A 109,907-nucleotide genomic window follows, 5' to 3' on the forward strand; every position below is an offset into this window, starting at 1 on the left:
GCGCAGCCCCAGGTCGCGCGTCGATTGCTAGCAGGGGGATCACGCCCACCCAACCCTCCCCCTCGAGGGGGAGGGCTTTCGAGAGGTCTTCCGAATGCCGCAGCTCCCGCTCCTCCCCACCTCGCTCGTCGGCTCCTACGCCCAGCCCGACTGGCTGATCGACCGCAAGGCCCTGTCGGGCATCTTCCCGCCGCGCACCCGGATGAAGGGCCTGTGGCGCGTGGCGGACGAATACCTCGAGCAGGCGTGGGACGACGCGACCGTCTACGCGATCGCCGAGCAGGAGCGCGCCGGTCTCGACATCATCACCGACGGCGAGATGCGCCGTGAGAGCTATTCGAACCGCTTCGCCACCGCGCTCGACGGCGTCGACCTCGACAACCACGGCACCGCGCTCGACCGCAGCGGGGAACCGGTGCCGGTGCCGCGCGTGACCGGCCCGATCAAGCGCCGCCACGCGGTGCAGGTGCGCGACGTGCAGTTCCTGCGCGAGCACGCCAGCCCGGAGAAGGCGATCAAGATCACCGTGCCCGGCCCGTTCACGATGAGCCAGCAGGCGCAGGACGATTACTACAACGATCCCGAGGCGCTCGCCCTGGCCTACGCCGCCGCGGTCAACGAGGAGATCAAGGACCTGTTCGCCGCCGGGTGCGACGTGGTCCAGCTCGACGAACCGTACATGCAGGCACGGCCCGACAAGGCGCGGATGTACGGCCTCAAGGCGCTCGAGCGCGCGCTCGAAGGGGTGAAGGGCACCACCGCGCTGCACATCTGCTTCGGCTACGCGCACCTGATTCACGAGCGGCCCGAGGGCTACAACTTCCTGCCCGAACTGGCTTCGAGCGACGTCCAGCAGATCTCGATCGAGACCGCGCAGTCCAACCTCGACACCACGGTGCTCGAAACGCTGCCCGGCAAGACGATCATCCTCGGCGTGCTGGACCTCTCTACCCATGCGGTCGAAGAGCCGGAAACGGTCGCCGCGCGGATCCGCAAGGCGCTGCCGCACGTGCCCAAGGAGAAGATCATCGTCGCGCCAGACTGCGGCCTGAAATACCTCCCGCGCGAGGTCGCCTTCGGCAAGATGAAGGCGATGGCCGACGGAGCCCGGATCGTGCGGGCTGAACTGAGCTGATGGCGTTCAAGACCACCCACACCGGCAGCCTGCCGCGGCCGGACTACCTGCTCGAGCTGATGTTCGCCCGCGAGAGCGGCGAGGCGGTCGACGAGACCAAGCTCGACGCGGCGATCGAAAGCGCCACCGCCTACGTTGTCGGGCGCCAGCGGCAGGCGGGTATCACCGTCATCAACGACGGCGAGATGTCGAAGCCCAGCTATGCCACCTACATCAAGCACCGCCTGTCGGGATTCGGCGGCGAGGCCGGGCAGTACGAGTTCCAGGACCTCGAGGAGTTCCCCGGCGCCAAGGCGCAGGTGTTCGGCAACAAGGGCCGCGCCAGGCGCAGCGCGCCGGCCTGCACCGCACCGATCGAGGTGATCGACATGGACGCCCCGCGTGAGGACGCCGAGCGGCTCCAGCGCCTCGCCGGCGGGCACGAGACCTTCATGTCGGCCGCGTCGCCCGGCGTGACCGCGCTGTTCTTTCCCAACCAGTACTACCCCGACGACGAGGCCTATGTCTTCGCGCTCGCCGAGGGCCTGCGCCACGAATACGAGACCATCGCCGCCGCCGGGATCACGCTGCAGGTCGATTGCCCGGACCTGGCGATGGGCCGCCACGTGCAGTTCACGCACCTGTCGCTCGCGGATTTCCGCAAGCGCATCGGCATGAACGTCGCCGCGCTCAACCATGCGCTGCGCGACATTCCCGCCGAGCAGCTGCGCATGCACTTGTGCTGGGGCAACTACCCGGGCCCGCACCACTGCGACGTGGCGCTGGGCGAGATCGCCGACATCGTCTGGTCGGCCAAGCCGCAGACGGTGCTGCTCGAAGGCGCGAACCCGCGCCACGCGCACGAGTTCGCCTTCTTCGAAGACAACCCGCTGCCCGAGGGCAAGGTGCTGTGCCCGGGCATGATCGAGCCGCAGAGCCCGTACATCGAGCATCCCGAGCTGATCGCCCAGCGCATCGGCCGCTACGCCGACCTGCTCGGGCGCGAGCGGGTGATGGCCGGGGTCGACTGCGGCTTCTCGGTTCACGCGGGCAGCAACAGCCTCGATCCCGAGATCGTCTGGGCCAAGCTCGCCGCGCTGTCCGAAGGGGCGGAGATCGCCAGCGCGCACTACTTCTGAGCACGGTGGGTAGAACGATCTAAGCCGTTTCGCCGCGCACCGATCTGTGGCAAGATCGGCCATTATCGCGTTGGTTCTCTTGGGAGAGGAATCGTGCGGAGCTTCGTTCTCGTTACCGCCGCGCTTGCGGCAATCGCATCGGCGCCGGCATCGGCGGACGACATCGCCTGTCCGCCGAAGGTCTCGCCCGAACTGATGACCGCGCTTGGCGAACCGGTCGCCTGGCTGGGAGCGGGCCAGACGGTCCATACCCCGGCGGACCTGACGATGGTCGGCCAGCCGGTCAGCTACGTGCTCGCCTTTCGCGCATCGGGCGCTGCGGACGCGCCTGTCAGCGAGCTCGACTATCGGCTCAAGGGCCAAACCCGGCCGTACGGGACCCGCTACGCGGTCGATTTGCGCAAGGCATTCGACAAAGGCTTCAATGGCTCCGACTGCGCCAGCGGCAACAATTCGTGCGTCGTCGATTACAAGGCGAGCGCGGCCGGGGACTTTTCGGGCGCGGAGTTGAGCGAAGGCAACATTGCGATCCCCAAGGACGCCCACGGCGATGGCCTCGGGGCGGTAAAGGCGGACTACAACCTCGACAGCGCGGACCCGGTCTTCCTGGTGTGCCACTACAAGGGCCCGTAGCAAGCGTCGCCCCGCCGAAGCTGGCAACGGCGGCGCCGAGCGGCTAGGCCTGCGCGCTGCGGGCGTGGCGGAATGGTAGACGCCGGGGACTTAAAATCCCCTGAGCTTTGCTCGTGCCGGTTCGAGTCCGGCCGCCCGCACCAGTTTTCGCGCGAGGCGAAGGGCTACAGCGCGGCTTCGGCGAAGGTATCGGCGCCAAGGGCCCGATAGAGCTCGACCAGGTTCGTGAGCGAAGTCGCGGTAACCGCCGCTTCCTGCCGCCGCGCGGTGTAGAGCGCGCGCTGGGCGACGAGGCTGCCGAGGAAGCTCTCGATGCCCTCGCGGTAGCGTGCGTCGGTCAGCCGCGCAGTGTCGGCAGCGGCCGAGGTGTTGGCGCGCGCCGCGGCAAGTCGGTCGCCTATCGTGCCGCGCACCGCGAGCACGTCGGACACCTCGCGGAAGGCCGACTGGATCGCCTTCTCGTAGCGCGCCAGCGCCGCGTCGCGCTCGGCTTTGCTGACCGCGACATGGGCCCGGCCGCCACCGGCATCGAAGATGGTGTAGGCCGCGTCGGCACCCGCGGTAGCGGTGAATGCGCCGCCGGTGAACAGTGCGCCGAGCGCATCGCTCGCCAGGCCGAGCAGCCCGGTCAGCGAGATGCGCGGGAACAGCTCGGCACGAGCAACGCCGATGTCGGCGTTGGCCGCCTCGAGCAAGTGCTCGGCCTGCTCGACGTCGGGCCGCAGCAGCAGGACTTCGGAACTGGTTCTTGGCGCCAGCGCGGCGAATTCGCCGTCGATCTGGGCCAGTCCGGCGGGCAGCAAAGAACGGTCGAACTCAGCTCCGACGAGCAGCCGAATGAGGTTCTCGTCCTGCGCCAGCGCGGTCTTCTGCTCGGCGACGTCGCCTTGCGCGGTCTCGAGCACCTGCTCGGCCTGGCGCAAGTCGGTGCGTGGGGCGATGCCGCCGTTGAGCCTCAGCCGCGTGAGTTCGACGGCCTTGCCGGCGTTGGCAGCGGTGTCCTCCGCGATCGCCAGCAGGTCGCGATCGGCGGCGTAGGCAATCCACGCCTGCGCGAGATCGGCAACGAGGCCGATGCGCACGATGCGCGCGTCCGCCTCGCTGGCAAGCGCGCGTTCGCGCTGCTCCGCAGTGGCGTTGGCCAACCGACCGAACAAGTCGAGCTCGAACGACGAGACGCCTCCCTGCAGCGCGTAGCTCTCGCCCTGGCCGCGGCGGTAACTGGCCGACGCGTTGGCGCCGACCTCGGGGAACTGCGCGGAGCGGGTGACCCGTACTTGCGCCCGCGCCGCGGCAAGGTTGGCGGCGGCAATGCGCAAGTCGCGGTTCTCGGTCAGCGCCTGGGCGATGAGCGCCTGTAACCGCCCGTCGCGAAACAGGTCGCGGTAGGAGACCGCCGGGAGACCACTTTCGGCCGGTGCCGGATAGGCCTCCCCGCGCGGAAACGACGGCGGAACCGGCGCGGTGGGTCGCTGGTATGGCGGCGCGAGCGAGCAACCGGCAAGCGCAAGCGCGCCCGCGGCCATTGCCAGGCGCCGCATCATGCCGGTCGCTCGCCTTCATCGCTGCGCGTGAGACGCTCGCGTACGGCTTTCAGCGCATCACGCGTGCTCCGCCTCACGAGCACGAAGAACAGCGGGATGTAAAAGATCGCCAGCAGGGAAGCGGTCAGCATCCCCCCGATCACCGAAGTGCCGATGGCGATGCGGCTGTTGGCGCCGGGGCCCGTCGAGATCGCCAGCGGCAACACGCCGAAAATGAAGGCGAAGCTGGTCATCAGGATCGGCCGCAGGCGGATTCGCGCCGCACGCACCGCCGCCTCGATAACCCGCGCGCCCTTCTTCTCCTGCTGCTCGGCGAACTCGATCATCAGAATCGAGTTCTTCGCGGCGAGGCCCATCGTGGTGAGCAGGCCGATCTGCAGGAACACGTCGTTCTCGAGCCCCCGCAAGGTCACGGCGAAAACCGCGCCGACGAGGCCGAGCGGGATCACCAGCAGCACCGCGACGGGGATCGACCAGCTTTCGTAGAGCGCCGCGAGGCACAGGAACACGACCAGCAGCGACAACGAGTAGAGCAGCGGCGCACGCCCCGACGACAGCCGCTCCTCGTACGACGAGCCCGACCAGGCGACGCTGGTGCCGGGTATCTTCGCCGCCAGCGCTTCCATCTCGTCCATCGCCTGGCCCGAGCTGACGCCCGGCGCGGCCTGGCCCGAGATCGAGTAGGCCGGCACGCCGCCGAAGCGGCTGCTCGTCGCCGGCGTGGTCGCCCAACCGATGCTGGAGAACGCCGAGAACGGCGCCATCTCACCGCTCCGCGTGCGCACGTACCACTGCGCAAGGTCCTCCGGTCGCGCGCGATATTCGGCGTCGCCCTGGACATAGACCCGCTTGACGCGGCCCTTGTCGATGAAGTCGTTGACGTAGCGCCCACCCCAGGCGGCCGAGAGAGTCGCGTTCACGTCGGCTGTGGTCAGCCCGTAAGCACTGAGGCGCTGGGTATCGAGGTCGACCTTGAGCGTCGGCGCGTCGGGCAAGTCGCCGGGCCGGACCTGTGCCAGCTTGGGATCGGCGTTGGCCGCCGCCAACAGCCGGTCGCGCGCCTCGGCAAAGTGCTCGCGGCTCATCCCGCTCGAGTTCTGCAGCTGCATGCTGAAGCCGGCAGTGTCCCCGAGCCCGCGCACCGCGCCGGGCACGAGCGTGAACACTTGCGCGTCGCGCAAACCGCGAAACGCCGCGGTCGCGCGCTGGGCGATCGCGTCGGCGGTGTTCTCCTTCCCCGGCCGTTCATCCCACGGCTTGAGATTGACGAAGCCTTGCCCGGTGTTCTGCCCCGAGGCGCCGCCGCCGCCGCCGCCGGCGACGAGAAATACAGTGCCGGCGTTCCTCTTCTCGTTCTGCATGAGGTACTTTTCGACCATGTCGCGCACTTCGAGCGTGCGCGTCTGCGTCGCACCGGCGGGCAGGCGCCATTGCACGGCCACGCGACCCTGGTCCTCACTCGGTAGGAAGCCGCCCGGCAGGCGGACGAACAGCAGCACCAGCACCAGCGCGATGGCCGCGTAGATCGCCAGGAACAGCCACTTGCGGTCGACCACCCGCTCGACGTTGCCGGCATAGCGCTCGATGAGGTTCGCGAAGGTGCGGTTGAACCACCTTTGCGCGGCTCGGACCCGCGCCGTCGCGCCGGGGAACCGCCGCTCGAACGCGCTCGGCCCCGGCTCCTCGCCATGCGCCTTTCTTGCCTTGAGCACGGTCGAAGTGATCGCCGGGCTGAGGATCAGCGCGACCAGCACCGACAGCGTCATCGCCGAGATCATCGTCACCGAGAATTGCCGGTAGATCACGCCGGTGGAGCCGCCGAAGAAGGCCATCGGCAGGAACACCGCCGAGAGCACCAGCGCGATCGCCACCAGGGCGGTCTGCAGTTCTCGCATCGAGATGATCGTCGCGTCCCGCGCGCTCATGCCGGGATTTTCGTGCAGCAGCCGCTCGACGTTCTCGACCACCACGATGGCGTCGTCGACCAGCAGGCCGATCGCCAGCACGAGCCCGAACAGCGTCAGCGTGTTGATCGTGTAGCCGAAGATGTAGAACACCGCGAAAGTGCCGAGGAGCACGACCGGCACGGCGATGGCCGGGACCAGCAGCGCGCGCCAGTTCTGCAGGAACACGAACATCACGATCACGACCAGCACGATCGCCTCGAGCAGCGACTTCTCGACGTCGTGCACCGAGAGGCGGATGAAATCGCTCGAATCGTTGGCATAGGCGTAGGACAGCCCGTCGGGCATGTTCTTCGCCAGCTGCGCCATCTTGGCCTTGACCAGGTCGGAGGTCTTGAGCGCATCCGCCCCGGGGGAGAGCGAGATCTGCATGCCCGCGCCCGGGTGGCCGTTCATGCGCAGGATGATGTTGTAGCTTTCGGCGCCGACCTCGACTCGCGCGACATCCTGTATTCTCACCGAGGAGCCGTCGGTCAACGTCTTGAGGACGATGTTGCCGAACTGCTCGGGGGTCTGCAGTTTCGATTGTGCGGTGACCGTCGCGTTGAGCAGCTGCCCGGGCGGCGCAGGCAGGCCGCCGACGTCACCCGCGGCGACCTCGGTGTTCTGGCTGCGGATGGCGTCGATGACGTCACCTGGCATAAGCTGGAAAGCGGCGAGCTCCTGCGGTTTGAGCCAGATGCGCATGGCGTGCGGCGAGCCGAAGACATTGACGTCACCGACGCCATCGACGCGCGACAGCGGGTCCTGGATATTCGACGCCAGATAGTCGGAGACGTCCTGGTAGTTGCGCGTGTCGGTGGTGTCGTAGACCGCGACCAGCAACAGCGAGTCCGAATTGGACTTGGTTACGCGCACGCCTTGCTGCTGCACTTCGGCCGGCAGACGCGAGACGGCCGTCTGGATCTTGTTCTGCACCTGCACCTGGGCGATGTCGGGGTCGGTGCCCTTCGCAAAGATCGCGCTGATGTTCGCCGAACCGCGCGAGCTCGACTGCGAACTGAAGTACAGCAGTCCGTCGAGCCCGGTGAGCTGCTGTTCGAGCACTTGGGTGACGCTGTTCTCGATCGTCTGCGCGGAGGCCCCTGGATAGTTGGCGAAGACGTTGACCTGAACCGGGGCGATGTCGGGGTATTGCTCGATCGGCAGCGAAAACAGCGCGCCGACCCCGCCGAACATCACCACGATCGCCAGCACCCAGGCGAAGATCGGCCGGTCGATGAAGATGCGCGACATGGCCTAGCCCGGCCGCTTGCCCGGGAACTCGCCGCCTCCGCGCGGCGCTCCGACCTTTTGCGGCGCGTTCTGCGGCACCGGCCGGACCTTGTCGCCTTGCTTGAGGTTGGCGAGGCCCTGGGTGATCACCTTGTCGCCAGTCTTGAGGCCGGAGGTGACGATCCAGCTGGTGCCGTACGTGCGATCTGCGACGATCTTGCGCCGCGTCGCCTTGTCGCCGGGCCCCACGAGGTAGACGAACGCCGAACCATCGAAGTCGCGCTGGACGGCGGGCTGGGGGATCAGGAAGGCATTGGGCTGCACGGCCTGGTCGAACACCGCCTTCACGAACGTACCCGGCAGCAGCAAGCCCTGCGGATTGGGAAAGCTGGCGCGCAGCGTCACCGTGCCGGTGTTCTGGTCGACGGAGATTTCCGAAAACTGCACATGACCGACAAAGCCGTAATCGCTGCCGTCCTCGAGCTTGAGGTGCACGGTCGTGCTTCCCGGAGCAATCTCGCCGCTTTGCAGCGCGCGGCGCAAGGAGCTGAGGTCGGCTGCCGACTGTTGCATGTCGACGTAGATCGGATCGAGCTTCTGGATCACCGCCAGCGGGTCGGCCTGGTTGGCGCTGACCAGCGCGCCGACGGTGAACAGCGAACGCCCGATGCGCCCGGTGATGGGCGCCGGAACGGTCGTGTGCCGCAGGTTGATGCGTGCGGTGTCGAGGGCGGCGGCGTTCTGCGCTACCCCCGCCTGCGCCACGCGGGCCTGCGCCGCGGCATCGGTGTATTCCTGTTTGGACACCGCTTCCATCTCGGCCAGCGGCTTGTAACGGCTGGCTTTGGCGAGCGCGGCGTCGGCGCTCGCCCGGGCGCTGGCGAGGTTCGCCTGCGCCTGGTTGGCCGCCGCGCGATAGAGGCTCGGATCGATCTGGTAGAGCGGCTGCCCGGCACGGACGAAAGCCCCCTCGGCGAACAGCCGCCGCTGGATGAGGCCGGTCACTTGCGGGCGCACCTCGCTCGTCTCGTAAGCCACAGTGCGTCCGCCAAGGGTGACCGACAGCGGGACCGTGCTCGATCGGGCGACGAAGTAGCCAACTTGTGCCGGTGGCCGCTGGCGGCCGGCGTCACCGCCGCCGGAGCAGGCGGCGAGCAGCGTCAGCAGCGCGAGGAGGCCACCACGGCGGACGACCGACGGCCAGCGTACCATTGCAGCGAATACCTTCCCAGGCGGCGGCGAACCGGGGCGGCTTTCCGGGAACCGCGCAGCTTGCGCAAGGGCGAGTGCAGGCGGTGCGACAATTTTTGACAAATTCGAGCCGCAATGGCGCACCCGACAGGATTCGAACCTGTGACCTCTGCCTTCGGAGGGCAGCGCTCTATCCAGCTGAGCTACGGGTGCGAGCGGCGAGCGCCTAGCAACCTTGCGCGGCGAGGCCAAGGCAAAAGCAGAGGCGCCCGGGCCGCCGACGGCCGGCTGGAGCGCGAATCGGAACAAGTCAACTTGGCTTACTTGCCGCTGGCCTGGGCCTGGGCGGTGCGCGGACCGGATTCACCAAACTGCTTGAGCGTCTCGCCGCCGGCCTTGGTAATGGTCACGTTGAAGCCGCCCTTGCGGCCATCGCGCAGTGGGTAATAAGTGATGTCGACTTCATCGCCCGGCTGCACCGAACGCTTCGACCAGCCGTAGCGCACCAGGTGATTCGGGCTCATGCCCTCGAACGCCCAGCGGGTGCCGCTCGCGTCGTGCACGTAGAGGAAGGTGTGCGGATTGGTCCACTCCCACCGCTCGACGGTGACGTGCTTCATCGGCAGTTCCTTGCCCCATTCGAACATCGCGGTGGAATGGTGCGCCAGAACCGGCACAGCGGTAGCGAACAAGGCACCGGCCGCAATGGCGGCGCCAGCGACGGCCTTCCGGCGAGAATGTCTCTCAGTCATGCAACTCTCCATGGACCACCTACCCTGAACCGGGAATTGATCTCGGCCAATATTGTGACAATCAAATCGGACATAATCAACCCGCTGCTTGACTCGACCGCCCTTGTCGCCGCACTTTGCGACAAAATCAAAAAGCCTATGGCGGAGAGTGGGAATGAGAGGTGTCTTCAATGTTTCGCGGGTTTTGGCCGGCGCCGTAGCGCTCGCCATGGTCGCCCCCGCGCTGGCCCAAGGCGGCCCGCCGGCCGCGGCCGCCAAGCCGGACGTCAGCAAGCCGATGGCCAACGCGCCGCGGGCGACCGAGTATGCCGCGCTCGCCAAACTGCCGGACTTGACCGGTCTATGGTACCCCGACTGGGCGGCGCTGTTCGGCTCGCGCGGCGTGCCGCCGCAATTGACCCCGGCCGCGAAAGCCAAGCTCGACGCCTATAACGCCAAGTACAAGGAGAGCGGCCCGCCGCTCTATGCCCAGGCCCATTGCCTTCCGCCGGGGATGCCGGGAATCATGAACCAGCCATTCCCGATCGATATCAGCTATCAGCCCGGGCGCGTGACAATCTATGCCGAAGCTTACGAGCAGGCCCGCTGGATCTACACCGACGGACGGCCGCTTCCTGCCGACCCCGATCCGTTTTTCAACGGCACCTCGGTCGGCCACTGGGAGGGGAGCACGCTGGTTGTAGAAACGGTCGGCTTCAGTCCGGAAACCTTCATAGCGCCCGGCCTCGAGCACAGCGACAAGATGAAGATCGTCGAACGGATCTATCTCGTCAATCCGAAGCTGCTGATCGACGAGCTGACCGTCACCGATCCCGAGGTACTGGCCGCGCCGTATGTGACCCGCACGCCGTACAAGCCCGACACGGCCGAGCTGCGCGAATACGTCTGCGCCGAAAACAACCGGCTCACCTCCGACGACGCGACCGGTGCGAACATCGACCTCAAACTCGACGGCGAGGACGATCCGTTCGGGCCGCCGCCGGCCGACAAGGGCAAGTAGTCCGGATTTCCCGCGCGCGCCGCTAACCAATTGGCAAGCGCGCGCGGGCTAGTCGGGTCCGATGAATGCCATTCCGCCATCGATGATCCCGGGCGCTTCCTCGCGCCCCGCCTTCGGTCAGTCCGCCGCCAGCGCTTTGAGCGTCAAATGGGCGGCGCTGCAGGATGCCGCTGCGGTCATCGCGGCACTGGCTGGGATCGAGGCCGAGCCCCCCACGCCGGAACTGCGCAATTTCCCAGCCCTGATACGCGAAGCCGAACCGTGGCGCCGCGAACTTGCCGAACGCGGAATCGAGGACATGACCGCGGTCCTCGAACCCGGCATCGCCGCCTTGCTCGGGGTCGACGCGCGCGGCGCCAGCCCGCGGCCCGCCGCATTGGCGCTGTGGGGCGAGTTCACCGAGGCGCGCGCCGCGGTTCTCGCGCTGCTGCCGCCGAGCGGGGCGCTGGGACCTCGGCGCAGCGCCTGAACTTCGCCGCTTGACCTGGTTCCCGGTCTGTTCCAACCAGGGGCATGGCCGACCAGCCCGCTCTTGCTGCCGTGAACGAGTCGTTCGACCGCCGCGCGCACGCGGTCGCGCGCGGCATCTGCCGGCTGTTCGCGCGCAACGACCTCTGGCTGCTCGCCGAGATGCCGCTGCGCAACGGCCGTCGCGCCGATCTGATGGGCCTCGACGCCAAAGGGCACATCGTCATCGTCGAAATCAAGACCGCGCGCGGCGACTTGCTGGGTGACGGCAAATGGCCCGACTATCTCGAGTTCTGCGATCGCTTCTATTGGGGCTTGCCGCCCGAGCTCGACCGCGCCTGCCTCGAAGGAGCCGATTTCCGTCCCGACTGCTGCGGAGTGATCGTCGCCGACGAGTACGATGCCGAGATCGTCCGGCCGGCGCCGAGCCATCCGCTCGCCGCGGCGCGCCGCAAAGCCGAGACCGAACGGCTTGCCCGCGCCGCGCTGCGCCGGCTCGTCACCGGCGCCGATCCCGAGTGCAGCGGGTGGGGCCGCATCGCGGGCTGACGTCGCGCCGCCGCGGCAGCTCGTTCGGGCGGAAGGACTGACGTCACCGGCGGCGTGCCAAGGGCCTTTCGATAACGCGTTTAACGGTTAATTTACCACGCGGGGCGACAAGGGCGCCGTGACTGGTAACCGGGGGCATGCCCAATGGACACGCTGAGGGGCAATTTCGACGCGCTGGAGGATTCGCACGGGCATGAGCCCGGCGATGACGAATCCGGCCGCGAAGCGCCGCCGCTCGCCATCGGGCAGGACGAGCGCCGCATGCAGGTGCGCGCTTACAATCACTGGGCGAGTCTGCTGGAAGACCGCAACTTCCCGGCGATCGACGACCTCGAGCCGGGCAACCTTCCCGACTTCGGCCCCTATTCGGTGCTGCTCGATTTCAGCCGCGGCATCGAGAACCCCGGCATTGCCTATCTCGGCGCGCAGCTTGCGCAGGAGTGCGACATCTCGGTCACCGAGCTCCAGACTCTTGCCGACGTGCCAAGCCGCTCGCTGCTCAGCCGAATCACCGATCATTACATGCAGATTCTCGCCAACCAGGCGCCGATCGGGTTCGAGGCCGAATTCGTCAACCAGCGCAGCTCGACGATCCTGTATCGAGGAATCCTGCTGCCGTTCTCGTCCGATGACGAGACGATCGATTTCATTTACGGCGTGATCAACTGGAAGGAGCTGGCCGACCAGCACACTTCGGACGAGCTGCTGCTGCAAGTCGATCAGGCGCTTGAAGCGAAGCCCGAGAGCCCGCCCATGCGCGTGGAAGACGCCCCTCTGACCGACTGGGCCGATGGCCCTGGCGCCGTTGCGGCAAACGATATCGACGACGACGAGCCGCTCGAGCTCTCGATCGAGGAGCCGGGAGAGGCCGAGGCGCTCGACGACGAGCCGGCACCGGCCGGATTCGCCGATGGATTGCCCGCTTTCTCCGGCCGCGCCGAGGATTACCTCGGCGACGACGATTACGAGGAGGAAGGCGAGCACGAAGGCGACGAAGACGAAGACGACGGCCTGCCGCGGCCGAAGTTCGGTTCGCTGATGTCGATCGGCGGCGGCCGTGTCGCCGCGACCGACGATATCGACGACGCCGACGACGTCGACCTCACCGGTTTCACCCTGCTCGGCGACGATCCCGTAGAGCCCGACCACATGCCCGATTTCGAATATGCCGACGACGCGGTGATGGCGCTCGACGGGTTCGAAGCCGATGCCGGCGTCGAGTTGACGTCGGATACTTTCGCGGCAGAGGATCACGTGGAAGCCGCGCTTCAAGTCCCCGAAGCCGAGGACGGGCGCGACGCGACGCTCGCTCCCTTCGCGGCGGGCGCTGACGAAGGTGGCCCGGCCGGCGGCGAGATCGCTCTCGGCTTCCTCGACCCTGCCGAGATGGAGCTAGGCGACTGGCTGGCCGCCGCGCGCGAGATGGCCGCGCAGGCACGCAACAACGAGGACCGCACGCGCAACGCGCTCTACGAAGCGATCGGGCGCGCCTACGACTTCTCGCTGGCGGCGGCTGAAAGCCCGGCCGATTTCGAAGAGCTGGTCAGCGATTCCGGCCTGACCGTTCAGGATCGCGCGCCGATGACGCCGGTGGTCAAGCTCGTGTTCGGCGCGGATTACGACAAGACCCGGCTGACCGAGTACGCCGCGGCGCTCAGCCACGCGCACCGGCTCGAGCTGCCGCGTGGCAGCCTCACCGATTACCTGCGCGGCGCCGAAGGCGGCCTCAAGGGCGTGGTCAAGGCCGAGCGGCAGCTCCGCCGCGCCGAAAGCGGCAAGGCCGACCCGGCGGCGGATTCCCGCGAGGCTCTCGCCGAGAAACTGCGCGAGATGCCCGCCGTCGCCTTGGCCGACATCGCGGCTTACGGCAGTGAATTCGCGCTGCTGATGGTCCGCCGCAGCGAAACCGGCGAGTTGGTCATCCTCGGCGAAGTGCCGGAAGACGCCGCACTGGTGGAGAAAGCCGCCAAGAAGCTGGTTGGCTGATCGCGGCGAAGCTGGGCAAGCTCCCAGCGGGGGTGTAGCGCTCTCGCCATGAATGCCCAAGTCATGCCGGGACCGGGTGAAACCGCAGCTTCAGGCGCGGTTCAGCCCTTGCAGGCCTAGACCAGCGTCCCGATGCGCTTATTTGCCCGCACGCTTGCATTCCTCGCGGCGCTCGCCCTCGGCGCGCAGCAAGTCGCCGCGCAAGACGTCAGCATCCTGCGCGATGCCGAAACTGAAAAGCTGCTCCAGGACATGGTCAATCCGCTCGTCGCGGCAGCCGGCATGCCGAAAGGTTCAGTCGACGTCGTCGTCCTCAACGATCCGTCGCTCAACGCGATGGTCGCAGGCGGGCAACGCATCTACGTCAACTCCGGCCTCATCAACGCCGCCGACAACGCCAACCAGGTGCAGGGGGTGCTCGCGCACGAGCTTGGCCACATCGTTGGAGGCCATTCGATCGCCATCGGGGAAGAATACGGCCGAGCGACCAAGATCACGATCCTTTCGCTGTTGCTCGGAGTCGCCGCCGCCGCGGCCGGCGCGGGCGACGCGGCAATGGCGGCGATGTCGCTCGGACAGCAAGTCGCCTATCGCTCGCTTCTCACCTACAGCCGGGGACAGGAAGCTACCGCCGACGCCGCCGGAGCGACCTTTCTCTCGAAGGCCGGCATTTCCGGACGCGGCAGCCTCGAGTTCTTCGGCAAGATCCAAAACCTCGAATTCCGCTATGGCTATCCGCATGACGACGACGCTGCCTATGCCAGCACCCATCCGATGTCCGGCGACCGCATCGCCACGCTGCGCGAGGACTACCAAAAGGACCCTGCCTGGGACACGAAGACCGATCCTCGGCTTGAACAGCGCTTCCAGCGCGTCAAAGCCAAGCTTTACGGCTATCTAGCCAAACCCGCCGACACCCTGCGTCACTATCCCGAGTACATGACCGGCGAGCCGGCCACCTACGCGCGGGTTTACGCCTATCACAAGGACGCCAAGGTCGCCGACGCGGTGCGCGAGGCGGATGCGTTGCTGGCGATGGAACCCAACGATCCGTATTTTCTCGAGATCAAGGGCCAGGTGCTCCTCGAATCCGGCCGGCCCGACGAAGCTCTTGCGCCGCTAAGGCGGGCGACCGAACTTACCGGCAACGATCCGCTGATCGCCAGCACGTTCGGTCACGCGCTGGTCGCCACCGAAGACAAGGCGCACCTTGACGAGGCCGAGACCGTGCTGCGCGCCGCCGTCGCCCGCGATCGCGAAAATCCGTTCGCCTGGTACGAACTCGGCATGGTCTACGGGGCGAGGGGCGACCTGCCCCGCGCGCGGCTAGCCAGCGCCGAACAACAGATCATGAGCGGAAGTCCGGCCGAGGCACTGCGCAGCGCGAACGCGGCCCAGGCGGGCCTCGAGAAGGGCTCTCCCGACTGGATACGCGCGCAAGACATTTCGATGCAGGCGCGCGCGCAGCTTGAACGCGACAAGCACCGCAAGTAAGCGACTAGGGATGCGTTGGCTTGCAACGATCGTGCTCGCCGTTTTCGGCGGCTTCGCCGGCGCCGCCGCGTGGGATTTCTCAGGTTTCGGCGGCCACGCCACGCGTGATTACCTCTACGCCCATCCCGAAGTGCTGCCGGAAGCGATGGGCCGCTATCAGGTGAAGCAGCGCCAGGCCCAGCTCGCTCCGGTGCGCGGCCAATTGCAGACGCCGTTCCCGGGCGCCGTGCTCGGCAATCCCAACGGCAAGCTGACCCTGGTCGAGTTCAGCGACTATGCCTGCACTTACTGTCGCCAAAGCGTCGCCGATGTGCAGCAGCTGATCGCCGCCAATCCGGATTTGCGGGTGGTTATTCGCGAATACCCGATCCTGCGCCCCGAGAGTGTCGACGCCGCGCGGATGGGTCTCGCCGCCGCGCAGCAGGGCAAGTTCGCCGCCTTCCACGAGGCGATGTACGCTCTCGGCCCGCCCAGCAAGGCGACGATCGAGCAGGCGGCAAGGCAAGCCGGGGTCGATCTGGCCGCTGCCGACAAGGCGATCGCAGGGGGGCTGTATGATTCCTTCCTCAAGGCCAACATCGCGCTCGCCAGCCGCATCGGCATCGACGGCACGCCCGGCTGGGTGATCGGCGACCGCATCATCGACGGTGCCGTGGGCTCCGCCGCCCTCAGCGACGCCATCGCGGAGGCGCGACGATCCTGAAGACGCTGGCCTCGCTCTTCCGGCCGCGCCCGGAAGCGGAGCGGGTCGTCGTACCTGCGACGGCCCCGACGGGTAGCATGGCGATGCTCCCGTTCAAGCCGACCCCGTTCTTCGCCGACAAGAACCGCGCCTTCTGGAACCTGCAATTCATCGGCTGGGGCGGCTCGATGCTGATGCGCGCGGTAACCAACATCGCCAACGGCAAGCCGCCCTCGTTCCTGGTCCTCACCTTGATCGCGACGATCACCGGCTTTTCGATCAGCCTCCTGCTATCGGTAATCTACGGCAAACTGATCACCCAGCGGCCGCTGGTCACCTGGGGCGCGACAGGCCTAGTTCTGGCCCTCGCCGTCGGAATCGCGGCCTTCATCGAGGGATGGACGATCTGGCTCTGGCAGGGCGGCGGCGAGGGCAACTTCGCCAGCCTGGTCCTGGGCGTGTTCTACATCGAGATGACGCTGCTTGGGGCCTGGTCGGCGCTGTACTACGCAATCAATTACTACCTCCAGGTCGAGCAGCAGGCCGACCGGCTCGAGCGGCTCGAGGCGCAGGCGACCAGCGCCCAGTTGGCCATGCTGCGCTACCAGCTCAACCCGCACTTCCTGTTCAACACCCTGAACTCGATCAGCACGCTGGTGCTGCTCAAGCAGACCGAGCCGGCCAACGCGATGCTCACCCGCCTTTCGGGCTTCCTGCGTCACACGCTGGTCACCCAGCCGGGCGGCAAGGTGACGGTGGCGCAAGAAGTCGAAACGCTCAAACTGTACCTCGACATCGAGCGAATGCGCTTCGAGGAACGGCTGCGGACCGTATTCAGCATCGATCCTGCCGCCGCCGAGGCCGTCATCCCGTCGTTCCTGCTCCAGCCGCTGGTCGAAAACGCGATCAAGTACGCGGTCTCCCCGCAAGAGGAAGGCGCGCGAATAAGCCTCACCGCGCAACTCGTCGGCAATCGGCTTCGCTTGACCGTATCCGACACCGGCCCGGGATTGCGCGCCAAGGCGGCTCGGGCAACGCTGCCGACCGCGATGGCTGGCGCTGACAACACGGTTTCGACGGGGGTCGGCCTGGCCAACATCCGCGACCGCCTTGCGCAGGCCTATGGCGACGACCATGTGTTCGACATCCGTACCCCGCCAGAAGGCGGTTTCACTGTAGTGATCGAAATTCCCTACGAACGGGAAGCTGCTTCCGAGAACGCCGACGGGACAGCTGAGAAACTCACTGCCCATCCAACCGTTACAGCCGCGCCCGAACAGCGGCCCATGGGACTTGATGCATGACCATACGCACCATCATCGTCGATGACGAAAAGCTGGCGATCCAGGGGCTGCAGCTCCGGCTCGAGAAGTTTCCCGACGTCGAAGTGATCGACACTTGCGCCAACGGGCGCGAGGCGATCCGCAAGATCAAGACCGAGAAGCCCGATCTGGTGTTCCTCGACATCCAGATGCCGGGTTTCGACGGCTTCTCGGTGGTCAAGGGAGTGATGGAGATCGAGCCGCCGCTGTTCGTCTTCGTCACCGCCTACGAAGAGCACGCGATCCGTGCCTTCGAGGCCAACGCGGTCAATTACTTGATGAAGCCTGTCGACGAGGACAAGCTCGCCGATACCATCGACCGGGTCCGCTCGCGAATAGCGGAGAAGCGCTCCGCCGAGGAAGCCGAAAAGCTCAAGGACGTGCTCGCCGAAGTCGCTCCCGAAGCGATGGACAACATGCCATCCGAGGAAGAAACCGCCGGCCGGTACGAGAAGCTGATCAACGTCAAGGATCGCGGGCAGATCTTCCGCGTCGATGTCGAATCGATCGAGCACATCGAGGCCGCCGGCGACTACATGTGCATCTACACCGGCGACAATTCTCTGATCCTGCGCGAGACGATGAAGGACCTCGAACGCCGGCTCGATCCGCGGGTGTTCCAGCGCGTCCACCGCTCGACCATCGTCAACCTCGACCAGGTCCGCCAGGTCAAGCCGCACACCAACGGAGAATGCTTTCTAGTGCTCGATTCGGGCGCCGAGGTGAAAGTCAGCCGTTCCTACCGCGACGTGGTGGCGCGCTTTGTCCACTGAGGGCTGGCAGCTCGACAATTTCGATCTCGACCGCTTCGTCCGCCAGACGCTGGACGAGGATCTCGGCGTCGGCCTTCCGGGCGGCGGGCACGACGTCACTTCAGAGAGCGTGATCCCACCGGACGCGCGGTTCGCCGGTACGATGGACAGTCGCGAGGCCGTGGTGGTTGCCGGGCTGCCGATTGCCGCGGCGTTCTTCCGCGCCCTCGACCCGACGACCGAAATCGAACTCCTCGCCGACGAAGGCGCCGAGGTCGCGGCGGGCGGCGACTTGCTGCGCCTGTCGGGCAATGCCCGGGCGCTGCTCACCGCCGAGCGGAGCGCGCTCAATCTCGTGCAGCACCTCTCGGGCATCGCCACGCTCACCCGCCGATACGTCAGGGCGATGGGCGAGAGCCGCTGCATCCTTCTCGACACCCGCAAGACACTCCCCGGGCTGCGCGTGCTCGAAAAGTACGCGACGCGCGTAGGGGGCGCGCAAAATCACCGCATGGGCCTGTGGGACGCGGCGATGATCAAGGACAACCACGTCGCCGTCGCCGGCGGTGTCACCGAAGCAATCCGCCGGGCGCGCGAAGCGGGTGTCGAGCGAATCATCTGCGAAGTGGACCGCCTCGAGCAGATCGAACCCGCGTTGGGCGCGGGCGCAACGCACTTGTTGCTCGACAACATGAGCCCCGCCGCGCTGCGCCAGGCGGTCGCGCTGGTCGCCGGCCGGGTGCCCACCGAGGCGTCGGGCGGGGTCACCCTCGAAACGATCGCCGCAATCGCCGCCACCGGCGTGGATTTCATCTCGGTGGGGCGGCTGACACAAAGTGCCCCCGCGGCCGACATCGGACTGGATTTCATCCTTGCCTAGCGCGATTGCCATCGCCGCGGCCATGCGGCACAAACGGGCCTCTAACGGGAGGGCCATGCCATGAAACCTGAATCGATCCGCCGGTTCGACTTGTTCTTTCTTGCCTCGCTGGCGCTTCTCGCGGTCGGCTTCTTCATCAGTTTCGATGCCACAGTCGCATCGATCCAGGCGCAAACGGCCGCCAAGGGGCTGCAAGTTGGCAGCGGCTTCGTCGTCGGCCTTTTTGTTGTCGTCCTGGCGATCAACCTGCTGTTGTGGTTCCTGGTCTCGCGCAAGGGCACTACCATCGCCAAGTGGCTGATCGTCTTGCTCGTGCTCATCGACCTGATCGGGATTCCATCGCTGATCAGCGGCGATCTGACCGCTCCGAAGATGATTTCGCTGCTCCGAATCGCGCTCGAGACGGTGGCGATCGCTTTCCTGTTCAAGGCCGATGCCAAGGCATGGTTCGCCGGATCGAGCGCCGACGATGCCGGGCCGGCCGTCTGAGGTCAGCGCCGATCGGCAAAGAATTCGCGCAGGAGCGCCGCCGCCTCGCTTTCGCCTATCCCGCCATAGACTTCGGGGCGGTGCAGGCACTGCGGCTGCTCGAACACTCGCGCACCGTGTTCGACGCCGCCTCCTTTCGGGTCGGCCGCGCCGTAGTAGAGCCGCGCGAGGCGCGCATGGGCAATCGCGCCGGCGCACATCGCGCAGGGTTCCAGCGTAACCCATAAGTCGCAGCCATCGAGCCGTTCGTTTCCGAGCGCCGCGGCGGCGGCGCGGATGGCGAGGATCTCGGCATGCGCCGTCGGATCGTGGAGCGCGCGCGGCCGATTGCAGGCCTCGGCGACAATGACCCCGCGCCGTGTGACGACCGCGCCGATCGGCACTTCGCCCGCTGCTTCGCCCTCGCGCGCAAGCTCTAGCGCGCGCGCCATCGGCGGGGGAAGCGGCCAACTTGTCATGCCCTTCCCGCTACAAGCGCGGCCGCAGCCCGGCAATGCCGCGCGAAAGCTTGACCGAATCTCCCTCCGCCGCTATGCGCGACGCTTTCCCGGACACCATCCGATTCACGAACGAGATCAACCATGTCGCGCATCTGCGAATTGACCGGCAAGGGCCGCCAGGTCGGCCACAATGTGAGCCACGCCAACAACAAGACCAAGCGGGTCTTCTTGCCCAACCTGCAGAACGTCACGCTGATGAGCGAGAAGCTCGACAAGAGCTTCAAGTTTCGCGTCTCGACGCACGGCCTGCGCTCGGTCGAGCACAACGGCGGGCTCGACAACTGGTTGCTCAAGACCTCGGACGAGAAGCTCAGCGCCAACGCGCTGAAGGTCAAGCGCGAGCTCAAGAAGGCCGTCGCAACGGCCTGACGGCTACATCGCCGCCGCGTCGTGCGGTGGAATCCCAGTGTAGCTTCAGCAGGAGCGTGCGCTGAAAGCGGGCGAAGTTGTCGTCCGAGATCAGCCACATCGTGACACCGGATCGGTCGGGCACGATCGCCAGGCCTTCATAATTGTCGCGCGGGACCGGGTCCTCCAGATCGGCCAGCTTGCGCCAGGGCCATTCCTGTCCTGCGACAATGTCGGCAGGATCCGCAACAAGCAGCATCGCCGCGAAGAAGGGTGGGCTCACCGGATCGATTGCCCGCAACAGAATCACCACCCTGCCATCCGGCAGCACCGCCATGTCGCTCGGATCGTAACCGATCGGCGGCCGGAAGGTGAATTCGACCGGCTTGGCCTCGGCTACCGGATCGGATGGAAAGAGCAGCCCCGGCCGCCCGCCCGCGGAAAGCCACGGCGCGTCTTCGGCCAGGACGATGAAACGGCCGTCGGGGAGGCGGGCCATCGCTTCCGCGCCTCCGTTCGGGCTCCAGCCGCGCATCGCCGGGGGGGCGACCGCGCTGCTCGCGCTGTCGTCGTCGGACTTGAAGCGCCTGATCTGATTGGTGCTCTCGTAAGCGTACCACCTCCATCCGGATCGCGGGTCGATTGTCGCCGCCTCGATGTCCTGCTCCCAATAGGTCGGATGAGGCGTTCGCACGCGTCCGAAGCGCGGCTTCGCCGAGCCGGGCAGATCCGGTGTGCGCATGCGCAGCGTGTAGCCATTGTCGCTGATCGCCGTCAGGGTGCCGCCAGCTGTCGCCAGCAGGGCAGAGTAGCCCCCGAAGCGATGATAATCGCTGGTGACCCGCCACGCACCGACCAGCCGCAGACACGCCGGCCACGAACCCGGCGTGTCTGCGACGATGCTGTCGAAGCGGAGCGTGCGAAGCCCCTTGTTGTCGGGCCAGTGGGGTTCGCTGCGCAGCCACATTCCCGGAGCGACTGCCAAGGCGAGCAACGCGGCGGCAACTATCCGGCGTATCGAAAGCGCGCCCCTGCCCGCCTTGGCTTCCGGTTCGGATGATCCATCGTCGGCGGGCATCGGCGCGGTGAGTGGCACGGCGGCCTGTTCGAGAAAAGGCTCGATTGACCTGTGCTCTGTCGCGAGACATTGCACGGCATGGCCGATACATCCGCGAACCGCATCCTCGGAGCCATCGATCAGCTCAGGGCGGGCGACCGCTGTGCCGCGGCCGACCTGCTGCGCGAAGAGCTGCGGTTCGGGGCTCCCAGCGGCGAGCGGTGGCGTAGCGTGCAGCGCCTCGCGGCGCAGATCGGTGAGATCGACACCGCCCTGGAGGCCGCCCGAAGGCTGGCTGCGACGCAGCCCGTGGATCGTCGGCTCGCGGGCCTGGCGATGGGCGGGCGTGCTCGAATTCCACCGCACCAAGCGCAACGTGCACACTGCAAGCCTTTAACTCAGAAGCCCGATTTCTAGGGCGCGGGAAAGTCTAGGGCTGTCCACAAGGGCGCGTCTTGCGAGGCATGTGGCGCAAAAAAAAGAGACGGGCCCGAAGGCCCGCCTCTCTCTTGCTTCCGTCCTCGCTGGCTCAGAAGGTGATGTCAGCACCGAAACGGATCGAGCGCGGCGACTGGTAAGCCGTCGGAATGCCGAAGTTCGGATCGCGCGAAATGACGTAGTTGCCCGAATCCGCGGGCACCTCGTCGTACGACAGATCGCCGAACTCGTAACGCTGCTGCACCGCCTGCGAGTTGAACGCGTTGAATACGTCAACTCGGAAAGTAACCTGCTGTCCCGTTGGGATGTGAACATTGTAGCGGGCAGAAAGGTTGACCTCGGAATACCAGTTGCTCTTCAGCGCCGTGCCGCGGGGGGCCGGCTCGAGATTGCAGTAGTGCGACACGCCCCCATACCCGTTCTCCAGAGCATTGTAGTCTGGATTGAAGCCGAAACAGCTCAGGTGGCGAGGCGACTGCACCTGCACCTGGGTGCCGACGATGAAATCGTCAGTGATGCCGTACGACCCCCACAGCTTGATGCGGTGGCGACGATCGTTCGGCAAGTAGCCGTACGAGTAATCGGTGAACCCGGGCTGGTCGAAATCGATCGTGATGCCGGCGTCGTCTTGACCGTAATCGGACTGCACGTAGCCTTCGGTGTTACCCTTGCTCTTCGACCAGGTGTAACTGCCCGCCAGGCTCCAGCGTCCATTCCAGGGGTGGTTGAAGGTGAACTCGACCGCATCATAGGTTCGTTTGGCTTTCGGATAACCGAGCTCATCGGCGGTGAACGTCACCTCCTTACCTTCAAGCTCCGGAATGCTGTAGCGCCCGCGGGTGGCGTTTAGGTTGACGGTGAGATCAGAACCGGGGTTGTTGATCACATACTGGTGGTACCCGGACCACACGCGGCTGCAAAGGGTCGCGTCGAAGCCCTGGTCGATACAGTACGCCCGCGCTGGCGCGTCGATCGCGCTGTCTTCGGCCGTCGAGTCCAGGTTACGGTGCGTGTAGCTCAGACCGACGGTCCAGCCTTGCAGTTTGTGCTCGTAACCCAGGATCCACTCAGTCTCGCGAGTGGCCTTCAAGTTGTGAGCAACTGCGGCGCTCGTGTCCGGTACCTCGCCGAGGCTCGTTGTCTGGCAGTTCATGCCGCTCGACCCGGGCGTGAGCCCGAATGGACAGGCCGTGTCGTAGCCGGTCGAGGTCGTCTGCGTCGTGAGGATCGGCAGGCCGTTGCTGTCAATCCCACTGTAGAGCCAGCGTTCGGAAAAATAGGTCTCAGCGCTGGCCTGGCGGTTCGCCGTATTACTCGCGAAAGGCAGATAGTAACGACCGAAGAACGCCTTTAGCTTGCCCGAACGGTCGGACCACAGATCGTAAGTTGCACCGATACGGGGTGCGTAGTTCGCCTTGCTGCTTAGGAAGACGGTTCCATCCTGCTTGTTGAGTCTGAAGTCGTCCCGACGCGCGCCGAGATTGAGCGTCAGCCGATCGGTGACATCCCATTCGTCCTGGATGTAAAACGCCTTGTTGCGCGCCTTGAAGCCGCCGCCGCTGACGAGGTAGTTGATCTCCACCTGGCCGTTCGGCTGGTAAAGGATGGCCGCGCCGCCACCATTGCTGAGAGCACATGCTTCTGTGGACAGAAAGCCGGACCCGCAGAGGACCGGTCCTCCCGTCCTGACGGTGGCGTGATCGAGCGTGTTATCCTCTTGGTCAAAACCGAAGCGGACGTGATGGTCGCCGAGGATAGAGAAGAACAAGTCCGCGTCGGCACGATAGAATTTACGCTCTGTGGCGTAGGGGAAGTCCGCCAGCGTCGTCGTCTGTCCGGTGAAGAGGCCGCCCTGGGGCACCCCGTTCAGCGTCCCGCCGGTATTGTTGACGATATAAGGCGCGCCCGATCCCGCATCGACACCCTGAATGTCGAAGCGGTCGCGCATGCGGCCATAAGCGGCCGAGAGGGTCAGCCAATCAGTGAAGCGACCGGTGTACTTGCCGACGAAGTTAACGCCGCCGAAGTTGTAGTCTTGCGCGGCCTGCGTGCTGCCGAATGACCAGTCACCCGCGGAATCCTCAAGATACTCGCGGTTTTCGCGCCGGGTGGTGTTCCGAGTATTGAAAATCGTGAACTCGAGATGCTGGCTTTCGATCGGATAGGCATCGACTTTGACGGCCCAGAAGGGATCGTCGTTGGTTCGATGATAGGCAAGCGAGGACGAACGGCTGATGACAGTTGTATCGGACTTCTGCATTTCCAGCAGCCCGTAAACGAAGAGCCTGTCCTTGATGATCGGGCCGCTGGCCTCTACAATCGCGGAGTAGGAGTCATTCTTGTCACCGGCGCGGTTCGTCGAGTTAACGCATGTCGTGCCTAGGCTGTAGTCGGTGTCGTCAACCCACGAACAGGTCTTTAGGTTCTTGCCGTCCGAGCGCCCCCAGTCGGGTGCGTAGTTAAGGTGAACGGCGGCCATGAAATCATTGCTGCCGGCCTTGGAGACGGCGTTCACAATCCCGCCGGTGGCTCGGCCGAATTCCGCCGCATAACCGCCGGACTTGACTTCAACGGTCTTGTAGAAGTCGAACGGGACTTCGGCCGAGCCGAGGTAGTTGTCGAAATTCGTGGTGTTGAGGCCGTTGAGATAATACGCGTTTTCAGCAACCGACGACCCGCCAATCGAGGCTAGATTACCGAAGGCCGTATCACCCTTTGTGGTCCCCGGCGCAAGCAGCGCGATAGAAGTGATATCGCGCCCGATCGGGACAGTCTTCACGAGTTCTTCGACGTCGACATTGACGCCGCTGGTGGTTCCAGTGAAAGGACGCTGAACCTGGGCCGCAGTGACTACGATCTCGTTCGCGCCGCCCTCCGGCAACGCGATCGCCAAATCGGCGGTCTGACCCGCGAGGACCTTCACATCAGTGGCCGTGAAGTTCGCCGTGTTCGCTGAAGAAACCTTCACCGTGTAGGTGCCGGTAGGCAGCGAGGAGAACCGGAAGCCGCCGCTCGCGGCAGTTGTTGTCGTCCGATTGGTGCCAGTGCTTGGGTCAGTCAAGGCGACAGTGGCCCCGGGAATGGCGTTCCCCGCGGCGTCGGTGACGGTGCCGGTAACGGCGCCAGCGGTGTAGTCCTGCGCGGCCGCCGGGGCGGAAATGGCGATAGCTCCGACCGCGAGGCCGGTGATCGAGAGTACCTGCAGGCAGCTAGCGCTGCGCAGGGCCGACTTCTTGAGGAATGATTTCACGTTCCAGTCCCTTTTTTCCAAGGCCGCCGCCGGAACTGCGACTAAAGCCTTAAGCCATTTCTCGCTGGGTGCCTTGAAGCCCCCCATGCGGCATACGCACGAGTCCCCACCAAGAAAGATGCGGTGCATTGGCGGAAAAGGCGGCGGCCGGTAAAGCGCTTGTGCGCCGGTCCGGGGACATTGGTTTTCATCTGTAACCAATTTGCCACACAGCCCGATGGCTCGACCAACCGACGCCATAAGTCGATGAAATGCAGGGATTTCGCAACAATGTTTCAAACGAAACCGACCCGTGGGCGCATAATTGCTACAGAACGGGGGTTCACGGAATTTTCCTGTTCGGAGGACTCGCCGCTAGCCCATCGGACCGGCGAAAAGCAGCGGGTCGAGCCGCGCGCCGCGCCACGTCAGGCTCCAGTGCAAATGCGGGCCGGTCGCACGGCCGGTCATGCCGACGGTGGCGATGAGCTGGCCCTGGCGGACGTGGTCGCCCACCTTCACCGCCAGCGTATCGCAATGCAGAAAGGCGCTGTTGAGCCCCGCGCCGTGGTCGATCATCAGCAGGTGCCCTTCGAGCGAGAACGGCTGCTCGGCGGCAAGGACGACCACGCCATCGGCCGGCGCGACGATGGGGGCGCCCGCGCCAGGCGCAATGTCGATCCCCGAGTGATAGCTGCCCGCCTCGCCGCCCTTGTAGATGCGCTGCGAGCCGAAGCGGCCGGAGATGCGCCCCTTGGCGGGCCAGATGAAGGTCTGCCGCCAACCGTCGCTCGGCGACGAGATCGCGCGCGCGGCGGCGATCCGCGCCAGCTCGGGCTTGCGGATGGCAAGGAATTCCTCGTCGGTCTTGCCTTGGGTTCGGGCGACGTCGACATGCTCGATGTCCCACGCGCGCGGAGTGATGGTCAGCGGGCTCTCGACCGTGCGCTCGTCGCGGAGTCGGGCCACCAGCGTTGCCGAAGGTCGGGCATCCCGATCGAAGGCGGCGAAGAAACGCCCGCCGCCATCGATCACCAGCGGCTGATCGTCGAGCCGTGCGGAAACCGTTCCGGCGGGCGCCTGACCGCGGATCCACCCCCCTTGGGTCGCCTCGCCGCTGTAAACGAAAGTGTTCGACCCGGTGGCAGGGACTTGCGCCCTTTCCGGGGGCGGAGCTTCGGTGGCCGGGGCCGCGCAGCTTGCGAGCGCGAGCAGCCCTGCAGCCGCGACGCGCCAGCGGCTCATGCGTCGCCGGTCAGCCGCCGGGTGGCGATCTCCGCGCTGGCATAGGCCTCCTGCAGCTCGACCGACCAGTAGCGCAGCTCCTCCAGCGGAATCGAATCGCCGGTCGCCGCGCAAAGGACGTAATGCCCGGGGCGGATCACGCGAAAACCGTTGGGGCCGTAAAGCAGGGTGGCGACGCGGTCGCCGGAGTTCATAAGCATGGGCGCGATCCTATCAAGCGCGCGCGCTCAAAGCAATTTGGGCTGGCTGGGAGGAGGCGCCGCGGCGGCGGGACGTTTCCGCGGCGCGGTGGCCGGCACGACGCCGAGCGCACCGTCTCTGAAACGCAATGTCAGCGCCCGCTCCTTGCCTGCTTCGGCCGCCGTCGTCAGCGTGTGGCCGGCGGCATCGGTGACCCGGGCGTAGCCGCGCTGGAGCACTGAATCCGGGTCGAGCGAGCGCATCACCCGCTCGAGCGCTGCGAGGCGTTCGCCGGCGTTGCGCCAGTTCGCCTGGAGCAGGGGCGCCGAAAGGCGATGGCGGTCGTCCTGCAGGACATGGCGCGCCCTGCTCGCCCGGTCGGCGAGGCCACGGCGCAGGCGCTCGGCCATTTCATCGAGCTTCTGCCCCTTCATCGCCACCAGCGTGTCGGGCCGCGGCATGCGCAGCAGCCGTGCGTCGAGCCGCTCGCGCCCGAGCGTCAGCGGACGGTGGGCGCACTTGCGCAGGCGCAGGCCGAACTCGTCGATGATCGCGGCGAGCTCGCGCAGCACCGGAACGGCCATCTCGGCGGCCGCCGTCGGGGTCGGCGCGCGGCGGTCGGCGGCGTGATCGGCGAGCGTGGTGTCGGTCTCGTGCCCGACTGCGCTGATCACCGGGATCGGCGAGCCGGCGATCGCGCGGACGACGATCTCCTCGTTGAAGCTCCACAAGTCCTCGATCGAGCCGCCACCGCGGGCGACGATCAGCAAGTCCGGTCGCGGAATCGCCCCGCCCTCGGCCAAGTCGGCGAAGCCGCGCAGCGCCGCGGCGACCTGCTCCGCGGAGCCTTGTCCCTGGACCAGGACCGGCCACACCAGGACGCGGCTTGGGAAGCGGTCGGCCAGGCGATGGAGTATATCGCGGATTACTGCGCCGGTAGGCGAAGTGATCACTCCAATGACCAGGGGGATATAAGGCAGCGCGCGCTTGCGCTCGAGAGCGAAGAGGCCTTCGGCTTCGAGCCGCCGGCGGGTCTTCTCGAGCAGCGCCAGAAGCGCGCCTTCGCCGGCGATTTCCATCCGCTCGATGACGATCTGGTATTTGGAGCGCCCGGGATAAGTGGTCAGCTTGCCCGAGGCGACCACCTCGATCCCATCCTCCGGCACGAAGCCGAGTTCCTGCACTCCGCCGCGCCACATCACCCCGTCGATCACCGCTCCTTCGTCCTTGAGACAACAGTAGAGGTGACCCGAGGCGGCGCGCTTCACGCCGGACAGTTCGCCGCGCAGCTTGACGAAGCCGAAGCGGTCCTCGACCGTTCGCTTAAGCAGGTTCGAAATCTCGGTGATGGTCAACGGCGCAGCGTTGTCGCCGCGAACGCCCTTGGCTACCAGCCCGCCATCGCCGTCGTAATCGTTGGGAGTGTCGCCGGGCATGAACATCCTCTTGCTGGGGTCTGGCGGGCGCGAACATGCGCTGGCGTGGAAGCTGGCGCAATCCCGCTTCATAGCCGAAGACGGCGGCGCGCTTTACGCCTGCCCGGGAAATCCCGGCATCGCTCAGCACGCCGAGCTGGTCGAGTTCGACGTGAGCGATCACGCCGCGGTGGCCGATTTCTGCAGCAGCAAGGCGATCGACTTCGTCGTCGTCGGCCCGGAGGCGCCGCTGGTCGACGGCCTGGCGGATTCGCTGCGCGAGCACGGCATCGCGGTGTTCGGCCCCTCGAAAGCAGCGGCGCAGCTAGAAGGCAGCAAAGGCTTCACCAAGGATTTGTGCGAGCGGGCCGGAATCCCGACGGCGGGTTACGTCCGCACGACCTCGCTCGACCAAGCCGAAGCCGCGCTGGGCCGCTTCGAACCACCTTATGTTCTCAAGGCCGACGGTCTCGCCGCCGGCAAAGGCGTGGTCATCGCCGAAACCCGCGCCGAGGCCGAAGAAGCGCTCGCCGACATGTTCGGCGGCGCCTTCGGGCAGGCCGGGGCGGAAGTCGTGATCGAGGAATTCATGGACGGCGAAGAGGCGAGCTACTTCGCCATCACCGACGGCGCGACGATCGTCCCGTTCGGCGGCGCGCAGGATCACAAGCGCGTCGGCGAGGGCGACACCGGGCCCAATACCGGCGGCATGGGCGCCTACAGCCCCGCGCCGATCCTCACCCCGCAGGTCCGCGGCGAGGCGATCCAGCGGATCATCGGCCCGACCGTGCGCGCGCTGGCCGACGCCGGGACACCCTATGTCGGTGTGCTCTACGCCGGGTTGATGCTGACCGCGGAGGGGCCGAAGCTGGTCGAATACAACTGCCGCTTCGGCGACCCTGAGTGTCAGGTGCTGATGATGCGGCTCGAAAGCGACCTCGGCGAATATCTCTACGCCTGCGCCACCAGCAGCCTCGCCGCCCTGCCGCCGCCGAAGTTCTCCGACGACACCGCGCTGACCGTGGTCATGGCGGCCAAGGGCTATCCCGGCACTCCGGAGAAGGGGGGCCTGATCGACGGCATCGAGGCGGCCGAGGCGACCGGCGCGAAGGTCTTCCACGCCGGCACGGCGATGGCTGATGGTCGACTGGTCGCCAGCGGCGGCCGAGTGCTCAACGTCACCTCAAGGGCGCACACCGTCGCCGAAGCCCAGCAGAAAGCCTACGCCGCGGTCGACCGGCTCGATTTCGCCAGCGGCTTCTGCCGCCGCGACATCGGCTGGCGCGAGATCGAGCGGAGCAGGGGCGGCTGATCACGCCGGCGGCCGCGCGGCGGATACGTGCACCAATGTCGCCCCGCACTTCTGCGTGACGTTGAGCAGCTCGTACAACGCCTTGGTGCTCGCCGAGCCCATGTCGACGGTGATCCACTTTTCGTCGACCGTCGCCGAGTGGATGAAACCTTCCACGCCCTCTCCGCGGGGGGCGGTTCCGTCCTCTGCCGCGAACCAGCGGCGGAACCAGGCGGAGATCAGCGGTGCGGTGTAAGCCCCGTTATGGTCCAGCCGCAGATCGTCCCACCACAAGTCGTCGAACTCGACGGTCAGGTTGGTCGAGCTGAACGAGAAGCCCGGGAGCTTGCCGGCCCGCTTCCGCGGGATGAGATCGCTCATCCGTTCCGGCGGCCCGGCTACATAGATGTCGGGGACGTAAGTGCGCGCGAACAGCCGGCTTTGCGGCATCACCAGGCGGCGGCCCGGTTCGGCCGAGGGATCCCGCTGGCGCTCCTCGGCGATGAAACCGATCAGCTGATCGACGTAATCCTCGCGAACCGCGGCGATGGCTTCGCCGACGCTTAGCTTATCCGACACCGAACCAGTCCTTCAGCGCCCACAGTGGCAGGTAGGGCCGGGCGAGGGCCTTGTCCGCGGCATAGGGCCACCAGCCCGGCCCGAACGGGTAATAGAGCCGAATCGGCACGCCGAGCTGCCGGGCCACCGCGGTGGCCCGGCGGCGCGGGAGCCCGCGCAGTTGCTCGAGCTCGCAGGGGGTTCCGCTATCGAGCAGGGTGCGCAACGCGGCATCGGCCAGCGCGGGATCGTGCGTCGCCACGGCCACGATGGCTTTGCGTCCGGCGAGGATCCCGGCAAGTGCCAGATAGGCCGCGGCTACTTCCGGCATGTCGGCTCGCGGGTCGGGCCACTCGCCTTTGACCAGGCGGATGCGGCAGGGGCCGGCGCGCAGCCGTTCCGCATCGGCCGGGCTGCGCTGCCAGCGCGCCGGGAGCGCCGCCCCGGCCGAGAAGGTCTCGGCCAGCGCGAGCGTTCGCTCGGCGTGAGCTTCGCTCAGCGAATCGAATGCCAGCGGCACGCCGGCCGCAGCGATCTCGCGAATTAGGCGCTCCTCGAAGCCGAAGGCTGGCGCCTTGAGCGCGAGGAGCGCGTCGCTGCCGGCCAGCTCCCCGGCAAGCTCGCGGCAAGCCGCGGCGACTTCCGCTGCGGTGGCGGTCGCGGCGTGGAAGTAGGCGGCAGTGGCCGGCCGGCCGAGGCGCTTGATCTTCCGCGCCGCCGTTGGGGGGGCGTCGCCCGCGACATGGCGCTCGACCCATCCCGGCAAGGCGTAGCGCGCGCCGCGTAACCGGGCTTTGAAGCGGATGCGGCCGCGCGCCCACGCGAGCCCGTCGGCCAGTCCGGCGACGAGCCCGGTGAGGGAATAGGGATAAGTCCGCACGCGTACGCATTCGTGCGCCTCGCGGGTCCACAAGTCGGCGATCCACGCTTCCGAATCGCCCATCAGCTCGAACCCGCTCAGCCCCCGCTCGGCCGCGTCGCGCAGCGCGTGGAGCATCAACAGCGTGCCTGGCGAGCAGCGGGCGTGGGCCTCGTCGTAGCCGATCTTGTAGAGCCAGTAGCGGCCGCTCCATTCGACGGCGAGCTGCATCGCCACGACCCGCCCGGCGATCCGCAGGAAGGCCACGCGCCCCTGGCCCTTCGCGCAGGCGCTGCGCAGATAGCCGCGGAAGAACGCCTCCTTGGCCGGGTCGCAGGCGATGGCCGTCCCCGCCGCGCGTTTCCAGCTCCTCGCCTCGACGGCGATCGCCTCGTCGAACAGCGCGTCGAACTCGGCCGGCGCCGGCGCGAGCATCTCGCAGGTCACCTCGCCGAATTCCGCGGCGCGGCGGGCCGCGCGGCGGAAGTCCGCTCGGCGGCGCGAGTTGAACCGGCTTTCCGGCTCGCGCCACTCCGGGCCGAGAGCGATGGTCGGACTCGCCGTCGCCGGGCGCACCGATACCCACCCGCGGCCCTTCATCGCGGCCTTTAGCCCGGCGACGAGCGGCGACGCGGCGGGAACCCGGGCCAGCTCGATCGGGCGCTTCTGCGCGGCCAGCTCGCGCGCCAGGCGCCCGGCAACCACCGCATCGCGGCATACCGCGTCACCCGGCTCGAACACTTCCTCGGCCCCCGGCATGCGCCAGCGGGCCCAGCGCCCGGGACCGTGGCACAAGGGCAGCTGCGCTTCGAGGCCGTCGAGCCCGGCCGCTTCGAACAGCCGGATCGGCATGCCGGCGAGCATCGTCCCGGCCAGCGAAGCGACGAAATCCGGCGATTGCGTCGGTAGCGTGGCGAACGGCTCGAGCCGTTGCCAGCCGAGCGCCAGCGCAGCGAGGCCGTCGGCTTCGCGCGGACCCCCCGCGGGCGAGTTGATCGGCGACTGGTACAGTGGCGAGACCCTCCGGCGCCCGATTACGCCGGAAGTCCTAAGAAAGCGCCAACTAAGGTGTTGGAAAGCTTACCCGAGTCGCTGCGCGACCAGCTCTCGCAGGTCTGCCTCCGAGCGCGCGCCGTAGTGCGAGATGATTTCGGCGGCACAGATCGCCCCCATTCGCAGACAACGCTCGAGCGGCTCGCCGTTGACATGGCCGTAAAGGAACCCGGCCGCGAACAGGTCGCCGGCGCCGGTGGTGTCGACCACTTCCTCGATCGGCTCGGCGGCCACTTCGGCGCGCGTCCCGCCGGAGATGCCGATCGCCCCCTCAGCGCTGCGGGTGACCACGAGCGTGGGCACCTTGCCATGAAGCGCGGCGATGCCCGCCTCGATGTCGTCGGTACCGGTCAGCGCGAACAGCTCGTGATGGTTTGCGAAGAGGATGTCGATCAGCCCGTCCTCGATCAGCGCGCGGAAATCGTCGCCGTGGCGGTCGATCACGAACACCTCGCTCAGGGTGAAGGCGATCTGCCGCCCGGCTTCGCGCGCCGCCTCGATCGCCCGGCGCATCGCCGCGCGCGGCTCTTCGGGGTCCCACAGGTAGCCTTCGAGGTAGAGCACCTTGGCCGCCGCGACCGCCTCGGGATTGAGCCGGGCGGGCGGGAGAAACTGGCTTGCGCCGAGGAAAGTGTTCATCGTCCGCTGCGCGTCGGGGGTGACGAAGATCAGGCAGCGCGCGGTCGGTGGATGGCCGGGCCGCGCGGGGGTGTCGAAATCGATCCCCGCGGCGCGAATGTCGTGCGCGAAGACCTCGCCGAGCTGATCGTCGGCGACCTGGCCGATGAAAGCGCATTGCGCGCCGAGCGCAGCCAGGCCGGCGAGCGTGTTGGCCGCCGAGCCGCCCGAGATCTCGCGCGCCGGGCCCATCGCGTCGTAGAGCTCCTGCGCGCGCTCGGCATCGACCAGGGTCATTCCGCCATGGTTGAGGCCGAGCTCCTCGATCAGCTCGTCGTCGCATGGGGCCATCACGTCGACGATGGCGTTGCCGATGGCGATCACGTCATAGCGGGCTTCGGTCATTCTCACTCCAGTCCAACTTGGGAAGCCGCGCCTTAGCGGCGGAACGTGGCGCGGCCAAGCGCAGCCGTGGCGCGACGATTGACTTGGCGCCCCGGCGCTTGCACTTCTGGACCCGGATGGTGAGGGTTACTCGAAGCCAACGGCTGCGCACCGCGGCTTTGCTCGCGCTGCCTTTGCTGGCGGCCTGCGCCGCGGTGCCGTCGGCTCAGCCGCAGCGGTCCCCTGCGCCGCAGCAGCGGCCGCGCTCGAGCGCCGTCCCGCCGAGCAAGCCGGTGCCGCCGCCCAAGCCGGTGTTCCGCGCCCCCGAGATCCAGCGCTTGCCCGGGCTCGAGAGCGTGATCGACAAGGATGCTGCCGCGCTCACTCGCGAGTTCGGCAAGCCTCGCCTCGAAGTCCGCGAAGGCGACATGCGCAAGCTGCAGTTCGCCGGCGAGCCGTGCGTGCTCGACGTCTACCTCTATCCGCTGCGCCCCGGCAGCGAGCCGATCGCCACCCATGTCGATGCCCGGCGGGCGAGCGACGGACTCGACGTCGACCGCGCCGCGTGCATCGCGGCGCTGTTGCGGCGCTAGAACGGCACGGTAACTCGCATTTAAGGGTATTTGCGTACCCTGCGCGCGAGATCAGGGGAATTCTTGCGCCATGACCATGCACTTCAGCGATATCGCTCGCCAGGCGGCGGCCGACGGTGCCATCACGCCAGACGAAATCCTCGCGCTTCGCCGTGACGGCTGGGGCGACGGGCGAATCACGCCGGACGAAGCCGACGCGATCTTCGCGATCAACGGCGTGCTCGCCGAGCGTTCCCCCGAGTGGTGCGACTTCTTCGTCGAGGCGATCGGCGAATACGTGCTCAACGCGTGGGAGCCGAAGGGCTACGTCACCGATGCCCAGGCCGCCTGGCTGATCGGCAAGATCGGCGCCGACGGCAAGGTCGATTCCATGGTCGAGCTCGAAGTGCTGCTGCGGCTGCTCGAACGGGCGGCGAACGTGCCCGACTCGCTCAAGGCCTACGCGCTCGAGCAGATCGAGCGGGCGGTCATGAACGGCACGGGCCCTACCCGCGACGGCGGCTCGCTGTCGGATGCCTGCGTCAGCGAGGCCGAATGCCGCGCGCTGCGCCGGGCGATATTCGCCGTCGGCGGCGACCGGCCGGCAGCCGTGAGCCGGCGCGAGGCGGAAATGCTGTTTCGCATCAAGGACGCGACGCTCGGCGCTCCGAACGCGCCCGAGTGGAAGCGCCTGTTCGTCCAGGGCGTCGGCAACTACCTGATGGGCTACGCCTCGCCCGACGCCCAGCTCAGCCGGGACCGCGCGGCCGAGCTCGAAGCCTTCATGGCCGACTCGAGTTCGAGCATCGGCCGCTTCATGGCGCGAATGGCCCGCGGCGCGCCGAACGGGTTCGGCATGGTCTTCGGCCACAAGGCCGTCGCGCCGGGACGCGAGCAGCAAGTCGCCGAGGCGCAGGATGTCACCGGGGAGGAATGCGCCTGGCTCGATGCCCAGGTCCACGCGAACGGCGAGGTCGACGAATACGACCGGGCACTGCTCGCCTTTATCGCCGAGGAAACCGGCGGCAAGTAATCAGTCGAGCGGGGCTTCGGCTCCACCTTCGAGCGGGAGCGGCCCGCGCGGTGGCCCGACCGGCGCGGCAAGTTCCGCTTCGGGCGGTTTGCGCCGGTTCGCGCGATTCACGTGGCTTTCGATCCGGCGCCCGAGATCGTGCAAGCGGCGCGAGGAAAGGCCGTCTCTCATACCGTAAAGCTCTCGCCGCATCCGCAGGCGCCCTTGGCGTTCGGGTTCTCGAACACGAAGCCGGCGGCGAAGTCGTCCTCGCGCCAGTCCATCGTCGAGCCGACCAGGTAGAGCACGCTAGCTCCGTCGATGTAGAAGGTGCCCCCGGGGGTGACGATCTTTTCGTCGAACGGCGCCTCCTCGCTGACGTAGTCGACCGAGTAGGCGAGCCCGGAGCAGCCGCGGCGCGGGGTCGACAGCTTGACCCCGATCGCATCGGCAGGCGCCTGGGCCATCAGCGCGGCCACGCGCGCCTCGGCGGCGGGGGTCAGCGAAACGGCGGCGGGGCGCTGGCGGAGTGTGGTTTCGGTCATGCAAGCTTCTTTTGCCAATACAGCGCGTGCCCGGCTGCGGGATCAAGTTGGTAGTCGCCATAGCCGAGCGCAAGGTAGAGCGCCTTGGCGCGATCGTTGCCGCTGAGCACTTCGAGCGTGATCTTGCAGGCGCCGCGCCGGCGCGCTTCCCGTTCCACGGCTTTCATCAGGGCACGGCCGACCCCGCGGCCGCGATGCCCGGCCAGCACGCTCATGTCGTGGACGTTGACCAGCGGTTCCGCAGCGAACGTGGAAAAGCCCGTGAAGCAGTTGGCAAGGCCGACGGGCTCGCCGTTCAGGCGGGCGATCATCGAGAATGCGCCGGGTGTCGCGGCGAGACCCGGCACGACCGCCTCGCGGGTATCCCGGCAGAGCGGAGCGCCGCCGCCCATCGGGTCGCGCGCATAGGCGTCGAGCAGCATGACGAGGTCGGCCGCATCGCGCGGGTCGGTGTAGTCAACCAGGTCGACCGCCAGTTGGGACGCCATCGTGCTCAAAGCATGCCCAACTCGAGCCGCGCTTCATCGCTCATCAGGTTCGGGCCCCACGGCGGGTCCCACACCAGATTGACCTCGGCATCGCGCACGCCGGGCACGGTGCTGGCGCGCAGCTCGACCTCGCCGGGCATCGATTCGGCGACCGGGCAATGCGGCGTCGTCAGCGTCATCGTGATCGCGACGTCGCCCTCGTCGGTGACGTCGACGCCGTAGATCAGCCCAAGGTCGTAGATGTTGACCGGGATTTCCGGGTCGTAGATTTCCTTGAGCGCGTCGACCACCCGCTCGTAGAGGTCGCCGCCGGGCTCCCCCGGAGCGGCGACGGCGGGCTGCTGCGCGAGGAAGCCCTCGAGGTAATCCTTCTTGCGCTCGAGCTTGTCGCCCGCGCTTTCCTCGACTGCATCGTCCACGCGCGCCCGGGGCGGCGGAGTGACGCCGTCCACTTCCTCGACGTCGAAGCGCTTGTCGGCTTCCTCGTTCATCCGAAAATCCTCTTGGTCCGTTCGATTCCGCGCAGCAGCGCGGCAATGTCGTCCTCGTCGCTGTAGAGCCCGAAGCTGGCGCGCGCGGTGGCGTCAACGCCGAGGTGCTCCATCAGCGGCTGCGCGCAGTGGTGCCCGGCGCGGATCGCCACGTCTTCCTCGTCCAATATGGTGCCGAGATCGTGCGGGTGAACCCCGCGAATGGCGAAGCTGACGATCCCTGCCGCATCCTCGGGCCCGAACAGGGTGACGTCGTTCATCCCGCGCAAGGCCTCGCGGGTGGCGGCAACCAGCCGCGCCTCGTGCGCATGGATGGCGTCAAGCCCGATCGCCGCGACGTAGTCGCAAGCCGCGCCGAGCCCGATCGCCTCGACGATCGCCGGCGTGCCGGCTTCGAAGCGCTGCGGTGGCGGGGCGTAAGTGGTCTTCTCGAAGGTCACACGGTCGATCATCGACCCGCCGCCCTGCCACGGCGGCATCGCGTCGAGAATTTCGCCCCGCGCCCACAGCGCGCCGATGCCGGTCGGGCCGTAGAGCTTGTGGCCGGAGAAGGCGTAGAAATCGCAATCGAGCGCAGCGACGTCCACCGCCATGCGCGGGACCGCCTGGCAGCCGTCGAGCAGCAGCTTCGCACCGACCGAATGCGCGAGCTCCGCCGCGCGCTTGGCGTCGAGCACCGAGCCGAGCACGTTCGAGACATGCGCGAAGGCGACCATCGTGTGCTCTGGCGTCAGCATCCGCTCGGCGGCGTCGAGATCGATCTTGCCGTCCGGCGTCAGCGGGCAGACGTCGATCTGCCAGCCGGCGAGCTGCCACGGCACGATGTTCGAATGGTGCTCGAGCGTCGAGAGCAGGACGCGGCCCTTGTTCGGGTAGCTGTAGGCAACAAGGTTGATCGCCTCGGTCGCGCCCCGGGTGAACACCACCTCGTCCTCGCGCCCGCCGATGAGTTGCGCGACCCGCCGCCGCGCCGCCTCGTAGCCGAGCGTCATCTCGGCCGAACGGGTGTACACGCCGCGGTGGACGGTGGCGTAATCGACCCCGAGCGCCTTGGTGACGGCATCGATCACCGCTTGCGGTTTCTGCGCCGTCGCCGCGCTATCGAGATAGTGCCACGGCTTGCCCGACGACGTCACGAGGCCGGGGAAGTCCGCTTTGCGGCTCATGGCGGCGACGGTGCTCACAGCGCCTCTCCCAGGACCTTGAGCGCCGCGTCGAGCATCCGTTCCTGCTCGCCCTCGTCCGCCAGCGCCGTAAAGGCGTCGGCGACGAACGCGCGGACCAGCAGCTTGCGCGCCACTTCGGGCGGAATCCCCCGCGCGGCCATGTAGAAGCGCGCGGTTTCGTCCATCTGCCCGATCGCCGCGCCGTGGGCGCATTTGACGTCGTCGGCGTAGATTTCGAGCTCGGGCTTGGCGTTGGTGCTCGCCCCGCGCTCGAGGATTAGGCCCTTGAAGTCCTGCGCCGCATCGGTCTTCTGCGCATCGCGCGCGACCTCGATCCGGCCGAGGAAGTTACCCGTCGCCTGGCCCCAATGAACGCTGCGGACGACCTGGTGGCTCGTCGCCTCCGGCTCGGCATGCTCGACGCGAGTGACGAACTCGCGGGTGGCCTCGCCGCCGCCGATGGTCACCCCGCCGAATTCGAAATGCGCGTTTTCGGCGAGCCGCACCACGACTTCGAGCCGCGTGTAATCGGCCCCGGCGTTGACCGCGAACAGCTCGGCCCGCGCGCCTTCGCCGACGGTCAGGCGCACGCGGTGCAGCTCCGGCCCGGAGCCGTCGAGCACCAGGCACTTGCGCCGCGTCTCGCCGGCGGCCAGCTCGATGGCCTTCCACTCGCCGAACGCTTCGGGCGCCAGCGTCTCCAGCGCCGCGAAATCGGCGTAGCGCCATTCCTCGTCGCGCTTGGTGGGAAGGGTAATCGCGTTCACGCCGCCACCGCCTCGTAGCCTTCGCTTTCGAGCTGGTGCGCCAGCTCGGCGCCGCCGCTCTTGACGATCCGCCCCCTGGCGAGCACGTGGACGAAATCGGGCCGCACGTAGTCGAGCAGCCGCTGGTAGTGGGTGATCAGCAGCACGCCCTTGTCGGGCTTGCGCATGATCGCGTTGATGCCCTCGCCGACTACCCGCAGCGCGTCGATGTCGAGGCCCGAATCGGTCTCGTCGAGCACCGCGAACGCGGGGTCGAGGATGCCCATCTGGACCATCTCGGCGCGCTTCTTCTCGCCGCCCGAGAAGCCGACGTTCACCGCCCGCTTCATCATCTCCATGTCGAGCTTGAGCAGCCCGGCTTTCTCGCGCGCCAGCTTGAGGAACTCGCCGCCCGACAGCGGCTCTTCCCCGCGCGCCTTGCGCTGCGCGTTGAGCGCCTCGCGCAGGAACTGCACGTTCGACACGCCGGGGATCTCGACCGGGTACTGGAAGCCGAGGAACAGCCCCGCGGCCGCTCGCTCCTGCGGGGCGAGGGCAAGCAGGTCTTGACCGTTGAAGCTCACCGAGCCCGCGGTCACCTCGTACCCCGGCCGCCCGCCGAGCACATAGGCGAGCGTCGACTTGCCCGCGCCGTTGGGGCCCATGATCGCATGGACCTCGCCCGCGTTCACTTCGAGACTGAGGCCGCGCAGGATTTCGGTGCCGCCGACGGTGGCGTGGAGGTTGTCGATCTCAAGCATTCGCTGTCCCAATTTTCGGTTTCTCGAACGGCTTCTGCAGCTCGTCCTTGATCGCCTTCACGACCGCGTCGGTGTCGGCCAGCACGGCATCGTTGGCGAAGCGGAGCACGCGCACGCCGACGTCGGTGAGCTTGCGGTCGCTGAGCGCGGCGAGGGTGATTTCGGACTCGCTGTCGCCGCCGGTCTCGACCACCAGCCATCGGGTCTTGCAGGCGAAATCGACGATCGCGCTGCCCATCACCACCTCGCGGTTGAAGGTGAAGCCGCAGCGCTTGTCCTTGAGCCGCTCCCACAGCGCTTTTTGCGCCTCGGTTGGATTGCGCCGCATGTCGCGCGCGCGCTGTTTGAGCTGCTCGGCGCGCGCGGGCGAAACGGTCCACGCGCGCGTCCTGTCGCCGCCGACCTCGCGGTCCTCGGCGCGGTCGGTCACGTTGCCGAGCGAGAGTTTCTTGCGCGCGGTTGTCACGCGGTCGGCGTCCCGACGGCGGCACGGAGGTTTTCAATCTTGAGCATTTCGATTCCTCGACTGCCGCCAGCGCCAAATTAGGAGACCCGGGACGGCAAAGATCGGCATGTAGACAATTGGAAGAGCGACCAACCACAACAGGGTTCCAACTGTCTGATCCACAATGTTCGTTGCGACCAAGAAGGGCGGAGAATCGGGAAAGAGGCTGAAATCTCCACGATAACCTTGGCCAACGAGGAAAGCCGGAATGCCAACCGCGACCCAAATGAGCATTGCAGCCAAGAACCAGCGAGGCATCTTCATCCGACCGATCCCTCAAGCGAAATCCCCAGCAGCTTCTGCGCTTCGACCGCGAACTCCATCGGCAATTGCTTGAGCACTTCGCGGGCGAAACCGTTGACGATCAGCGCCACCGCTTCCTCCTGCCCGAGCCCGCGCTGCATCGCGTAGAACAGCTGGTCGTCGCTGATCTTGCTGGTGGTCGCCTCGTGCTCGATCTGCGCGGTCGGATTCCTGACCTCGATGTAGGGCACGGTATGCGCGCCGCACTTGTCGCCGAGCAGCAACGAATCGCACTGGGTGAAGTTGCGCACTCCGTCGGCATTGGCGGCGACGCGGACCAGCCCGCGGTAGGTGTTGTTCGACTTGCCGGCGCTGATGCCCTTGGAGATGATCGTGCTGCGGCTGCCCTTGCCGTTATGGATCATCTTGGTGCCGGTGTCGGCCTGCTGGTAATTGTTGGTCACGGCGACCGAGTAGAACTCGCCGACCGAATCCTCGCCATTGAGCACGCACGAGGGATACTTCCAGGTCACCGCGCTGCCGGTCTCGACCTGGGTCCAGCTGATCTTGCTGCGCGCGCCCTGGCACAGCCCGCGCTTGGTGACGAAGTTGTAGATGCCCCCGACGCCCTCGGCGTTCCCCGGGTACCAGTTCTGCACGGTCGAATACTTGATCTCGGCGTCTTCCAGCGCGACCAGTTCGACCACTGCGGCGTGGAGCTGGTTCTCGTCGCGCATCGGCGCGGTGCAGCCTTCGAGATAGCTGACGTAGCTTCCTTTTTCCGCGATGATCAGCGTGCGTTCGAACTGCCCGGTGTTCTCGGCGTTGATGCGGAAATAGGTGCTCAGCTCCATCGGGCAGCGCACGCCTTCGGGGATGTAGACGAAGGTGCCGTCGGAAAAGACCGCGCTGTTGAGCGCGGCGAAGAAGTTGTCGTGCTGCGGCACGACGCGGCCGAGCCACTTCTTCACCAGCTCGGGATATTCGCGGATCGCCTCGCTGATCGAGAGGAAGATCACGCCAGCGCGCTTGAGCTCCTCGCGGAAGGTCGTGGCGACCGAGACCGAATCGAACACCGCGTCGACCGCGACCTTGCGCGCGCCTTCGACCCCGGCGAGGACCTTCTGCTCCTCGAGCGGAATGCCGAGCTTCTTGTAGACGGCGAGAATGTCGGGATCGACCTCGTCGAGGCTGGCGAGCTTGGGCTTGGCCTTGGGCGCGGCGTAGTAGAACGCGTCCTGGTAATCGATCGCCGGGTAGCCGATCTTCGCCCAGTTCGGCTCTTCCATCGTCAGCCAGTGGCGGAACGCCTTCAAGCGCCAGTCGAGCATCCATTCGGGCTCGTTCTTCTTCGCGCTGATAAAGCGGACGGTGTCTTCGGACAGGCCCTTGGGCGCGAACTCGGTCTCGATGTCCGCCGACCAGCCGTGCTCGTAGTCGGCGGCCCTGGCGGCGGCTTCGCGCGCGGCCCAATCTTGTCCTTCTTTGGCCTGGATTTCGACGTCGTCGCTCATGCGTTCACCTTCGGGCGGGCGAGGTCGGTCAGCGGAATGCCCGCCAGCGCGCCGCGCATGGCCTGGTTGACCACGCCCCAGTGCGGCTGGACGCAGCATGTGCCTTCGAGCGCGCAGTCGTGCCTGCCGTGCTCGACGCAAGAGGTGAGCGCGATCGGGCCCTCGACCGCCTCGACGATATCGGCCAGCGTGATCGCCGCCGCCGGGCGCGCGAGCTGCAAGCCGCCGCCGGCACCGCGCAAGCTCCGCAGCAGCCCGGCCTTGCCGAGCAGGGCGACGACCTTGTGCACGGTCGGCAGCGGCAGCCCGGTTTCCTCGGCCAATTCGCCCGCCGAAACGCGCGCGCCGCCGCAATGGCGCGCGGCGGCGCTCATCGTGACGACGGCATAATCGGCCATGCTCGACAGGCGCATTTTCGCCTCGGTTCCCTAATTGGAGCGATTCGTTCCAATTCCACCTAGGAAGAGCGAATTAGGTTTCAATGAAAAACGACTCTTGCGAGTCGTTCTCAAGCAAGGCCGGGCAATCGACAGTCGCGCGCTCCACTGCCATACGCCGCGCCGATGCTCTACCGGCTGCTCCGCCCCGCCCTGTTCATGCTCGACGCCGAGCGGGCGCATGGGCTGGCGCTGGCGGCGCTGAAATGGCGCGGAGCGGGCGAGCCGCCGAAGCCGGGCCCGCTGGCGGTCGAGGTCGCCGGGCTCCTCTTTCCCAACCCGCTGGGCATGGCCGCCGGGTTCGACAAGGACGGCGAAGTCCCCGATGCGCTGCTCGCTCTCGGCTTCGGTTTCGCCGAGGTCGGCTCGATCACCCCGCTGCCGCAAGCTGGCAATCCCCGGCCGCGCCTGTTCCGGCTCGCCGAGGACCGCGCGGTGATCAACCGAATGGGATTCAACAACCATGGCGCCCAGGCAGCAGCCACGCGGCTGGCGGCCCGCAAGCGCCGGGGAATCGTTGGCATCAACCTCGGCGCCAACAAGGATTCGCCCGACCGCATTGCCGATTACGTCACGATGACGCGGATCATGGCCCCGTTGGCGAGCTACCTCGCGGTCAATATCTCCAGCCCTAACACTCCCGGCCTGCGCGCGCTGCAGGACGAAGGCGCGCTGACCGCGTTGCTCGATGCGGTCCTTGACGCACGCGGCGCGAAAGGCCCGCCGGTGTTTCTCAAGGTCGCGCCCGATCTCGAACCGGCCGACATCGACGCCATCGCCCGCATCGCGCGCGACAAGAAGCTCGGCGCTCTGATCGTCTCGAACACCACCATCTCGCGTCCGCCGCTCGAGTCGCGCCATGCGGGCGAGGCGGGCGGCCTTTCGGGCGAGCCGCTGAGGCCGCTCGCGCTTCAACGGCTGCGCGATTTCCGCAAGGCGACCGGCGGTGCGCTGCCGCTGGTCGGCGTCGGCGGAATCGCCACTGCCGAGGACGCGTGGCAGCGAATTCGCGCCGGCGCCAGCCTGGTCCAGCTCTACAGCGCGATGGTGTACGAGGGACCGGGAATTGCCCGGCGGATTGTGCGCGGGCTCGAACAATTGATGCGCCGCGACGGCTTCGCCTCGGTTGCGGAAGCGGTCGGCAGCGAATAGCAGGGCGCGCATGTCGCTCCGTAAACTGACGTTTCTCGCCGCGCCGCTGCTCCTGCTGCAGGGCTGCACCACCGTCCAGGCCCGGCAAGCCGCGCCCGCACTCCACCAGGGCCTGGTGTCCGCCGCCGACCCGCGCGCGGCCGAGGCCGGGGCCGAGATGCTCCGCCAGGGCGGCAGTGCCACCGACGCGGCAATCGCGACGATGCTCGCGCTCAATGTGGTCGAGCCGCAAAGCTCGGGGATCGGCGGCGGCGGGTTCATGCTGCGCGGCGATGCCAAGGGCCAGGTCGTCACTTTCGACGGACGCGAGACCGCCCCTTCGGGCGCCGATCCGCAGTGGTTCCTCGACGACAGCGGCAAGCCGCTGCCGTTCATGACCGCGGTGATCTCCGGCCGCAGCGTCGGCGTGCCGGGCAATCTGCGCCTCGCCGAAGAGGCGCATGAGCGCTTCGGCAAGCTGCCGTGGGCCACCCTCTTCGAGCCGGCAATCAAGCTCGCCCGCGGCGGCTGGGTGCTATCCGAGCGCGGACGCGAGTTCCTCGTCAATGCGAAGAACCGCGCCGGGCACCAGCCGGAAGGCCTGGCGCTGTTCTACGGCGCCGACGGCCAGCCGCTCCCGGCGGGCACCGTGCTCAGGAACCCCGCCCTGGCCGACACGCTGTCGCAAGTCGCTTCACATGGCACGGTGTGGTTCTATGCCGGCGATAACGCCAAGGCGATCGCCCGCGAGGTCGCCGCCGAGACGCCTCGCGGCGGAGCGATGACGCCTGAAGATATTGCCGCCTATCAGGCCAAGGTCCGGCCGGAGGTGTGCGGCGAGTACCGCACCTACCGCATCTGCGGCATGGGCCCGCCCTCGTCGGGCGCGGCGACGGTCTATGCGATCCTCAAGCAATTGGAGCGCTTCGACCTCCACGCTCTGGGCCCGAAGTCGCCGACCTTCTGGCACCTGTTCGCCGAATCGCAGCGGCTCGCCTACGCCGACCGCGAGCGCTATCTCGGCGACACCGATTTCGTCTCCGTGCCGATGAAGGGCCTGACCGACCCCGCCTATCTCGCCGCGCGCGGCATGCTGATCTCGCCCGACAGCACGATGCCGGCGGTCGCCGCCGGCACGCCGCAGGGAATCGCCCTCGCCCCGCCCGACGGCGACGAGCCGGAGGAGCACGGCACCTCGCATTTCGTCGCCGTCGACGACTGGGGCAACGCGGTCAGCTACACCTCGACGATCGAGGGGTCGTTCGGCTCGGGGATCATGGTCGGCGGCTATTTCCTCAACAACGAGCTGACCGACTTCAGCTTTGCCCCCGCCGGCCCGGACGGCCGCCCGGTCGCCAACCGCGTGCAGGGAGGCAAGCGGCCGCGCAGCTCGATGGCGCCGACGCTGGTCTACGATCGTGGCGGGCACTTGTTCATGACGGTCGGCGCCGCTGGCGGCGCGACGATCCCGGTGCAGGTGGCGCGCGCGCTGATCGGGGTGATCGATTTCGGGCTGCCGGTCGACCAGGCGGTGGCGCTGCCGGTGCTGTTCGCGCCGGGCGACGCGCTGGCGGTCGAGCAGGGCACTTACCTCGAAGCGATGATCCCGCAGCTCAAGGCGCTCGGTCACGGTCAGGTCTCGGCACGCGGGCTGCCACTCAAGACCAACGCCGCGGTGCACACCGCCGCCGGCTGGGTCGGCGCGGCCGATCCGAGGAGCGAAGGCGCGGTTGCGCGCGAGTAGCTTGCCGCAAGCCGAACAGCGCCTTAATCCTCCTGCGGGGATGGAGAGCGCTGGCCTGTGCAGATTGCCGATTTCGATGCTTCGCAAAACCTGGTCGAACTGTTTCTCAAGCGCGCGGACGAGCTTGACGACAAGCCTTTCCTGACGGCGAAGCTCGAGGGAGGATGGCGCTCGATCAGCTGGCGCGAGGCGGCCGAGCAAGTCTGCCTGCTCGCCGAATCGCTCCGCCGGCTTGGCCTCGAGGACGGTGACCGGGTGGTGCTGGTCTCGGAAAACCGCCCCGAATGGGCGCTGGCCGACCTCGCGATCATGGCCGCCGGGTGCATCACCACGCCCGCCTACATCACCAACACCGAGCGCGACCACGCGCACGTGCTCGAGAACTCGGGCGCCAAGGCGGTGGTCGTCTCCGACCGCAAGCTGGCGCGGACCCTGATGCCCGCAGTGGTCCTCACCGGCATGGTCGAGCACGTGATCGGCATCGAACCGGTGCGCCAGAGCCAGGGCAACTTCCAGACCCATAGCTGGGCCGACTTACTTCACGGCGACGCAACTGCCGCGCGCCAGGCGGTCGACGCGCGCATCGCGAGCATCGCCCGCCACGACCCGGCGTGCATCATCTACACCAGCGGCACCAGCGGCGCCCCGCGCGGCGTGCTGCTCTCCCACGGCGCGATCCTGCGCAACGTCGCCGGGGCCGCCGAAGTGCTTGCCGCGGACTTCGGCTGGACCGACGAACGTTTCCTTAGCTTCTTGCCACTGTCCCACGCGCTCGAGCACACCGCCGGTCTCTACCTGCCGATCGGGCTGGGTGCGGACATCTGGTACGCCGAGGGTCTCGACAAGCTCGCCGCCAATCTCGAGGAATGCCGCCCGACCTTCATGATCGTCGTGCCGCGGCTGTTCGAGATGCTGCGCGGGCGGATCGTCAAGCAGGTCGAGAAGCAGGGCAAGCTGGCGAACTTCCTGCTCGACCGGGCGCTGGACCTGGCCGAACGGCAGGGGGCCGGGCTGCCCCGGCGGCTGTCCGACTGGCCGATTGAACGGCTGCTCGACGTCACCCTGCGCCCGAAGATCCGCCGCCGCTTCGGCGGCCATATCAAGGCGCTCATCTCCGGCGGCGCCCCACTCAATCCCGAGATCGGGGCGTTCTTCCAGTCGATGGGCCTGGTCATGGCGCAAGGCTACGGCCAGACCGAGAGCGCGCCGATCGTAAGCGTCAATTACCCCTCGTCGGGGATCAAGCTCGACACCGTCGGACCGCCGCTGCGCGGAGTCGAGGTGCGGATCGCCGACGACGGCGAGATTCTCGTGCGCGGCGAGCTGGTAATGCTCGGCTACTGGCGCAACGAGGAGGAGACCGCGAAGACGATCATCGAGGGCTGGCTGCACACCGGCGACATCGGCCATCTCGACGAGCGCGGACGGATCAAGATCACCGACCGCAAGAAGGACATCATCGTCAACGACAAGGGCGACAACATCGCCCCGCAGAAGCTCGAAGGCATGCTCACGCTGCAGCCGGAGATCGCCCAGGCGATGGTCAGCGGCGACAAGCGGCCGTACATGGTCGCGCTGATCGTGCCCGACGCCGAATGGGCGTGCGAGTGGGCCCAGGCCAACGGCGAGAAGTTCGACTTGACCGCGCTGCAAGGGCTCCCGGCCTACCGCGCCACGATCCGCGCGGCGATCGACCGGGTCAACGCCGACCTCTCGGTGACCGAGAAGATCCGCCAGTTCACCTTCGCCGATGAACCGTTCAGCATCGACAATGCGATGATGACCCCGAGCCTGAAGATCCGCCGCGGCCCGATTCGGGAGCGCTACGGGGATCGGCTGGCGGCGCTGTACAAGGATTAAGCGGAGAGGCGCTTCTTCAGCTGACCGAGTTCGCGGGAAAGCTCTGCGAACGCTTCGATAAGCTGCGCCTCGAAGGCATCAGCTTCGGATCGGCTCAAATTCCAGCGATGATCTTCGACGCGACTACTCCGATAGGCCGCGAAGTCGAGTTGCACATGCCAAATTCCTTGCTCGTTGAGGAGCACCGTAACCACCCCATGAGCAAAGTAGGCGCGGCGGCCTTCGACTTGCGCCCAAGATTCGAGGGCCGTTTGGATTGCCCGAGTTTGCTTGAGAGTTGCCTTTTCGGCACTCACGATCTCGGCCAGGTCTGACATGCGTTGGCCAGCCAGGTGTTTGATCTTGAGGGTGCCATCTTTTGCTCTCGCTGCTTCAAGAGCGAGACTGACTGCTCGTTCGCCGCGGGCAAAAATATCGAGGCACCGGCCGCGCCAGCCGTCGATCTCGGCTGACGCCAGATCATGGCGCTTCAGGCCCGCTTGATCGCTCATCCCGCTTAGGCCGCCTCGGCCTCGACCTTCTCGGGATAGAAGCACGGCTCGCGCTCGGACCAGCCGGGTGCGGTGGCGGCGGCTTCACTGAGCGATTGCAGCAGCACCTTGCGCCGCGCCGGGCGGATTTGCGGCAGCGCCGCGGCGGCGCAGAAGGCCGCCGGCAGCCACGGCCGCACGCGCGCTCCGAACAGCCGTTCGTAGAGGAAGCGGTAGGCCGAAAAGCTCTCGATCTGTTCGAGCGCGAGATCCTGCGCGGTCACCCGCAGCAGCGGCCCCATGAAGGCATCGAGCCCGTCGATCGAAGTCTCGCAGGGGATCTCATCGCGCAGCGCCTTCACTTCGCGGTAGCCGAGATACTGGACGCGAATCGCGGCGTCCTTGCCCTTCGTTCCCCATGTCTTGAACGCGTCGCCACGGCCGAGCCCGATGTCGAGGCCGCGCTCGATGAATAGCTGCTCGCTTTCCGAAAAGCTGGCGAACTCGCGCAGCTCGGCAATGGTCAGCGATGCGGTCCCGGCCTTGGCCATGAACGTGCCCCCCGTGTGGTTCGGGGCGAATGTCACCGGCTTTGGTTAGCGTCAGGTAAATGACCTGAAAAAACGTTGCGTAACGCGATGCCGGGCCGGGCGGCGGCGCCAACAGTAACCGTTTGCCTAATATCTCCGAAAGGGCGTACCTTTTCACCCAGTCGACGGGGATTGCAGTGCCCACGGCGGGCGCTGACCCGAGTCGCCAAAATCGGGGGAGTTCCATGAAGAAAATCGTCTTGGCGGCGCTGGGCGCCGCCTCGTTTCTTTCACTGGCAGCCTGCAACCAGCAGCCGGCAGCCGCCGGCGACAACGCATCCGCCGCGGCGAGCACCGGCATCGACGGCACCTGGAAGGCCGATCTCGCCACGGTGCAGATCGACGCCAAGCCGGACGAGCTGCTGCTCAAGGACGGCAAGTACTCCTGCCCCACCTGCACGCCGCCGCTGGCGGTGGCGGCCGACGGATCGTCCCATGCCGTGACCGGACGGCCGTACGCCGACGAAATCACGGTCAAGGTGGACGACGATCACACCGTCACCATCAGCAGCACCAAGGGCGGCAAGGACATGGGCAGCGACAAGATGTCGGTGTCCGCCGACGGCAAGACGCTGACCGACACGTTCACCGACAAGTCCGCCCCGGACAAGACGGTGACCGGCAGCTACACCGAAACGCGCGTCGCCGATGCGCCCGCCGGGGCTCACGCGATTTCCGGATCGTGGAAGATGGACAGGTACAACAGCGTGTCCGACGAAGGCCTGACCGAGACCTTCAAGGTCGACAACAACACGTTGCACATGACCAGCCCGGTCGGACAGAGCTTCGACGCCAGCCTGGACGGCACTGACGCGCCGATAACCGGCGACGTCGGCAAGACCGTGGTCTCGGCCAAGAAGACCGGCGACAACACCTACGAGGTGACCGCCAAGCGCGACGGCAAGGTGCTCAACGTACGCACGTACACGGTCGACGGCGACACGCTGCATGTCGTCAGCGAGAACAAGCGCGACGGCTCAACGCTGAAGTACGACGCCAAGCGGTCCTGAGCCCGACTCGAGGCGCGGCTCCCGCGCGGGGCCGCGCCTCTGAGGACTGCTAGATCAGTCCCGCCAACGGGCTCGACGGATCGGCGTACTTGCGCGTGCCCATGCGCCCGGCGCGATAGGCTTCGCGGCCGGCCTCGACCGCCAGCTTCATCGCCCGGGCCATGCGGATCGGGTCTTTGGCTTCGGCGATCGCGGTGTTCATGAGAACGCCGTCGCAGCCCAATTCCATCGCCACGGCTGCGTCGCTGGCGGTGCCGACGCCGGCGTCGACCAGCACGGGCACTTTCGCGCCCTCGACGATCAGGCGGATCGTTACCCGATTCTGGATGCCCAGCCCGCTGCCGATCGGTGCGCCCAAGGGCATGATCGCCACCGCGCCGGCATCCTCGAGCTGCTTCGCGCCGATCGGATCGTCGACGCAGTAGACCATCGGCTTGAAGCCCTCGCCGGCGAGCACCTCGGTCGCCTTGAGCGTCTCGCGCATGTCGGGATAGAGCGTGCGCGCTTCGCCGAGCACCTCGAGCTTGACCAGTTCCCAGCCGCCCGCCTCGCGCGCCAGGCGCAGCGTGCGGATCGCCTCGTCGGCGGTGAAGCAGCCGGCAGTGTTGGGCAGGTAGACGATCCGCTTGGGATCGATGAAGTCCATCAGCACCGGCTGGCTGGGGTCCGAGATATTGACCCGGCGCACCGCCACGGTGACTATCTCCGCTCCGCTCGCCTCGACCGCGGCGGCGTTCTCGGCGAAGTCCTTGTACTTGCCGGTGCCGACGATCAGCCGCGAGCGGAAGGTGTGCCCGGCGACGGACCAGGTATCCTCGTCGACTTTCGCGGAATGATCGCCGCCGCCGACGAAGGTGACGATCTCGAGCACGTCGCCATCGGCGAGCCGCGCTTCGGCGAGGGTCGAACGCGGGACGATCGTGCCGTTGCGCTCGACCGCAACTTTTTCCGGCTTGAGTTCGAGTTCTCGGACGAGCGCGGCGATGGTGGCGGCCGAGCTACGGCGCGGTTCGCCGTTGACGGTGAGAGTAAGCGACGCGGTCATGCGGGACCCGCGATAGCGCGCTTTACGTGTGGCGCAACCCGCGCACGTTGAGCACATGGCCGATCGCGACGAGGCTGACGCCGATGATCGTCAATACGGCTTCCTCGACCCCGTGCGGCACCGCCAACCCGCCGCCCATGAACGAAAGGCCCATCATCGCCGTGACGAACGGTGCCCGCTTGCCATGGCGCAGCGCGCCGAGGCCGATCGCAACGCCGGCAACAACCATCGCCACCGCAAGGCCGACTCGGTGTATCGCAGGGTTGAGCAGGAACGAGCCGCCGACGCCGAGCGCCGCGACGACCACCAGAGTGGCCACGCAATGCACCGCGCAGAGGCACGAGAGCACCATGCCCATCCGGTCGAGCCGGTCGCGAATCCACGGGAGGGTGAAAGCCATGGGCGCTCATGTATGTGACGGTGTATCGTGACGCAAGGGCAGTCTTGCGGATTTTTGCAGAGTGCAAATTGGCGCTCATCGCACGAGACTTGCGATTCGCCGCGTGCGCGCGCAGAGCTTGCCGCATGGTCGCGACGGCAGGGGACGAGGCTTCGGGGCAGGCCAGTGAACGAGCGCACGTGCGCCCGCGCGCCATCGCTCGCTGGCTGTTCGTCGTCGCCGCGCTGATCGTCGCGATGGTGGTGGTCGGGGGTATCACCCGGCTGACCGAATCCGGCCTGTCGATCACCCGCTGGCAGCCGGTCACCGGCACGATCCCGCCGCTCAGCCACGCCCAGTGGCAGGCTGAGTTCGACCATTATCGGCAGATCGACCAGTATGCCGCGGTTCACGCCGGCATGACCCTGGCCGAGTTCAAGGGTATCTTTTTCTGGGAGTACTCGCATCGCCTGCTCGGGCGGTTGATCGGGCTCGTGTTCTTCGTGCCGTTGGTGTGGTTCTGGGTGCGGCGGCAGATTCCCGCGGGCTTTCACCTGAAGCTCGTCCTGCTGCTCGCGCTCGGCGGGCTGCAAGGGGTGTTCGGCTGGCTCATGGTCCGCTCGGGCCTGCAGCCGGGGATGATCGAGGTCGCGCCCGGCTGGCTGGCCACGCACTTGCTGACCGCGCTGTTCACGCTGGCAGCCATCGTCTGGGTAGCGCTCGACCTCCTGGCACTCGCGAACAGCCCGTCGGCGCGGGCTGCACGGCTGACCGGCCTGGGCGCGGCTACCGGCCTGGTGCTGGGGATCCAGCTCCTCTACGGCGCGCTGATGGCGGGCCTGCGCGCAGGGCTGGTGACCGACCAGTGGCCGCTGATGAACGGCGCGCTCTGGCCCGGTCCGACGCAGCGCGATGAAAGCCTGAGCCACGCGCTGTTCGCCGACCCGGCCATCGTCCATTTCATCCACCGCTGGTGGGCCTGGGTCACCGTCGCCGCGCTGGTCTGGCTCGCGCGCAAGGTGCGCAAGACCGCGCGGCCGGCTTCGGTTGCGATCCACAGCGCGTTCGGCACGCAGATCGTTCTCGGCATCGCGGTGGTCATGGCCGGGGTGCCGATCTGGCTCGCCGCGCTCCACCAGCTGGTCGGTGCGCTTGTCGTCGTGGCGACCGCCTGGGGCGCGCACGAACTGGGCAGGCAGGCATGAGCGCGGCACTGATCTGGTCGCCGTTCGAGAGCGAGGAGGCCGCCGCCAAGGCCGCTTCGCAATTGCTCGACGAAGGCCTGATCGCCTGCGCCAACATCTTCCCCGGCGTGCGCTCGCTCTACGTCTGGCAAGGCGAGCGGGGCGAGGCGAAGGAGTGCGGGGCCTTGTTCAAGACCGAGGCCGGCCTGCTCGACCGGGCGGTCGCCCGGCTGGCGGCTATCCATCCCTACGAGACGCCGGCGATCGCCGGCTGGCGCGCCGATGCCGTGCCTCCATCCACTGCTGCCTGGCTCGGGGAGCTCGTCTGATGGCGCCGGGGGCCGATCGCCGCGCCATGCTCCGCTGGGCCATGGCCGCCGCGCTGGCGCCGGTTTTCGCCTCGCGCGTCGGCGCGGCCGCTGCCGCGGGCGGCAGGACTTTCGCGCCGCCGCCGGGGCCGATGACCTTCACGCGCCGGCTCGAGAGAGGGCTGCCCGACGGCAAGAGCCTGGTCGTCGCCCGCACCTTCGCGGTCCGCTTCTCCGCGGCGCCGGCCGGCTGGACGGTCACCGGCGAGCAAGTCGCTGCGACCGTCGACGCGCCGGCGCGGATCGCCGCGCTCGCCGCGCTCGAGCGCCAGCGGGTCGAAACGGGGCTGTTCCCCCTCGCGCTCGACCGGGCCGGGTTGATCCTCGGCGGGCCCGCTTCCCGTCCCGCCAGGGAACTCGACCAGGCGCTCGCGCTCGTCCGCCAGCGCATCGGCAAGGCCGCGATCGCGGCCGACGAGCGCAAGGAGCTCGAAGCCTTCGTCCACGCGGTGCACGAAGCCGGCACCAAGATGAGCTCGCAGTTTCCCGGCGACTTGTTCGCCCCCCGCCATGATGCGGTCCGCGCCGAGCGCGAGGTGGCGCTGCCCGGCGGCGGCGCGGGCATGATCGAGGTCAGCTTTTCCGCGGTGACCGACCCCGCCACCGGGCTGATGCGCGAGGCCCGGCGCGAGATCGTCACCTCGATCGCGGAGGACCGCCGGCTGACCCGCGAGGACTGGTCGTTGGCTCCTCGCTGACCTGAGGTATTATTTTACCTCTCCGGAAACCCGCGGAAAGCCTTGACTTGTGCGCCCTTGCCGGACAAATGCGCCGCTCCGCGCCGGCCGGTCCGAATCGCCGCCGCGCCTGTATTTCAGCATGAAGGTACAAGAGCCATGAAGGCGCTCAGCAAACAGACCCGGTCGATCAAGCCGGCCGAGGTCGAGAAGAACTGGCATCTCATCGATGCCGACGGCCTGGTGGTCGGCCGCCTCGCGGTGATCGTCGCCAACCTCCTGCGCGGCAAGCACAAGCCGAGCTTCACCCCGCACGTCGATTGCGGCGACCATGTCGTCGTGATCAACGCCGACAAGGTGCGCTTCACTGGCAAGAAGCTGCAGGACAAGCACTATTACAAGCACACCGGCTATGCCGGCGGCATCAAGGATGTCACCGCCGCCAAGGTGCTCGACGGCCGCTTCCCCGAGCGCGTGCTCGAGAAGGCGGTCGAGCGGATGATCCCGCGCGGGCCCCTCGGACGCGACCAGATGCGCGCGCTGCACCTTTACGCCGGCACCGAGCACCCGCACGGCGGCACCCAGCCGCAGCCGCTCGACGTCGCTTCGATGAACCGCAAGAACAAGGTTGCCAAGTAATGGCTGACGAACAGAACACCGTCTCCGATCTCGCCGATCTGAAGAACCTCGCGGCCGGCGCGCCTGCGGCTGCCGCACCTGCGGTCGAGGGCGAGGAAGCCCCGGCGGCTCCCCCCGTGCGCACCGGCCCCGCCGCCGTGCTTCGCGAGAAGGAAGTCGATGCGCAAGGCCGCGCCTACGCTACCGGCCGCCGCAAGGACGCGGTCGCCCGCGTCTGGCTCAAGCCCGGCACCGGCAAGATCGTCGTCAACGGCCGCGACCAGGAAGTCTACTTCGCGCGGCCGACGCTGCGCCTGGTGATCAACCAGGTGTTCGACGTCGCCGAGCGCGCCGGCCAGTACGACATCGTCGCCACCGTCAAGGGCGGCGGCCTGTCCGGCCAGGCCGGCGCGGTCCGCCACGGCATCAGCCAGGCGCTCGCCAAGTTCGAGCCCGAGCTGCGCAGCGCGGTCAAGGCCGCGGGCTTCCTCACCCGCGACCCGCGCGTGGTCGAGCGCAAGAAGTACGGCCGCGCCAAGGCCCGCCGCAGCTTCCAGTTCTCGAAGCGCTAAAGGTTCCTCGACCGAACATTCGAAGGGCGGTCCCGCGGGGCCGCCCTTTGCTTTTGGGCGGGCGACTCCTAAGAGAGCCGATCGTGCGAAGCCCGCTCTTCATCGCGGTTCTCCTGCTAGCCATAGGGCCGGCATCAGCATTTGCGCAGAGCAATATGCCGTTCGAATTCCAACCGGGGCATGCGCGAGCACCTGATCTCGGCCTGAAGGCACCCATCGCTTATCCCAAGCCGCTCAGATACGGAGACAAGGGGTGGCAAACGATTCAGTTCTACCCCGCAAGGGCCGGGGCGCCAGCCCCGCTGGTGGTCGCCTTCTCAAACGCGATGGACGAATGGGCCCGATATCGCTTCAATGAAGGGGGGATCGCGCTTGCCGTAGTGCCGGACCGGGAGACCGTCCCCGCCGCGAGCAAGACGATAGACAACTACCTCGCCGCGATGAGCTATCTCTACGGCGACGCCGAAGGGCTCGGAATCGACCGCACCCGAATGATGCTTTACGGCACCGGCAATGGCGGCAGCATGGCAGTGCTGCTCGGTGCCGATCCAGCCTTGCTCGCCCGCGCGGGCGTGCCCTTCGATGCCGTGCGCGGCGTGATCTCGATCGGCGGGGAAGACTTCGACGTCGTCCGTCGAATGAAGGAAAGCTCCTTCCTCCGCTCGAGATACCAACGTTACTACGGCCGCGACGAGGTGGCGACCGCGACGCTTTCGGCGGCCAGCCATCTCGAGCTGCCCAATGCTCCGGGCTTTCTCCTGTTGGCTGACGCGCGCGATAGGGCAGGGCTGGAGGAATCGCGCTCGATTACCGAGGCGCTGGTGAACGCAGGGTCGACGGCGGTCTTCGTGACGTTGCCCGAGCCGCGCGACGAAGTGCGGCGAACCCATTTTCTGGCCGAGCCGGGTGGCTCAGGTTGGGAGATCGTCGCATTTGTGCAGGCCGCCTTCGCCAAGGCACCGTAGGGCCTGACCAAGGGTATCCGCTTCCCTCAATGCACCGGCGGATCGACCCTCGGCACCGTGTGGACCGGCGCGACCGGCTCGTCGGGTTTGCGTGGGGGCATAGCGTCTTCGGGCACTTCGGGAACCTGCATCTTCTCGGTCGGTAGGTCGGCGATGCTGCGCACGCGGACTTCGAGCGCCTCGCCGTCCCAGGTGATCTCGTTGAAGCTTTGCGGGGTCGAGCGGATGCGCTGCGACAGGGTGCCGGCGCCGATCATCCGCACCGGCCCATGGGCGGTCTGGCTGACGATGTCGAAGGCGTCGTGGACGTGGCCGCTGAGCGTTGCCAGGACGCCGCGCCTGGCCAGCTCGGCGAGCGCATGGTCGCCGCCCTTGGTCCACGCCTTGCCGTGGGTGCCGGCCTCAACCAACGGGTGGTGGCACGCGACGAGCACACCCGTACCCTTGGGCAGCCGGTCGATCATGCCCAGCGTCTGCTCGAGCGCGCGGCCGGTCACCCAGCCGTGCGACCACGGCCAGCGCGGTTGCCACCGACGCACGGTCTTGAGCGGCACGATCGCCAGGCCGGGCAAGTTGATCGGGCATTCGACCACGCGCTTGATACTGTGGAAGCGCTTGTAGGGTGTCGCGAACCGCTCGATCAGGTTGAAATAGGGCAAGTCGTGGTTGCCGACCTCGACCGTCACCGGCACGTCAAGCGAACGGATCCAATGGCACGCGGCGGCGAACTCGCGGTGCCGTGCACGCATCGTCAGGTCGCCGGTGATGGCGACGGCGGCCGGGCGCTTCTCGGCGATCTCCTGCACTACCCAGTCGAGCGACTGATCGTCCTCGAGTCCGAAGTGGATGTCGGAGATGTGGAACAGGAGCGTCTTATCGGCCATCGGAGCGCGTCGCTAGCAGGTCGACGCCGCACGGGACCAGCCGGAATTCCGCTTGACCGGGGGATTCGGCCTTTTCGCCGTCGATCAGCACGCCGAACGGCTCTTCCACCGTGCTCACCAAGGTAATTCGATCGACCAGGCCGAGCTCGTCGTGCGGTCCTTCGCGAAAGCGGCGCCTTAACAAGGCCCAGCTCCCTTCGAGGAATTCGCGTGGGGTCTCGGCGTAGAAGCCGCAAACGCGCAGGCCCTCATCGGTAGGAGTGAGCATGACCAGCGGATAACCTTCCGCGCGGCCCAGCGCGGGCTCGCGACAAGCGATGCCCGGCTTAGCGAGCGTCTCGCCGAGCGCCTGTGCGGCGCTACCGGCGACCGCGAGCACATCGGCCTCGCGCATCGCCTCACGCACATCGTACCAGCGTGTGCCTGGCCCTGCGAGCACGTCGGCCAGCGCGGTTCCTGCGCGGCAGGCGATCACGCCCGGGCGCGTCGGCCTCGCATCGCCGGCTGCGACGATCCGGACGACATCCCCCGCGTCCCTGTCCCCGTGGAGCCGATGATAGAGCAGGTTCATGGTGCCGCCGGGCAGCACGAGGATCTTGCCGCTCCAGCCGGACAGCGTGTTGACGAGCGCGTTGACCGTGCCGTCTCCCGCGAACACCGCAATGATCCTCATTCCGGCGCGGTCGAGCCCCTCGCCGGTCGGCAACGGTTGTTCGGGGAAACGGATGATCCGCTCGAGCGCGAAGCCGGCGTCGGTGCAGCTTCGCTCGAGATTCGCGATTGCTTGTTCGTCATTGCTTCCGCTGGCGTCATTGACCACCAGCCAGATTCGCTGTGTTCCCGTCATGTTGTTACAGCGCACGGCCGCATGCGCGGTTCCGGCCCCGCTCTACACTCGCCGCGTGAGGATAAGCCACGCGGCCACGGCGTTGAGCAGCGAGTAGCCGGCGTAAGCCCAGACCCATCCGGGATTGCCAGTGCCGACCAGCAGCATCGCGCCGAGCAGGAGCAGGAATTCGATCACCAGGCTCCCCCGTCCGCCGAGCAGGTGAACGAACCACGGCATTCGCCCGAGCAGCGGATGGCGGCTTTCGAGAACCGCCTTGTGCAGGCCGAAATTCAGCACTCCGAGCAGGAAGGTGAAGAGGAGCGCTGTCATGCCTCCTTACTTGGGGCGGGCACGGGGAAATGCCAAATCGCTTTTCGACGGCCGGCGATGGCTGTTCGTCGGACGGTTGAATCGCTTGTCGAAACAAACGGTTCTCTGGTCGAAGGAGGCGCGATTTACTCGTCCCGCGCGGCCTATTCCTCAAGTGGCGCCGCGGTTCGCCCCCAGTCCCAACGAACCGCGGCGCACCCGATGCCAGAGGAGAAACATGATGAATACCCATTCCGCCATCCTCGCCGCCACTTTGAGCGCAGCGCTGCTTTCCGCGACGACGGCGCCTGCTGCTGCGGCTCCCAGCGGGCAGGCTTCGGTGAGCTACAGCGACCTCGACCTGTCGACCGACGCCGGCCGCGCGGAGCTCGCCGCCCGTTACGACCAGGCCGCGCGCCAGATCTGCGGCGGCAGCGACGCATCGCAGAAGCTCCACGGCAAGGAGCGCTACTGCTACGAAAGCACGAGCAAGCAGCTCAAGGCTCGCGTCGCCTCGATCCTGTCGGATCACGACGCCAAGACCGGCGTTGCCGTCGCGGCTCGATAGCCCGACAAAGCAGCCGAGCAAGGGCGCCCCTTCGAGGGCGCCCTTTTGCATCACCGGCCGGCCATCGCCTTGACCTTGCGCAAGTAGGTTCGCCCGATGCGCAAGGTCTCGCCCCCCGCAAGCTCGACCGACCACACTCCGAGGCCTTCGTGCCGCAGGCCGCGAATCTGGTCGCGCCGCAGGATCGTCGAGCGGTGGATGCGAATAAACTGCTCCGGGTCGAGCTTGGCTTCGAGCCCGGCGATCGTCTGCAACAGAAGGTAGCTGCGCCCCTCGCCGTCGGCCTGGCCGACGTGAAGCCGTACGTAGTCGCGCTCGGCGTCGATGCGTTCAACCTGGCTGGCGTCGATCCGCAGCAGCTCCGAGCGATGCGGCACCCAGAATTCGCGCAGCCAGCGGCCGCCGCCCTCGCGGCGCAAGCCGCGTCGCGACAGCACCCGATCGACGGCGCGCTCAAGCCGTTCGCGCCCGACCGGCTTGAGCACGTAATCGATCGCGTCGAGATCGAACGCCTCGACTGCGAAATCTTCATGCGCGGTGATGAAGATCACCGCCGGCGGTGCGCTCGCGTGGCCAAGCTCGCGGGCGACGGCAAGGCCGTCCATCCCGGGCATAGTCATGTCGAGCAGCACGAGGTCGGGATCGAGCTTGGCGGCGAGCCGCAGCGCGGCTTCGCCGTCACTGGCGGTGCCGACTACCGACAGCGAGTCGAGCTCCGCGCAGAGCACCTGCATACGCTCGATCGCCAGCGGCTCGTCGTCGACGATCAAAGTGCGCAGCGGCACAGCAGCCTCGTCGCTCATGCCGCATGCCTCGCTTCACCGATGAGCGGAATGCGGATCTGCGTCGCATAGCCATTCGCGGTCGGTCCGGAAACCACGCTGGCCTCGTCACCGAAGCGCGCCGCCAACCGGTCGTGGACATTGCCGAGACCGATGCCGAAGCCTTCGCGCGGCCGGGCGCCGTCGCGCGCCGCGCCGCCGTCGTCGGCCACAGTGACGACCAGGCGGCCGTATTCTTCGCGCGCCGAGAGCGTGATCGTCACCTTGCGCGAGGCCGGGGCGACCGCGTGCTTGACCGAGTTCTCGACCAGTGGCTGCAGGATCATGCCGGGGACCAGCGCGCCGGCCAGCGAATCCGGCAGGTCGTAGTCGGCCTTGAGCCGGTCGGGGAAGCGCACCGTCTCGATGTCGAGATAGAGCTTTTGCAGGGCGAACTCCTCGCGCAGCGGCACGTCCGAAGTCGGGTCGTCGGCCAGGCTGCGGCGGTAGAAGGTGGAGATCGTCTGGATCATCCGCTCGGCCGCCGCCGTCTTGCCGGTCAGGACCAGCGCCGAGAGCGAATTGAAGGTGTTGAACAGGAAGTGCGGATTGACCTGGTAGCGCAAGCTGCGCAGCTCGGCCGCCTTCGCGGCGCGGCGGAAAGCCCCTTCCCGCCGCTCGGCCGCGCGCGCTTTCTCGCCCGTCAGCAGCGCGAGGTACAGCGCGCACCAGGCGAGCGACATGAAATAGCGCCCGAAGGCGATTTCGATGATGCTTTCCCAGGCGCTGTAGCGATCGACCGTGACCGAGCGCGGCCGCCCATTGGCGTCCGACATCCCCGGAATCGCCGCGTCGACCAGCAAGTCGCCCGAGGCGTCGCGACGGACGACCAGGCCTTCCTGCGCCCCCATGCGCTTGTAGACCCGCTCCTCGATCGACTTGAAGGCCATCTGGTTGGCTTCAGCGAGCATCACCGCGACCGGCAACGACAGCAGCAAGGCCGCGGCGATCTTGGCCCACAGCGGCCGGGTGTCGAATAACCGCAGCACCAGCCATAGCCCGATCATGATCGCCACGCCCGCGAGGCTGGCAAGCGCGCGGCGCCAGAGCATTTCCTGCTCGAACCCCAGGTCGAGCAGCTCCGAGCGGAGCGTGACGAGCAGGAAGTAACACAGCCACAGGCCGACGATCGAGGCGAGCACCGTGGTGAACGGCACGCGCGCGGGATGCGGCTCGACAAGTTCGTTGTCCATCGCCCCGCCATAGCCCGGGCGGGCCCGATTTCGCCAGCGCCGATGTCGGACGCGGTCGGCGCTTGGTCGATTGGTTTCAGGCGCAATCAAGCGCCCGAAAGCAGCCCCTCGCGGGCGATTTTCTCGCGCCACTCGGCCGGGGCCAGAGTGTGGACGTTGTTGCCCTGGCTGTCGACCGCGACCGTCACCGGCATGTCCTCAACGGTGAACTCGTAAATCGCTTCCATGCCGAGATCCTCGAACGCGACGACCCTAGCCTGCTTGACCGCCCGGCTGACGAGGTAGGCGGCGCCGCCGACGGCCATCAGGTAGGCGACCTTGTGGCGGGCGATGGCCTGCACCGCGCCTTGCCCGCGCTCGGCCTTGCCGATCATCGCCAGCAGGCCGAGCCCGAGCATCGTGTCGGTGAACATGTCCATCCGGGTGGCCGTGGTGGGGCCGGCCGGACCGACGACCTCGCCCATCGCCGGGTCGACCGGCCCGACGTAGTAGATCGCCCGGCCCTCGAAGCTCACCGGAAGGACCTCGCCCCTTTCGAGCATGTCCCTGATCCGCTTGTGCGCCGCGTCGCGCCCGGTGAGCATCGCGCCGCTGAGCAGCAGCCGGTCGCCGGCTTGCCAGCTCGCGACCTCCTCCGGCGTCAGGTTGCCGAGATCGACCCGCTTCGCCGCGACGTCGGGCTTCCAGTGCACATCCGGCCATTCGTCGAGCTTCGGCGCTTCGAGATAGCTCGGCCCCGAGCCGTCGAGCGTGAAGTGCGCGTGACGCGTCGCTGCGCAGTTGGGAATCATTGCCACCGGCTTTCCCGCGGCGTGGCACGGCCAGTCGAGGATCTTCACGTCGAGCACCGTCGCCAGCCCGCCGAGGCCCTGCGCGCCGACGCCGAGGGCATTCACCTTGTCGAAGATCTCGATGCGCAGCTTCTCGATGTCGGTTCGCGGGCCTCGCGCCTTGAGCTGGGCCATGTCGATCGGCTCCATCAGGCTCTTCTTCGCCAAGTTCATACAGTGTTCGGCGGTGCCGCCGATGCCGATCCCGAGCATCCCGGGCGGACACCAGCCGGCGCCCATCTGCGGGATCATCTCCAGCACCCAGTCGACGACATTGTCGCTCGGGTTCATCATCCTGAATTTCGACTTGTTCTCGCTGCCCCCGCCTTTCGCGGCGACGTCGATGCTTACCGTCCGCCCAGGGACCATCTCGACCGACAGGACGCACGGCGTGTTGTCCCGGGTGTTGCGGCGAGTGAACGCCGGATCGGCGAGGACCGAGGCGCGAAGCTTGTTCTCCGGCAGCGTGTAGGCCCGGCGGACGCCCTCATCGACGACGTCCTGCAAGCTGCGGCGCGATTCCAGCCGGCAATCCTGCCCCCATTTGACGAGCACGTTGACGATGCCGGTGTCCTGGCAGATCGGCCGGTGGCCCTCGGCGCACATCCGGCTGTTGGTGAGAATCTGCGCGATGGCGTCCTTCGCCGCCGGCCCCTGCTCGGCTTCGTAGGCGCCGCCGAGCGCGCGGATGTAATCCATCGGGTGATAGTACGAGATGAACTGCAGCGCGTCGGCGACGCTGTCGATCAGGTCGTCCTCGCGGATCGTCACCATGTCGCTCATCGAGCGAACCCTCCTGCCGGTCGAAACGCCGCCCCATAGGCGCGTCCGGCGGCTATGGTCAAAGCCTGCGGCAGGAGCGCAACACGCCTTTGCCTGCAACCATTTGCGACAACGCCTACCATTGCCCGGGGCCGCCGCAGGCCCTAAGGCGCCACCGACAAGACGGACAAGAGACTGCCGAAGTGACCATCGTCGAAGATCGTCCCCCAGCCGGCGGCCAGGCCGCCGCCCGCCAGGCCATGCTCGTCAGCCAGTTGCGCACGAGCGGGGTCAATGCCGCCTATGTCCTCGCGCGGATGGGCGAAGTGCCGCGCGAAGACTTCGTCCCCGCCGGCGCCCGCGGCGTCGCCTACATGGACCGCGCGATCGATCTCGGCGGCGGGCGCTACCTCGCCGCGCCGCTGGTCCACGGCATGATGCTGCAGGAAGCCCGTCCCACGCCTGCCGACAAGGCGCTGCTGGTCGACGGGGGGAGCGGCTATCTCGCCGCCCTGCTGCGGCCGCTGGTCGGCTCGCTCGAAGTGGTCGCTCCCGCCGACGCGGTGACCGCGACCCGCAAGCGCGGCGATTTCACCCTGTTGTTGATCGACGGCGCCATCGAGCAATTTCCTGACAGCCTGGCTCAACGCCTGGACCAGGGCGCACGCGTGGTTTGCGGCCTGCTGAAGAACGGCCTCACCCGTCTGGCTGCCGGGCGCAAGGCGGCCGGCGAGGTGGCGTTGGTGCCGCTCGCGGAGATCGGCATTCCGGTCCTGCCGGAGTTCGCCGCCAAGAGGGAATGGAGCTTCTGACCATGCTGCTCAGGGGTTTGCGGATCAGCCTGCTGGCGGGCGCGTGCCTCACGGCGACTGCGCCGGCTGCGGCCGACACGCTCAAGGACGCGCTCAACGGCGCCTACCGCACGAACCCGACGCTCGAGGCGGCGCGGGCGCAACAGCGCGCCACCGACGAGAACGTGCCGATCCAGCGCGCGGCGGGGTTGCCTTCGCTCAGTGCCAACGGGACCTATACCGAATATCTCAAGCAGAGCTCGGGCAACTCATTCGTCTCCCCGGAGCGTTCGGCGACCGGCCAGGTGAGCCTGACCGTGCCGATTTACCAGGGCGGTGCGGTCAGGAACGGTATCCACGGCGCCGAAACGCGCGATCTCGCCGGGCGGGCCAGCCTGCGCGGCAGCGAAAGCTCGCTGTTCAGCCAGGTCACCGCCGCCTACATGGACGTGATCCTGCAGGAGGCGGTGGTCGGGCTCAACACGAACAACGTCAACGTGCTTACGGTCAACCTCGAGTCAACGCGGGACCAGTTCGAGATCGGCTCGCTCACCCGCACCGACGTGGCCCAGTCGGAAGCCCGGTTGGCCCTCGCGCAAGGCGATCTGCGCACTGCCCAGTCGAATCTGATCTCGGCGCGCGAGCGCTACATCCAGCTGGTCGGCAAGGCGCCCGAGAACCTCGCCCCGCCGCCGCCGCTGCCCGGGTTGCCGGGCTCGGTGACCGAGGCGGTCACCGTCGCCACCAAGAACAACCCCGATCTCATCGCCGCGCAGGAGAACGCCGACGCGGCAGGCTTCGACACCGCGGCCGCGGGCGCTGCCCGGCTGCCGCGCGTAAACCTGTTCGTCAATGGAAATGGGACCGATTACCTCGGCTCCGCCGGCTCCAGCCTGATCCCGGGGGCGGTCAAGAACTTCACCACCACGGCCCAGGCCGGGGCCCAGATCACCATTCCGCTGTACCAGGGCGGCAAGCCCGCGGCGCAAGAGCGCCAGGCCCAGAGCCGCGAATCGCAGGCGATCGAACAGGTTGTCGCCACCGAGCGCAGCGTGGTGCAGCAGGTCCGCGCCGCCTACGCCGCGTGGCAGGCCTCGAACGAGATCATCGCCTCGACGCAGACGGCAGTTGCCGCAGCCGAGCTGAGCCTCGAAGGCACTCGCGCCGAGCAGACGGTCGGCACGCGGCAGATCCTAGACATCCTCAACGCCGAGCAGGAGCTGCTTCAGGCGCAAGTCCAGCTCGTCACGGCGCGGCGCAACGCGTACGTCGCCGGTTTCTCGCTGCTGGCCGCGATGGGCCGCGCCGAGGCGCGCGATCTCGGTCTCGAGGACCAGGGCCCGCTGTACGATCCGGTGGTCAATTACGACCGCGTGAAGAACAACGTCTGGGACTGGTCGCATGACAAGGACCCGGTGACTCACTCGACCCGCACCGTTGACATCCCGCCGCAGGACGCGACAATCCCGGCGCAGGAGCAGCCAGCAGGATCTTCAAATGCGGCAGCAGGGTGAACCTTCGGTCGAAGAAATACTCGAGTCGATTAAGCGGGTGATCGCCCGCGACAACCGCGAAACCGCTCAGGTCGAACGGCGACATCGCGAATCCGTGGGTGTCGGCACCGAAATGCTCATCGAGGCCGGTGACGAGCCTGACGACGACGACGGAATCTTTGAACTGGGGGAAGCCGCCGAGCTCAATGAGCGCGGCGGAAGCGAGGAGCTTTCTCCGCGCCTGACCACCGAGCGCACCGCCGGGGCGATGCGCGAATCGCTAGCCGCGCTGGCGATGCTCGCCGAGCCGGGCGCACAGCCGCAGATCGTCCGCTCGGGCGAAACCTCGCTCGAAGGGCTGGTGCGCGACATGCTTCGCCCGATGCTGGCACAATGGCTCGAGACCCACCTGCCGGCGATCGTCGATCGGATGGTCCAGGCCGAGATCGCCCGCATCGCCGGCAAGAAGGGCTGAGGGTCCATTCCCGACGCGGAAGAACTGACCCGCGCCGAGGCCGCGCTTAGCAAGATCGGCGGCGAAGGCCTGCAGCGCCACATCTTCATCTGCGCGATGTCCGACAAAGGCGAATGCTGCCGCCGCGAGGTCGGCGAGCGTTCGTGGAAGTATCTCAAGCGCCGGCTCAAGGAACTCGGCCTCGTCGGGCCCCGGACCAACAACGGCGGCGGCGTGCAGCGGACCAAGGCCGATTGCCTGCAAATCTGCGCCGCTGGGCCGGTGGCGGTCGTCTGGCCGGACCGCGTCTGGTATCACTCGTGCACCGAGGACGTCCTCGAACGGATCATTCAGGAGCACCTCGTTGGCGGCGTGCCGGTCGAGGACTTCCGTCTCCGCGGCGCGGACTAATCATCCCCGCCGAGCCGGTCATCGATCGATTCGTCGTGGCCGGTTCCGCTCGACAGGAAGACCAGCCCCATCAGTGCGGCCATCAGCATCATGGCGATGCCGACCCCGAGGACGGTCGCGATGACGAAATGGATCGAGACGAGCGCACCCAGCGAGTAAAGCACCCCAAGCGCGGCAACGATCACGACCAGCGTCAGGATGGACATGCCGAGCATCAGCCGCCGATAGCGCGCCCAGGCGTGGGCGGAGGTGGCCGGCTGGTCGAGCGGAGAGGGGCGGGGCTGGTTCATTCCTGCCAGATGGCGACTTGGAGCGAGGCTGACAACGCCGGCGCGGCAAAGATTCGCTCCTTGCCCGGAATGGTGATACAATTCGCAGTCCGAGACATGGGAGAGAATGTCATGGACATCGCCCGGCTTATCGCTTCGCGCGATCCGAACGAAATCGTCACTTGCCCGGCGGGCGCTACCGTGCGCCAGGCCGTCCAGCTGCTCGCCGAGAGGCGCATCGGCGCCATGCCGGTAATGCAAGGCGGGCAAGTCGCCGGGATCTTCTCCGAGCGGGACGTGCTCTATCGCCTGGCCGAAGAGGGCGCGCTGTGCCTCGACGAGCAGGTCGGCGAGGTCATGACCTCGCCGGCGGTGACCATCGCACCTGAGGCGAGCTTCATCGAGGCGCTCGAGCTGATGACCCGGCGGCGGATTCGCCACCTCCCGGTCATGCGCGGCGGCGCAATGATCGCCTTCATCTCGATCGGCGACATCGTCAAAGCGCGGATCGACGAGATCAGCGCCGAAGCCGAGCACATGCGGCAATATATCCAGACCGCTTGAGACGGGCCCTCGCAAACCCTACATCGGCCGCATGAGTACCGCCCTTACCCTTTCGCCCGCCGCCGCCAGGCGCGTGGGCTCGATCGCCGAGCGCCAGGGCAAGCCGGCCATCCTTCGGCTGACGGTCGAAGGCGGCGGCTGCTCGGGTTTCCAGTACAAGTTCGATCTGGCCGACGAGGCCGAGCAGGGCGATTCGGTGAGCGAGACCGACGGCGTGCGTCTGGTTGTCGACCCCGTCAGCCTCGACCTGGTCGCCGGCAGCACGGTGGATTTTGTCGAATCGCTCGGCGGAGCGGCGTTTAAGGTGGAGAATCCGAACGCGACTGCCGGATGCGGTTGCGGTTCCAGCTTCGGAGTCTAAGGTCCGCCTTCGTGCGGATCGCCAGCTTCAACATCAATGGAATCCGCGCGCGGCGTGAGCGCCTGCTCGAATGGCTTGAGGAAACGCGCCCGGCCGTCGCCTGCCTCCAGGAGATCAAGTGCCAGGACGCCGATTTCCCGGCCGGCGACTTCGAGGCGATCGGTTACCGCCCCACCTGGCACGGGCAGAAGGGCTTCAACGGCGTCGCCATCCTGGTCGATGGGGAGGATCCGCTCGAGGTAATTCACGGCCTTCCCGGCGACCCGGCCGACGAGCAGGCGCGCTTCATCGAAGCCGACGTCCGCGGGGTGCGCGTGGTCAATCTCTACCTGCCCAACGGTAACCCGCACCCCGGGCCGAAGTTCGACTACAAGCTCGCATGGATGGAGCGCCTGCGCGTGCGGCTGGGTGAACTACTCGCGCGCGAGCGGCCGACGGTGGTGGTCGGCGACTTCAACGTGATTCCCGAAGACCGCGATGTGTGGTCGCCCGCGGCGATGGCCAGCGACGCGCTGATGCAGCCCGAATCGCGCGCGGCCTATGCGCGCATTCTGGGCGACGGGTGGACCGACGCGCTGGCAACGTTCAATCCACGCGGGGGAGTGTGGACGTACTGGGATTACCAGGCCGGCGCATGGCAGCGCGACCACGGATTTCGCATCGACCACTTGCTGCTCTCGCCCGAAGCCGCCGACCGGCTAACCGCGGCGGGCGTCGACAAGGACCATCGTGGGCGCGAAAAGGCCAGCGATCACGCGCCGGTATGGGTCGAGATCGCCGACGGCTGATCAGCGATAGAAGATGTGGGTGTCGATCTGCGCCAGCTGGACTTTCTGGTGGGCCCAGCTCGGGCGCACGTAGGTCGCGTGGAAATAGAGCGCGTTGGACGCCTTGCTCTGCCACAGGTTTTGCTGCGCGATCTCGGCGATCGCTTCGGCGCGCTGCCAGGCTGCGGAGGTCTCGTCGGCGTCGGGAATTCGGCCGCGACGGACGAACGAGAACTGCGCCGGCTGGGTGATCACGTCGCAATAGTTGTCGGGGTAGATGCCCGACCGGGCGCGGTTGATAACCACTTCGGCGACCGCCAGCTGGCCTTCCATCGGCTCTCCCCGCGCTTCGAAATAAACCGCCTGCGCCAGGCACTTGAGATCGTCCGTCAGCTCGCTCTGGATCGGCATGTCGCCGACCAGCTGCGAGAGCGACGCAACATGAAGGGCACCGGTAGCGATCGCCATGGCGACCGGGGCCGGCGCGGCGGCGGACTGCGGCGCGGCGGGAGCGGTCACCGTTCCCTGGGCGATCCACGCACTGCCGCTCAGAGCGGAAGCGGGAACGGCGGTTGCCGGAGTGGCTGCCTGAACAACCGGCACGATGGCCGGGGCTTCGGCCCAGGCGGCGCTGGGAGCAGCGCCGCACAGGCTGACAAACATCATCGCGACGGCGGTTACCGCGCCGCGGAAGCTCGAAAATTGCATTAATTCGTCACTTAAGGCGGTGAGCGCCTGCGCAGGCCGTGATCGCTAGGCTTATGCGACCCGATCCGTGGCCTGCCGGCCACTCCCCGTCTGACGCTTCGTGATCCCCCCGGCCTCAATGCCGTCCTGGATCAACTCGCGCTGTGGAAGTGCCGCGCATTTCGCGACTGCAGCATAGAGAGTCAATTCAGGGTTCCGGTCTATTCGATGAACCGTTCTGCATCCGGGATGTCCAGTTCAACGATCCACAAATCGCTGTCCTGGCGCCTGCGGCGGTCGAGGTATTCGCCGAATTCCAGGGGATTTTCCGGATTCTCGGTCCTGGCGAGCATCCACCCGCGGGTTCCGTCGGGACGCGGCATGCGTTCGTAGGCGCGGCCATTCCTGCCGTTTTCACAACATATTACGAGAATAGTGCCCGCGTCGCGCTCGCCCTTGGCGATGACCGTAGCGAACCCCCCGGCGGCCTCGACCGCGCGCAGCAGTCCGCTCACTTCGAGGTGGGTCGGGATGCGCGCTTCCATTTCAGGCGCGGTAGCCAGGCAGGCTCGACAAGGCGATTCGCGAGCGCATGAACGTGCCGGTGCCGCGGCCGATCTCCTCGCCCCCGGCATCGATCAGCCGTGCTTCGGCGACGAACACCCGCCGGCGGCCGCTGATCCAGCGCCCCTCGGCCACCACCGGTCCGCTGCGAATCGGCTTGGTGAACAGCAGGTTGAACGCGGTCGTCAGCAGGAAGCGGTCGGTGACCAGCGAATTGGCGGCGTAGAACGCCGCGTCGTCGAGCATCTTGAAATAGATCGTGCCGTGCGCCGCATCCGCCGCGTGATGGAACCGTTCGTCGACGGTGAAGTCGATTCGCGAACGGCCTTCGCCGGTGATCGTCAGGCGCGACTCGAACAGCGAGTTGACCGGCGCCGAGGCGTAGAGCGCTTCGAGCGCCGCGAAGTGGAGCGCCGCGCCGCTTGCGTCCGCCTCAGGCGGCGTCGCGGTCGGCGGCATTCGCAAGCAGGCCGTAGAGCGCTTCGGCGTCGGGCGCTTCGCTGAGCGCGTCGTGCACCCGTTCGTCGCGCACCAGCCGCGAGATGGCCGCCAGCGCATGGAGATGCCCGACGCCGCTGGTCTCGGGCGAGACGAGGCCGAACACCAGGTCCACCGGCAGCGCGTCGGCGGCGGCGAAATCGACCGGCTCCTCAAGCTTGAGCAGCGCCGCGACCGGGCGTCGCAGTCCGTCGACGCGGGCGTGCGGAATCGCCACGCCGCGGCCGAACCCGGTGCTGCCGAGGCTTTCGCGCTCCTGCAGACGGTCGAGCACGAGCGCGGCGTCGAGGCCGTAGCTTTGCGCGAAGCGCTGGGCGAGGAGTTCGAGAATCGATTGCTTGGACTTGGCCGAAACGATTTCGACAGCCGAAGGATCGAGCAGGAAATGAGCGTTCATTGAAATCCCGGATGAATCAGTGGAACGGCTTTCGATGGCATGCGCGGGCACAGCGCCCATTCTTCGCAAAAGCCGTCCAAATTAAGGCGTGGGTGGCGGCCCGTCCGGCCGCTTCAGGACGGCTCGACCCAGCCGATCGAGCCATCGGCGCGGCGGTAGACCATATTGTGGCGCCCGGTTCCAGCATTTTTGAAGAACAGCGCGGGGGTGTGCCGCAAATCGAGCATCATCACCGCGTCGGACACGCTGACCTCGGGAATGTCGGTGCGCGTTTCGGCGATCACCGGCAGCGCTTCGGGCGCCTCTTCGGCTTCGGGCTCGCTGGGGGCGAACACGGTGTAGGCGGCATCTTCCTGCTGGGCCGCATGAGTCGCCTGCTCATGGTGGTCCTTCAACCGGCGCTTGTAGCGCCGCAGTTGCTTCTCGATCTTGTCGGCCGCCTGGTCGAGCGACTGGTTGGCGTCATGTGCCTGGGCGTGGGACTTGAGCACCAGGCCGTTGTTGACGTGCATGACGATGTCGCAGGCGAAGGCCTGGGTCGGCGCCTTCCCGAAAGTGACCTGGGAAGACATCGCGCGGCTGAAATATTTCTCGACGATTCCGTTGAGGCGTTCGGCAGCGCGTTCCTGCAGCGCCGAACCTGTATCGACCTGATGGCCGGACACGCGGATTTCCATGTTTCGGGGGTCTCCTGCCTGGGTTGATCCACGCTCCGGAGCGGGCCGCGATTAGCTGGTCCAGAGCGGAGATTCCAACGTTTCGACAAAGGCTTTGTGCCGCGCCAGCTCCTCGGCGCTGGCGGCATGGGGGCGGGGTGCGCGGAATTCGCGGCGGGTAGGGGCGAAGGCGGCGATCTCGATCACCGTCTCGGTGTGCTGCGCGGCCAGCTCAAGGCCGATCTGGCGCCCGCCGGTGAGCTCGACATAGACTTGCGCGAGCAGCTCGGCATCGAGCAGCGCGCCGTGGCGCACGCGGTGGCTGCGGTCGATGCCGTAGCGGGTGCACAGAGAGTCGAGCGAATGCTTGGCGCCGGGATGGCGCCGGCGGGCGATCGCCAGGGTGTCGATCATCCGTTCGAGCGAAACCTCGGGATGACCGCAGGCGCCGAGCTCGCAATTGAGGAAGCCGAAATCGAACTGCGCGTTGTGCGCGACGAGCGGCGAATCGGCCAGGAACTCGAGCAGGTCGAGCACGCCTTCGTGGAAGCGCGGCTTGTCGGCCAGGAAGGCGTCGCCGAGGCCGTGGACCTGTTCGGCCTCGATCGGCATCGGCCGGTCGGGATTGAAATAGGCGTGGAAAGTGCGCCCGGTGGGCACGCGATTGACCAGCTCGATGCAGCCGATCTCGACCATTCGGTCGCCCGACCTGGGGTCAAGCCCGGTGGTTTCGGTGTCGAATACGATCTCCCGCATCGAGCCGACTATCGGACTTGCCGGCGCCGCTGGCAAGGGCGCGATCACGCCGACTTGAGCTTCTCCACCAGGGCCCGGACCTCGCTCTCGGTCTCCGCCAGCGGCCGGCCGGTGTCGATCAGGTAGTCGGCCCGAGCGCGCTTCTCCTCGTCGGGCAGTTGCAGGGCGAGGATCTCGGCGAAGCGCTCGGGAGTCATGTTTTCGCGGGCGAGCACGCGGGCGCGCTGGACCTCCGGCCCCGCCGATACGACCAGAACCTTGTCGACTTCGTCGACGCCGCCCTTCTCGAACAGCAGCGGGATGTCGAACACCACCAGCGGTGCGCCGGCGTGCTCGAGCAGGAAGGCTTCGCGCGCGGCGCGGACCGCCGGATGGACGATGGCCTCGAGCCGGGCGAGCGCCGCGGCGTTGCCGAACACCCGGGCGCCGAGCGCCGGCCGGTCGACGCCGTGGGCACCCGTCGTGCCGGGGAAAGCGGCCTCGATCGCCTGCAGCAGCGCGCCGCCGGGCCCTTGCATGCGCCGTACTTCGCGGTCGGCGTCGAACACCGGCACGCCGAGCCCCTCGAACATCGCCGCCACGGTCGACTTGCCCATGCCGATCGAGCCGGTCAGGCCTAAGACCAGCGGTCTCGTCATGATGTCAGCAGGGCGCGCAGTTCGGCGTCGCCGTCTTCGCGCGGTGGCGCGACGCCAAAGAACTTCTCGAACGCGACCGCCGCCTGGCCGATGAGCATCGACAGGCCGTCGATTGTGCGGAAGCCGGCCGCGCGCGCCTGTTTGAGGAACTCGGTCTCCACCGGATGCGTCACGATGTCGTAGACTACGCTGCCCGGCGGGGCGTGGGTGAAATCGAAACGCAGCGGCGGCTGCCCGGCCATGCCCAGCGGGCTGGCGTTGACGATCAGATCGAAGCAGCCCTCGCGGTCGTCGAAGGCGAAATCGGTCGCCTCGGCGAAGTGGGCGATATCGACCGCGTGATGCTCGCCCTCGGGGTCGATCTCGTCGAGCAAGGCGCGGGCCTTGGCCGGATCGCGGCCAGCGAGGACGACGACCACCCCTTGTTCGGCGAGGGCGGCAACGATCGCCCTGGCCGCGCCGCCGGTTCCGAGAACGCGGGCCGTGCGGAACAGGTGCTCTTTCTCGAGCATCGGGCGTAGCGGCTCGAGAAATCCAGCGCCGTCGGTATTGCTTCCGACCAGCATCTCGCCGCGTCGCACGGTAACCGTGTTGACCGCTCCGATCAGCTCGGCGCCGATTTCGAGCCGGTCGAGCAAGGGCACGATCGCCTGCTTGTGCGGCATGGTGACGTTGCAACCGCGCCAGTAGGGGTCCTCCCGGCGGCTGGACAGGTAGCCCGCTAGGCCATCGGCCGCGACGTGGCAGGCGCGGTACTCGGCATCGAGCCCGAGCTTGCCGATCCAGTAGCCGTGGATTGCCGGCGACTTCGATTGCGCGATCGGATCGCCGATAACCTCGGCGTATTCGGTCACGCCGGCAGTTCCTCGAGCTCGCGCAGCGCGCCGAGCACCGGCAACAGCGGCATGCCGAGCACGGTGAACATGTCGCCTTCGATGCTCTCGAACAGCTGCACGCCTAACGATTCGATGCGGAACACACCGACGCACTGGCCGACCTCGGGCCATTCGGCGACGAGGTAGCGCTCGATGAAGTCGTCCGACAACTCGCGTACCTGCAGCGTGGCACGGGCGACATCGCTCCAGCGCAAGTGTCCGCCGACCGCGATCGCCGCCGCGGAGTGCAGCTCCATCCGCTTGCCGGAGAAGAACTGCAGGTGTTCGGCCGCCTGCGTTCGGCTGGCGGGCTTGTTGAAGCGGCGGCCGCCGACCGAGACCACCGAATCGCTCCCCAGGACGGGCCGCCCGCGGCCTTCGACCGAGAGGGCCTTGGCTTCGGCGAGCGCCATTGCGACGGTTGCCGGGTCGGCATCGCCAAGCTCTGCCTCGAGGGCGCGTTCGTCGATCGCCGCCGGACGCAGCTCGAATTCGACCCCGGCGGCGCCGAGCATCGTCCGGCGCGAGGCGCTCTTCGAAGCAAGTATGATCATATTGGCTTCAATCCCGTTTCGACGCCGTCGGTAACCGTGTCGCGTTCGGCCAGCAGGCGCATGATTCCCGCCGCGGTTTCCTCGATCGAACGGCGGGTGACATCGATCACCGGCCAGCCGCGGTCGGCGAACATGCGCCGGGCGAACGCCACTTCGCTCTCGACCTTCTCCTCGTCGACATAAGCGGTGTCGGTCGTCTGATTGAGCGACAGCAGCCGATTGCGGCGAATCTCGATCAGCCGCTTGGGCGCGGTGGTCAGCCCGACAACCAGCGGTTGTTGCAGCTCGAACAGGAACGCAGGGGGCGGACTCTCGACCACCAGCGGAATATTGGCAACCTTGTAGCCGCGGTTGGCGAGGTAGATGCTGGTCGGGGTCTTCGAGGTGCGCGAAACCCCGGCAAGGACGATGTCGGCTTCCTCCCAGTTCTCCCATCCGGCGCCGTCGTCGTGGGCGATGGTGAACTGGATCGCGTCGACACGGGCGAAATAGGCCTCGTCCATCGCGTGCTGGCGGCCGGGGCGGCCCTTGGCGGCCTCGCCGAGGCGATCCTCGAGCGCGGTGGTGACGGCATCGAGCACCGGCACGTGGGGGAGGCCGAGCACGCGGCAGCGTTCCTCGAGCCGCACGCGAATCTCGGCATTGACGAGAGTGTGCAGAACCAGCCCGGGGTTGGTTGCCAGCTCGCCCACGATCCGGTCGAGGTGCTGCTGGCTGCGCACCATCGGCCAGAAATGGCGGATTACCTCGGCGTCGTCGAACTGGGCGAGAGCCGCCTTGGCGATCATCTCGAGCGTCTCGCCGGTCGAGTCCGAAAGGAGGTGGAGATGGAGCCGGGTCATGTGGACAACAACCCGCATAAACCACGGGAGGGAATGGCGGACAAGTTCGGCAGCGTATTCCGCCCCCACTAGCGGCCCGCGCCCCGCAAGGTTGCGGACAGGTGGAGCGAATTCTCGACAGGTTGGGGACAGTGGGGAAAAGCAGCGCTTGACGCGCAGGGGCGCGGAGTCGCACCGGGGCCAGGGCCTGTTCAGCCCGGCAGAAATCGGGCAGGGCGCGCAATCCCCGAAATCCACAGGCCCAACAGACTCCAACAATCTTTTAAATATATTTCTTGTTTTGGATTGGACTCGATCGAATGCCCGGTCTCCTTCTCGAAACGTTGCGGGGAAACGCGAGTGCCCGGCGGCCGATCTGGCTGATGCGCCAGGCGGGCCGATACCTGCCCGAATACCGCGAGTTGCGGGCCGAGAAGGGCGGTTTCCTCGAGCTCGTCTATGACAGCGCGGCCGCGGCGGAGATCACTCTGCAGCCGGTCCGCCGCTTCGGTTTCGACGGTGCGATCCTGTTCTCGGATATCCTCATCGTGCCTCACGCAATGGGGCAAGACCTGGCGTTCCTCGCAGGTGAAGGACCACAGCTGGGGCCCCGGCTGGTCGACGTGGCGCTGGACCGCCTGCAGGCGGTCCCTGAGCGGCTCCAGCCGATCTACCGGACGGTTTCGCTGGTGCGTGATCAGCTTGGCCCGGAGACGACCCTGCTGGGTTTTGCTGGCAGCCCGTGGACCGTGGCAACGTACATGGTCGCCGGCGAAGGCAGCCGCGACCAGCACCTGGCGCGAGCGCTCGCCTACCGTGACGCGGGCGCATTTCAGGCGATCGTCGATGCCATCGTCGCGTTTACGATCGATTATCTCTCGGGCCAGATCGCCGCCGGCGCCGAGGCGGTACAATTGTTCGACAGTTGGGCCGGCAGCCTGGCGCCCGACCAGTTCGAGCGCTGGGTTGTCGCCCCCAACTCGGCCATCGTCGATGCCATTCGCGGCCGCCATCCGGGCGTACCGGTGATAGGCTTTCCGAAAGGCGCGGGGTCAAAGCTCGTCGCTTACGCTCGCGAGACCGGCGTCGATGCGGTCGGGCTCGATGAGACCATCGATCCGCTGTGGGCGATGCGCGAATTGCCTCCCGGACTGCCGGTGCAGGGCAATCTCGATCCTCTGCTGCTGCTCGCCGGCGGCCGGGAGCTCGAGCAACGGGCGCGCTGGATCCTCGACGCGTTTGCCGGCCGCCCGCACGTGTTCAACCTCGGCCACGGGATCGACAAGGAAACCCCGATCGTCCATGTCGAACGCTTGCTCGAAGTGGTGCGCGGCACAGGATGACGCGCGCCGCCCGATCCCCTAAACCCCCGCCATGCAGGACGTGCTTTCGATGATCTATCTCTGGCTCAAGGCCGGCCACGTGATCTTCGCGATCTTCTGGATGGCCGGGCTGTTCATGCTCCCGCGCTATTTCGTCTACCACCAGGAAGCCGCCCCAGGCTCGCCCGAGGCCGAAGTGTGGGTCGAGCGCGAGCGCAAGCTGCTCAAGATCATCCTGCTGCCGTCGATCATCGCGGTATGGGTCTTCGGTATCGCGCTGGCGAGTGCGATCGGCGCGTGGGACCAGGGCTGGCTGCACGCCAAGTTGCTCTTCGTGCTGGTCCTCTCCGGCTATCACGGCTGGCTTTCCGCTTACGCCAAGAAGCTCGCTCGCGGCGAGCGGCTGCTCGACGGCAAGCGCTTGCGGATTCTCAACGAGGTGCCGGGGATCCTCGTTGCGATCATCGTTGTGCTGGTGGTGGTCAAGCCGTTCTGATTTGCGGCCCGGCGGTGCGCCCCGCCGCCGATTGCGAATTGACGGCCACACGGCCGCCCCCTATTTCAAGCATACCGACTAGGCCGCGCTTTCTGAGCGGCCGGGTTAGCTTTCCCCAAGCCCAGACAGACCCGTCGGCTCCCACTAGAATATTGGAATACCACCATGCATTTGAAAGAACTCAAGAAACGGGCGCCGGCCGAGCTGGTCGAGATGGCCGAGGAATACGAGATCGAGGGCGCGTCGACGATGCGCCGGCAGGATCTCATGTTCGCGATTCTCAAGGAAGTCGCCGAGGACGGCGAGGAGATCATCGGCCAGGGCACGATCGAAGTGCTGCAGGACGGCTTCGGCTTCCTGCGCAGCCCCGAGGCGAACTACCTCGCCGGGCCCGACGACATCTACGTTTCGCCGAACCAGGTCCGCCGGTCGGGCCTACGCACCGGCGACACCGTCGAAGGCGAGATCCGCGCGCCCAAGGACGGCGAGCGCTACTTTGCGCTGACCAAGATCCAGACCGTCAACTACGACGATCCCGACGCGGTCCGCCACCGCACCAACTTCGACAACCTGACGCCGCTGTACCCCGACGAGCGCCTCAACCTCGACACCAAGGACCCGACGGTCAAGGACAAGTCGGCCCGGGTGATCGACCTGATCGCCCCGCAGGGCAAAGGCCAGCGCGCGCTGATCGTCGCCCCGCCGCGCACCGGCAAGACCGTGCTGATGCAGAACATCGCCAAGGCGATCACCGACAACCACCCCGAGGTGTTCCTGATCGTCCTGCTGGTCGACGAACGGCCCGAGGAAGTCACCGACATGCAGCGCTCGGTCAAGGGTGAGGTCATCTCCTCGACCTTCGACGAGCCCGCCAGCCGGCACGTCCAGGTGGCCGAGATGGTCATCGAGAAGGCCAAGCGCCTAGTTGAGCACAAGAAGGACGTGGTGATCCTGCTCGATTCGATTACCCGTCTCGGCCGCGCCTACAACACCGTGGTGCCGAGCTCGGGCAAGGTGCTCACCGGTGGTGTCGACGCCAACGCGCTGCAGCGCCCGAAGCGCTTCTTCGGCGCGGCGCGCAACATCGAGGAGGGCGGGAGCCTGTCGATCATCGCCACCGCGCTGATCGACACCGGCAGCCGCATGGACGAGGTCATCTTCGAAGAGTTCAAGGGCACCGGCAACTCGGAAATCGTCCTCGACCGCAAGGTTTCCGACAAGCGCATCTTCCCCTCGCTCGACGTCGGCAAGTCCGGCACCCGCAAGGAAGAGCTGCTCGTGCCCAAAGACCAGCTCTCCAAGATGTGGGTCCTGCGCCGCATCCTGATGCAGATGGGCACCGTCGACGCGATGGAATTCCTCCTCGACAAGATGAAGGATTCCAAGACCAACGAGGACTTCTTCGCGACGATGAACCAGTAACAGCGCCGCGGGGCTCAGGCCCCGCGGAACTGCTCGATCAGGTCCTCCGGCGAAGGCGTCTCCGACAACCATACCCGGCGGCTGCGCCTGACTTGCCTGTGCTCGTCGATGCGGTTGAACTCGGCGTCGCCCTTGCCGCTGCGGTTGAGCTGCATCGTGCGGGTGATCGCCGCGCCGGTGACGAGGTTCCAGCTGACCTCGAACCCGTTGTGCGCTTCGGTGCGGCTGTAGAACGTCGCGTCGTAGCCGATCAGGCGCATGCGGATCTCGTTTTTGTCGAAGCGGTAGCGCCGGGTCGCGGCGATTGCCGTGGTGCCGCCGGTGAGATCCTCGAACAGCAGCACGCCGCCCTTGATCGCCAGCGTGCCCGGCCCAAGCGGTGTCGTGTCGAGCGTCAGCGCTTCGGTGGCGCCGTCGGTCAGATGCACGACCAGCTCGCGCTTGTCCTCGCTGCTGGTGATCCAGGCGGTGTCGGCCATGCCGTCGCCGTCGAGGTCGCCGTCGACGCGCGTCACCAGCGTCTCGCCGTCGCGAATCTCTGGTTCGTAGGCATGCGCGGCGGATGCAGGGGCGATCAGTATCAGCGCGAAGACGCGGAAGCGCATCAGCCGAGGTGCTGCGCGAAGAACTCGGCCGTGCGCTTGTCGGCGAGCGTTGCCCCCGCTTCATTGCGCCGTTGGCCGATTTCGGTAGCGAAGCCGTGGTCGAGGCCCGGGTAGTCGCACAGCGTGACCTTGGGATGATCGTCGAGCCCCTCGTGCATCGCCCTCTGCACGTCAGGGGTCACGAAGTGGTCGGCGCCGGCGATATGCAGCATCAGTGGGTTGGCGATGGCGTGCTTCTCGCGCAGCAAGTTGTCGATGCCGACCGCGTAATAGCCGACGCTGGTGTCGGTATCGGTGCGCGCCGCGGCCATGAACGCGAGCCGCCCGCCGAGGCAGTAGCCGACCACGCCGACCTTGGCGCACCCCTCGGAATTGCGCGCGTAGCGGATCGTCGCCTCGATATCGCGCACCCCCTCGTCCTGGTCGAACTGGCCCATGAGCCCAAAAGCCTTCTGGAGCTCCTCGCCGATATCCGGATCGAGTTCGACGTTGGGCTCCAGGCGGCAGAACAAGTCGGGTGCCAGCGCGAGGTAGCCTTCCGCGGCGAGCCTGTCGCATTTGCGGCGGATGCCGGCGTTCACCCCGAAGATTTCCTGGATCACCACGATCGCCGCACGGGGCTTGCCCGCGGGCCGCGCGAGATAGCAATCGAACCTCTGGTCACTGCCAAGGGTGGAAATGCTGACGGTCTCGCTCATATAGGATCCTCCCGCGTATGCTTCGCTCATACGCTACGTATCGGCGCGCGTTCCGCAAGGGAGGGCGGCGCTTTTGGCGAAAGGACGCACGATGAAGGTCCATATCGAGATCGACTGTTCGCCCGATGAAGCTCGCCGCTTCATGGGCTTGCCCGACGTCGAGAAGGCGAATGCGGTCTATGTCGACACGATCGCCAAGGCGATGAAGGGCGTGTCGAACATCGACCAGCTCGATCAGTACGCCAAGCAGCTTGCGCCAATGGGGCAGATGGGCCTCAAGATCTTCCAGAGCTTCGTCGAAGGGGCGGCCAAGAACAGCGCTGCGAATCGCGACTCGGAACCGCCCAAGGCCGACCAGTAGGATCGCACCGCAGCCGCCATGGACACGATTTTCGCGCTCTCCAGCGGCGCTCCCCCGGCGGCGATCGCGGTTGTTCGGATCAGTGGGCCACGGGCCGGCGACGCGCTGGTCCATCTCATCGGTAAACTACCCAAGCCTCGCGAGGCCAAACTCGCCAGCTTGCGTGCGGCCGACGGCTCGCTGCTCGACCAGGCTCTGGTGCTATGGTTTCCCGGACCGAAATCCGAAACCGGCGAGGATTGCGCTGAGCTGCAGCTGCACGGCGGGCGGGCAATCGTCGATGCAGTCTATACCGAGCTCAGGACGATCGATGGCTTACGCCTCGCCGAACCGGGCGAGTTCACCCGCCGGGCGTTCACCAACGGGCAGGTTGACCTACTCCAGGTCGAAGGCCTCGCCGATCTGGTTGCCGCGGAGACCGAGCTGCAGCGCCGCGCGGCGCTCGGCATCGCCGGCGGATCGCTGTCGCGCAAGGTCGAGGGCTGGCGCGATCGAGTGCTGGCGCTGTCGGCGCGGGTCGAGGCGGCGCTCGATTTCGACGATGAAGGCGATATCGCCGGCCTCGACAATGGCTTCTTCGCCGAACTTGATGCCATGTCCGTCGATCTTCGACAGGCGCTCGCGGCTCCGAGCGCTGAGGTGCTGCGCGACGGGTTTCGGGTCGCCCTGGCAGGCCCGCCAAATTCTGGAAAATCGACGTTATTCAATATCTTGGTAGGGTCAGAAGCGGCCATCATCACGCCGATCGCCGGAACTACGCGCGATGTTCTTGTCCGCCCGGTGGCGATCGCAGGAGTTCCGTTCACCTTTGTCGACATGGCCGGGCTGCGCGACGAGACCACGGACGCCATCGAAGGCATCGGTATCGCGCGCGCGCGGCAGGAAATAGAAGCGGCCGATTGCGTGCTCTGGCTCGGGCCGGAAGGGCAAGCTCCCGCGAGCGCGTGGGAAATCGAGGCGCGCTGCGACATGGCGGAGCGGCTTGGCAAGGAAGCTCCCGCACACCGGGTTTCCGCCCTGACCGGCGCCGGAATGAAGGAACTCAAGCGAGCGTTGGTCGACCATGCGAGGAGGACACTCCCCAAGCCTGGAGAGCTGGCCCTGGGCCGCCGGCAGCGCGAGCTGATCGGCGCGGCAGCAGATGCTCTGGCCGGCGCCGCCTTGGATCGCGACCCGCTTGTCATCGCCGAGTACTTGCGTGACGCCCGGGGGGCTTTCGATCGGCTGGTCGGTCGCGCGGCGACCGAGGACATGCTCGATGCGCTGTTCGGGCGGTTCTGCATCGGCAAGTGATCTGCTCTATCCGGCGAACCTTCGGTTTCACGTGAAACACCACGCAGGCTTTGACCGCCGGGGCGGCTGAATCTATCGGACGCAAATGCGCGAATTTGACATCATCGTCGTCGGCGGCGGTCACGCCGGTTGCGAGGCGGCCGCAGTGGCCGCGCGGATGGGCGCGCGCGCCGCGCTGGTGACGTTCGACCGCGCGACCGTCGGCGCGATGAGCTGCAATCCCGCAATCGGCGGTCTCGGCAAGGGCCATCTGGTGCGCGAGGTCGACGCCTTCGACGGGCTGATCGGCCGCGCGGCCGACGCGGCGGCCATCCATTATCGGATGCTCAACCGCTCGAAGGGCAGCGCGGTGTGGGGTCCCCGCGTGCAAGCGGACCGAGCGCTGTTCAAGGCGGCGATCCAGGAGATGCTGACCGCACAGGGAGACCTCGGCCAGATCGAGGGCGAAGCGGCCGAGCTGGTCCTGTCCGGCGGGCGGGTCGCGGGCCTGCGCCTCGCCGATGGCTCGCAGCTGAGCGCGCCGGCCGTGATCCTGTGCACAGGCACTTTCCTCGGTGCGCGGCTATTTCGAGGTGAGGAACGCTTCGAAGGTGGGCGTATCGGAGAAAACTCGGCGCAGCAGCTGGCGGCGCAGCTGCGCGAGGCGGACTTGCCGATGGCGCGCCTCAAGACCGGGACGCCGCCGCGACTCGACGGGCGCACGATCGATTGGTCCCGGCTCGAGGAGCAACCCTCCGATACCGAGCCGTGGACGATGTCGTCGCTCACCGTCCGCCGGGAAAACCCGCAGATCTTCTGCGCGATCACCCGCACTAACGCCCGCAGTCACGACATCATTCGCGCCAATCTCGACCGATCTCCTCTATTCACGGGCGCCATCGAGGCGGCCGGACCGCGCTATTGCCCCTCGATCGAAGACAAGATCCACCGCTTCGGGGATCGCGACGGGCACCAGGTCTTCCTCGAGCCTGAGGGTCTGGCGACGGCGCGGGTTTATCCCAACGGCATCAGCACCTCGCTTCCCGCAAACGTCCAGGTGGCGATGTTGCGAACGATGGAAGGCCTCGAGCGGGTCGAAATGGCAGTGGCGGGCTACGCGGTCGAATACGACCATATCGATCCGCGCGCGCTGACGCCGGGGCTCGAGTTGAAGGCAGTCCCGGGCCTCTATTGCGCCGGGCAGATCAACGGCACTACCGGCTACGAGGAAGCCGCCGCGCAAGGGCTAGTCGCCGGGATGAACGCTGCCGCGGTAGTGCTCGGGCGCGAGCCGGCACCGCTCGACCGGGCGAACTCGTACATCGGTGTGATGCTCGACGATCTCACGCTGCACGGCGTGAGCGAGCCTTATCGGATGCTCACCGCCCGCGCCGAGTATCGCTTGCGGCTGCGCGCCAACAACGCCTCGACGCGGCTGACCCCTATGGCGATAGAGGCGGGGTGTGTCGCCCAGGCGCGGCGCCAGTGGTTCGAACGGCGCGAATGTGAACGTCAGGCTTGGATCGGGGCGCTCGACAGCGAGGTGCCGGCCAATGACCTCGCCGACGCCGGCCTGGCCGTGCGCCGCGACGCGGGGCGCAAACGGCTCGCCGAGTGGCTACGCTTTGATCTCGACCTGGCGGCGCTTGCACCATGGATCGAGGGTGAGTTCGACGTCGACGGCGAACTTGCTGCCGAGCTGGCGGAAGATGCGCTCTACGCGCCGTATCTCAAGCGGCAGGAAGGCGAAATTCGCGAAATGCGAGCTAGTGCCGCGGTGCCGACGAGCGATCTCGACTATGCCAGAGTTCCCGGACTCTCTCGCGAGATGGTTGAGCGTCTCGCGGCGGCGCGGCCGGTGACGCTCGCCGAAGCCGCGAGGATTCGAGGGATCACCCCGGCGGCGCTTGCGGCCATCCTCGTTCACGCCCGGCGAAGCGTCGACGCATGATCCTTCAAAACGAAGAGCAGGCGCGGACCTTCTGCGCCGAATCGACGGACGCGGCCGGATCGGCTCGACTCGAGCGTCTTGCGACGCTGGTGGTCGAGGAGAACATGCGACAGAACCTGATCGCCAAGGCCAGTGAAAACAGCTTGTGGTTGCGCCATCTTGCCGACAGCGCCCAACTCCTCCGCGGTGTTTCACGTGAAACGGGGCCTTGGCTTGATCTCGGCACCGGCGCAGGCTTTCCCGGCTTGGTGATCGCAGCCATGCAGCCTGAACGCGAGGTTGTCTTGGTTGAGTCGCGCAAGAAGCGAGCCGACTGGCTGGTGCGCGCCGCCGCCGAGCTCGGCCTTGTCCGTTGCCGCATCGAAGGCCGCCGTCTCGAACATGTCGAAACCTTTGCGGCGGGGGTAATTTCGGCCCGGGCGTTTGCTCCGCTGGGCAAACTGTTTGCCTTATCCGCCCGTTTTTCCACACAGGACACCCTATGGGTGTTGCCGAAGGGGCGTTCCGCCGTGCAGGAAGTGGCATCGCTTCCCGCGGAGGTCGCCAGTATGTTTCACGTGGAACACTCGGTCACCGATCCCGACGCCGGGATTGTGATCGGGAAGGGGCGGCCGACTAGCGCATGATTACGATAGCGATCGCCAATCAGAAGGGCGGCGTGGGCAAGACCACCACGGCGATCAACATCGCCACGGCCATGGCTGCGAGCGGCTGGAAGACGCTGCTGCTCGATCTCGACCCGCAAGGCAACGCGTCGACCGGGCTGGGACTCGCCAGCGCGAGTCGTGACCGGACCAGCTACGACTTGCTGATCGAACGCCTTCCGGTCTCGGAATGCACCTTTCCGACGACGATTCCCAACCTGGAGCTCTTGCCGGCGACGGTCGACCTCAGCGGCGCCGAACTCGAGCTGGTCGGCGAAGAGGACCGCGCGAATCGGTTGCGCACCGCGCTGGCCGGCCACCGCGGGCATGACGTCTGCTTCATCGACTGCCCCCCGTCGCTTGGACTTCTCACGCTCAACGCGCTGACCGCAGCCGATACCCTGCTCATCCCATTGCAGTGCGAATTCTTCGCCCTCGAAGGATTAAGTCAGCTTTTACAAACTGTTGAGCGCGTTCAGGAACGCTTCAACGTCGAACTCGGGATCGTCGGGGTAGTGCTGACGATGTTCGATCGCCGCAACCGCCTGACCGACCAGGTCGCCGACGACGTGCGTGAGTGCCTCGGCAATCTGGTGTTTGATTCGGTGATTCCGCGCAACGTTCGTTTGTCCGAGGCCCCGAGCCACGGGTTGCCGGCGCTGGTCTACGACCACTCGTGTGCTGGCAGCCGCGCCTACATGGCCCTCGCGCGCGAACTGATCCGCCGCCTGCCGCAAGAAAGGAAAGCCGCGTGAGCGCCCAGGAAGACACAACTGCGCGCGGCGCTCCGCGACGCAAGCTCGGCAAGGGCCTCGGCGCTCTGCTCGGCGAAGCCCGTCGCGAGGAGCCGCTGGTTCGGCCGGGACGCGAACCGAGCCCTGACGATTCGACCGGCCTTGCCCCCGCGCCGACCGGCGAAGGCCTCGCCAGCCTGAGCGTGGCCGCGATCGAGCCGCATCCCGAACAGCCGCGGCGCCATTTCGACGAGGAGGCGCTGAACGAGCTCGCGGTCTCCATTGGCGAGCGCGGGGTGATCCAGCCCGTTATCGTCCGGCCGCTCGGCGAGGGACGCTACCAGTTGGTTGCCGGGGAACGCCGCTGGCGCGCCGCGCAAAAAGCGCAACTCCATGAAATTCCAGCGCTGATTCGCGATCTCGAAGAGCAGGACGTGATGGCCATCGCGCTGATCGAGAATATCCAGCGGGAAGATCTCAATCCGGTCGAAGAGGCGCGCGCCTACCAGCGACTCGGCGAACAGCTGCCGCCGTCGTCGATTGCCGGCATGGTCGGCAAGTCACGCAGCCACGTGGTCAACATGCAACGGCTGCTCGCCTTGCCGGCCGCGGTGCTCGAGCACCTCGAGGCGGGGCGCCTCGGCATGGGGCACGCGCGCGCGCTGATCGGGCACCCCGAGGCCGAAGCGCTCGCCGAGCGAGCCGTGGCGGAGAACCTGTCGGTGCGCGAGGTCGAGAAGCTCGGGCGCAAAGCCCCGGCGCGGCGCCAGGCGCGCGATCCGCGCGATCCGGCTCAGGATGCCGACATCGCCGCGGTGCAGAACCACCTCGAAGAGTTCCTCGGGCTGACCGTTCGAATTGCCACCGACGCCGATCCGCGCTCGGGGGCGGTGACGATCCGTTACCGCACGCTCGACCAGCTTGATCTCATTTGTCAGCGGCTCACTGGCGCATCTATCTGATAACGCGGCGTTTCAGGGGAAAGGCCTTAAGGAAAACCCCGTAGTCGTTAACCAATCTCGCCCACCAAGCCTGAATAAACGAGCGGTAAACGCCAATCACGGACGAGGCCGTATCGGTCCGTTCGGCGAGTGGCAGGGTCACTCGCGGAACAAGATTACGCTTGGAAGGGACCATATCATGAGCAAATTTCTTCGTTACGCTGCCGTTGGGGCCGCCGTAGCTTCGTTCGGCATTGCGTCGGGCGCCCAGGCTGCGACGACCGATTCGGCGAATGCCACTGCCACGATCCTCACCGCGCTGTCCGTCGATGTCGACGCGACCGCCGACACGCTCGACTTCGGCACGCTGGCCGACGGCGGCATCACCGCGGACGCCACCTTGGACGTCGCTGCGGACGGCACCGCGGGCACTTGCCCGACGAACGTGATCTGCGGCGGGACGACTGCGGCGCCGCTGTTCCACGTGACCGGCCTCGACACCAAGGTCGTGCAGATCTCGCTCGTCAACCCGACCGAGACCCTGAGCTATGACACGACGATCAACGGCGGCGCTGCCCCGGCGGGCTTCGCTTCAGCGATGACCGTGGGCTCGTTCGTCACCGACGCCGCGTCGAACCAGGTGACGCTCGCCGGCGGTACGGCCGATTTCTCGGTCGGCGGCACGCTCACCATGCATCCGAACATGGCGCCGGGCGTGTACACCGGCACGCTGACCGTTTCGGTCGCCTACAACTGATCGATCCCCGCGCGCGAAGGCGCGCGGCGATTGCCTCGAGCCGTCTCCGCGCCTTCGCGGAGGCGGCTTTTTCTTGCCCGAGCTCCCACGGTTTACGACGAATTAACCTTGCAGAGGTAAGCAAATCCCTAGTTTTTACGCGCTTTCCCGTACGCGGAAAGCCCTAGGGGAGGAACCGCCAGATGCGCGGCACGGGCAAGTTTTACCGCACCATCCTGAAAACGTCGCTCGCCGGCCTCAGCGGCCTGGCGTTGCTCGCCCCGAGCGCCGGCGTGGCGCAGGGCGATCTGCTGATCGCTCCGACGCGGCTGGTGCTCGACGGACGCCGTGGCGGCGAGGTGATTCTCTCCAATATGGGCAGCGAGGAGGAAACCTACCGCGTCTCGCTGGAGCTCCGCCGGATGGACGTGAACGGCAATCTCGAGCCGGTCGAGGAAGCCCAGGCGAATGCTTCCGAGAAGGCGGCGCTGGCGATGATCCGCTACGCGCCGCGGCGAGTGACCCTGCCGCCGTCGCAGCCGCAGTCGATCCGCATCAGCGCCCGCCCCGACGCAGACCTGCCCGATGGCGAGTACCGCGTTCACATGTCGTTCGCCGCGCTGCCGAAGGTCCGCGCGGTCACCGACGTTCCGGCCGACAAGAGCGGCATCGCGATCAATTTGATCCCTGTCTATGGTATCGTCATGCCGATCATCATCCGCAAGGGTGAGCTCACGGTGACTGCCGGGATCGCCAACCCCCGGATCGTTCACGGGCCCAAGGGCGACGAGTTCACCGTCGACATGACCCGGTCGGGCAACGAATCGATCTACGGAGATTTGCTCGTCTATCGCCAGGGCGCGAAAGATCCCGCCTTCACCGCGCGCGGAATCGGCGTCTATCCCGAGATCGGCGCGCGGCACGCCACCTTCGAGCTCACACCCGAGCAGGCTGCCGCAATGAAGGGCCCGGCGCGGATCGAATTCCGCGAAGCGGTCGAGAACGGCGGCGCGCTGATCGCCGCGGTCGACGGAACGCTCGGGTAGGCACCGCCTCGGCGGATCGCCGGCAGCTGACATGCGCACCTTGACACTCTGGTCCAGGAAGGCCGCCGCGCTCGTCGTGGCGGCCGTGCTCGCATCCGGCGCGGGCGTAAGCCCGTCGGCCCGTGCCGCTGGCGTCACGACGCCAACACAGGATGACCAGGTCATCCTGCAGCTTCAGATCAAAAAATTCCGCATGGGGAACGAGTTGCGCGGCTACCACACCGCGAACGGCACCTGCGTCGATTTGGCCGACATGATCCTTGCACTCGACCTGCCGGTCCGGCTCGACAAGAAGTCGCGCCGCGCGACTGGCTGGCTATTCCGCGAGGATCAGACTTTCACGCTCGATCGCGATAAAAATACGGTACAAATCGTGAACAAAGAGCGCGCTCTCCAGCCGGGCGAACTCTATGACACGCCCGAAGGCTGGTGCGTCGATACGAAATCGCTCGCTGGTTGGCTCGGCGTCCGGCTCACGCCGAATCTCTACGACGCGGCGCTTACCCTCGACAGCGACGCGCCGCTGCCGTTTATCGAAGCGATCGAGCGCAAAAGTCGTGCCGCGCGACTTCGCGACAAGAAGAGCTTCAACCTCGCCGACTACCCGCAGACCAAGCTGCCGTACCAGACCTGGCGCACGCCTTCGGTCGACGTGGTCGCCGACGTCTCGTGGATCCGCAGCGACAATGGCAGTGGCCAGCTGCGCCGCCGCTACCAGGCCTACGCCAGCGGCGAAGTGGCCGGGGTGAGCGTCGATGCACGCCTCGCCTCCGATTCAACGGGAACGCCCGACACATTGCGCATGAGCGCCTATCGCAAGGACCCGGCGGGCGGGATGCTCGGGCCGCTCAAGGCAACCCAGGTAGCCGCCGGTGACGTCGAGGTGTTTTCGGGCAACCTCGCCGGCGCCGGCGGCGTTGGCCGCGGCGCGTTTGTCAGCAATCGCCCGCTCGAGCGGCCGACCAGCTTCGGCAAGACGGTCCTGCGCGGGGCGCTGCCGATCGGCTGGGACGCCGAACTCTATCGCAACGGCCAGCTGCTCGCCTTCCAGAGCGATCGCGCCGATGGTCGCTACGAGTTCGACGTCGATCTGGTTTACGGCAGCAACGACCTCGAAGTGGTGCTTTACGGCCCGCAGGGGCAGGTCCGGCGCGAGAGCCAATCGGTTCCCATCGGCTATGCTGCGGTCGCCCCGGGCAGGCTCGAGTATTGGGCGGGAGTGATCCAGCGCAATCGCGACCTGATAAGCTTCCACGATCCGCCCAATCCGCTCGACACCGGATGGCAATACGGCTTTGGAGCCCAATACGGCCTCGATAACCGCACGGTTCTCGGGATGAGCGGTCATTCGTTGTTCCTCCAGGGCAAACGGCGCGATTTCGCCGAATTCGACATGCAGAGGGCCTTGGGCCCGATGCTGCTCGACCTCACCGGGGCGCAGGAATTCGGCGCCGGCCGGGCCTATCGCGCGAGTGCCATAGGCCGAGTCGGCAAGATCAACGTCACCGGCGAGGCCCTCTTCCTCGATGGTAGCTTCACCAGCGGCCTCGTGGGCCAGCAGGAACGCTCGCACCAGACGATCCTGCTCGAAGCGATTCTCGGTTCGGGCCGCCGGGTGGTGCCGGTGGGCGCCGGTTATACCCGCTCGGTGCTGGCCGACGGCCGAAAGGTTAACGAATGGTTAGCGCGGGCCTCGCTCGTGCTGCCGCGCCTGTCGTTGACGGGGGTAATAACCGATCGTGAGGTCTCCGGTGGGCGGGCCGACACCGAAGGGCTGAGCGTCGGAATGCTGGCGAACACACGCGTACTGGGCTTCCTGGTCCGCGCCGACGCAACCTATCGGGTCACCGGGCTGCGCAAAGGCTTCGACAACGCCCGGCTGACCATCGAAAAGCCGCTCGATGATCGGTCCGACCTGCGCTTCGACGTCCAGCGCGACGGCCGCCAGCGCGTGACCAGTTTCGAAGCGGGCTACGTGCGGCAGTTCCGCCAGCTGGCACTGCGCGTCGGCGCCACGGCCGACAGTCGCGGCAGCATCGGTGCCAACATGGGCGTCAGCTTCAGCTTTGGCCCCAATCCGTTCGGCAAGGGAATGCGCTTTTCGAACGCCAAGCTCGCCCAGCGCGGCGAGGCGGCGGTGTCGGTTTTCCTCGACGAGAACGGCGACGGCGTGCGATCCCCCGGCGAAGCGCCGCTCGAGGGCGTCGGCCTCACCGCTGGCCAGTTCGGCGCGTCGGAACCTACCGACAAGCGCGGCCACGCGGTGATCGAAGGGCTCAATCCGTACCAGAAGGTGCTGATCGGGATCGACGAATCTACCCTGCCCGACCCATTCCTGGTCCCGACCAAGAAGGGCGTCGTCATCACTCCGCGCGCCGGGGTCGCAGCCAAGCTCGAGATCGGAGTCGCCCCGACCGGCGAAGTGGAAGGCGAGATCCATGGCCTCGAGGACACTCCGCGATCCGGCATCAAGCTCGAGCTCATCGACCAGGCGGGCGAGGTTGTCGCGACCACGCTCAGCGAATTCGACGGGTACTTCATGTTCGAGCGGGTGCCCTACGGGACCTATCGCGTGCAGATTTCCGCCGGCGCGGCGCAAGCGCTGGGCGCCGCGCGCGAGCTCGGCAAGACGGCGGTGCTGACGAAAGACAAGAGCGAGGTCCAGCTCGGCGTGCTGCGTCTGCGCGCCAGTCAGATCGCGGCGGCGGGCGCGGGCACTCCGGGCGGCAGCTCGCCGTGATCGCCCCGACTACTTGGTGGTGCGAACGGTCTTGCCCTTGGGGACCTTGGCCAACTTGACGTACTTGGTTGCCGCCTGGGCCGGAACGATCTTGCGCTCGCTCACCTGCTCGCGAACCACCTTTTCCTCGACGACTTCGTCGACGTGGCGCAGCGGCGCCGAATAGCGGTAGCGCGTCTCGATTGGCACCGGGATCCAGGTGTATGACGGGCAACCGCAAGGCGCGCCGCCGGACTGGTAGGCATACCAGTAGCTCGAGCCTCCGCCGTAGGCGAGCCCCCCTTCGCCCTGCCCAGCCAAGGGCCGGTGTTCGTAGGGTCCGGGTCCGCCGGGGTAGGGCTCCACTTGCGAGGGATAGGGCTGCGGGTAGACGCCGGGCGGCAACGGATGAGCGAACGGCGCACCGTCACTATGGTGCGGGGGCGGCATCGGGTCCGGATAGTGCGGGCCTTGCGGGCCGTCCCACGCGGGTCGGGGTGGGGACCTGTCCTGCGCCGCTGCGGGCGTGGCCGCGGCACCGAGGACAGTTGCGGCAGCGAAAGCTAGCAAATGGCGCGTCATCGTGGGTCCCCTGCTCGAATCGTTCGCGTGACAACCTGCACAGCTACCATCGCGATCCGCGCGAAAACAAAGGATTAGCGAGCCTTGTCCCGAAACGGGCCGCTCAGATGCGGTCGGCGAGAATCCGTGCGAGCGCCTCGATCCCGGTTTGGTCGTCGGGCTCGAAACGACCCTCTCGCGGCGCATCGAGATCGATCACCGCGATCACCTGGCCGCCGCGCCTGACCGGCACGACCAGCTCGGCGCGGCTCGCCGCGTCGCAGGCGATATGGCCGGGGAACGCGTTCACGTCGGCCACCCGCTGGCTCGCGCCGCTCGCCGCGGCCGCGCCGCACACGCCCTGACCGAAGGGAATGCGGATGCAGGCCGGCTTGCCGCAGAACGGGCCGAGCACCAGCTCGCCGTCGATCACGCGGTAGAACCCCGCCCAGTTGAGTTCGGGCAGAAATTGCCAGAGCAGCGCGGCGACATTGGCCATGTTGGCGACCGCGTCGCTCTCGCCAGCGGTCAGCGCTTCGGCCGCAGCCGTGAGTTCGCGGTAAAGCTCGGCCTTGGGCTGAGCAGGGTCGGCGGCGAAGTCGTACATCGGACCAGAGGCTACGCCGCGTCCGCCATTGCCGCAAGCCCGCGGCTCGCCTATCCAGCGGCCATGGCTATTCTCAAGAAAATCGGCATCGCGCTGCTGGTGCTGATCCTCGTCCTCGCCGCCGCGGCCTGGTGGGTGCTGCGCGGTGAAACCGCGGACTTCAGCGTGGCGGACGTCGCCGGGACCGATCCCAAGCTCGACCAGCCCAATGAGCAGACGATCCCCACGGTCGAGGTGTTCAAGCCGATCGGCTGGGGGGCGAACGAGGCGCCCGTCGCGGCTCCGGGCCTCGCCGTTAACCGTTTTGCGCAAGGGCTCGAGCACCCGCGGATCATCTATCCGCTGCCCAACGGCGACGTGCTCGTTTCGGAAAGCAACGCGCCCGACCGGATCATCGCCGGAGGCGGGCTGACCAATCTCGTCGCCGGCTTCCTCTTCCGACGCGCTGGGGCGGACGTGCCCTCGCCGAACAAACTGGTGCTGCTGCGCGACGCCAATGGCGACGGAGTCGCCGAAACCAGTGCCGTATTGCGCGCCGACCTGCACTCGCCTGGCGGGATCGCTTGGGCCGACGGCAAGCTTTACGTCGCCAACACCGACGCCGTGCTGTCTTACGACTACAAGCTAGGCGAGACGGCGCTCAGCGGCACCCCGACGAAGCTGCTCGACCTGCCGGGAGCCGGCAATCACTGGATGCGCAATCTCGTGCTCAGCCCCGACGGCTCGAAGCTCTACGTCGGCGTCGGCTCTGCCTCGAACATCGCCGAAGGCGGGATCGACAAGGAAGCGGGTCGCGCGGCGATCTGGGAGATCGACCTCAAGACCGGCCGCCACCGCCTGTTCGCGGGCGGTCTGCGCAATCCCAACGGGCTTGCCTGGAACCCGTGGAACGGCGAGCTGTGGACCACCGTCAACGAGCGCGACCAGCTCGGCTCGGATCTGGTGCCCGATTACCTGACCAATGTCCCGATCGGCGCCAACTACGGCTGGCCGTGGGTCTACTGGAAGGACAAAATCGACACACGGGTGACGGCGCCGATGCCGAACTTCCTCACCGAATTCACCCGCAAGCCCGAATACGCGCTTGGCCCGCACGTTGCGGCGCTCGGGCTGGCGTTCACGCAAGGCGGCACGACGATGGGTCCGGCGTTCGGATCGGGCGCTTTCGTCGCCCGCCACGGTTCGTGGAACCGCAAGCCGCCGTCGGGCTATGACGTCGTCTTCGTCAGGTTCGACGAGCGCGGCAATCCGACCGGCAAGCCGGTGACCGTGCTCAGCAGTTTCCTGGCGGGCGACGGGAAAACGCACGGACGGCCGACCTGGGTGGCGTGGGACAAGACCGGCGCGCTGCTGGTCAGCGACGACACCGCGGGGATCATCTGGCGTGTTACCTCGCCCGGCGCCAAGCCCGCCGCCGCGCCGGCGCGGACGGCGAGCGCCAGCCTGCCGCCGCAGCGCGAGCTCAACTCCGATCCCGCCGAGGCCTTCAAGCATCCCCCGGCCGACTTGCAGCCGGGAATGCTCTCGACGCGCAACACCCCGGCGACCGACTGACGAGTCAGAGCCGCTTACCGGCGCGTCCGGCGAGCTCGACGACAAAGTGCCAGGCCACACGTCCCGACCTGGCGCCACGGCGCCGGGCCCATTCGAGCGCGTCGGCCTCCGCCCACGCGAGGCTGTGCTCGGCCGCATAGCCGCGGACGATGTCGAGGTATTCGTCCTGCGAGCAGGCGTGGAAGCCGAGCGCGAGACCGAAGCGATCGGCCAGCGCCAGCCGGTCGTCAACCACGTCGCGAGGATTGATCGGATCGTCCTGCTCGGCCATCTGCCGGGCTACGATCGCTCGCCGGTTGGAGGTGACCGCCAGGCGCACGTTGGCCGGGCGCGCCTCGATCCCGCCCTCAAGCCAGCTGCGCAAGTGGCGCGGCCCGTGGGTATCGCCCTCGGCGAATCCGAGATCGTCGATGTAGACGAGGAAATTGCGTTCGACCGCACCGAGATCGGTGAATAGTGCTGGCAGCGTGTCGAGCGCATCGGTCCCCGCCTGGACCAAGGCGAGCCGGCCCGGCGCCTCGTCCTGCGCCGCCAGCACCCCCGCGCGCACCAGCGCCGACTTGCCCATGCCGCGCGCGCCCCACAGCAGCATGTCGTGCGCCGCGTGCCCGGCGGCGAGGCGGGCGACATTTTGGCAAACCGCCTCCTTCTGCCGGTCGATGCCCTTGAGCAACGCGAGCGGCGGTGCTTCGATCCGCTCGATCGGCCGGCCCTCGCGCCCGGTCCACAAGTAAGCCGGGGCGGAGAGCCACTCGGTCGTTTCCGCGCGTTCGGGGGCGAGCCGCTGCAGCGCCTCGGCGATTCGGCCCAGGGGATCGTTGGCGTCGGTCATCCTTCGTGCGTCGCCCGGCAACCTTGCCCACGTCAAGCTTTGCCTTAAACAGGGGTGGGGAGGTGAGGCGATGAAGTCACGACTGCTTAGATGGGGCGCGCTCGCCGTCGCACTGCTCGCGGCGGGGCCGATTTCTGGGGCGCCCACGGTCTATCCTACCGGCACGACCATCTACCAGCCCGGCAAGGCATGGAACGGCTACACAGTGCTCTCCGCTCTGGGCACGCCAGCCGTCATTGTGCTCGACATGAACGGCCGCGAAGTCTGGCGGTGGGACGGCTATGACCTTTCGGCCGGCGGGCCGGCGCGGGTGTTGCCCGGCGGGGTTGTCGTCGCACCGAAGGGCGTGTTCCCGCGCCACCTCGAGAACAACGCGCTCGTCGCCGAGAATTTCGACGGCGAGGAGGAGTGGCGCTTCGATCACGCCGAGCCAATCGCCCTCGAAGCGGGCCGGCAATGGAGCGCGCGCCAGCACCACGACTGGCAGCTCAGCACGTTCCCCGGCGGCTATTACTCGCCCAGTTTCACCCCGAGCCTCGCCGGAGCTTCGGTGCTGTTGCTGACCCACACCAGCCACAGCGATCCGGCGATCGCCGACGTCATGATCGATGACGACAAGCTGATCGAGCTCGATGCGAAGGGCAAAGTTGCGTGGGAATGGCGCGCGGGCGACCACATTGGCGAGCTGGGCCTGACGCCGGCCATGCGGGCGGCGATCGGCCGCCTCGCCAAGCGCGACGGCTTCGACTGGCTCCATGTCAACTCGGCCGCCTATCTCGGACCGAACAAGTGGTTCGACGGCGGGGACAAGCGGTTCGATCCGAAGAACGTGATCATCTCGAGCCGCCAGGCGAGCCTGATCGCGATCGTCGCGCGGGACGGAAAGGTCGTCTGGCGACTGGGCCCTGATTCGACCACTTCGCCCGAAGCGAAGGCGCTTGGCCAGGTGATCGGCCAGCACAACGTGACAATGATCCCCGAAGGCTTGCCCGGCGCGGGCAACTTGCTGCTGTTCGATAACGGAGGCGCGGCGGGCTACGGCGATCCGAGCCCGATCTCGCCGGGCGGCGACACGATCTACCAGCGCGCCACGTCGCGGGTGCTCGAGATTGACCCGGTCACGCTGGCGCTCGTCTGGTCGTACAGCGCGCCCAACTTCTACAGCTTCAACATCAGCGGGGCGCAGCGCATGCCCAACGGCAACACACTGATCACCGAAGGCACAACAGGGCGCGTGTTCGAGGTCACACCCGACAAGGACATCGTCTGGGAATATCTCGCTCCGCCGAGCACGGGAACGCGGCCGTCGGTGGCAATCTACCGCGCGTATCGCATTCCCTACGCGTGGCTGCCGCAGGTGGCGAAGCCAGCCGAGGTGCCGGTCGCCCGGCCCAACCCGGCGCGCTTCCATGTGCCGGCAGGATAGCGCCCGCGCGGCGAGGCGTGTAGCGCGGCGCGCATGATGCTTGCCCCCGACGCCGCCGGGATCGCCCGCGCCGCCGAGATCCTGCGCGGCGGGGGGCTGGTCGCGCTGCCGACCGAGACCGTCTATGGCCTCGCCGCCCGCGCCGACAGCGAGGCAGCGATCGCGGCGATCTACCGCGCCAAGGGACGCCCGGATTTCAATCCCCTGATTGTCCACGTGGCCAGTCTCGACCAGGCGGAGCAGCTGGCCGAGTTCGACGATCGGGCGCGCCTGCTCGCCGAGCGCTTCTGGCCCGGCCCCCTGACGGTGGTTCTGCCCTTGCGCGAAGGCGCTCCGTTGGCGCCCGCGGTCACGGCAGGCTTGCCGACAATCGCTCTGCGGATGCCGGCGCATCCGCTGATGCAGGCGGTCCTGCGCGAAGCGGATCTGCCGCTCGCCGCCCCGTCGGCCAATCGCAGCGGCTCGGTCAGCCCGACTTCGGCCGAGCACGTGGTCGCTTCGTTCGGCGGTGAGACTCCCGCGGTTCTCGACGGCGGCGCTTGCGAGCAAGGGCTCGAATCGACGATCGTCGCCTTGCGCGAGCAGGGATGGCAGCTGCTCCGCCCGGGGCCGATCGCCGAGTCCGTCGTGGCCGCGGTCTTAGGTGACGCCATGGCAGTCACGCCCGGCCGGATCGAAGCGCCGGGGCAGCTCGCGCGGCACTATTCACCGGGCAAGCCGCTGCGGCTCGATGCGTCGGGCGCGGAGAGCGATGAGTTCCTGATCGGCTTCGGGGCGTCTGCGGGCGACTGCAGCCTATCGCCCTCAGGCGATCTCGCCGAAGCCGCGGCACGTCTCTACGCGTGCTTGCACGACGCGGCTCGATCCGGCCGGCCGCGGATCGCCGTGGCGCCGATCCCGGACCAAGGCATCGGCGCGGCGATCAACGACCGCCTCAGGAGGGCGGCCGCCTAGCGCCTGGTTTCGACCGGCACCGTCGGAAGCAGCGCCTGGATCTGGTCGTAAGTCGTCCTGGCCTGGTCGCACGCGCCCTGGTTGCCCCTCACGCAAGCCTTGCTCTGCCGGTCGTAGGTTCGCTCGAGCTCGCCGAGCTTGGCCTCGCGCTTGCGCAGCGCGCGGCCGCGTTTCTCGTCTGCCTCGGATTGGCTGGTGGTGGCGAGATCGATCCCCTTGCCGGCGAGCTTGACCGGCGCGGTGGCGACATCGACCACCGTCTTGGCGAGACAGCCGCCGAGCGTAAGCGGCAAGACAAGGGCGAGAAGCAAGGCGGGGCGCATGGCGATCCTTTCGGAGCCGGGCCATGCGCCCCGCCGGGTGAGCGGTCAATGAACCGTCAGGCGGCCTTGTCGGTCTCTTCGCTGCCGCCTTCGCAAACCAGGCTGCCCGAACCGATCGTATGGACCTTACAGCGCGCGCGGCCCTTAACGGTCACGTCGCCCGAGCCCATGATGTTGGCGTTCACGTCGCCATCCGAAGCGAAGGTTGCGTCGCCGGAGCCGGCGACGTTGACGTTGGCGCTACCGACCTTGAGCGCACTCAGGTCGGCGCTGCCGCTACCCATCAAGTTAAGCTCGAGCTTGTCCGTGGTCCCGGCGGCCTTGAGCGACCCCGAGCCGGCGATGTTGATCTCGAGCTTCTTGGCGTTGACGCTCGCCAGCTCGAGCGTGCCCGAACCGGCGACGTTGATTTCGGGCTGGTCGGAAACCGACGCGGCAGTCATCCGGCCCGAGCCGGCCACGTTGAGCTTGGCGGGGGCCGGCATCGTGACGATGACGGTCGCGGTCTGGTTGTCACCCCAGGTGCCGTTCTGCCGCAGGATGCCGAGCGAACCGTTCTTGAGCACGAAGCGCATCCGCTCCTTGGCCTCGTCGCTGCCCTCGACCTGGATGGCCAGCTTTTCACCATCGCGGATGTCGACCATGTCGGGGCCGAGCAGGTTTACCTCGCTCGGCGCCTCGCCGGAGAGGTCGAGGTCGGCGAGCGCCTTGCCTTCCTCGCCGTTGAAGTTGACGTTGGCCTTGTCGCAACCGGCGAGGCTGCCGGCAATCGCCAGCGCGACCACCGGGGCGACCGCCTTGAGCACGTGCTTGAAACCCATGAGGGGTCCTCCTGTCGATCGTGTATTAGCGCCCTAATACACAAAAACAGGTGACGGCTCAATCGCCTTCGTCGGGCGAAGTTGGCGGTTGGCCGACGGCCTCAGCCGCCGCAGTGGGCGCGGCCCGAGCCGATGCGCGACACGGTGCAACGCGCGCCCCCGGCGATCTCGGCATCGCCGCTGCCGATGATCGAGACGTCGGCCGTCTCTCGGGCAGTGAGCTGGGCAGTGCCGGATCCGGCGATGCTGACTGCGGCGGTACGGCTGGTGAGACCGCGCGCTTTGACGTTGCCCGAACCGGCAACCGAAAGGTCGGCGCGGGTGGCGCTGCCGCGAGCGGTCAAGTTGCCCGAGCCGGCCATGCTGAAGTTCGCCCGAGCGACGCGGAGCGCGGCAATGTCAAGATTGCCGGAGCCGGCGACTGACGCGGCGAACCGGTCGCCTTCGGCGCGGTCGATCCGCATGTCGCCCGACCCGGCAAGCGAGGCGTCGGTCAGCCGCGGCAGCGTCACGGTGTAGGTCGCCGGCTTGAGCCCGCGCCAATCGAAGTTGCGGGGGTACTGCCGGCGCGGACGGATCTGCAGGCCCTCCCGATCGACCACAACTTCCATCTTGTCGAGAGTCTCGGCCGGGCCGGTTGCGTGCACCGAAGGTGCCCCGCCGACCCGAACGATGACCAGGTTCGCACCCGCCGCGGCGACCTTGTGGAATGCTCCGACCGGGTAGCTGCGCTCAACCGCAGCGGATTGCGCCGCGAGTGCCGCGCCGCCGCAGGCCGCCAGCGCGAGGGCCGCGATCAGGGACCGAAAGGTGTTCATCGAGTAATCTCCTGAAGATTTGACGCTACAGGTGTAGCGATGCGCTACAAATGTAGCAATCTCCAACTCGACCGACCGCGATGCCAGACAGACGAAGGGCCAAAGCAAAAGGGCCGCTCGGTCGCCCGGACGGCCCCTCAAACGTTAGCCAGCGAGCGTCAAACCTCTTCGGCCGCACTTTCGTAATATTGCGGCGCGTACTTGCGCAGCACGTCGAGGATCTTGCCGAGGGCGGTCGGCTCGTCGGTCTTCTCCATCGCCGCCAGTTCGCGGGCGAGGCGGCTTGAGGCGGCCTCGAAAATCTGCCGTTCGGAATAGCTCTGTTCGGGCTGATCCTCGGGGCGGAACAAGTCGCGGGTGACCTCGGCGATCGACACCAGGTCGCCCGAGTTGATCTTGGCTTCGTATTCCTGCGCCCGGCGCGACCACATGGTGCGCTTGACCTTGGGCTTGCCCTTGAGCGTCTCCATCGCTTCCTTGAGCGTCTTGTCGCTCGAAAGCTTGCGCATGCCGATCGATTCGACCTTGTTGACCGGCACGCGGAGGGTCATCCGCTCCTTCTCGAAACGGAGCACATAGAGCTCCAGCTGCATGCCGGCGATCTCTTCCTTCTGCAGCTCGATCACACGGCCGACACCGTGCTTGGGGTAAACGACATAATCGCCGACGTCGAAGGCGGGCGCATTCGCAGCCATTCAATATTCCTTTCTGCGGCAAGAACTTACCCAAGCGTCATCCCGTTCGAGGCCGCACGATCGGTGCGGGCGACCCCTCCAGGGATTTCGAAGACGTTGAGCGGGGGCTCCTGCTTATCCAAACCGCTGCCAGCTGGGGATAACTGCGGCAGTTGCGACGATCGTATAGCAGATTCGCAACAAAATTACCACCCCCATGGCGCGGGGCGGCATTTCGGCAGGTCAACCTGAATCAATCGGCGCGGATCGCCCGCGCCCGTTCAGTCGCCTTCACCCGGCTCCGGCGTGAAGTACTTGTCGAACTTGCCCTCTTCGCCCTTGTGCTCGTCGGCGTCTTCGGGCGGGTCCTTCTTCTCGGTGATGTTCGGCCATTCGGCCGAATATTTCGTGTTGAGCTCGAGCCAGGTCTCCAGCCCGCCTTCAGTGTCGGGGAGGATGGCCTCGGCCGGGCATTCGGGCTCGCACACGCCGCAGTCGATGCATTCGCTGGGATTGATCACCAGCATCGTCTCGCCTTCGTAAAAGCAGTCTACCGGGCAGACCTCGACGCAGTCGGTGTACTTGCACTTGATGCAGGCGTCTGTGACGACGTAGGTCATGGCTCTCGCGGTTCCCTTCTCTGGCGCCGTTTCCGGCGTGCTATGGCGCTCGCCCGGCAGCGTCAAGCGGGCGGTAGCACGCAGAGGCTTCCTCCGCCGGTCCACGACGGGCGGGCAGGGCAAGAATTTCTATCGGCAGCACGCGCGAACGAAAGGGCAGAGTCAGCACGTCCCCCACGAGGATGGGTTGATCCAGCCGGGTGACGCGTTCGCCGTTGCGGCGAATATGTCCCTCGGCGATCCACCGCTGCGCCGCGCTTCGCGTCTTGGCAAAGCGCAGGAACCACAGCAGCCGGTCGAGCCGCATTCAGCCTAGCAGGTGCGCCAGGCCGGCAAACGCGCCGCCCGCGGGCGGCGGACCGCTGTCACGTGGTGCGGGTGTGTGATCCTTGCGCGGCGCGCGCCAGCTCCACGACACCGGGGCCGGCGGGCCGAGTGCGCCCTCCTGCAATTTGCGCGGCTCTCCCGGACGGAAGCCTGCATCGCGCATCAGCCGCACGAAGTTGTCCGGCGCCAGCCCCATCGACGTCGCGAGCGCTGGGTCAAGCCTGAACGAACGCGCCCCCGCCGCAGTCCGCGCCTCGTGCGCCACGCGGAAGAGCTTTTCCCCCATGTCGACGCGAATGGCCTGATTTCCCGCCCGCCGATAGCCGGCCGGCAACGCTTTCCCGCCAGCGATGACCGCGTCCATCGCCGCATGAACCGGCCGGGCGTCGGCGCCGATTTCCTTTAGCAGCGCCCGCGGGCCCGGTTTGAGCAGCGCCGGCACGAACACGTCGAGCGCCCCGATGGTGACGCCGAGACGGCGCAGCAGCGGGCGCTTCTCCTTGGGAATGACAGCAAGCCCGGCGCTCTCGCGGGGCACGGTGCCGGCGCGGTCGACGAGAGTAAGCAGCAGAGCGCGCACTTCCGGCCCGGCCGTCATGTCGAGCGCCGCCACCGCAATCGTACGCAAGGGAGCAAGCGGAGCCAGGGCCGCATCGAACCACAGCTCGAGCGCCTCGGCCAGCCGCGCGCGGTGGACCGGCTCGAGGACATTGAGTTCCTTGGCCAGCACGAGCCGCGGCCGCGCGCGCGATTTGCCGCGCTCGAGCGTGGCGACGACCTGCGCGCCGCGCATCACCTTACTACTCCGGATGGTGAGATCGCCGAGCTCGCTCGCCACAAGCCACTGCGCCTTCTCCGCCAGCAGTCGCGGCATGTGCTTCTCCGCCGCGGCGAGCATCAGCTTGCGCTCCTCGCTGCCGGCGAGCGCGTCGACGACGAAGCGGAAGCCCTCGAGGTGGCCGATCGGCTCGCCCTCGACGGTGACGTGACCGTGCTCGTCGAGCGCCACACGCAGCAATGCCGAATCCTTGCCCATGGTCTTCATCAGTATCGAGGTCCGGCGATTGACGAAACGTTCCGTTAGGCGCTGATGCAAGGCGTCGGACAACCGAGCCTCGGCCGCGCGGGCGCGCGCAGCCATCTCGTCACGCGCGAGCACCCAGTCGGGCCGCTGGCAGATGTAGGCCCAGCTGCGGATCGCCGCGATCCGGCCTTGCAGCGTGTCGATGTCGCCTTGCGTGCGGTCGAGTTCGGCGATGCGCCCGGCGACATAGTCGGCGCCGAGATAGCCGTCGCGCAAGTCCTGCCACAGCCTCGAAACAAAGCGGGCGTGAGCGTCGGGCCCGTGCTGGCGGAAGTCGGGCAGCTGGCAGGCTTCCCACAGACGGCGGACCAGCCCGGGCGTCGCGACGCCAGCGACGACCAACGGGTCCTCGGCCAGGCGCTTGAGCACGGCCAGGTCGATCGCCTCGGGCGCGGGGACCAGCGATTCCACGCCGGGACCGGCCTCTAGGTCGGCAACCAACGCCGCGATGGTGTCGAATCGCGGCTCGGCTTCGCGCCAGAACAGGTGGGTCAGCGGCGCGAATCGGTGCTCCTCGATTGCGTAGATTTCTTCCTCGGCGAATTCGGTTTTTCCACCGCCTTTGCCGCTGCTCAATGTCCCGAAGGTCCCGTCCTGATGGTGGCGGCCCGCACGCCCCGCGATCTGGGCCATCTCCGCCGGGGTCAGTCGTCGCTGCCGGCGGCCGTCGAACTTGCTGAGCGAGGCAAAGGCGACATGGGTGACGTCAAGGTTCAGCCCCATGCCGATCGCATCGGTGGCGACAATATAGTCGACCTCGCCCGACTGGAACAATTCGACCTGGCGGTTGCGAGTCTCGGGGCTCAGCGCGCCCATCACCACCGCCGCGCCGCCGCGGAAGCGGCGCAGCATCTCGGCCATCGCGTAGACCTGCTCGGCCGAGAAGGCGACCAAGGCCGAACGCGGCGGGAGGCGGCTGAGCTTGGTCGATCCAGCGTGGGTCAGCGTCGAGAAGCGCGGCCGGTCCTCGATCTGCGCGCGCGGCACGAGCGCGCGGACCATCGGCTCGAGGGTCGCCGAACCGAGGAGCATCGTCTCCTCGCGACCACGGGCGTTGAGCAACCGGTCGGTGAACACGTGCCCGCGCTCGGGATCGGCGGCGAGCTGGGCTTCGTCGAGCGCGACGAACGCGCGGCCCCCGCCGTCGCGCGGCATCGCCTCGGCGGTGCACAGCAAATAGCGCGCGCCTTCGGGCTCGATCCGCTCCTCGCCCGTGATCAGAGCGACGTGCTTGTCGCCCTTGAGCGCCCGGACCTTGTCGTAGACTTCGCGCGCCAACAGCCGCAACGGAAAGCCAATCGCGCCGCTCGAATGGCCGCACAGGCGCTCGATCGCCAGGTGGGTCTTGCCGGTGTTGGTCGGCCCGAGGACCGCGCGCACCCGGCTGTCGGTGTCGTAAGCGCTCACTATTGGGCGAATGTGGCGGCTGCGCGGCCCGCTCGCAACCCTCCGCAACGGGTTGTCGCACAACGGATTCGTCTCACCGGATTAAGTGGAAATTTACTTTATTCTCGCATCCCTTTCGCTCACGAAACCGGCGGATCGTGCGGCGCCGCGCCTGCGGCGTGGCGCTTGGGAGGGCCCAGTTGTTCAAGGACCGCGCAAGCGACGTATCGCATCACGGCGCCCATGGCGGCGCCGCGGCGCTGTCGCACGCGCAGATCCTCGGCGATCCGCTACCGGGCAAGACTTTTCGCTTTGCCGCGCTTGCCGAGCGCTACGAGCAATGGCGCCAACGCGCGTCGATGGCTTTGTCCGAGGTCGAATTTGCCCCCGATCTTGCGCGCGAGATCGGCTCGCGGCGGTGGTTGCGCGGGGCGGCGACGATGGTCGGCTTGACCGCGCTGGCGCTGGCCGGTTGGCCCGATTTCGCTCCCCTCCGGGCCGCGCCGGCGATGCGCATCGACGAAGCTGCGCGCGACGAATTCCGCAGCCAGATGATCATGCCGCTAGCCCTCGGCGGCGATAGCGGCAGGCACATGGGCGCGACCCGCGAAGTCGTCCGGCTCAAGGGTGCGCCGGAGCGTCCGCGGCTCGACCTGGTCGCGACGCTCGGCGTCGGCGACAGCTTCGAGCGCATGCTCCGACGCGCCGGGGTCTCCGACACCGAAGCAGGCCAGATCGCCGGCCTCGTTGCGGGCGCGATGCCGCTCGGCGACATCGCGTCAGGTACCCAGATCGATCTCACGCTCGGCAGGCGGCCTTCGGCCGAGGCGGCGCGCCCGCTCGATTCACTCAGCTTCCGCGCGCGCTTCGATCTCCAGCTGGCGGTCGAGCGCGTCGGTGGCCGTCTGGCGCTGGAGCCGCATCCGATCACCGTCGACACCACCCCTCTGCGGATTCGCGGTGTCATCGGAACCAGCCTCTATCGCTCGGCTCGCGCGGCAGGCGCGCCGGCGAGCGCGGTGCAGGAGTATTTGCGCACGCTCGACGGCGAGATGGACCTCGACAACCTTGCCGCCGGCGACGAGTTCGACCTGATCGTGGACTACAAGCGCGCCGCCACCGGCGAGACCGAGGCGGGCAAGCTGCTGTATGTCGGGCTGATCCGCGGCGGGAAACCGCGCAAGCAGCTGATGCGTTGGGGCGCCGACGGCAAGTTCTACGAAGCTTCCGGCGTCGGCGAGACGCGCCAGGGGCTGATGCGCCCAGTCCCCGGATGGGAGACCTCCGGCTATGGCATGCGTCGGCACCCGGTGCTCGGTTACACCCGGATGCATCGCGGGATCGACTTCCATGCCCCTTACGGCTCGCCGATCTATGCGGTTAGCGACGGCACGGTCGAATTCGCCGGGCGTCACGGTGGGCATGGCAATTTCGTCAAGCTCGGCCACGGCGGTGGGCTCGAAACCGGCTACGCCCACATGAGCCGAATCGCGGTCACCCCGGGCGAGCGGGTGCGCCGCGGCGAAGTGATCGGCTATGTCGGCTCGACGGGGCTGTCGACCGGCGCGCACCTGCATTTCGAAGTCTACCGGAACGGGGAGGCGGTCAATCCGGCGACGGTTACTTACGTCAACCGCGCGCAGCTCAGTGGCGCGCAGCTGGCAGCGTTTCGCAGCACGCTCGCCGAGCTTCAGCGAATCCAGCCCGGCGCGGCGCTAACTCCCCTCACACCCGACCCGATCGCCACCGGCCAGCCGGTCCGTGAAATCGACCGCATCGACGCCAAGCAGAAGGTCTCCTGACCGACCGCTGATTGCAGCCGGGGGCGATTTGCGGCAGGAGCGCAGCCCATGACCGGCAGCTACCCCGCCACCCGCCTGCGCCGCCCGCGCGCCACGGCCTGGAGCCGCGCGCTCTACCGCGAAACCGTGCTCACGCCGGCGGACCTCATCTGGCCGCTGTTCGTCACTGAGGGGAAAGGCGTCGAGGAACCGGTCGGTTCGCTTCCTGGCGTCTCGCGCTGGTCGCTCGACGGTATCGCCGCGCGGGCAAAGGAGGCGGTTACGCTCGGCATCCCGTGCCTTGCGCTGTTCCCCAATACGCCGGTGAGCTTGCGCTCCGACCAAGGTGACGAGGCGCTCAACCCCGACAACCTGATGTGCCGCGCGGTCAAGGCCATCCGCGATGCCTGCGGGAACGACATCGGTATCCTCACCGACGTCGCGCTCGATCCCTACACTAGCCACGGACAGGACGGTCTGCTCGACCTGGAAGGCTACGTCGTCAACGACGACACCGTGGCGGTGCTGGTCGACCAGGCGCTCAACCAGGCCCAGGCGGGGGCCGACATCATCGCGCCGTCGGACATGATGGACGGCCGCGTGAAGGCTATCCGCATGGCGCTCGAGATGGCTGGGCACCCCAACGTCCAGATCATGAGCTACGCGGCCAAGTACGCCAGCGCCTTCTACGGCCCGTTCCGCGATGCGGTCGGCTCGGGCGGGTTGCTTAAGGGCGACAAGAAGAGCTACCAGATGGACCCGGCCAACGCCGAGGAAGCCCTGCGCGAAGTCGCGCTGGACCTCGCCGAGGGCGCCGACGGCGTCATGATCAAGCCGGGTCTCCCCTACCTCGACATCGTCCGCCGCGTGAAAGAACGATTCGAGGTGCCGGTGTTCGCCTACCAGGTAAGCGGCGAATACGCGATGCTCGAAGCCGCCGCCGCGGCCGGCGCAGGCGAACGCGACGCCTTGGTGCTCGAGACGCTGATGGCCTTCAAGCGCGCCGGCTGCGCGGGCGTGCTGACTTATCACGCGCCGCTCGCGGCCCGCTTGCTCGATGGCTGAGGTCATTCTCACCACACCGCGCCTGAACCTGCGCCTGTGGGAGGAGCGCGACCTCGACAATTGGCTCACCCATCTCAACACGCCCGAGGTCAAGGCTTATCTCGGCGGGATCGAGACGCCGGATAAAGTGGCCGAGAAGTTCGCCAAGCTGAACCGGGATTGGCACGAGGACGGATATAGTTTTCTCGCGGTCGAGATGCGCGAGGACGCGATGTTTCTCGGCACGTGCGGCATAGCTGCGATTGCCACCGAATGCGCACCCGACGGGCTCAAGGGCGGCATCCAGGTCGGCTGGCAGTTGCGCGCCGACCGCTGGGGGCATGGCTACGCGACCGAAGCTGCCGCGGCTGTCGTTGCGATGGCTTTCGACCGCTTCGACCGGCCAACCCTCTACGCGCAAACCTCGGAGCGTAACCGCGGCTCCTGGCGAGTGATGGAGCGCCTCGGCATGCAGAGGCGGTCAGAGCTCGATTACGACGATCCCGACTATCCGGACGAGGACAACCCGACCATGGTGTGGTCGATCACGCGAGAAGCCTGGCAGGACGCCCATGCCTGAGTTCCGGGTCGAGACCGAGCGTCTTATCCTGCGCGACTGGCGCGATGAGGATTGGAAGCCCTTCTTTCGCCACACCAATACCCCTGCGGTGATGCGCTGGCTTGGTGGTCTGCTTGACGAGGAAGCCCAAGCCAAGATTCGCGAGCGGCTTCCGCTCGTTGCCGAGGAGCACGGCCATTGCTTCTGGGTCGTCGAGCGCAAGCGCGACGGCGGCCATCTCACCGGCGAGCTGCTCGGCTTCTGCGGCCTCAAGCGCGCCAACATGGCCGGAGGACCGATGGGCGACTTCGAAGTGGGCTGGCGTTTTCGCCAGGAAGCTTGGGGCAAGGGTTACGCGAAGGAGGCCGCAATCGCCTCGATCGATGCCGGCTTCAACCAGTTCGAAGCGCCGCACATCATTGCGCTGACGATCGCGGAAAACACCGCGAGCTGGGGCCTGATGGAGCGCCTCGGCATGCACCGCCGGCCCGAACTCGATTTCCGCTGCCCCGATTTCTTGCCCGACCGCGACACGATCGTCTATTCGCTTGCCCGGGCCGAGTGGGAAGCTGCGAGGGCCAAAGCCGCATGACTGCCGCCGAACGCTTTCCATGGGCGACGATCCTGCCGTTCGAGGGCAAGGTGCCGCAAGTCGATGCGACTGCCTTCATCGCCCCCGGCGCGCGGATCATCGGCGACGTGACCATCGGGCCGCAGGCGAGCATTTGGTACAACTGCGTGCTGCGCGGCGACATCCACCGGATCGTCGTCGGCGCGCGCTCGAACGTGCAGGACGGCAGCGTCTTCCATGTCGAAGGACCGCGGCCCGAGACCGACGGCTGCCCGACGATCGTCGGCCAGGACTGCGTGATCGGCCATACGGCGGTGGTCCACGGCTGCACGCTGGAGGACCGTGCGTTCGTCGGCATGGGTGCGGTGGCGATGGACGATTGCCGGATCGGCGAGGGCGCGATGCTGGCGGCCGGGGCGCTACTCAGCCCGGGCAAGCAGATTCCGCCCCGCGAGATCTGGATCGGCCGCCCGGCCAAGTTCCTGCGAACCCAGGACGAGGCGCAAGTCGAGAAGATCCGCTTCCAGACCGAGCGCTATTGCCGGCTGGCGGAGCGGCACATGGCCATGCTGCGTGGCCAGGCCGAAGGCTGAGTTTCCCGCTGCTGAGGCGATCCGCGCGCTGGCCGACGATCAAGGACGGCTGGCGGTGCGTGCCACGCCCGGTGCGCGCGTCGAAGCCATCGAGATCAGCGAGGGCGTGCTGTCGGTGAAAGTCCGCGCCAAGGCCAAGGAGGGCGAGGCCACCGAGGCGGTGCTGGCGCTGCTCGCCCAGGCCCTCGGGGTCGCGACGTCACGACTGCGGTTGTTGCGCGGCGCAACCGGGCGCGACAAGCTGGTACAGTTGCCGCCTGGCTAGTCGCGAATCAGCGCGCGCAGCGCGTCGACCCGGTCGGCCTCCTCGGCCGGCTTGTCCCAGCGGATGCGGCTAATGCGCGGAAAGCGCATCGCCAGGCCCGACTTGTGGCGCTTGCTGGCGTGGACCGAATCGAAGGCGACCTCGAACACCAGGCTTCGGTCGGTCTCGCGCACCGGTCCGAAGCGGTTGACGGTGTGGTTGCGGACGTAGCGGTCGATCTGCTTCAGTTCCTCGTCGGTGAAGCCAAAATAGGCCTTGCCGACCGGCAGCAGCTCGGCGCCGGTGTCGGGATCGCCGTCCCAGCAACCGAAGGTGTAGTCGGAATAGAAGCTCGACCGCTTGCCGTTGCCGCGCTGAGCATACATCAGCACGCAGTCGACCAGCAGCGGGTCGCGTTTCCACTTGTACCACAGCCCGGTTCTTCGCCCTGCGACATAAGGACTGTCGCGGCGCTTGAGCATCAGTCCTTCGATCGCCTCGTCGCGGGCGCCGGAGCGGATTTCGGCGAGGTGCTCGAAGTGCCTGGCCTCGACCACCGCGGAGATATCGAAGCGTTCGGAGGGCAGGCGCGGCATCAGCGCCTCGAGACGGGCCCGGCGCGCGTGCCAGGGCAGCTCGCGCAAGTCCTCGCCTTCGATGATCAACACATCATACAGCCGCACGAACGCCGGATACTCGGAGAGCATCCTGGCGCTCACAGTCTTGCGCCCGAGCCGCTGCTGCAGCGCATTGAAGCTCGCCGCGCCGCCGGCCGCGCCCCCTTGGTGAGAGCCGCGCACCAGCAGTTCACCGTCGAGCACGGCTGGAAACGTCAGCGCTTCGGCCATTTCCGGGAAGGAGCCGGAAATGTCGTCGCCGGTGCGCGAATAGAGCCGCGTTTCGCCTCCCGCATGGACCAGCTGCACGCGGATCCCGTCCCACTTCCATTCTGCAACGTAGTCTTCCAAGTCGACGACCACATCGTCGAGCGGGTGTGCCAGCATGAACGGGCGGAAGAGCGGTACGTCGCCCGAATCGGGCGGGGGCGCGCCGTCGGCGGCCCAGGCAAACAGCGGCGCATAAGGTGGCTGGAGCCCGTGCCAGTATTCCTCGACATCCTCGACCGCGACTCCGAATGCCTGCGCGAAAGCGGTCTTGGCGAGGCGCGCCGAAACGCCGATGCGCATCCCGCCGGTGGAGAGCTTGATCAGTGCGTAGCGGCCCGTCGCATCGAGCCGGTCGAGCAGCTTCGGCAGCTCGGCCATGACCGAGACGCGGGTCATGCTGGCAAGCGCATCAACGGCTTCGGTCACGCTCGGCGGCGGCGTGACGTCAGCTTGCGGCTCGGGCCAAAGCAGGCTTGCCGTCTCGGCAGTATCGCCGACGAAATCGCGGCTCAGCACCCACAGCACCGGATCGACGCGCTCCATCATCAGGTTGCGGATCGTGCTCGCCTTGACGGCGGGGAAGCTGAGCCCGTCGGTCATCGCGGCGAGCGCCCAGCCGCGGTCGGGATCGGGAGTCGTGCGCAAGTACTCGGCGATGAGCCGCAGCTTCTCATTGCGGCTGCGGGTGTAGACCAGCGCGTCGACGAGGGCGGCGAATTCCTCCACCTAGTCGTCCTCGTCCTCGTAACCTACCAGCGCCAGGGCCCGCGCGCGGCGCTGGTGGAGCTGGCACCAGCGCAGCAGCGCCTCCTCGCGGCCGTGGGTGATCCAGGTCTCGGCCGGGTTCACTTCCTCGATGGTGCGGGTGAGCTCGCCCCAGTCGGCGTGGTCGGAAATTACCAGCGGCAGCTCGACGTTGCGCTGGCGGGCGCGCTGGCGAACACGCATCCAGCCGCTGGCCATCGCCGTGATCGGATCGGGCAGGCGCCGGCTCCAGCGGTCGTTGAGCGCGCCGGGCGGACAGACGACGATGGTGCTGCGCAGATCGTCCTTCGAATGATCGGCGACAAGGCGAAGCTCGCCCAGACCGACGCCGAAGTCCTCGTAGAGCCGGCACATCCGTTCCATCGCACCGTGGAGGTAGATCGGCGCGTGGTGTCCGGCGGCGCGCAATTCAGCGATCAGCCGCTGCGCCTTACCGAGCGCGTAGGCGCCGACGAGCACGCAGCGATCGGGGTGATCGCTCAGCGCCTTCGTCAGCTTGGCCACCTCCTGCGCGACCGGCGGATGGCAGAACACCGGCAGGCCGAAGGTCGCCTCGGTGATGAACACGTCGCAGGGCGTGACTTCGAAAGGCGGGCAGGTCGGATCGGCGCGGCGCTTGTAGTCGCCGGTGACGATGACGCGCTCGCCGGCATGCTCGAGAAGGATCTGTGCCGAACCGAGTACGTGGCCTGCGGGAATGAAGGTCGCGGCGACTCCGCCGGGCAGGCGGATAGTCTGGCCATATTCGACCGGCGCAGCGCCTTCGCGCGTCTGGTAGCGCAGCTCCATGATCGCCAGCGTCGCCGGGGTGGCGATCGTCTCGCCATGCCCGCCGCGCGCGTGATCGCCGTGGCCGTGGGTGACCAGCGCCCGCCCCACCGGCCGCGCGGGATCGATCCAGCAATCGGCCGGCGCGAGGTGGATGCCGTGGGGCTCGGCTCGGATCCAGGAAAAGTCGGCGGGCATGGCGCTAGAATGGCGCGCCATCGCGCACAGTTCCACTGCCGGTTGTGTTGCGCGCCTTTAGCGGTCGATGCGCCCGGCGCCGTAGCGGTAGACCAGCTCGCCGCCGAGCCAGCCGCCGAGCCCGAGGACGAGCGCACTCGCGACGCTCATCGCGAGGCTAGCCGTCGAGGGATCGGCGGCGGCGATGAGGCCATCGCGCCGCAGGTACAGCGCCACCGCGTAGCCGAGCCAGGAGAGCGCCATCGCGCCCATGTGGCGCAGCGCATGCGGTACGACGGCCTCGTCGAGCTTGGCGAAGTCGTAGAGCCCCGCCGCCATCGCCGGTAACGCGGCGATGAGCCCGGCCGCCATCAGCCAGGCGGCGAAATAGGGTTCCGTCCAGAGTCCGGCCCAATGCGCGAGGTCGACGATCGTCGCCGTCAGCAGCAGCCCGAGCGGGAAATGCACCAGCGCGGGATGGATCGGGTGGGGTTTCATCGCCCAGGCCTCAGAACAGACGGAACGCCCCGCCAGCGAGCAGCAGGAAGCCGATCACCGCCACGCCCGCGTGGATCAGCACGACTGGCTTGGGTCCCGGTCGCCCGCGCAAGTGGAACGAGGCGAGGAAGAACCCGCCGAGCGCCGCGATCACCAGCAGGAGCAGGGCCAGGCCGGCGTGTTGCGGCGCCGTCTCGCCGGCGCCGAAAACCACGATAGCGGTCAGCACCAGCCCTGTCGCGCCGAGCGCTGCGTGGAGTAGCGACAGCGCCCACGGCGCGAGCTTGCCGCGCAGCACCGAGCTGGCGAGCACCAGCCCGCCAATGGCTCCGATTGCGAAAATTATCACCGCCCACTGCAGCATCGTCTCTCTCCATCGTCGTGTTGGCCGAGCCGCACGGATGACCCGCCGTTCAATCTTTGTCAATATACAGGATTACAAAGTTGTAAAAGGGGTGAGGGACGTTAGGGAACGGGCATCGTGCAAACCCTCGAAACCTCTCCCGGCGGCACTCGCGAGCGTATCCTCACGTTGTTGCTGCACGCGCCGGCACCGTTGTCGATCCCGGCGCTGGCCGCGCAGCTCGGCATCTCGCGCAACGCCACCCACCAGCACATCGGCGGGCTCGAGCGCAACGGAATGGTCGAGCGCGCCGAACAGATCTCGACTCGCGGGCGCCCCTCGCAGGGATTCCGGCTGAGCGAGGCCGGCACGGCCTTCTTCCCGCGACAGTACGCGCTGCTGGCCCGCAACCTGATTGCCGAGCTTGCTCGCCACCTCGGACCAGAGGCGTTGCCACAGGCGATGGCGCGAATCGGCCGCGACATCGCCGGCCAGCTCCAGCCGCGCATTGCCGAGGGCGGCGCCGCGCTCCCGTCGATCGCCGCCTTACTGCGCGAGCTCGGCTACGAAGCGCACCTCGCCGACGCTGGCGGCGACGAGATCGAAGCGCACAACTGCGTGTTCCACGACCTGGCGATGCGTGACCCGGCTATCTGCGCGGTCGACCTCGCACTGCTCGGCTCGCTCTCGGGACGGCGCATCGAGCACCTCAGCTGCATGGCGCGGGGTGAGCGCTCGTGCCGGTTTGCATTCGGGGTGAAGGATGGAGGGAGCGATCCTTCGGCCTGACGAAGCGGGCTGCCGTCAGCCTTTCGCCTTCGCGGCTGCGGCGGCCTTCTTCTTGTTGTCCGCCTCCTGCTTCTGCCAGGCTTCTATCGCCGGGTCATAGCGAAGGATGCGGGCGTTGGGATCCAGCACGACGTGGACGGTGGGCGAGGGCAGGCGCACGCTGCCCTTGCCACCGCTCATAGGCAGCTTGACGAGCTTGCCGTCTATCTCGACCTCGACCGGCATCGCGAACGGTTGTTTGGCGTCAGTCTGCCACGCCAGCTTGAGCGTCGAGCCTTCGCGGCTCTCGATCAGCCGGGGCAGCGGGCCGACGCGGAAATAGGCGTCGAAGAACCAGTCCATCCGCCTGCCGGTCACCTGTTCGACGAGGCGCTGGTAATCGGCGGTGCTGGCCGTGCGCGGCGCGAAGTTGCCGGGCCTGGGATCGTCGCGCCCATAGACCAGCCGGCGGGTCGCGGCGAAGAACGCCTCGTTGCCGATCGTCTCGCGCAAGGTGTGCATGATCCACGCGCCCTTGTAGTAGATGTCGTTGCCCCAGCCGGCTTCAACGTCGTCGTAATAGGCACTCGAGACGAAGCCTTCGGGGGCGAGTGGGACGCGCGAGTTCACCTTCTTGCGCATGTCCCACAGGTAAGCCGCATAGGCGACGTCCCCGTTCTTCCACTTGAGATAGAGCGGCTGCATGTAGCTGCCGAGCCCTTCCTGCAGCCACATGTCGGCGTTGCCGGCGTTGGTCAGCTGGTTGGCGAACCATTCGTGGCTGAATTCGTGGTGCATCAGCCAGTCGTAGCCTTCGGGCGCGCGCTTGTAGCCGTTGCCGTAAGCGTTGATCGTCTGGTGCTCCATGCCGAGGTGCGGAGTCTCGGCGAACCCCGCCTTCTCATCGGCGAAGGGATACGGCCCGATCACGCTCTCGAAAAAGGCAAGGTAGTCGTTCACTTCGCCGACCAGCCTCTCGGCGCCGTCCTTGTGGCCGGGTAGATACCAGAAACGGATGGGCACGTTGTTGCCGAAGCGGCTCACATAGTCCGCCTGCGCCAGCTCGTAAGGGCCGATCTGCAGCGACACGCCGTAGCCGTTCGGCTGCCGCGCGCGCCAGTGGTAAGTGGTCACGCCCTGGCCGCGAATGGTCTCGACCAGCTTGCCGTTGGATGCGTCGATCAGCCCGTCGGGGACGGTAACGTAGAAGTCGAGCAGGCCGGTGCGCTTCGACGGGTGGTCGAGGCAAGGCCAGAACAGGTCGCAGCCTTCCGACTGCACCGCGCTGGCGATCCAGGGTTTGCCGCTCTCGGTCTTCGACCACACGAAGCCGCCGTCCCACGGCGCCTTGGGCGCGATGCGCGGCTTGCCGGCATAGGTGATGCCGACGCGCGCGGTGGTGCCTTTGGCCAGCGGCGCGGGCAACTCGATACTGACCAGCCCGTCCTTGCTCGACCACCGGTCGGCAGCCAGCGGCCGGCCATCGAGGGTGATCCGGCTCACCGGCAGCCGCGGATCGAGATCGAACTCGAGCTCGTCGAGCGGCGCCGCTGCACGGACTGAGTAGTCCGCCTGTCCGGCGATGCTCTCGCTAGCCGGGTCGACCCGCAACGCCAGCGTCAGGTGCGGCGTTTCCATCGCCTGCTGCACAGCGTCGAGCGGGGCGCCGCTCTCCGCGGTTCGCGGGGCGAGCGGAGCCTGCTCGAGCTTGTCGGCGGCGAGCGCGGCGTGCGTCAGGGCGAGCCCGAGCGTGCCCAGCGCCGCTCCCGGCGACAGTTTGGGCAATGCCCCTGCCTCAGCCTTCCTAGGCCGAAGCCTCGGGCTTCTTCTTCGCGGCGGCTTTCTTCGGCTTGCGCTTCGAGGCTTTCGGCGGGGCCGGGGTCAGCTCGAAAGCCAGCTCGCCGGCCTTGAGGCTGACGTGGACTTCCCCGCCCGAGGCGAGCTTGCCGAACAGCAGCTCTTCGGCGAGCGGCTGCTTGACCTTCTCCTGGATCAGCCGCGACATCGGCCGGGCGCCCATCAGCTTGTCGTAACCGCGCTCGGCGAGCCAGTCGCGCGCATCCGAATCGAACTGGATGTGGACGTTCTGATCGGCCAGCTGCAGCTCGAGCTGGAGGATGAACTTGTCGACCACCCGGCTGACGGTTTCCCTGCCGAGGTAATCGAACGGCACGATCGCATCGAGGCGGTTGCGGAACTCGGGGGTGAACATCTTCTTCACCGCCTCCTCGTTCGCTTCCTCCTTGCTGCCTGCGCCGAAGCCGATGCTCTGGCGCTGCGCATCCGCCGCGCCGGCGTTGGTCGTCATGATCAGCACGACGTTGCGGAAATCGACTGTCTTGCCGTGGTGGTCGGTCAGCCGGCCGTGGTCCATCACCTGCAGCAGGATGTTGAACAGGTCGGGGTGCGCCTTTTCGATCTCGTCGAGCAGCAGTACGCAATGCGGGTGCTGGTCGATCGCGTCGGTCAGCAGGCCGCCCTGGTCGTAGCCGACGTAGCCCGGAGGCGCGCCGATCAGGCGGCTCACGCTGTGGCGCTCCATGTATTCGGACATGTCGAAGCGCTGCAGCTCGATGCCCATGATGCTGGCGAGCTGGCGGGCGACCTCGGTCTTGCCGACGCCGGTGGGGCCGGTGAACAGGAAGCTGCCGATCGGCTTTTCCGGCTCGCGCAGGCCCGCGCGGCTGAGCTTCATCGCCGTCGCCAGCCTCTCGATCGCCGCGTCCTGGCCGAACACGACGCGCTTGAGGTCCTTGCCGAGGCTCTCAAGCGCCTTCTTGT

The 109,907-nt window shown here is 67.2% G+C and carries 119 protein-coding genes and 2 tRNA genes (1 of these 121 running past the window's edge); 58 read left to right on the plus strand and 63 right to left on the minus strand.

What is annotated here, in order from left to right; translation table 11 throughout:
• Positions 1–94: 94 nt before the first annotated feature.
• From G7B69_RS06975 to G7B69_RS06990, 4 genes are all read left to right on the plus strand, one after another.
• A complete protein-coding gene (locus G7B69_RS06975; protein ID WP_166177588.1) occupies positions 95–1,135 on the plus strand; it encodes a 5-methyltetrahydropteroyltriglutamate--homocysteine methyltransferase in 1,041 nt (346 codons plus the stop codon).
• Complete coding sequence (locus G7B69_RS06980; protein WP_243415063.1) at positions 1,135–2,253, plus strand: cobalamin-independent methionine synthase II family protein; 1,119 nt, start codon at positions 1,135–1,137, stop codon at positions 2,251–2,253. The genes G7B69_RS06975 and G7B69_RS06980 overlap by 1 nt, the downstream gene beginning before the upstream one ends.
• A 93-nt stretch (positions 2,254–2,346) precedes the next feature.
• The gene (locus tag G7B69_RS06985) at positions 2,347–2,886 is read left to right on the plus strand and encodes a hypothetical protein (protein WP_166177590.1); all 540 of its coding nucleotides are present in this window, start codon (positions 2,347–2,349) and stop codon (positions 2,884–2,886) included.
• A 58-nt stretch (positions 2,887–2,944) separates the two neighbouring features.
• A tRNA-Leu gene (locus G7B69_RS06990) sits at positions 2,945–3,029 on the plus strand.
• 21 nt (positions 3,030–3,050) lie between these two features.
• Here the strand turns inward: G7B69_RS06990 and G7B69_RS06995 are convergent.
• From G7B69_RS06995 to G7B69_RS07015, 5 genes are all read right to left on the minus strand, one after another.
• Complete coding sequence (locus G7B69_RS06995) at positions 3,051–4,430, minus strand: efflux transporter outer membrane subunit (RefSeq protein WP_341479169.1); 1,380 nt, start codon at positions 4,428–4,430, stop codon at positions 3,051–3,053.
• Positions 4,427–7,630, minus strand: a complete 3,204-nt coding sequence (locus G7B69_RS07000) for an efflux RND transporter permease subunit (RefSeq protein ID WP_166177592.1) — start codon at positions 7,628–7,630, stop codon at positions 4,427–4,429. Before G7B69_RS07000 ends, G7B69_RS06995 begins: the two co-directional genes overlap by 4 nt.
• A gap of 3 nt (positions 7,631–7,633) precedes the next feature.
• On the minus strand, positions 7,634–8,821 hold the full coding sequence (locus G7B69_RS07005) for an efflux RND transporter periplasmic adaptor subunit (protein WP_166177594.1): 1,188 nt from the start codon (positions 8,819–8,821) through the stop codon (positions 7,634–7,636).
• 115 nt (positions 8,822–8,936) lie between these two features.
• Positions 8,937–9,013: transfer RNA gene (locus G7B69_RS07010), tRNA-Arg, on the minus strand.
• A gap of 107 nt (positions 9,014–9,120) precedes the next feature.
• Complete coding sequence (locus G7B69_RS07015) at positions 9,121–9,552, minus strand: DUF6152 family protein (protein ID WP_166177596.1); 432 nt, start codon at positions 9,550–9,552, stop codon at positions 9,121–9,123.
• 154 nt (positions 9,553–9,706) lie between these two features.
• Between G7B69_RS07015 and G7B69_RS07020 the strand changes: the two genes are divergently transcribed.
• The 10 genes from G7B69_RS07020 (at position 9,707) to G7B69_RS07065 (ending at position 19,174) form a co-directional block, all read left to right on the plus strand.
• On the plus strand, positions 9,707–10,552 hold the full coding sequence (locus G7B69_RS07020; RefSeq protein WP_166177598.1) for a hypothetical protein: 846 nt from the start codon (positions 9,707–9,709) through the stop codon (positions 10,550–10,552).
• A gap of 136 nt (positions 10,553–10,688) precedes the next feature.
• A complete protein-coding gene (locus tag G7B69_RS07025) occupies positions 10,689–11,021 on the plus strand; it encodes a hypothetical protein (RefSeq protein WP_243415064.1) in 333 nt (110 codons plus the stop codon).
• Between the two features lie 44 nt (positions 11,022–11,065).
• Positions 11,066–11,569, plus strand: coding sequence for an MmcB family DNA repair protein (locus G7B69_RS07030; RefSeq protein WP_166177602.1), 504 nt, complete (start codon positions 11,066–11,068; stop codon positions 11,567–11,569).
• Positions 11,570–11,713: 144 nt separating this feature from the next.
• Complete coding sequence (locus G7B69_RS17035; RefSeq protein ID WP_166177604.1) at positions 11,714–13,555, plus strand: PAS domain-containing protein; 1,842 nt, start codon at positions 11,714–11,716, stop codon at positions 13,553–13,555.
• A 132-nt stretch (positions 13,556–13,687) separates the two neighbouring features.
• Positions 13,688–15,049 carry a M48 family metalloprotease gene (locus G7B69_RS07040; RefSeq protein WP_166177606.1) on the plus strand — a complete coding sequence of 454 codons (1,362 nt, stop codon included), beginning with the start codon at positions 13,688–13,690 and terminating at the stop codon, positions 15,047–15,049.
• A 10-nt stretch (positions 15,050–15,059) separates the two neighbouring features.
• Positions 15,060–15,752 carry a DsbA family protein gene (locus tag G7B69_RS07045; protein ID WP_166177608.1) on the plus strand — a complete coding sequence of 231 codons (693 nt, stop codon included), beginning with the start codon at positions 15,060–15,062 and terminating at the stop codon, positions 15,750–15,752.
• Between the two features lie 77 nt (positions 15,753–15,829).
• Entirely contained in the window at positions 15,830–17,035 is a 1,206-nt protein-coding gene (locus G7B69_RS07050; RefSeq protein WP_166177610.1) for a sensor histidine kinase, read from the plus strand.
• Positions 17,032–17,826 (plus strand): LytR/AlgR family response regulator transcription factor, encoded by a 795-nt coding sequence (locus G7B69_RS07055; RefSeq protein WP_166177612.1) that lies wholly within the window; start codon positions 17,032–17,034, stop codon positions 17,824–17,826. Before G7B69_RS07050 ends, G7B69_RS07055 begins: the two co-directional genes overlap by 4 nt.
• Positions 17,816–18,685 (plus strand): carboxylating nicotinate-nucleotide diphosphorylase, encoded by an 870-nt coding sequence (gene nadC / locus G7B69_RS07060; protein WP_166177614.1) that lies wholly within the window; start codon positions 17,816–17,818, stop codon positions 18,683–18,685. The genes G7B69_RS07055 and nadC overlap by 11 nt, the downstream gene beginning before the upstream one ends.
• A gap of 60 nt (positions 18,686–18,745) precedes the next feature.
• Complete coding sequence (locus G7B69_RS07065) at positions 18,746–19,174, plus strand: hypothetical protein (RefSeq protein ID WP_166177616.1); 429 nt, start codon at positions 18,746–18,748, stop codon at positions 19,172–19,174.
• Between the two features lie 2 nt (positions 19,175–19,176).
• Here G7B69_RS07065 and G7B69_RS07070 read toward each other — a convergent pair whose 3' ends face one another.
• Positions 19,177–19,632: a nucleoside deaminase gene (locus G7B69_RS07070; RefSeq protein ID WP_166177618.1), complete on the minus strand. Its 456-nt coding sequence runs from the start codon at positions 19,630–19,632 to the stop codon at positions 19,177–19,179.
• 123 nt (positions 19,633–19,755) lie between these two features.
• Between G7B69_RS07070 and rpmB the strand changes: the two genes are divergently transcribed.
• Positions 19,756–20,043 (plus strand): 50S ribosomal protein L28, encoded by a 288-nt coding sequence (gene rpmB / locus G7B69_RS07075; protein ID WP_166177621.1) that lies wholly within the window; start codon positions 19,756–19,758, stop codon positions 20,041–20,043.
• Here rpmB and G7B69_RS07080 read toward each other — a convergent pair.
• From G7B69_RS07080 to xseA, 5 genes are all read right to left on the minus strand, one after another.
• Complete coding sequence (locus G7B69_RS07080) at positions 20,018–21,445, minus strand: esterase-like activity of phytase family protein (protein WP_166177623.1); 1,428 nt, start codon at positions 21,443–21,445, stop codon at positions 20,018–20,020. The two genes, rpmB and G7B69_RS07080, sit on opposite strands and share 26 nt — an antisense overlap.
• Before the next feature lie 163 nt (positions 21,446–21,608).
• Positions 21,609–24,896 carry a TonB-dependent receptor gene (locus G7B69_RS07085; RefSeq protein WP_166177625.1) on the minus strand — a complete coding sequence of 1,096 codons (3,288 nt, stop codon included), beginning with the start codon at positions 24,894–24,896 and terminating at the stop codon, positions 21,609–21,611.
• Positions 24,897–25,121: 225 nt separating this feature from the next.
• Complete coding sequence (locus G7B69_RS07090; RefSeq protein ID WP_166177627.1) at positions 25,122–25,991, minus strand: M23 family metallopeptidase; 870 nt, start codon at positions 25,989–25,991, stop codon at positions 25,122–25,124.
• The gene (locus tag G7B69_RS07095; RefSeq protein ID WP_166177629.1) at positions 25,988–26,191 is read right to left on the minus strand and encodes a DUF2093 domain-containing protein; all 204 of its coding nucleotides are present in this window, start codon (positions 26,189–26,191) and stop codon (positions 25,988–25,990) included. Before G7B69_RS07095 ends, G7B69_RS07090 begins: the two co-directional genes overlap by 4 nt.
• 27 nt (positions 26,192–26,218) lie before the next feature.
• Positions 26,219–27,607, minus strand: a complete 1,389-nt coding sequence (gene xseA / locus G7B69_RS07100) for an exodeoxyribonuclease VII large subunit (protein WP_166177631.1) — start codon at positions 27,605–27,607, stop codon at positions 26,219–26,221.
• Between xseA and purD the strand changes: the two genes are divergently transcribed.
• The gene (gene purD, locus G7B69_RS07105; protein WP_166177633.1) at positions 27,606–28,898 is read left to right on the plus strand and encodes a phosphoribosylamine--glycine ligase; all 1,293 of its coding nucleotides are present in this window, start codon (positions 27,606–27,608) and stop codon (positions 28,896–28,898) included. The genes xseA and purD overlap by 2 nt on opposite strands.
• Here purD and G7B69_RS07110 read toward each other — a convergent pair whose 3' ends face one another.
• From G7B69_RS07110 to G7B69_RS07120, 3 genes are all read right to left on the minus strand, one after another.
• Positions 28,899–29,456 (minus strand): hypothetical protein, encoded by a 558-nt coding sequence (locus tag G7B69_RS07110; protein WP_166177635.1) that lies wholly within the window; start codon positions 29,454–29,456, stop codon positions 28,899–28,901.
• On the minus strand, positions 29,446–31,146 hold the full coding sequence (locus tag G7B69_RS07115) for a GNAT family N-acetyltransferase (protein WP_166177637.1): 1,701 nt from the start codon (positions 31,144–31,146) through the stop codon (positions 29,446–29,448). Before G7B69_RS07115 ends, G7B69_RS07110 begins: the two co-directional genes overlap by 11 nt.
• Positions 31,147–31,374: 228 nt before the next feature.
• Positions 31,375–32,370 (minus strand): adenosine kinase, encoded by a 996-nt coding sequence (locus tag G7B69_RS07120; RefSeq protein ID WP_166177639.1) that lies wholly within the window; start codon positions 32,368–32,370, stop codon positions 31,375–31,377.
• A gap of 116 nt (positions 32,371–32,486) precedes the next feature.
• Here G7B69_RS07120 and G7B69_RS07125 point away from each other — a divergent pair, with 116 nt between their 5' ends.
• Together G7B69_RS07125 and G7B69_RS07130 are read left to right on the plus strand one after the other, a co-directional pair.
• Positions 32,487–32,942: a hypothetical protein gene (locus G7B69_RS07125; protein WP_166177641.1), complete on the plus strand. Its 456-nt coding sequence runs from the start codon at positions 32,487–32,489 to the stop codon at positions 32,940–32,942.
• Positions 32,943–33,012: 70 nt separating this feature from the next.
• Positions 33,013–33,954 carry a hypothetical protein gene (locus G7B69_RS07130; protein ID WP_166177643.1) on the plus strand — a complete coding sequence of 314 codons (942 nt, stop codon included), beginning with the start codon at positions 33,013–33,015 and terminating at the stop codon, positions 33,952–33,954.
• Here the strand turns inward: G7B69_RS07130 and G7B69_RS07135 are convergent, their stop codons facing one another.
• The 10 genes from G7B69_RS07135 to G7B69_RS07180 all read right to left on the minus strand — a co-directional run bounded on the left by G7B69_RS07135 (position 33,955) and on the right by G7B69_RS07180 (position 40,805).
• Complete coding sequence (locus G7B69_RS07135; protein ID WP_166177645.1) at positions 33,955–34,098, minus strand: hypothetical protein; 144 nt, start codon at positions 34,096–34,098, stop codon at positions 33,955–33,957. It lies immediately after the preceding gene.
• A gap of 23 nt (positions 34,099–34,121) precedes the next feature.
• Positions 34,122–34,478, minus strand: coding sequence for a HesB/IscA family protein (locus G7B69_RS07140; RefSeq protein ID WP_166177647.1), 357 nt, complete (start codon positions 34,476–34,478; stop codon positions 34,122–34,124).
• The gene (locus G7B69_RS07145; RefSeq protein ID WP_166177649.1) at positions 34,475–34,966 is read right to left on the minus strand and encodes a GNAT family N-acetyltransferase; all 492 of its coding nucleotides are present in this window, start codon (positions 34,964–34,966) and stop codon (positions 34,475–34,477) included. Before G7B69_RS07145 ends, G7B69_RS07140 begins: the two co-directional genes overlap by 4 nt.
• A gap of 5 nt (positions 34,967–34,971) precedes the next feature.
• Positions 34,972–35,457, minus strand: a complete 486-nt coding sequence (locus tag G7B69_RS07150) for an SUF system Fe-S cluster assembly protein (RefSeq protein ID WP_166177651.1) — start codon at positions 35,455–35,457, stop codon at positions 34,972–34,974.
• A complete protein-coding gene (locus tag G7B69_RS07155; protein WP_207785978.1) occupies positions 35,454–36,623 on the minus strand; it encodes an aminotransferase class V-fold PLP-dependent enzyme in 1,170 nt (389 codons plus the stop codon). The genes G7B69_RS07150 and G7B69_RS07155 overlap by 4 nt, the downstream gene beginning before the upstream one ends.
• Positions 36,624–36,637: 14 nt before the next feature.
• Positions 36,638–37,390, minus strand: a complete 753-nt coding sequence (locus tag G7B69_RS07160) for a SufD family Fe-S cluster assembly protein (protein WP_166177655.1) — start codon at positions 37,388–37,390, stop codon at positions 36,638–36,640.
• Entirely contained in the window at positions 37,387–38,130 is a 744-nt protein-coding gene (sufC, locus tag G7B69_RS07165) for a Fe-S cluster assembly ATPase SufC (protein ID WP_166177657.1), read from the minus strand. Before sufC ends, G7B69_RS07160 begins: the two co-directional genes overlap by 4 nt.
• Positions 38,123–38,596 carry a DUF559 domain-containing protein gene (locus G7B69_RS07170; protein ID WP_166177659.1) on the minus strand — a complete coding sequence of 158 codons (474 nt, stop codon included), beginning with the start codon at positions 38,594–38,596 and terminating at the stop codon, positions 38,123–38,125. The genes sufC and G7B69_RS07170 overlap by 8 nt, the downstream gene beginning before the upstream one ends.
• Positions 38,597–38,895: 299 nt before the next feature.
• Positions 38,896–40,392, minus strand: coding sequence for a Fe-S cluster assembly protein SufB (sufB, locus tag G7B69_RS07175; RefSeq protein WP_166177661.1), 1,497 nt, complete (start codon positions 40,390–40,392; stop codon positions 38,896–38,898).
• Positions 40,389–40,805 carry an SUF system Fe-S cluster assembly regulator gene (locus G7B69_RS07180; RefSeq protein WP_166177663.1) on the minus strand — a complete coding sequence of 139 codons (417 nt, stop codon included), beginning with the start codon at positions 40,803–40,805 and terminating at the stop codon, positions 40,389–40,391. The genes sufB and G7B69_RS07180 overlap by 4 nt, the downstream gene beginning before the upstream one ends.
• 150 nt (positions 40,806–40,955) lie before the next feature.
• Between G7B69_RS07180 and G7B69_RS07185 the strand changes: the two genes are divergently transcribed.
• Genes G7B69_RS07185 through G7B69_RS07195 form a run of 3 tightly spaced genes read left to right on the plus strand, consistent with a single transcriptional unit; the run spans position 40,956 to position 45,564 of the window.
• The gene (locus G7B69_RS07185; protein WP_166177665.1) at positions 40,956–41,981 is read left to right on the plus strand and encodes a quinone-dependent dihydroorotate dehydrogenase; all 1,026 of its coding nucleotides are present in this window, start codon (positions 40,956–40,958) and stop codon (positions 41,979–41,981) included.
• Between the two features lie 10 nt (positions 41,982–41,991).
• Positions 41,992–43,704 (plus strand): gamma-glutamyltransferase, encoded by a 1,713-nt coding sequence (gene ggt, locus G7B69_RS07190; protein WP_166177667.1) that lies wholly within the window; start codon positions 41,992–41,994, stop codon positions 43,702–43,704.
• A gap of 57 nt (positions 43,705–43,761) precedes the next feature.
• On the plus strand, positions 43,762–45,564 hold the full coding sequence (locus G7B69_RS07195; protein ID WP_166177668.1) for an AMP-dependent synthetase/ligase: 1,803 nt from the start codon (positions 43,762–43,764) through the stop codon (positions 45,562–45,564).
• Here the strand turns inward: G7B69_RS07195 and G7B69_RS07200 are convergent.
• Positions 45,561–46,055, minus strand: coding sequence for a hypothetical protein (locus G7B69_RS07200; protein WP_166177670.1), 495 nt, complete (start codon positions 46,053–46,055; stop codon positions 45,561–45,563). The two genes, G7B69_RS07195 and G7B69_RS07200, sit on opposite strands and share 4 nt — an antisense overlap.
• 5 nt (positions 46,056–46,060) lie before the next feature.
• On the minus strand, positions 46,061–46,585 hold the full coding sequence (locus G7B69_RS07205; protein ID WP_166178086.1) for a hypothetical protein: 525 nt from the start codon (positions 46,583–46,585) through the stop codon (positions 46,061–46,063).
• A 224-nt stretch (positions 46,586–46,809) separates the two neighbouring features.
• On the opposite strand from G7B69_RS07205, the gene G7B69_RS07210 reads away from it, so the two are divergent.
• The gene (locus G7B69_RS07210) at positions 46,810–47,634 is read left to right on the plus strand and encodes a hypothetical protein (RefSeq protein ID WP_207785973.1); all 825 of its coding nucleotides are present in this window, start codon (positions 46,810–46,812) and stop codon (positions 47,632–47,634) included.
• 49 nt (positions 47,635–47,683) lie between these two features.
• On the opposite strand, the gene thiS is transcribed toward G7B69_RS07210, so the two are convergent.
• Positions 47,684–48,679: a sulfur carrier protein ThiS gene (gene thiS, locus G7B69_RS07215; RefSeq protein WP_166177672.1), complete on the minus strand. Its 996-nt coding sequence runs from the start codon at positions 48,677–48,679 to the stop codon at positions 47,684–47,686.
• Between the two features lie 22 nt (positions 48,680–48,701).
• Positions 48,702–49,079, minus strand: a complete 378-nt coding sequence (locus tag G7B69_RS07220; RefSeq protein ID WP_166177674.1) for a MerC domain-containing protein — start codon at positions 49,077–49,079, stop codon at positions 48,702–48,704.
• A gap of 125 nt (positions 49,080–49,204) precedes the next feature.
• On the opposite strand from G7B69_RS07220, the gene G7B69_RS07225 reads away from it, so the two are divergent.
• From G7B69_RS07225 to G7B69_RS07250, 6 genes are all read left to right on the plus strand, one after another.
• Positions 49,205–50,263 (plus strand): COX15/CtaA family protein, encoded by a 1,059-nt coding sequence (locus G7B69_RS07225; RefSeq protein ID WP_166177676.1) that lies wholly within the window; start codon positions 49,205–49,207, stop codon positions 50,261–50,263.
• On the plus strand, positions 50,260–50,571 hold the full coding sequence (gene cutA / locus G7B69_RS07230; protein WP_166177678.1) for a divalent-cation tolerance protein CutA: 312 nt from the start codon (positions 50,260–50,262) through the stop codon (positions 50,569–50,571). Before G7B69_RS07225 ends, cutA begins: the two co-directional genes overlap by 4 nt.
• Positions 50,571–51,308, plus strand: coding sequence for a hypothetical protein (locus G7B69_RS07235; protein ID WP_166177680.1), 738 nt, complete (start codon positions 50,571–50,573; stop codon positions 51,306–51,308). Before cutA ends, G7B69_RS07235 begins: the two co-directional genes overlap by 1 nt.
• A gap of 138 nt (positions 51,309–51,446) precedes the next feature.
• Positions 51,447–51,926 carry a 50S ribosomal protein L13 gene (gene rplM / locus G7B69_RS07240; RefSeq protein ID WP_166177682.1) on the plus strand — a complete coding sequence of 160 codons (480 nt, stop codon included), beginning with the start codon at positions 51,447–51,449 and terminating at the stop codon, positions 51,924–51,926.
• Positions 51,926–52,477, plus strand: coding sequence for a 30S ribosomal protein S9 (gene rpsI / locus G7B69_RS07245; protein WP_166177684.1), 552 nt, complete (start codon positions 51,926–51,928; stop codon positions 52,475–52,477). The genes rplM and rpsI overlap by 1 nt, the downstream gene beginning before the upstream one ends.
• An 83-nt stretch (positions 52,478–52,560) precedes the next feature.
• The gene (locus G7B69_RS07250; RefSeq protein WP_166177686.1) at positions 52,561–53,442 is read left to right on the plus strand and encodes an alpha/beta hydrolase family protein; all 882 of its coding nucleotides are present in this window, start codon (positions 52,561–52,563) and stop codon (positions 53,440–53,442) included.
• A 26-nt stretch (positions 53,443–53,468) separates the two neighbouring features.
• On the opposite strand, the gene G7B69_RS07255 is transcribed toward G7B69_RS07250, so the two are convergent.
• The 3 genes from G7B69_RS07255 to G7B69_RS07265 are packed head-to-tail and all read right to left on the minus strand — an operon-like array spanning position 53,469 to position 55,485.
• Entirely contained in the window at positions 53,469–54,326 is an 858-nt protein-coding gene (locus G7B69_RS07255; protein WP_166177688.1) for a metallophosphoesterase family protein, read from the minus strand.
• Positions 54,316–55,173, minus strand: a complete 858-nt coding sequence (locus G7B69_RS07260; protein WP_166177690.1) for a diacylglycerol/lipid kinase family protein — start codon at positions 55,171–55,173, stop codon at positions 54,316–54,318. Before G7B69_RS07260 ends, G7B69_RS07255 begins: the two co-directional genes overlap by 11 nt.
• A 42-nt stretch (positions 55,174–55,215) precedes the next feature.
• Positions 55,216–55,485, minus strand: coding sequence for a hypothetical protein (locus G7B69_RS07265; protein ID WP_166177692.1), 270 nt, complete (start codon positions 55,483–55,485; stop codon positions 55,216–55,218).
• 220 nt (positions 55,486–55,705) lie between these two features.
• On the opposite strand from G7B69_RS07265, the gene G7B69_RS07270 reads away from it, so the two are divergent.
• Positions 55,706–56,032, plus strand: coding sequence for a UrcA family protein (locus tag G7B69_RS07270; protein WP_166177694.1), 327 nt, complete (start codon positions 55,706–55,708; stop codon positions 56,030–56,032).
• A gap of 50 nt (positions 56,033–56,082) precedes the next feature.
• Here the strand turns inward: G7B69_RS07270 and G7B69_RS07275 are convergent, their stop codons facing one another.
• From G7B69_RS07275 to G7B69_RS07285, 3 genes are all read right to left on the minus strand, one after another.
• Entirely contained in the window at positions 56,083–56,835 is a 753-nt protein-coding gene (locus G7B69_RS07275) for a LytR/AlgR family response regulator transcription factor (protein WP_166177696.1), read from the minus strand.
• Positions 56,832–58,046 (minus strand): sensor histidine kinase, encoded by a 1,215-nt coding sequence (locus tag G7B69_RS07280; protein WP_166177698.1) that lies wholly within the window; start codon positions 58,044–58,046, stop codon positions 56,832–56,834. Before G7B69_RS07280 ends, G7B69_RS07275 begins: the two co-directional genes overlap by 4 nt.
• An 86-nt stretch (positions 58,047–58,132) precedes the next feature.
• Complete coding sequence (locus tag G7B69_RS07285) at positions 58,133–59,659, minus strand: fumarate hydratase (RefSeq protein WP_166177699.1); 1,527 nt, start codon at positions 59,657–59,659, stop codon at positions 58,133–58,135.
• Between the two features lie 182 nt (positions 59,660–59,841).
• Between G7B69_RS07285 and G7B69_RS07290 the strand changes: the two genes are divergently transcribed.
• The 4 genes from G7B69_RS07290 to G7B69_RS07305 are packed head-to-tail and all read left to right on the plus strand — an operon-like array spanning position 59,842 to position 62,787.
• Positions 59,842–60,450, plus strand: a complete 609-nt coding sequence (locus tag G7B69_RS07290) for a protein-L-isoaspartate O-methyltransferase family protein (protein WP_243415065.1) — start codon at positions 59,842–59,844, stop codon at positions 60,448–60,450.
• Complete coding sequence (locus G7B69_RS07295) at positions 60,438–61,943, plus strand: TolC family outer membrane protein (protein WP_166177700.1); 1,506 nt, start codon at positions 60,438–60,440, stop codon at positions 61,941–61,943. Before G7B69_RS07290 ends, G7B69_RS07295 begins: the two co-directional genes overlap by 13 nt.
• Complete coding sequence (locus tag G7B69_RS07300) at positions 61,927–62,397, plus strand: DUF2497 domain-containing protein (RefSeq protein WP_166177701.1); 471 nt, start codon at positions 61,927–61,929, stop codon at positions 62,395–62,397. Before G7B69_RS07295 ends, G7B69_RS07300 begins: the two co-directional genes overlap by 17 nt.
• A gap of 6 nt (positions 62,398–62,403) precedes the next feature.
• Complete coding sequence (locus G7B69_RS07305) at positions 62,404–62,787, plus strand: (2Fe-2S) ferredoxin domain-containing protein (protein WP_166178092.1); 384 nt, start codon at positions 62,404–62,406, stop codon at positions 62,785–62,787.
• Here the strand turns inward: G7B69_RS07305 and G7B69_RS07310 are convergent.
• A complete protein-coding gene (locus G7B69_RS07310; RefSeq protein ID WP_166177702.1) occupies positions 62,784–63,077 on the minus strand; it encodes a hypothetical protein in 294 nt (97 codons plus the stop codon). The genes G7B69_RS07305 and G7B69_RS07310 overlap by 4 nt on opposite strands.
• Positions 63,078–63,173: 96 nt before the next feature.
• Here G7B69_RS07310 and G7B69_RS07315 point away from each other — a divergent pair, with 96 nt between their 5' ends.
• The 3 genes from G7B69_RS07315 to xth are packed head-to-tail and all read left to right on the plus strand — an operon-like array spanning position 63,174 to position 64,769.
• Positions 63,174–63,620 carry a CBS domain-containing protein gene (locus G7B69_RS07315; protein ID WP_341479171.1) on the plus strand — a complete coding sequence of 149 codons (447 nt, stop codon included), beginning with the start codon at positions 63,174–63,176 and terminating at the stop codon, positions 63,618–63,620.
• A gap of 31 nt (positions 63,621–63,651) precedes the next feature.
• Entirely contained in the window at positions 63,652–63,981 is a 330-nt protein-coding gene (gene erpA / locus G7B69_RS07320) for an iron-sulfur cluster insertion protein ErpA (protein WP_166177703.1), read from the plus strand.
• A gap of 11 nt (positions 63,982–63,992) precedes the next feature.
• Positions 63,993–64,769, plus strand: coding sequence for an exodeoxyribonuclease III (gene xth / locus G7B69_RS07325; protein WP_207785974.1), 777 nt, complete (start codon positions 63,993–63,995; stop codon positions 64,767–64,769).
• Here the strand turns inward: xth and G7B69_RS07330 are convergent, their stop codons facing one another.
• The 10 genes from G7B69_RS07330 to G7B69_RS07375 form a co-directional block, all read right to left on the minus strand.
• Positions 64,770–65,456 (minus strand): cell wall hydrolase, encoded by a 687-nt coding sequence (locus G7B69_RS07330; protein ID WP_166177705.1) that lies wholly within the window; start codon positions 65,454–65,456, stop codon positions 64,770–64,772.
• Between the two features lie 200 nt (positions 65,457–65,656).
• Positions 65,657–65,980: a DUF1491 family protein gene (locus tag G7B69_RS07335; protein ID WP_166177706.1), complete on the minus strand. Its 324-nt coding sequence runs from the start codon at positions 65,978–65,980 to the stop codon at positions 65,657–65,659.
• 1 nt (position 65,981) lies between these two features.
• Positions 65,982–66,458 carry a PaaI family thioesterase gene (locus tag G7B69_RS07340; RefSeq protein WP_166177707.1) on the minus strand — a complete coding sequence of 159 codons (477 nt, stop codon included), beginning with the start codon at positions 66,456–66,458 and terminating at the stop codon, positions 65,982–65,984.
• A complete protein-coding gene (locus G7B69_RS07345) occupies positions 66,433–66,894 on the minus strand; it encodes a PTS sugar transporter subunit IIA (protein WP_166177708.1) in 462 nt (153 codons plus the stop codon). The genes G7B69_RS07340 and G7B69_RS07345 overlap by 26 nt, the downstream gene beginning before the upstream one ends.
• Before the next feature lie 113 nt (positions 66,895–67,007).
• Entirely contained in the window at positions 67,008–67,571 is a 564-nt protein-coding gene (gene hpf, locus G7B69_RS07350; protein ID WP_166177709.1) for a ribosome hibernation-promoting factor, HPF/YfiA family, read from the minus strand.
• 51 nt (positions 67,572–67,622) lie between these two features.
• Positions 67,623–68,306 carry a DNA polymerase III subunit epsilon gene (gene dnaQ, locus G7B69_RS07355; protein WP_166177710.1) on the minus strand — a complete coding sequence of 228 codons (684 nt, stop codon included), beginning with the start codon at positions 68,304–68,306 and terminating at the stop codon, positions 67,623–67,625.
• Positions 68,307–68,350: 44 nt separating this feature from the next.
• Positions 68,351–68,944 (minus strand): dephospho-CoA kinase, encoded by a 594-nt coding sequence (coaE, locus tag G7B69_RS07360; protein WP_166177711.1) that lies wholly within the window; start codon positions 68,942–68,944, stop codon positions 68,351–68,353.
• The gene (gene aroE / locus G7B69_RS07365) at positions 68,941–69,798 is read right to left on the minus strand and encodes a shikimate dehydrogenase (protein WP_166177712.1); all 858 of its coding nucleotides are present in this window, start codon (positions 69,796–69,798) and stop codon (positions 68,941–68,943) included. The genes coaE and aroE overlap by 4 nt, the downstream gene beginning before the upstream one ends.
• On the minus strand, positions 69,795–70,373 hold the full coding sequence (locus G7B69_RS07370; RefSeq protein WP_166177713.1) for a Maf family protein: 579 nt from the start codon (positions 70,371–70,373) through the stop codon (positions 69,795–69,797). The genes aroE and G7B69_RS07370 overlap by 4 nt, the downstream gene beginning before the upstream one ends.
• The gene (locus tag G7B69_RS07375) at positions 70,370–71,215 is read right to left on the minus strand and encodes a pyruvate, water dikinase regulatory protein (RefSeq protein ID WP_166177714.1); all 846 of its coding nucleotides are present in this window, start codon (positions 71,213–71,215) and stop codon (positions 70,370–70,372) included. The genes G7B69_RS07370 and G7B69_RS07375 overlap by 4 nt, the downstream gene beginning before the upstream one ends.
• A gap of 299 nt (positions 71,216–71,514) precedes the next feature.
• On the opposite strand from G7B69_RS07375, the gene hemE reads away from it, so the two are divergent.
• From hemE to rho, 3 genes are all read left to right on the plus strand, one after another.
• A complete protein-coding gene (gene hemE / locus G7B69_RS07380) occupies positions 71,515–72,537 on the plus strand; it encodes a uroporphyrinogen decarboxylase (RefSeq protein WP_166177715.1) in 1,023 nt (340 codons plus the stop codon).
• A 31-nt stretch (positions 72,538–72,568) separates the two neighbouring features.
• Positions 72,569–73,012 carry a CopD family protein gene (locus tag G7B69_RS07385; RefSeq protein ID WP_166177716.1) on the plus strand — a complete coding sequence of 148 codons (444 nt, stop codon included), beginning with the start codon at positions 72,569–72,571 and terminating at the stop codon, positions 73,010–73,012.
• Between the two features lie 165 nt (positions 73,013–73,177).
• Positions 73,178–74,434: a transcription termination factor Rho gene (gene rho, locus G7B69_RS07390; RefSeq protein WP_166177717.1), complete on the plus strand. Its 1,257-nt coding sequence runs from the start codon at positions 73,178–73,180 to the stop codon at positions 74,432–74,434.
• Positions 74,435–74,448: 14 nt separating this feature from the next.
• Here rho and G7B69_RS07395 read toward each other — a convergent pair whose 3' ends face one another.
• Positions 74,449–75,039, minus strand: a complete 591-nt coding sequence (locus G7B69_RS07395) for a hypothetical protein (protein ID WP_166177718.1) — start codon at positions 75,037–75,039, stop codon at positions 74,449–74,451.
• On the minus strand, positions 75,039–75,737 hold the full coding sequence (locus tag G7B69_RS07400) for a dienelactone hydrolase family protein (RefSeq protein WP_166177719.1): 699 nt from the start codon (positions 75,735–75,737) through the stop codon (positions 75,039–75,041). The genes G7B69_RS07395 and G7B69_RS07400 overlap by 1 nt, the downstream gene beginning before the upstream one ends.
• A 91-nt stretch (positions 75,738–75,828) precedes the next feature.
• Here G7B69_RS07400 and G7B69_RS07405 point away from each other — a divergent pair, with 91 nt between their 5' ends.
• The 9 genes from G7B69_RS07405 (at position 75,829) to G7B69_RS07445 (ending at position 86,162) form a co-directional block, all read left to right on the plus strand.
• Positions 75,829–76,098 carry a DUF6489 family protein gene (locus G7B69_RS07405; RefSeq protein ID WP_166177720.1) on the plus strand — a complete coding sequence of 90 codons (270 nt, stop codon included), beginning with the start codon at positions 75,829–75,831 and terminating at the stop codon, positions 76,096–76,098.
• Positions 76,099–76,116: 18 nt separating this feature from the next.
• On the plus strand, positions 76,117–77,391 hold the full coding sequence (mnmE, locus tag G7B69_RS07410) for a tRNA uridine-5-carboxymethylaminomethyl(34) synthesis GTPase MnmE (protein ID WP_166177721.1): 1,275 nt from the start codon (positions 76,117–76,119) through the stop codon (positions 77,389–77,391).
• Between the two features lie 85 nt (positions 77,392–77,476).
• The gene (gene mnmG, locus G7B69_RS07415; RefSeq protein ID WP_166177723.1) at positions 77,477–79,321 is read left to right on the plus strand and encodes a tRNA uridine-5-carboxymethylaminomethyl(34) synthesis enzyme MnmG; all 1,845 of its coding nucleotides are present in this window, start codon (positions 77,477–77,479) and stop codon (positions 79,319–79,321) included.
• Positions 79,321–79,947, plus strand: a complete 627-nt coding sequence (gene rsmG / locus G7B69_RS07420) for a 16S rRNA (guanine(527)-N(7))-methyltransferase RsmG (protein WP_243415084.1) — start codon at positions 79,321–79,323, stop codon at positions 79,945–79,947. The genes mnmG and rsmG overlap by 1 nt, the downstream gene beginning before the upstream one ends.
• Entirely contained in the window at positions 79,944–80,720 is a 777-nt protein-coding gene (locus G7B69_RS07425) for a ParA family protein (RefSeq protein WP_166177727.1), read from the plus strand. Before rsmG ends, G7B69_RS07425 begins: the two co-directional genes overlap by 4 nt.
• Entirely contained in the window at positions 80,717–81,661 is a 945-nt protein-coding gene (locus tag G7B69_RS07430; RefSeq protein ID WP_166177729.1) for a ParB/RepB/Spo0J family partition protein, read from the plus strand. The genes G7B69_RS07425 and G7B69_RS07430 overlap by 4 nt, the downstream gene beginning before the upstream one ends.
• A gap of 178 nt (positions 81,662–81,839) precedes the next feature.
• Positions 81,840–82,397 carry a DUF4402 domain-containing protein gene (locus G7B69_RS07435; protein WP_166177731.1) on the plus strand — a complete coding sequence of 186 codons (558 nt, stop codon included), beginning with the start codon at positions 81,840–81,842 and terminating at the stop codon, positions 82,395–82,397.
• 182 nt (positions 82,398–82,579) lie between these two features.
• Entirely contained in the window at positions 82,580–83,422 is an 843-nt protein-coding gene (locus G7B69_RS07440) for a fimbrial biogenesis chaperone (RefSeq protein ID WP_166177733.1), read from the plus strand.
• Between the two features lie 31 nt (positions 83,423–83,453).
• Positions 83,454–86,162 (plus strand): carboxypeptidase regulatory-like domain-containing protein, encoded by a 2,709-nt coding sequence (locus G7B69_RS07445; RefSeq protein ID WP_166177735.1) that lies wholly within the window; start codon positions 83,454–83,456, stop codon positions 86,160–86,162.
• A 9-nt stretch (positions 86,163–86,171) separates the two neighbouring features.
• On the opposite strand, the gene G7B69_RS07450 is transcribed toward G7B69_RS07445, so the two are convergent.
• Together G7B69_RS07450 and G7B69_RS07455 are read right to left on the minus strand one after the other, a co-directional pair.
• A complete protein-coding gene (locus G7B69_RS07450) occupies positions 86,172–86,723 on the minus strand; it encodes a hypothetical protein (protein ID WP_166177737.1) in 552 nt (183 codons plus the stop codon).
• 103 nt (positions 86,724–86,826) lie between these two features.
• Positions 86,827–87,309, minus strand: a complete 483-nt coding sequence (locus G7B69_RS07455) for a GAF domain-containing protein (RefSeq protein ID WP_166177739.1) — start codon at positions 87,307–87,309, stop codon at positions 86,827–86,829.
• A 63-nt stretch (positions 87,310–87,372) separates the two neighbouring features.
• On the opposite strand from G7B69_RS07455, the gene G7B69_RS07460 reads away from it, so the two are divergent.
• Positions 87,373–88,863 carry a PQQ-dependent sugar dehydrogenase gene (locus tag G7B69_RS07460; RefSeq protein ID WP_166177741.1) on the plus strand — a complete coding sequence of 497 codons (1,491 nt, stop codon included), beginning with the start codon at positions 87,373–87,375 and terminating at the stop codon, positions 88,861–88,863.
• 4 nt (positions 88,864–88,867) lie between these two features.
• Here the strand turns inward: G7B69_RS07460 and G7B69_RS07465 are convergent, their stop codons facing one another.
• A complete protein-coding gene (locus G7B69_RS07465) occupies positions 88,868–89,695 on the minus strand; it encodes a DUF815 domain-containing protein (RefSeq protein WP_166177743.1) in 828 nt (275 codons plus the stop codon).
• Positions 89,696–89,765: 70 nt separating this feature from the next.
• Between G7B69_RS07465 and G7B69_RS07470 the strand changes: the two genes are divergently transcribed.
• Both G7B69_RS07470 and G7B69_RS07475 read left to right on the plus strand, forming a co-directional pair.
• The gene (locus G7B69_RS07470; RefSeq protein ID WP_166177745.1) at positions 89,766–91,121 is read left to right on the plus strand and encodes an aryl-sulfate sulfotransferase; all 1,356 of its coding nucleotides are present in this window, start codon (positions 89,766–89,768) and stop codon (positions 91,119–91,121) included.
• Between the two features lie 33 nt (positions 91,122–91,154).
• The gene (locus G7B69_RS07475) at positions 91,155–92,075 is read left to right on the plus strand and encodes an L-threonylcarbamoyladenylate synthase (protein WP_166177747.1); all 921 of its coding nucleotides are present in this window, start codon (positions 91,155–91,157) and stop codon (positions 92,073–92,075) included.
• Here G7B69_RS07475 and G7B69_RS07480 read toward each other — a convergent pair.
• The 7 genes from G7B69_RS07480 to G7B69_RS07505 all read right to left on the minus strand — a co-directional run bounded on the left by G7B69_RS07480 (position 92,072) and on the right by G7B69_RS07505 (position 98,149).
• Entirely contained in the window at positions 92,072–92,368 is a 297-nt protein-coding gene (locus tag G7B69_RS07480; RefSeq protein ID WP_341479172.1) for a hypothetical protein, read from the minus strand. The genes G7B69_RS07475 and G7B69_RS07480 overlap by 4 nt on opposite strands.
• 86 nt (positions 92,369–92,454) lie before the next feature.
• Positions 92,455–93,219 carry a head GIN domain-containing protein gene (locus tag G7B69_RS07485; protein ID WP_166177751.1) on the minus strand — a complete coding sequence of 255 codons (765 nt, stop codon included), beginning with the start codon at positions 93,217–93,219 and terminating at the stop codon, positions 92,455–92,457.
• Positions 93,220–93,320: 101 nt separating this feature from the next.
• Positions 93,321–94,037, minus strand: a complete 717-nt coding sequence (locus G7B69_RS07490; protein WP_166177753.1) for a head GIN domain-containing protein — start codon at positions 94,035–94,037, stop codon at positions 93,321–93,323.
• A gap of 158 nt (positions 94,038–94,195) precedes the next feature.
• Complete coding sequence (locus G7B69_RS07495) at positions 94,196–94,732, minus strand: CarD family transcriptional regulator (protein WP_166177755.1); 537 nt, start codon at positions 94,730–94,732, stop codon at positions 94,196–94,198.
• Between the two features lie 260 nt (positions 94,733–94,992).
• Positions 94,993–95,331 (minus strand): ferredoxin FdxA, encoded by a 339-nt coding sequence (fdxA, locus tag G7B69_RS07500; RefSeq protein ID WP_166177757.1) that lies wholly within the window; start codon positions 95,329–95,331, stop codon positions 94,993–94,995.
• A gap of 40 nt (positions 95,332–95,371) precedes the next feature.
• Positions 95,372–95,638, minus strand: a complete 267-nt coding sequence (locus G7B69_RS16695; protein WP_207785975.1) for an RNA-binding S4 domain-containing protein — start codon at positions 95,636–95,638, stop codon at positions 95,372–95,374.
• On the minus strand, positions 95,639–98,149 hold the full coding sequence (locus tag G7B69_RS07505; protein ID WP_243415066.1) for a helicase-related protein: 2,511 nt from the start codon (positions 98,147–98,149) through the stop codon (positions 95,639–95,641).
• A 179-nt stretch (positions 98,150–98,328) separates the two neighbouring features.
• Between G7B69_RS07505 and G7B69_RS07510 the strand changes: the two genes are divergently transcribed.
• Genes G7B69_RS07510 through G7B69_RS07535 form a run of 6 tightly spaced genes read left to right on the plus strand, consistent with a single transcriptional unit; the run spans position 98,329 to position 102,941 of the window.
• The gene (locus G7B69_RS07510) at positions 98,329–99,930 is read left to right on the plus strand and encodes a M23 family metallopeptidase (protein ID WP_243415067.1); all 1,602 of its coding nucleotides are present in this window, start codon (positions 98,329–98,331) and stop codon (positions 99,928–99,930) included.
• A 48-nt stretch (positions 99,931–99,978) separates the two neighbouring features.
• Positions 99,979–100,974 carry a porphobilinogen synthase gene (gene hemB, locus G7B69_RS07515; RefSeq protein ID WP_166177759.1) on the plus strand — a complete coding sequence of 332 codons (996 nt, stop codon included), beginning with the start codon at positions 99,979–99,981 and terminating at the stop codon, positions 100,972–100,974.
• Positions 100,967–101,533 carry a GNAT family N-acetyltransferase gene (locus G7B69_RS07520; RefSeq protein WP_166177761.1) on the plus strand — a complete coding sequence of 189 codons (567 nt, stop codon included), beginning with the start codon at positions 100,967–100,969 and terminating at the stop codon, positions 101,531–101,533. Before hemB ends, G7B69_RS07520 begins: the two co-directional genes overlap by 8 nt.
• On the plus strand, positions 101,526–102,104 hold the full coding sequence (locus G7B69_RS07525) for a GNAT family N-acetyltransferase (RefSeq protein ID WP_166177763.1): 579 nt from the start codon (positions 101,526–101,528) through the stop codon (positions 102,102–102,104). The genes G7B69_RS07520 and G7B69_RS07525 overlap by 8 nt, the downstream gene beginning before the upstream one ends.
• Positions 102,101–102,676, plus strand: coding sequence for a gamma carbonic anhydrase family protein (locus G7B69_RS07530; RefSeq protein WP_166177765.1), 576 nt, complete (start codon positions 102,101–102,103; stop codon positions 102,674–102,676). Before G7B69_RS07525 ends, G7B69_RS07530 begins: the two co-directional genes overlap by 4 nt.
• The gene (locus tag G7B69_RS07535) at positions 102,657–102,941 is read left to right on the plus strand and encodes a DUF167 domain-containing protein (RefSeq protein WP_166177767.1); all 285 of its coding nucleotides are present in this window, start codon (positions 102,657–102,659) and stop codon (positions 102,939–102,941) included. Before G7B69_RS07530 ends, G7B69_RS07535 begins: the two co-directional genes overlap by 20 nt.
• Here G7B69_RS07535 and G7B69_RS07540 read toward each other — a convergent pair.
• From G7B69_RS07540 to G7B69_RS07555, 4 genes are read right to left on the minus strand one after another with little or no spacing between them, the layout of a single operon-like run.
• Entirely contained in the window at positions 102,938–104,533 is a 1,596-nt protein-coding gene (locus G7B69_RS07540) for a cisplatin damage response ATP-dependent DNA ligase (protein WP_166177769.1), read from the minus strand. The genes G7B69_RS07535 and G7B69_RS07540 overlap by 4 nt on opposite strands.
• Positions 104,534–105,538 (minus strand): ligase-associated DNA damage response exonuclease, encoded by a 1,005-nt coding sequence (locus tag G7B69_RS07545; RefSeq protein ID WP_166178098.1) that lies wholly within the window; start codon positions 105,536–105,538, stop codon positions 104,534–104,536. It lies immediately after the preceding gene.
• Between the two features lie 57 nt (positions 105,539–105,595).
• Positions 105,596–106,015, minus strand: a complete 420-nt coding sequence (locus G7B69_RS07550; protein WP_166177771.1) for a DUF2231 domain-containing protein — start codon at positions 106,013–106,015, stop codon at positions 105,596–105,598.
• Positions 106,016–106,025: 10 nt separating this feature from the next.
• The gene (locus G7B69_RS07555; RefSeq protein WP_166177773.1) at positions 106,026–106,379 is read right to left on the minus strand and encodes a hypothetical protein; all 354 of its coding nucleotides are present in this window, start codon (positions 106,377–106,379) and stop codon (positions 106,026–106,028) included.
• A 117-nt stretch (positions 106,380–106,496) separates the two neighbouring features.
• On the opposite strand from G7B69_RS07555, the gene G7B69_RS07560 reads away from it, so the two are divergent.
• On the plus strand, positions 106,497–107,147 hold the full coding sequence (locus G7B69_RS07560; RefSeq protein WP_166177775.1) for a helix-turn-helix transcriptional regulator: 651 nt from the start codon (positions 106,497–106,499) through the stop codon (positions 107,145–107,147).
• Between the two features lie 15 nt (positions 107,148–107,162).
• Here the strand turns inward: G7B69_RS07560 and G7B69_RS07565 are convergent, their stop codons facing one another.
• Together G7B69_RS07565 and clpA are read right to left on the minus strand one after the other, a co-directional pair.
• Positions 107,163–108,911, minus strand: a complete 1,749-nt coding sequence (locus G7B69_RS07565; protein ID WP_166177777.1) for a M1 family metallopeptidase — start codon at positions 108,909–108,911, stop codon at positions 107,163–107,165.
• Positions 108,912–108,930: 19 nt separating this feature from the next.
• Positions 108,931–109,907, minus strand: partial view of an ATP-dependent Clp protease ATP-binding subunit ClpA gene (gene clpA / locus G7B69_RS07570; protein WP_166177779.1) — the 3' portion only. It continues 1,360 nt past the right edge of the window; only the last 977 of its 2,337 coding nucleotides appear in the window; its start codon lies off the right edge, out of view; it ends in the stop codon at positions 108,931–108,933.

This window comes from Croceibacterium segetis, from assembly GCF_011320115.1.
Lineage (GTDB): Bacteria > Pseudomonadota > Alphaproteobacteria > Sphingomonadales > Sphingomonadaceae > Croceibacterium_B > Croceibacterium_B segetis.

Coding starts and splice junctions, on each gene's coding strand:
- G7B69_RS06975 (WP_166177588.1), top strand. CDS start 95: ATGCCGCAGCTCCCGCTCCTCCCCACCTCGCTCGTCGGCTCCTACGCC.
- G7B69_RS06980 (WP_243415063.1), top strand. CDS start 1,135: ATGGCGTTCAAGACCACCCACACCGGCAGCCTGCCGCGGCCGGACTAC.
- G7B69_RS06995 (WP_341479169.1), bottom strand. CDS start 4,430: ATGATGCGGCGCCTGGCAATGGCCGCGGGCGCGCTTGCGCTTGCCGGT.
- G7B69_RS07000 (WP_166177592.1), bottom strand. CDS start 7,630: ATGTCGCGCATCTTCATCGACCGGCCGATCTTCGCCTGGGTGCTGGCG.
- G7B69_RS07005 (WP_166177594.1), bottom strand. CDS start 8,821: ATGGTACGCTGGCCGTCGGTCGTCCGCCGTGGTGGCCTCCTCGCGCTG.
- G7B69_RS07015 (WP_166177596.1), bottom strand. CDS start 9,552: ATGACTGAGAGACATTCTCGCCGGAAGGCCGTCGCTGGCGCCGCCATT.
- G7B69_RS07020 (WP_166177598.1), top strand. CDS start 9,707: ATGAGAGGTGTCTTCAATGTTTCGCGGGTTTTGGCCGGCGCCGTAGCG.
- G7B69_RS07030 (WP_166177602.1), top strand. CDS start 11,066: ATGGCCGACCAGCCCGCTCTTGCTGCCGTGAACGAGTCGTTCGACCGC.
- G7B69_RS17035 (WP_166177604.1), top strand. CDS start 11,714: ATGGACACGCTGAGGGGCAATTTCGACGCGCTGGAGGATTCGCACGGG.
- G7B69_RS07040 (WP_166177606.1), top strand. CDS start 13,688: ATGCGCTTATTTGCCCGCACGCTTGCATTCCTCGCGGCGCTCGCCCTC.
- G7B69_RS07045 (WP_166177608.1), top strand. CDS start 15,060: ATGCGTTGGCTTGCAACGATCGTGCTCGCCGTTTTCGGCGGCTTCGCC.
- G7B69_RS07050 (WP_166177610.1), top strand. CDS start 15,830: ATGGCGATGCTCCCGTTCAAGCCGACCCCGTTCTTCGCCGACAAGAAC.
- G7B69_RS07055 (WP_166177612.1), top strand. CDS start 17,032: ATGACCATACGCACCATCATCGTCGATGACGAAAAGCTGGCGATCCAG.
- G7B69_RS07065 (WP_166177616.1), top strand. CDS start 18,746: ATGAAACCTGAATCGATCCGCCGGTTCGACTTGTTCTTTCTTGCCTCG.
- G7B69_RS07070 (WP_166177618.1), bottom strand. CDS start 19,632: ATGACAAGTTGGCCGCTTCCCCCGCCGATGGCGCGCGCGCTAGAGCTT.
- rpmB (WP_166177621.1), top strand. CDS start 19,756: ATGTCGCGCATCTGCGAATTGACCGGCAAGGGCCGCCAGGTCGGCCAC.
- G7B69_RS07085 (WP_166177625.1), bottom strand. CDS start 24,896: ATGCACCGCATCTTTCTTGGTGGGGACTCGTGCGTATGCCGCATGGGG.
- G7B69_RS07090 (WP_166177627.1), bottom strand. CDS start 25,991: ATGAGCCGCTGGCGCGTCGCGGCTGCAGGGCTGCTCGCGCTCGCAAGC.
- G7B69_RS07095 (WP_166177629.1), bottom strand. CDS start 26,191: ATGCTTATGAACTCCGGCGACCGCGTCGCCACCCTGCTTTACGGCCCC.
- purD (WP_166177633.1), top strand. CDS start 27,606: ATGAACATCCTCTTGCTGGGGTCTGGCGGGCGCGAACATGCGCTGGCG.
- xseA (WP_166177631.1), bottom strand. CDS start 27,607: ATGCCCGGCGACACTCCCAACGATTACGACGGCGATGGCGGGCTGGTA.
- G7B69_RS07115 (WP_166177637.1), bottom strand. CDS start 31,146: ATGCCGATCCGGCTGTTCGAAGCGGCCGGGCTCGACGGCCTCGAAGCG.
- G7B69_RS07120 (WP_166177639.1), bottom strand. CDS start 32,370: ATGACCGAAGCCCGCTATGACGTGATCGCCATCGGCAACGCCATCGTC.
- G7B69_RS07125 (WP_166177641.1), top strand. CDS start 32,487: ATGGTGAGGGTTACTCGAAGCCAACGGCTGCGCACCGCGGCTTTGCTC.
- G7B69_RS07130 (WP_166177643.1), top strand. CDS start 33,013: ATGACCATGCACTTCAGCGATATCGCTCGCCAGGCGGCGGCCGACGGT.
- G7B69_RS07140 (WP_166177647.1), bottom strand. CDS start 34,478: ATGACCGAAACCACACTCCGCCAGCGCCCCGCCGCCGTTTCGCTGACC.
- G7B69_RS07145 (WP_166177649.1), bottom strand. CDS start 34,966: ATGGCGTCCCAACTGGCGGTCGACCTGGTTGACTACACCGACCCGCGC.
- G7B69_RS07150 (WP_166177651.1), bottom strand. CDS start 35,457: ATGAACGAGGAAGCCGACAAGCGCTTCGACGTCGAGGAAGTGGACGGC.
- G7B69_RS07155 (WP_207785978.1), bottom strand. CDS start 36,623: ATGAGCCGCAAAGCGGACTTCCCCGGCCTCGTGACGTCGTCGGGCAAG.
- sufC (WP_166177657.1), bottom strand. CDS start 38,130: ATGCTTGAGATCGACAACCTCCACGCCACCGTCGGCGGCACCGAAATC.
- sufB (WP_166177661.1), bottom strand. CDS start 40,392: ATGAGCGACGACGTCGAAATCCAGGCCAAAGAAGGACAAGATTGGGCC.
- G7B69_RS07180 (WP_166177663.1), bottom strand. CDS start 40,805: ATGCGCCTGTCGAGCATGGCCGATTATGCCGTCGTCACGATGAGCGCC.
- G7B69_RS07185 (WP_166177665.1), top strand. CDS start 40,956: ATGCTCTACCGGCTGCTCCGCCCCGCCCTGTTCATGCTCGACGCCGAG.
- ggt (WP_166177667.1), top strand. CDS start 41,992: ATGTCGCTCCGTAAACTGACGTTTCTCGCCGCGCCGCTGCTCCTGCTG.
- G7B69_RS07200 (WP_166177670.1), bottom strand. CDS start 46,055: ATGAGCGATCAAGCGGGCCTGAAGCGCCATGATCTGGCGTCAGCCGAG.
- G7B69_RS07205 (WP_166178086.1), bottom strand. CDS start 46,585: ATGGCCAAGGCCGGGACCGCATCGCTGACCATTGCCGAGCTGCGCGAG.
- G7B69_RS07210 (WP_207785973.1), top strand. CDS start 46,810: ATGAAGAAAATCGTCTTGGCGGCGCTGGGCGCCGCCTCGTTTCTTTCA.
- thiS (WP_166177672.1), bottom strand. CDS start 48,679: ATGACCGCGTCGCTTACTCTCACCGTCAACGGCGAACCGCGCCGTAGC.
- G7B69_RS07220 (WP_166177674.1), bottom strand. CDS start 49,079: ATGGCTTTCACCCTCCCGTGGATTCGCGACCGGCTCGACCGGATGGGC.
- G7B69_RS07225 (WP_166177676.1), top strand. CDS start 49,205: ATGGTCGCGACGGCAGGGGACGAGGCTTCGGGGCAGGCCAGTGAACGA.
- cutA (WP_166177678.1), top strand. CDS start 50,260: ATGAGCGCGGCACTGATCTGGTCGCCGTTCGAGAGCGAGGAGGCCGCC.
- G7B69_RS07235 (WP_166177680.1), top strand. CDS start 50,571: ATGGCGCCGGGGGCCGATCGCCGCGCCATGCTCCGCTGGGCCATGGCC.
- rplM (WP_166177682.1), top strand. CDS start 51,447: ATGAAGGCGCTCAGCAAACAGACCCGGTCGATCAAGCCGGCCGAGGTC.
- rpsI (WP_166177684.1), top strand. CDS start 51,926: ATGGCTGACGAACAGAACACCGTCTCCGATCTCGCCGATCTGAAGAAC.
- G7B69_RS07255 (WP_166177688.1), bottom strand. CDS start 54,326: ATGGCCGATAAGACGCTCCTGTTCCACATCTCCGACATCCACTTCGGA.
- G7B69_RS07260 (WP_166177690.1), bottom strand. CDS start 55,173: ATGACGGGAACACAGCGAATCTGGCTGGTGGTCAATGACGCCAGCGGA.
- G7B69_RS07265 (WP_166177692.1), bottom strand. CDS start 55,485: ATGACAGCGCTCCTCTTCACCTTCCTGCTCGGAGTGCTGAATTTCGGC.
- G7B69_RS07270 (WP_166177694.1), top strand. CDS start 55,706: ATGAATACCCATTCCGCCATCCTCGCCGCCACTTTGAGCGCAGCGCTG.
- G7B69_RS07275 (WP_166177696.1), bottom strand. CDS start 56,835: ATGAGCGACGAGGCTGCTGTGCCGCTGCGCACTTTGATCGTCGACGAC.
- G7B69_RS07280 (WP_166177698.1), bottom strand. CDS start 58,046: ATGGACAACGAACTTGTCGAGCCGCATCCCGCGCGCGTGCCGTTCACC.
- G7B69_RS07285 (WP_166177699.1), bottom strand. CDS start 59,659: ATGAGCGACATGGTGACGATCCGCGAGGACGACCTGATCGACAGCGTC.
- G7B69_RS07295 (WP_166177700.1), top strand. CDS start 60,438: ATGGAGCTTCTGACCATGCTGCTCAGGGGTTTGCGGATCAGCCTGCTG.
- G7B69_RS07300 (WP_166177701.1), top strand. CDS start 61,927: ATGCGGCAGCAGGGTGAACCTTCGGTCGAAGAAATACTCGAGTCGATT.
- G7B69_RS07310 (WP_166177702.1), bottom strand. CDS start 63,077: ATGAACCAGCCCCGCCCCTCTCCGCTCGACCAGCCGGCCACCTCCGCC.
- G7B69_RS07315 (WP_341479171.1), top strand. CDS start 63,174: ATGGGAGAGAATGTCATGGACATCGCCCGGCTTATCGCTTCGCGCGAT.
- erpA (WP_166177703.1), top strand. CDS start 63,652: ATGAGTACCGCCCTTACCCTTTCGCCCGCCGCCGCCAGGCGCGTGGGC.
- G7B69_RS07330 (WP_166177705.1), bottom strand. CDS start 65,456: ATGCAATTTTCGAGCTTCCGCGGCGCGGTAACCGCCGTCGCGATGATG.
- G7B69_RS07335 (WP_166177706.1), bottom strand. CDS start 65,980: ATGGAAGCGCGCATCCCGACCCACCTCGAAGTGAGCGGACTGCTGCGC.
- G7B69_RS07340 (WP_166177707.1), bottom strand. CDS start 66,458: ATGCCGCCGACCGCGACGCCGCCTGAGGCGGACGCAAGCGGCGCGGCG.
- G7B69_RS07345 (WP_166177708.1), bottom strand. CDS start 66,894: ATGAACGCTCATTTCCTGCTCGATCCTTCGGCTGTCGAAATCGTTTCG.
- hpf (WP_166177709.1), bottom strand. CDS start 67,571: ATGGAAATCCGCGTGTCCGGCCATCAGGTCGATACAGGTTCGGCGCTG.
- dnaQ (WP_166177710.1), bottom strand. CDS start 68,306: ATGCGGGAGATCGTATTCGACACCGAAACCACCGGGCTTGACCCCAGG.
- coaE (WP_166177711.1), bottom strand. CDS start 68,944: ATGACGAGACCGCTGGTCTTAGGCCTGACCGGCTCGATCGGCATGGGC.
- G7B69_RS07370 (WP_166177713.1), bottom strand. CDS start 70,373: ATGATCATACTTGCTTCGAAGAGCGCCTCGCGCCGGACGATGCTCGGC.
- G7B69_RS07375 (WP_166177714.1), bottom strand. CDS start 71,215: ATGACCCGGCTCCATCTCCACCTCCTTTCGGACTCGACCGGCGAGACG.
- hemE (WP_166177715.1), top strand. CDS start 71,515: ATGCCCGGTCTCCTTCTCGAAACGTTGCGGGGAAACGCGAGTGCCCGG.
- G7B69_RS07385 (WP_166177716.1), top strand. CDS start 72,569: ATGCAGGACGTGCTTTCGATGATCTATCTCTGGCTCAAGGCCGGCCAC.
- rho (WP_166177717.1), top strand. CDS start 73,178: ATGCATTTGAAAGAACTCAAGAAACGGGCGCCGGCCGAGCTGGTCGAG.
- G7B69_RS07395 (WP_166177718.1), bottom strand. CDS start 75,039: ATGCGCTTCCGCGTCTTCGCGCTGATACTGATCGCCCCTGCATCCGCC.
- G7B69_RS07400 (WP_166177719.1), bottom strand. CDS start 75,737: ATGAGCGAGACCGTCAGCATTTCCACCCTTGGCAGTGACCAGAGGTTC.
- G7B69_RS07405 (WP_166177720.1), top strand. CDS start 75,829: ATGAAGGTCCATATCGAGATCGACTGTTCGCCCGATGAAGCTCGCCGC.
- mnmE (WP_166177721.1), top strand. CDS start 76,117: ATGGACACGATTTTCGCGCTCTCCAGCGGCGCTCCCCCGGCGGCGATC.
- mnmG (WP_166177723.1), top strand. CDS start 77,477: ATGCGCGAATTTGACATCATCGTCGTCGGCGGCGGTCACGCCGGTTGC.
- G7B69_RS07425 (WP_166177727.1), top strand. CDS start 79,944: ATGATTACGATAGCGATCGCCAATCAGAAGGGCGGCGTGGGCAAGACC.
- G7B69_RS07435 (WP_166177731.1), top strand. CDS start 81,840: ATGAGCAAATTTCTTCGTTACGCTGCCGTTGGGGCCGCCGTAGCTTCG.
- G7B69_RS07440 (WP_166177733.1), top strand. CDS start 82,580: ATGCGCGGCACGGGCAAGTTTTACCGCACCATCCTGAAAACGTCGCTC.
- G7B69_RS07445 (WP_166177735.1), top strand. CDS start 83,454: ATGCGCACCTTGACACTCTGGTCCAGGAAGGCCGCCGCGCTCGTCGTG.
- G7B69_RS07450 (WP_166177737.1), bottom strand. CDS start 86,723: ATGACGCGCCATTTGCTAGCTTTCGCTGCCGCAACTGTCCTCGGTGCC.
- G7B69_RS07455 (WP_166177739.1), bottom strand. CDS start 87,309: ATGTACGACTTCGCCGCCGACCCTGCTCAGCCCAAGGCCGAGCTTTAC.
- G7B69_RS07460 (WP_166177741.1), top strand. CDS start 87,373: ATGGCTATTCTCAAGAAAATCGGCATCGCGCTGCTGGTGCTGATCCTC.
- G7B69_RS07465 (WP_166177743.1), bottom strand. CDS start 89,695: ATGACCGACGCCAACGATCCCCTGGGCCGAATCGCCGAGGCGCTGCAG.
- G7B69_RS07470 (WP_166177745.1), top strand. CDS start 89,766: ATGAAGTCACGACTGCTTAGATGGGGCGCGCTCGCCGTCGCACTGCTC.
- G7B69_RS07475 (WP_166177747.1), top strand. CDS start 91,155: ATGATGCTTGCCCCCGACGCCGCCGGGATCGCCCGCGCCGCCGAGATC.
- G7B69_RS07485 (WP_166177751.1), bottom strand. CDS start 93,219: ATGGGTTTCAAGCACGTGCTCAAGGCGGTCGCCCCGGTGGTCGCGCTG.
- G7B69_RS07490 (WP_166177753.1), bottom strand. CDS start 94,037: ATGAACACCTTTCGGTCCCTGATCGCGGCCCTCGCGCTGGCGGCCTGC.
- G7B69_RS07495 (WP_166177755.1), bottom strand. CDS start 94,732: ATGGCTGCGAATGCGCCCGCCTTCGACGTCGGCGATTATGTCGTTTAC.
- fdxA (WP_166177757.1), bottom strand. CDS start 95,331: ATGACCTACGTCGTCACAGACGCCTGCATCAAGTGCAAGTACACCGAC.
- G7B69_RS16695 (WP_207785975.1), bottom strand. CDS start 95,638: ATGCGGCTCGACCGGCTGCTGTGGTTCCTGCGCTTTGCCAAGACGCGA.
- hemB (WP_166177759.1), top strand. CDS start 99,979: ATGACCGGCAGCTACCCCGCCACCCGCCTGCGCCGCCCGCGCGCCACG.
- G7B69_RS07520 (WP_166177761.1), top strand. CDS start 100,967: ATGGCTGAGGTCATTCTCACCACACCGCGCCTGAACCTGCGCCTGTGG.
- G7B69_RS07525 (WP_166177763.1), top strand. CDS start 101,526: ATGCCTGAGTTCCGGGTCGAGACCGAGCGTCTTATCCTGCGCGACTGG.
- G7B69_RS07530 (WP_166177765.1), top strand. CDS start 102,101: ATGACTGCCGCCGAACGCTTTCCATGGGCGACGATCCTGCCGTTCGAG.
- G7B69_RS07545 (WP_166178098.1), bottom strand. CDS start 105,538: ATGCCCGCCGACTTTTCCTGGATCCGAGCCGAGCCCCACGGCATCCAC.
- G7B69_RS07550 (WP_166177771.1), bottom strand. CDS start 106,015: ATGAAACCCCACCCGATCCATCCCGCGCTGGTGCATTTCCCGCTCGGG.
- G7B69_RS07555 (WP_166177773.1), bottom strand. CDS start 106,379: ATGCTGCAGTGGGCGGTGATAATTTTCGCAATCGGAGCCATTGGCGGG.